This window comes from Bacillus sp. XB1, from assembly GCF_053557995.1.
The window spans coordinates 493,033-608,375 of record NZ_JBNRIL010000002.1; the positions used below are offsets into that span (position 1 = coordinate 493,033).

Annotated in this window: 120 protein-coding genes, 1 tRNA gene, 2 pseudogenes, 2 riboswitches and 2 other annotated features (2 of these 127 only partly in view); of the genes and pseudogenes, 94 read left to right on the top strand and 29 right to left on the bottom strand. The window is 35.8% G+C overall.

Annotated elements, in window-relative coordinates; genetic code table 11:
* The 7 genes from ACK1U5_RS17785 to ACK1U5_RS17815 form a co-directional block, all read left to right on the top strand.
* On the top strand, positions 1 to 903 hold the 3' portion of the coding sequence (locus tag ACK1U5_RS17785) for an ABC transporter substrate-binding protein (protein WP_000748453.1). It extends 45 nt beyond the left edge of the window; 903 of the gene's 948 nt are visible here — the last part of the coding sequence; the start codon falls outside the window, past its left edge; the stop codon is at positions 901 to 903.
* A 4-nt stretch (positions 904 to 907) separates the two neighbouring features.
* A complete protein-coding gene (locus tag ACK1U5_RS17790; RefSeq protein WP_002000971.1) occupies positions 908 to 1,936 on the top strand; it encodes a FecCD family ABC transporter permease in 1,029 nt (342 codons plus the stop codon).
* The gene (locus ACK1U5_RS17795; protein WP_000626525.1) at positions 1,923 to 2,741 is read left to right on the top strand and encodes an ABC transporter ATP-binding protein; all 819 of its coding nucleotides are present in this window, start codon (positions 1,923 to 1,925) and stop codon (positions 2,739 to 2,741) included. The genes ACK1U5_RS17790 and ACK1U5_RS17795 overlap by 14 nt, the downstream gene beginning before the upstream one ends.
* Positions 2,708 to 3,103: an ankyrin repeat domain-containing protein gene (locus tag ACK1U5_RS17800; RefSeq protein WP_001192763.1), complete on the top strand. Its 396-nt coding sequence runs from the start codon at positions 2,708 to 2,710 to the stop codon at positions 3,101 to 3,103. The genes ACK1U5_RS17795 and ACK1U5_RS17800 overlap by 34 nt, the downstream gene beginning before the upstream one ends.
* 235 nt (positions 3,104 to 3,338) lie before the next feature.
* Positions 3,339 to 3,917, top strand: a complete 579-nt coding sequence (locus tag ACK1U5_RS17805) for a GNAT family N-acetyltransferase (RefSeq protein ID WP_000258037.1) — start codon at positions 3,339 to 3,341, stop codon at positions 3,915 to 3,917.
* Positions 3,918 to 3,973: 56 nt separating this feature from the next.
* A complete protein-coding gene (locus tag ACK1U5_RS17810; RefSeq protein ID WP_000276114.1) occupies positions 3,974 to 4,432 on the top strand; it encodes a GNAT family N-acetyltransferase in 459 nt (152 codons plus the stop codon).
* 118 nt (positions 4,433 to 4,550) lie between these two features.
* Positions 4,551 to 4,928: a MaoC/PaaZ C-terminal domain-containing protein gene (locus tag ACK1U5_RS17815; protein ID WP_000025015.1), complete on the top strand. Its 378-nt coding sequence runs from the start codon at positions 4,551 to 4,553 to the stop codon at positions 4,926 to 4,928.
* Between the two features lie 36 nt (positions 4,929 to 4,964).
* Here the strand turns inward: ACK1U5_RS17815 and ACK1U5_RS17820 are convergent, their stop codons facing one another.
* Entirely contained in the window at positions 4,965 to 5,510 is a 546-nt protein-coding gene (locus tag ACK1U5_RS17820; RefSeq protein WP_001020693.1) for a helix-turn-helix domain-containing protein, read from the bottom strand.
* A gap of 156 nt (positions 5,511 to 5,666) precedes the next feature.
* On the opposite strand from ACK1U5_RS17820, the gene ACK1U5_RS17825 reads away from it, so the two are divergent.
* The gene (locus ACK1U5_RS17825) at positions 5,667 to 6,071 is read left to right on the top strand and encodes a DoxX family protein (protein ID WP_001071553.1); all 405 of its coding nucleotides are present in this window, start codon (positions 5,667 to 5,669) and stop codon (positions 6,069 to 6,071) included.
* A gap of 21 nt (positions 6,072 to 6,092) precedes the next feature.
* Positions 6,093 to 6,950, top strand: a complete 858-nt coding sequence (locus ACK1U5_RS17830; protein WP_000009844.1) for a VOC family protein — start codon at positions 6,093 to 6,095, stop codon at positions 6,948 to 6,950.
* A 15-nt stretch (positions 6,951 to 6,965) separates the two neighbouring features.
* Here ACK1U5_RS17830 and ACK1U5_RS17835 read toward each other — a convergent pair whose 3' ends face one another.
* The 3 genes from ACK1U5_RS17835 to ACK1U5_RS17845 form a co-directional block, all read right to left on the bottom strand.
* The gene (locus ACK1U5_RS17835; protein ID WP_000979538.1) at positions 6,966 to 7,280 is read right to left on the bottom strand and encodes a 4a-hydroxytetrahydrobiopterin dehydratase; all 315 of its coding nucleotides are present in this window, start codon (positions 7,278 to 7,280) and stop codon (positions 6,966 to 6,968) included.
* On the bottom strand, positions 7,261 to 9,015 hold the full coding sequence (locus tag ACK1U5_RS17840) for an aromatic amino acid hydroxylase (protein WP_044584870.1): 1,755 nt from the start codon (positions 9,013 to 9,015) through the stop codon (positions 7,261 to 7,263). Before ACK1U5_RS17840 ends, ACK1U5_RS17835 begins: the two co-directional genes overlap by 20 nt.
* Positions 9,016 to 9,178: 163 nt before the next feature.
* Positions 9,179 to 9,406: a binding site (T-box leader), on the bottom strand.
* Positions 9,407 to 9,456: 50 nt separating this feature from the next.
* Positions 9,457 to 9,685, bottom strand: a binding site (T-box leader).
* 201 nt (positions 9,686 to 9,886) lie between these two features.
* Positions 9,887 to 12,640, bottom strand: coding sequence for a S8 family peptidase (locus ACK1U5_RS17845; RefSeq protein WP_069604744.1), 2,754 nt, complete (start codon positions 12,638 to 12,640; stop codon positions 9,887 to 9,889).
* Between the two features lie 228 nt (positions 12,641 to 12,868).
* Here ACK1U5_RS17845 and ACK1U5_RS17850 point away from each other — a divergent pair, with 228 nt between their 5' ends.
* Positions 12,869 to 14,101, top strand: coding sequence for a TolB family protein (locus ACK1U5_RS17850; protein WP_113710612.1), 1,233 nt, complete (start codon positions 12,869 to 12,871; stop codon positions 14,099 to 14,101).
* Positions 14,102 to 14,146: 45 nt separating this feature from the next.
* Here the strand turns inward: ACK1U5_RS17850 and ACK1U5_RS17855 are convergent, their stop codons facing one another.
* Both ACK1U5_RS17855 and ACK1U5_RS17860 read right to left on the bottom strand, forming a co-directional pair.
* On the bottom strand, positions 14,147 to 14,269 hold the full coding sequence (locus ACK1U5_RS17855; RefSeq protein WP_000071866.1) for a DUF4023 domain-containing protein: 123 nt from the start codon (positions 14,267 to 14,269) through the stop codon (positions 14,147 to 14,149).
* 69 nt (positions 14,270 to 14,338) lie between these two features.
* Positions 14,339 to 14,677 (bottom strand): hypothetical protein, encoded by a 339-nt coding sequence (locus ACK1U5_RS17860; protein WP_000871153.1) that lies wholly within the window; start codon positions 14,675 to 14,677, stop codon positions 14,339 to 14,341.
* Positions 14,678 to 14,845: 168 nt separating this feature from the next.
* On the opposite strand from ACK1U5_RS17860, the gene ACK1U5_RS17865 reads away from it, so the two are divergent.
* The 3 genes from ACK1U5_RS17865 to ACK1U5_RS17875 all read left to right on the top strand — a co-directional run bounded on the left by ACK1U5_RS17865 (position 14,846) and on the right by ACK1U5_RS17875 (position 16,768).
* Complete coding sequence (locus ACK1U5_RS17865) at positions 14,846 to 15,448, top strand: histidine phosphatase family protein (protein ID WP_069604745.1); 603 nt, start codon at positions 14,846 to 14,848, stop codon at positions 15,446 to 15,448.
* A gap of 18 nt (positions 15,449 to 15,466) precedes the next feature.
* Complete coding sequence (locus tag ACK1U5_RS17870; protein WP_000931927.1) at positions 15,467 to 16,003, top strand: hypothetical protein; 537 nt, start codon at positions 15,467 to 15,469, stop codon at positions 16,001 to 16,003.
* A gap of 264 nt (positions 16,004 to 16,267) precedes the next feature.
* A complete protein-coding gene (locus ACK1U5_RS17875) occupies positions 16,268 to 16,768 on the top strand; it encodes a DoxX family protein (protein WP_000236592.1) in 501 nt (166 codons plus the stop codon).
* Positions 16,769 to 16,809: 41 nt separating this feature from the next.
* Here the strand turns inward: ACK1U5_RS17875 and ACK1U5_RS17880 are convergent, their stop codons facing one another.
* Both ACK1U5_RS17880 and ACK1U5_RS17885 read right to left on the bottom strand, forming a co-directional pair.
* A complete protein-coding gene (locus ACK1U5_RS17880; RefSeq protein ID WP_000819810.1) occupies positions 16,810 to 17,694 on the bottom strand; it encodes an alpha/beta fold hydrolase in 885 nt (294 codons plus the stop codon).
* A 15-nt stretch (positions 17,695 to 17,709) separates the two neighbouring features.
* The gene (locus ACK1U5_RS17885) at positions 17,710 to 18,543 is read right to left on the bottom strand and encodes a GNAT family N-acetyltransferase (protein ID WP_000706696.1); all 834 of its coding nucleotides are present in this window, start codon (positions 18,541 to 18,543) and stop codon (positions 17,710 to 17,712) included.
* A gap of 261 nt (positions 18,544 to 18,804) precedes the next feature.
* Between ACK1U5_RS17885 and ACK1U5_RS17890 the strand changes: the two genes are divergently transcribed.
* Together ACK1U5_RS17890 and ACK1U5_RS17895 are read left to right on the top strand one after the other, a co-directional pair.
* Entirely contained in the window at positions 18,805 to 20,190 is a 1,386-nt protein-coding gene (locus ACK1U5_RS17890; protein ID WP_000714912.1) for an alkaline phosphatase, read from the top strand.
* A 54-nt stretch (positions 20,191 to 20,244) separates the two neighbouring features.
* On the top strand, positions 20,245 to 20,712 hold the full coding sequence (locus tag ACK1U5_RS17895; protein WP_000717903.1) for a hypothetical protein: 468 nt from the start codon (positions 20,245 to 20,247) through the stop codon (positions 20,710 to 20,712).
* Between the two features lie 77 nt (positions 20,713 to 20,789).
* On the opposite strand, the gene ACK1U5_RS17900 is transcribed toward ACK1U5_RS17895, so the two are convergent.
* The gene (locus ACK1U5_RS17900) at positions 20,790 to 21,440 is read right to left on the bottom strand and encodes a GTP pyrophosphokinase (RefSeq protein ID WP_000456219.1); all 651 of its coding nucleotides are present in this window, start codon (positions 21,438 to 21,440) and stop codon (positions 20,790 to 20,792) included.
* Between the two features lie 349 nt (positions 21,441 to 21,789).
* On the opposite strand from ACK1U5_RS17900, the gene ACK1U5_RS17905 reads away from it, so the two are divergent.
* From ACK1U5_RS17905 to ACK1U5_RS17915, 3 genes and pseudogenes are all read left to right on the top strand, one after another.
* Entirely contained in the window at positions 21,790 to 22,416 is a 627-nt protein-coding gene (locus tag ACK1U5_RS17905; protein WP_000245976.1) for a nitroreductase family protein, read from the top strand.
* Between the two features lie 195 nt (positions 22,417 to 22,611).
* Positions 22,612 to 22,761, top strand: a complete 150-nt coding sequence (gene rpmG / locus ACK1U5_RS17910; RefSeq protein WP_001265617.1) for a 50S ribosomal protein L33 — start codon at positions 22,612 to 22,614, stop codon at positions 22,759 to 22,761.
* A 91-nt stretch (positions 22,762 to 22,852) separates the two neighbouring features.
* Positions 22,853 to 24,345 (top strand): annotated as a pseudogene (locus ACK1U5_RS17915) (YcdB/YcdC domain-containing protein).
* 44 nt (positions 24,346 to 24,389) lie between these two features.
* Here the strand turns inward: ACK1U5_RS17915 and ACK1U5_RS17920 are convergent.
* A complete protein-coding gene (locus ACK1U5_RS17920; protein ID WP_080481815.1) occupies positions 24,390 to 25,310 on the bottom strand; it encodes a hypothetical protein in 921 nt (306 codons plus the stop codon).
* 152 nt (positions 25,311 to 25,462) lie between these two features.
* Between ACK1U5_RS17920 and sigK the strand changes: the two genes are divergently transcribed.
* Positions 25,463 to 26,176 carry an RNA polymerase sporulation sigma factor SigK gene (gene sigK, locus ACK1U5_RS17925; RefSeq protein ID WP_000051382.1) on the top strand — a complete coding sequence of 238 codons (714 nt, stop codon included), beginning with the start codon at positions 25,463 to 25,465 and terminating at the stop codon, positions 26,174 to 26,176.
* Between the two features lie 289 nt (positions 26,177 to 26,465).
* Positions 26,466 to 27,254 (top strand): phosphatidylserine decarboxylase, encoded by a 789-nt coding sequence (locus ACK1U5_RS17930; protein ID WP_001255000.1) that lies wholly within the window; start codon positions 26,466 to 26,468, stop codon positions 27,252 to 27,254.
* A gap of 185 nt (positions 27,255 to 27,439) precedes the next feature.
* Here the strand turns inward: ACK1U5_RS17930 and sda are convergent, their stop codons facing one another.
* The gene (gene sda / locus ACK1U5_RS17935) at positions 27,440 to 27,595 is read right to left on the bottom strand and encodes a sporulation histidine kinase inhibitor Sda (RefSeq protein WP_000850094.1); all 156 of its coding nucleotides are present in this window, start codon (positions 27,593 to 27,595) and stop codon (positions 27,440 to 27,442) included.
* Between the two features lie 246 nt (positions 27,596 to 27,841).
* Between sda and ACK1U5_RS17940 the strand changes: the two genes are divergently transcribed.
* The 8 genes from ACK1U5_RS17940 (at position 27,842) to ACK1U5_RS17975 (ending at position 32,977) form a co-directional block, all read left to right on the top strand.
* On the top strand, positions 27,842 to 28,354 hold the full coding sequence (locus ACK1U5_RS17940) for a YqeG family HAD IIIA-type phosphatase (protein WP_000765314.1): 513 nt from the start codon (positions 27,842 to 27,844) through the stop codon (positions 28,352 to 28,354).
* 3 nt (positions 28,355 to 28,357) lie between these two features.
* Positions 28,358 to 29,464, top strand: coding sequence for a ribosome biogenesis GTPase YqeH (gene yqeH, locus ACK1U5_RS17945; RefSeq protein WP_000140799.1), 1,107 nt, complete (start codon positions 28,358 to 28,360; stop codon positions 29,462 to 29,464).
* 15 nt (positions 29,465 to 29,479) lie between these two features.
* On the top strand, positions 29,480 to 30,313 hold the full coding sequence (aroE, locus tag ACK1U5_RS17950) for a shikimate dehydrogenase (protein WP_000812076.1): 834 nt from the start codon (positions 29,480 to 29,482) through the stop codon (positions 30,311 to 30,313).
* A gap of 5 nt (positions 30,314 to 30,318) precedes the next feature.
* On the top strand, positions 30,319 to 30,612 hold the full coding sequence (gene yhbY, locus ACK1U5_RS17955; RefSeq protein ID WP_000955224.1) for a ribosome assembly RNA-binding protein YhbY: 294 nt from the start codon (positions 30,319 to 30,321) through the stop codon (positions 30,610 to 30,612).
* 137 nt (positions 30,613 to 30,749) lie between these two features.
* Complete coding sequence (gene nadD, locus ACK1U5_RS17960) at positions 30,750 to 31,319, top strand: nicotinate-nucleotide adenylyltransferase (protein ID WP_001226048.1); 570 nt, start codon at positions 30,750 to 30,752, stop codon at positions 31,317 to 31,319.
* Positions 31,309 to 31,878: a bis(5'-nucleosyl)-tetraphosphatase (symmetrical) YqeK gene (yqeK, locus tag ACK1U5_RS17965; RefSeq protein WP_001078475.1), complete on the top strand. Its 570-nt coding sequence runs from the start codon at positions 31,309 to 31,311 to the stop codon at positions 31,876 to 31,878. The genes nadD and yqeK overlap by 11 nt, the downstream gene beginning before the upstream one ends.
* Positions 31,875 to 32,231: a ribosome silencing factor gene (rsfS, locus tag ACK1U5_RS17970; protein ID WP_000998173.1), complete on the top strand. Its 357-nt coding sequence runs from the start codon at positions 31,875 to 31,877 to the stop codon at positions 32,229 to 32,231. The genes yqeK and rsfS overlap by 4 nt, the downstream gene beginning before the upstream one ends.
* Complete coding sequence (locus tag ACK1U5_RS17975; RefSeq protein ID WP_000873069.1) at positions 32,228 to 32,977, top strand: class I SAM-dependent methyltransferase; 750 nt, start codon at positions 32,228 to 32,230, stop codon at positions 32,975 to 32,977. The genes rsfS and ACK1U5_RS17975 overlap by 4 nt, the downstream gene beginning before the upstream one ends.
* 171 nt (positions 32,978 to 33,148) lie before the next feature.
* On the opposite strand, the gene comER is transcribed toward ACK1U5_RS17975, so the two are convergent.
* Entirely contained in the window at positions 33,149 to 33,976 is an 828-nt protein-coding gene (gene comER / locus ACK1U5_RS17980; protein ID WP_001020556.1) for a late competence protein ComER, read from the bottom strand.
* Between the two features lie 77 nt (positions 33,977 to 34,053).
* Between comER and ACK1U5_RS17985 the strand changes: the two genes are divergently transcribed.
* From ACK1U5_RS17985 to ACK1U5_RS17995, 3 genes are all read left to right on the top strand, one after another.
* Positions 34,054 to 34,653, top strand: a complete 600-nt coding sequence (locus ACK1U5_RS17985) for a helix-hairpin-helix domain-containing protein (protein WP_000989932.1) — start codon at positions 34,054 to 34,056, stop codon at positions 34,651 to 34,653.
* A 63-nt stretch (positions 34,654 to 34,716) separates the two neighbouring features.
* Positions 34,717 to 35,274, top strand: coding sequence for a ComE operon protein 2 (locus tag ACK1U5_RS17990; protein WP_069604747.1), 558 nt, complete (start codon positions 34,717 to 34,719; stop codon positions 35,272 to 35,274).
* 14 nt (positions 35,275 to 35,288) lie between these two features.
* Positions 35,289 to 37,610, top strand: a complete 2,322-nt coding sequence (locus tag ACK1U5_RS17995; protein ID WP_069604748.1) for a DNA internalization-related competence protein ComEC/Rec2 — start codon at positions 35,289 to 35,291, stop codon at positions 37,608 to 37,610.
* A gap of 31 nt (positions 37,611 to 37,641) precedes the next feature.
* Here the strand turns inward: ACK1U5_RS17995 and ACK1U5_RS18000 are convergent, their stop codons facing one another.
* Complete coding sequence (locus tag ACK1U5_RS18000; protein WP_000997609.1) at positions 37,642 to 37,776, bottom strand: YqzM family protein; 135 nt, start codon at positions 37,774 to 37,776, stop codon at positions 37,642 to 37,644.
* A 346-nt stretch (positions 37,777 to 38,122) separates the two neighbouring features.
* On the opposite strand from ACK1U5_RS18000, the gene holA reads away from it, so the two are divergent.
* Positions 38,123 to 39,133 carry a DNA polymerase III subunit delta gene (gene holA / locus ACK1U5_RS18005; RefSeq protein ID WP_069604749.1) on the top strand — a complete coding sequence of 337 codons (1,011 nt, stop codon included), beginning with the start codon at positions 38,123 to 38,125 and terminating at the stop codon, positions 39,131 to 39,133.
* A gap of 83 nt (positions 39,134 to 39,216) precedes the next feature.
* Here holA and rpsT read toward each other — a convergent pair whose 3' ends face one another.
* A complete protein-coding gene (gene rpsT, locus ACK1U5_RS18010; protein WP_001274011.1) occupies positions 39,217 to 39,474 on the bottom strand; it encodes a 30S ribosomal protein S20 in 258 nt (85 codons plus the stop codon).
* Positions 39,475 to 39,654: 180 nt separating this feature from the next.
* Here rpsT and gpr point away from each other — a divergent pair, with 180 nt between their 5' ends.
* From gpr to ACK1U5_RS18165, 31 genes are all read left to right on the top strand, one after another.
* Complete coding sequence (gene gpr / locus ACK1U5_RS18015) at positions 39,655 to 40,758, top strand: GPR endopeptidase (protein ID WP_000662616.1); 1,104 nt, start codon at positions 39,655 to 39,657, stop codon at positions 40,756 to 40,758.
* Positions 40,755 to 41,120, top strand: coding sequence for a YqxA family protein (locus ACK1U5_RS18020; RefSeq protein WP_001215034.1), 366 nt, complete (start codon positions 40,755 to 40,757; stop codon positions 41,118 to 41,120). Before gpr ends, ACK1U5_RS18020 begins: the two co-directional genes overlap by 4 nt.
* A 210-nt stretch (positions 41,121 to 41,330) precedes the next feature.
* Positions 41,331 to 43,154, top strand: a complete 1,824-nt coding sequence (gene lepA, locus ACK1U5_RS18025; RefSeq protein WP_001030951.1) for an elongation factor 4 — start codon at positions 41,331 to 41,333, stop codon at positions 43,152 to 43,154.
* 130 nt (positions 43,155 to 43,284) lie between these two features.
* Positions 43,285 to 43,659, top strand: a complete 375-nt coding sequence (locus ACK1U5_RS18030) for a winged helix-turn-helix transcriptional regulator (RefSeq protein ID WP_001293539.1) — start codon at positions 43,285 to 43,287, stop codon at positions 43,657 to 43,659.
* A gap of 51 nt (positions 43,660 to 43,710) precedes the next feature.
* Positions 43,711 to 44,850, top strand: coding sequence for a radical SAM family heme chaperone HemW (hemW, locus tag ACK1U5_RS18035; protein WP_000249427.1), 1,140 nt, complete (start codon positions 43,711 to 43,713; stop codon positions 44,848 to 44,850).
* 133 nt (positions 44,851 to 44,983) lie between these two features.
* Positions 44,984 to 46,000: a heat-inducible transcriptional repressor HrcA gene (gene hrcA, locus ACK1U5_RS18040; RefSeq protein WP_000954941.1), complete on the top strand. Its 1,017-nt coding sequence runs from the start codon at positions 44,984 to 44,986 to the stop codon at positions 45,998 to 46,000.
* A 114-nt stretch (positions 46,001 to 46,114) separates the two neighbouring features.
* Positions 46,115 to 46,681: a nucleotide exchange factor GrpE gene (grpE, locus tag ACK1U5_RS18045; protein ID WP_000392711.1), complete on the top strand. Its 567-nt coding sequence runs from the start codon at positions 46,115 to 46,117 to the stop codon at positions 46,679 to 46,681.
* Between the two features lie 26 nt (positions 46,682 to 46,707).
* Positions 46,708 to 48,543, top strand: coding sequence for a chaperone protein DnaK (gene dnaK / locus ACK1U5_RS18050; RefSeq protein ID WP_000034706.1), 1,836 nt, complete (start codon positions 46,708 to 46,710; stop codon positions 48,541 to 48,543).
* A gap of 204 nt (positions 48,544 to 48,747) precedes the next feature.
* Positions 48,748 to 49,863, top strand: a complete 1,116-nt coding sequence (gene dnaJ / locus ACK1U5_RS18055) for a chaperone protein DnaJ (protein ID WP_000043947.1) — start codon at positions 48,748 to 48,750, stop codon at positions 49,861 to 49,863.
* Positions 49,864 to 49,891: 28 nt separating this feature from the next.
* Complete coding sequence (gene prmA, locus ACK1U5_RS18060) at positions 49,892 to 50,830, top strand: 50S ribosomal protein L11 methyltransferase (RefSeq protein WP_000872103.1); 939 nt, start codon at positions 49,892 to 49,894, stop codon at positions 50,828 to 50,830.
* 144 nt (positions 50,831 to 50,974) lie between these two features.
* A complete protein-coding gene (locus tag ACK1U5_RS18065; protein ID WP_069604750.1) occupies positions 50,975 to 51,724 on the top strand; it encodes a 16S rRNA (uracil(1498)-N(3))-methyltransferase in 750 nt (249 codons plus the stop codon).
* 6 nt (positions 51,725 to 51,730) lie between these two features.
* The gene (gene mtaB / locus ACK1U5_RS18070; RefSeq protein WP_000108676.1) at positions 51,731 to 53,083 is read left to right on the top strand and encodes a tRNA (N(6)-L-threonylcarbamoyladenosine(37)-C(2))-methylthiotransferase MtaB; all 1,353 of its coding nucleotides are present in this window, start codon (positions 51,731 to 51,733) and stop codon (positions 53,081 to 53,083) included.
* A 320-nt stretch (positions 53,084 to 53,403) separates the two neighbouring features.
* Entirely contained in the window at positions 53,404 to 53,577 is a 174-nt protein-coding gene (rpsU, locus tag ACK1U5_RS18075) for a 30S ribosomal protein S21 (RefSeq protein WP_000048061.1), read from the top strand.
* Between the two features lie 15 nt (positions 53,578 to 53,592).
* Positions 53,593 to 54,036, top strand: a complete 444-nt coding sequence (locus ACK1U5_RS18080) for a GatB/YqeY domain-containing protein (protein WP_000054562.1) — start codon at positions 53,593 to 53,595, stop codon at positions 54,034 to 54,036.
* Positions 54,037 to 54,954: 918 nt separating this feature from the next.
* Entirely contained in the window at positions 54,955 to 55,248 is a 294-nt protein-coding gene (gene yqfC / locus ACK1U5_RS18085; protein WP_000732269.1) for a sporulation protein YqfC, read from the top strand.
* A gap of 161 nt (positions 55,249 to 55,409) precedes the next feature.
* Positions 55,410 to 56,609 carry a sporulation protein YqfD gene (yqfD, locus tag ACK1U5_RS18090; RefSeq protein WP_000792499.1) on the top strand — a complete coding sequence of 400 codons (1,200 nt, stop codon included), beginning with the start codon at positions 55,410 to 55,412 and terminating at the stop codon, positions 56,607 to 56,609.
* Between the two features lie 3 nt (positions 56,610 to 56,612).
* On the top strand, positions 56,613 to 57,572 hold the full coding sequence (locus ACK1U5_RS18095; RefSeq protein ID WP_000840520.1) for a PhoH family protein: 960 nt from the start codon (positions 56,613 to 56,615) through the stop codon (positions 57,570 to 57,572).
* A gap of 194 nt (positions 57,573 to 57,766) precedes the next feature.
* The gene (locus ACK1U5_RS18100) at positions 57,767 to 59,911 is read left to right on the top strand and encodes an HD family phosphohydrolase (RefSeq protein WP_000091514.1); all 2,145 of its coding nucleotides are present in this window, start codon (positions 57,767 to 57,769) and stop codon (positions 59,909 to 59,911) included.
* Complete coding sequence (gene ybeY / locus ACK1U5_RS18105) at positions 59,908 to 60,378, top strand: rRNA maturation RNase YbeY (protein WP_000054679.1); 471 nt, start codon at positions 59,908 to 59,910, stop codon at positions 60,376 to 60,378. The genes ACK1U5_RS18100 and ybeY overlap by 4 nt, the downstream gene beginning before the upstream one ends.
* The gene (locus ACK1U5_RS18110; protein WP_000715469.1) at positions 60,375 to 60,728 is read left to right on the top strand and encodes a diacylglycerol kinase family protein; all 354 of its coding nucleotides are present in this window, start codon (positions 60,375 to 60,377) and stop codon (positions 60,726 to 60,728) included. The genes ybeY and ACK1U5_RS18110 overlap by 4 nt, the downstream gene beginning before the upstream one ends.
* A 99-nt stretch (positions 60,729 to 60,827) precedes the next feature.
* The gene (locus ACK1U5_RS18115) at positions 60,828 to 61,226 is read left to right on the top strand and encodes a cytidine deaminase (RefSeq protein WP_001086282.1); all 399 of its coding nucleotides are present in this window, start codon (positions 60,828 to 60,830) and stop codon (positions 61,224 to 61,226) included.
* Positions 61,219 to 62,124 (top strand): GTPase Era, encoded by a 906-nt coding sequence (gene era / locus ACK1U5_RS18120; protein WP_001080229.1) that lies wholly within the window; start codon positions 61,219 to 61,221, stop codon positions 62,122 to 62,124. Before ACK1U5_RS18115 ends, era begins: the two co-directional genes overlap by 8 nt.
* A 176-nt stretch (positions 62,125 to 62,300) precedes the next feature.
* Positions 62,301 to 62,444 carry a YqzL family protein gene (locus tag ACK1U5_RS18125; protein ID WP_000883924.1) on the top strand — a complete coding sequence of 48 codons (144 nt, stop codon included), beginning with the start codon at positions 62,301 to 62,303 and terminating at the stop codon, positions 62,442 to 62,444.
* A 33-nt stretch (positions 62,445 to 62,477) separates the two neighbouring features.
* Positions 62,478 to 63,224: a DNA repair protein RecO gene (recO, locus tag ACK1U5_RS18130; RefSeq protein WP_000487013.1), complete on the top strand. Its 747-nt coding sequence runs from the start codon at positions 62,478 to 62,480 to the stop codon at positions 63,222 to 63,224.
* Between the two features lie 107 nt (positions 63,225 to 63,331).
* Positions 63,332 to 63,964 carry a helix-turn-helix transcriptional regulator gene (locus ACK1U5_RS18135; RefSeq protein ID WP_000583756.1) on the top strand — a complete coding sequence of 211 codons (633 nt, stop codon included), beginning with the start codon at positions 63,332 to 63,334 and terminating at the stop codon, positions 63,962 to 63,964.
* 29 nt (positions 63,965 to 63,993) lie between these two features.
* Complete coding sequence (locus ACK1U5_RS18140; protein WP_000368936.1) at positions 63,994 to 64,806, top strand: pyruvate, water dikinase regulatory protein; 813 nt, start codon at positions 63,994 to 63,996, stop codon at positions 64,804 to 64,806.
* Between the two features lie 860 nt (positions 64,807 to 65,666).
* Entirely contained in the window at positions 65,667 to 67,463 is a 1,797-nt protein-coding gene (gene dnaG, locus ACK1U5_RS18145; RefSeq protein ID WP_000528224.1) for a DNA primase, read from the top strand.
* A gap of 59 nt (positions 67,464 to 67,522) precedes the next feature.
* The gene (gene rpoD, locus ACK1U5_RS18150) at positions 67,523 to 68,650 is read left to right on the top strand and encodes an RNA polymerase sigma factor RpoD (protein ID WP_000764066.1); all 1,128 of its coding nucleotides are present in this window, start codon (positions 67,523 to 67,525) and stop codon (positions 68,648 to 68,650) included.
* A gap of 386 nt (positions 68,651 to 69,036) precedes the next feature.
* Positions 69,037 to 69,393 (top strand): cytochrome c550, encoded by a 357-nt coding sequence (gene cccA, locus ACK1U5_RS18155; RefSeq protein WP_000828141.1) that lies wholly within the window; start codon positions 69,037 to 69,039, stop codon positions 69,391 to 69,393.
* A 165-nt stretch (positions 69,394 to 69,558) separates the two neighbouring features.
* Complete coding sequence (locus tag ACK1U5_RS18160; RefSeq protein ID WP_001006544.1) at positions 69,559 to 70,266, top strand: tRNA (adenine(22)-N(1))-methyltransferase; 708 nt, start codon at positions 69,559 to 69,561, stop codon at positions 70,264 to 70,266.
* Positions 70,263 to 71,384 (top strand): Nif3-like dinuclear metal center hexameric protein, encoded by a 1,122-nt coding sequence (locus tag ACK1U5_RS18165; RefSeq protein WP_113710614.1) that lies wholly within the window; start codon positions 70,263 to 70,265, stop codon positions 71,382 to 71,384. Before ACK1U5_RS18160 ends, ACK1U5_RS18165 begins: the two co-directional genes overlap by 4 nt.
* A gap of 41 nt (positions 71,385 to 71,425) precedes the next feature.
* On the opposite strand, the gene ACK1U5_RS18170 is transcribed toward ACK1U5_RS18165, so the two are convergent.
* A complete protein-coding gene (locus tag ACK1U5_RS18170) occupies positions 71,426 to 72,376 on the bottom strand; it encodes a 4-hydroxy-3-methylbut-2-enyl diphosphate reductase (RefSeq protein WP_000706660.1) in 951 nt (316 codons plus the stop codon).
* Positions 72,377 to 72,465: 89 nt separating this feature from the next.
* Complete coding sequence (locus ACK1U5_RS18175) at positions 72,466 to 73,203, bottom strand: YqfQ family protein (protein ID WP_000484162.1); 738 nt, start codon at positions 73,201 to 73,203, stop codon at positions 72,466 to 72,468.
* A 181-nt stretch (positions 73,204 to 73,384) separates the two neighbouring features.
* On the opposite strand from ACK1U5_RS18175, the gene ACK1U5_RS18180 reads away from it, so the two are divergent.
* Complete coding sequence (locus ACK1U5_RS18180; protein ID WP_000194015.1) at positions 73,385 to 74,695, top strand: DEAD/DEAH box helicase; 1,311 nt, start codon at positions 73,385 to 73,387, stop codon at positions 74,693 to 74,695.
* A gap of 232 nt (positions 74,696 to 74,927) precedes the next feature.
* The gene (locus tag ACK1U5_RS18185; RefSeq protein ID WP_000912460.1) at positions 74,928 to 75,824 is read left to right on the top strand and encodes a deoxyribonuclease IV; all 897 of its coding nucleotides are present in this window, start codon (positions 74,928 to 74,930) and stop codon (positions 75,822 to 75,824) included.
* A 19-nt stretch (positions 75,825 to 75,843) separates the two neighbouring features.
* Here the strand turns inward: ACK1U5_RS18185 and ACK1U5_RS18190 are convergent, their stop codons facing one another.
* Positions 75,844 to 76,098 (bottom strand): DUF2624 domain-containing protein, encoded by a 255-nt coding sequence (locus ACK1U5_RS18190; RefSeq protein WP_001048954.1) that lies wholly within the window; start codon positions 76,096 to 76,098, stop codon positions 75,844 to 75,846.
* A gap of 149 nt (positions 76,099 to 76,247) precedes the next feature.
* Between ACK1U5_RS18190 and ACK1U5_RS18195 the strand changes: the two genes are divergently transcribed.
* The 4 genes from ACK1U5_RS18195 (at position 76,248) to ACK1U5_RS18210 (ending at position 79,337) form a co-directional block, all read left to right on the top strand.
* Positions 76,248 to 77,126 (top strand): YitT family protein, encoded by an 879-nt coding sequence (locus ACK1U5_RS18195; RefSeq protein WP_000435963.1) that lies wholly within the window; start codon positions 76,248 to 76,250, stop codon positions 77,124 to 77,126.
* Positions 77,127 to 77,306: 180 nt separating this feature from the next.
* Complete coding sequence (locus ACK1U5_RS18200) at positions 77,307 to 78,077, top strand: metal ABC transporter ATP-binding protein (protein ID WP_001059662.1); 771 nt, start codon at positions 77,307 to 77,309, stop codon at positions 78,075 to 78,077.
* Positions 78,077 to 78,910, top strand: coding sequence for a metal ABC transporter permease (locus ACK1U5_RS18205; protein WP_000613815.1), 834 nt, complete (start codon positions 78,077 to 78,079; stop codon positions 78,908 to 78,910). Before ACK1U5_RS18200 ends, ACK1U5_RS18205 begins: the two co-directional genes overlap by 1 nt.
* A 13-nt stretch (positions 78,911 to 78,923) precedes the next feature.
* Complete coding sequence (locus ACK1U5_RS18210) at positions 78,924 to 79,337, top strand: Fur family transcriptional regulator (protein WP_001054516.1); 414 nt, start codon at positions 78,924 to 78,926, stop codon at positions 79,335 to 79,337.
* 76 nt (positions 79,338 to 79,413) lie between these two features.
* On the opposite strand, the gene ispG is transcribed toward ACK1U5_RS18210, so the two are convergent.
* The 3 genes from ispG to yqgB all read right to left on the bottom strand — a co-directional run bounded on the left by ispG (position 79,414) and on the right by yqgB (position 81,878).
* Positions 79,414 to 80,517, bottom strand: coding sequence for a flavodoxin-dependent (E)-4-hydroxy-3-methylbut-2-enyl-diphosphate synthase (gene ispG, locus ACK1U5_RS18215; protein WP_153577907.1), 1,104 nt, complete (start codon positions 80,515 to 80,517; stop codon positions 79,414 to 79,416).
* 164 nt (positions 80,518 to 80,681) lie between these two features.
* Positions 80,682 to 81,047 carry a protein YqfZ gene (gene yqfZ, locus ACK1U5_RS18220; RefSeq protein WP_000825416.1) on the bottom strand — a complete coding sequence of 122 codons (366 nt, stop codon included), beginning with the start codon at positions 81,045 to 81,047 and terminating at the stop codon, positions 80,682 to 80,684.
* Between the two features lie 72 nt (positions 81,048 to 81,119).
* Positions 81,120 to 81,878 (bottom strand): protein YqgB, encoded by a 759-nt coding sequence (yqgB, locus tag ACK1U5_RS18225; RefSeq protein WP_069604752.1) that lies wholly within the window; start codon positions 81,876 to 81,878, stop codon positions 81,120 to 81,122.
* Positions 81,879 to 82,119: 241 nt separating this feature from the next.
* Here yqgB and ACK1U5_RS18230 point away from each other — a divergent pair.
* The 14 genes from ACK1U5_RS18230 to glcK all read left to right on the top strand — a co-directional run bounded on the left by ACK1U5_RS18230 (position 82,120) and on the right by glcK (position 96,344).
* A tRNA-Ile gene (locus ACK1U5_RS18230) sits at positions 82,120 to 82,193 on the top strand.
* A 221-nt stretch (positions 82,194 to 82,414) separates the two neighbouring features.
* Positions 82,415 to 83,026, top strand: a complete 612-nt coding sequence (gene sodA / locus ACK1U5_RS18235; RefSeq protein WP_069604753.1) for a superoxide dismutase [Mn] — start codon at positions 82,415 to 82,417, stop codon at positions 83,024 to 83,026.
* Positions 83,027 to 83,142: 116 nt separating this feature from the next.
* The gene (locus ACK1U5_RS18240) at positions 83,143 to 84,420 is read left to right on the top strand and encodes an MFS transporter (RefSeq protein ID WP_000871385.1); all 1,278 of its coding nucleotides are present in this window, start codon (positions 83,143 to 83,145) and stop codon (positions 84,418 to 84,420) included.
* Positions 84,421 to 84,529: 109 nt separating this feature from the next.
* Positions 84,530 to 86,656, top strand: coding sequence for a peptidoglycan D,D-transpeptidase FtsI family protein (locus ACK1U5_RS18245; protein ID WP_061138949.1), 2,127 nt, complete (start codon positions 84,530 to 84,532; stop codon positions 86,654 to 86,656).
* 331 nt (positions 86,657 to 86,987) lie between these two features.
* Entirely contained in the window at positions 86,988 to 87,905 is a 918-nt protein-coding gene (locus ACK1U5_RS18250; RefSeq protein WP_061138950.1) for a PstS family phosphate ABC transporter substrate-binding protein, read from the top strand.
* 27 nt (positions 87,906 to 87,932) lie between these two features.
* On the top strand, positions 87,933 to 88,883 hold the full coding sequence (gene pstC, locus ACK1U5_RS18255) for a phosphate ABC transporter permease subunit PstC (RefSeq protein WP_000940912.1): 951 nt from the start codon (positions 87,933 to 87,935) through the stop codon (positions 88,881 to 88,883).
* Between the two features lies 1 nt (position 88,884).
* Positions 88,885 to 89,751, top strand: coding sequence for a phosphate ABC transporter permease PstA (gene pstA / locus ACK1U5_RS18260; protein WP_001242557.1), 867 nt, complete (start codon positions 88,885 to 88,887; stop codon positions 89,749 to 89,751).
* 28 nt (positions 89,752 to 89,779) lie between these two features.
* The gene (gene pstB, locus ACK1U5_RS18265) at positions 89,780 to 90,595 is read left to right on the top strand and encodes a phosphate ABC transporter ATP-binding protein (protein WP_000226681.1); all 816 of its coding nucleotides are present in this window, start codon (positions 89,780 to 89,782) and stop codon (positions 90,593 to 90,595) included.
* Between the two features lie 187 nt (positions 90,596 to 90,782).
* A complete protein-coding gene (gene phoU, locus ACK1U5_RS18270) occupies positions 90,783 to 91,439 on the top strand; it encodes a phosphate signaling complex protein PhoU (RefSeq protein ID WP_069604836.1) in 657 nt (218 codons plus the stop codon).
* A gap of 340 nt (positions 91,440 to 91,779) precedes the next feature.
* Positions 91,780 to 94,134: a sugar phosphate nucleotidyltransferase gene (locus ACK1U5_RS18275; protein ID WP_000679333.1), complete on the top strand. Its 2,355-nt coding sequence runs from the start codon at positions 91,780 to 91,782 to the stop codon at positions 94,132 to 94,134.
* A 69-nt stretch (positions 94,135 to 94,203) separates the two neighbouring features.
* A complete protein-coding gene (gene rpmG / locus ACK1U5_RS18280) occupies positions 94,204 to 94,353 on the top strand; it encodes a 50S ribosomal protein L33 (protein WP_001265616.1) in 150 nt (49 codons plus the stop codon).
* A gap of 105 nt (positions 94,354 to 94,458) precedes the next feature.
* Positions 94,459 to 95,037, top strand: coding sequence for a 5-formyltetrahydrofolate cyclo-ligase (locus tag ACK1U5_RS18285; protein WP_030028089.1), 579 nt, complete (start codon positions 94,459 to 94,461; stop codon positions 95,035 to 95,037).
* Positions 95,038 to 95,140: 103 nt separating this feature from the next.
* Positions 95,141 to 95,341 carry a YqgQ family protein gene (locus ACK1U5_RS18290; protein WP_000253699.1) on the top strand — a complete coding sequence of 67 codons (201 nt, stop codon included), beginning with the start codon at positions 95,141 to 95,143 and terminating at the stop codon, positions 95,339 to 95,341.
* A gap of 19 nt (positions 95,342 to 95,360) precedes the next feature.
* Positions 95,361 to 96,344, top strand: a complete 984-nt coding sequence (glcK, locus tag ACK1U5_RS18295; protein ID WP_000391701.1) for a glucokinase — start codon at positions 95,361 to 95,363, stop codon at positions 96,342 to 96,344.
* Between the two features lie 80 nt (positions 96,345 to 96,424).
* Here glcK and ACK1U5_RS18300 read toward each other — a convergent pair whose 3' ends face one another.
* Positions 96,425 to 96,598, bottom strand: coding sequence for a DUF2759 domain-containing protein (locus ACK1U5_RS18300; RefSeq protein WP_000524852.1), 174 nt, complete (start codon positions 96,596 to 96,598; stop codon positions 96,425 to 96,427).
* Positions 96,599 to 96,768: 170 nt separating this feature from the next.
* Between ACK1U5_RS18300 and ACK1U5_RS18305 the strand changes: the two genes are divergently transcribed.
* The gene (locus ACK1U5_RS18305) at positions 96,769 to 97,398 is read left to right on the top strand and encodes an MBL fold metallo-hydrolase (RefSeq protein WP_000871237.1); all 630 of its coding nucleotides are present in this window, start codon (positions 96,769 to 96,771) and stop codon (positions 97,396 to 97,398) included.
* Positions 97,399 to 97,407: 9 nt separating this feature from the next.
* Positions 97,408 to 98,520: a class I SAM-dependent methyltransferase gene (locus ACK1U5_RS18310; protein ID WP_069604835.1), complete on the top strand. Its 1,113-nt coding sequence runs from the start codon at positions 97,408 to 97,410 to the stop codon at positions 98,518 to 98,520.
* Positions 98,521 to 98,662: 142 nt separating this feature from the next.
* Here the strand turns inward: ACK1U5_RS18310 and ACK1U5_RS18315 are convergent, their stop codons facing one another.
* The 4 genes from ACK1U5_RS18315 to metI all read right to left on the bottom strand — a co-directional run bounded on the left by ACK1U5_RS18315 (position 98,663) and on the right by metI (position 102,340).
* Positions 98,663 to 98,953 carry an ArsR/SmtB family transcription factor gene (locus ACK1U5_RS18315; protein ID WP_000894377.1) on the bottom strand — a complete coding sequence of 97 codons (291 nt, stop codon included), beginning with the start codon at positions 98,951 to 98,953 and terminating at the stop codon, positions 98,663 to 98,665.
* Between the two features lie 433 nt (positions 98,954 to 99,386).
* Positions 99,387 to 99,899, bottom strand: coding sequence for a cysteine hydrolase family protein (locus ACK1U5_RS18320; RefSeq protein WP_000350341.1), 513 nt, complete (start codon positions 99,897 to 99,899; stop codon positions 99,387 to 99,389).
* A gap of 168 nt (positions 99,900 to 100,067) precedes the next feature.
* Positions 100,068 to 101,231, bottom strand: coding sequence for a cystathionine beta-lyase (metC, locus tag ACK1U5_RS18325; RefSeq protein ID WP_000122304.1), 1,164 nt, complete (start codon positions 101,229 to 101,231; stop codon positions 100,068 to 100,070).
* Positions 101,228 to 102,340 carry a cystathionine gamma-synthase/O-acetylhomoserine thiolyase gene (metI, locus tag ACK1U5_RS18330; RefSeq protein ID WP_030028076.1) on the bottom strand — a complete coding sequence of 371 codons (1,113 nt, stop codon included), beginning with the start codon at positions 102,338 to 102,340 and terminating at the stop codon, positions 101,228 to 101,230. The genes metC and metI overlap by 4 nt, the downstream gene beginning before the upstream one ends.
* 94 nt (positions 102,341 to 102,434) lie before the next feature.
* Positions 102,435 to 102,545: riboswitch (SAM riboswitch) on the bottom strand.
* A gap of 203 nt (positions 102,546 to 102,748) precedes the next feature.
* A riboswitch (SAM riboswitch) is annotated at positions 102,749 to 102,858 on the top strand.
* A gap of 70 nt (positions 102,859 to 102,928) precedes the next feature.
* On the opposite strand from metI, the gene ACK1U5_RS18335 reads away from it, so the two are divergent.
* The 6 genes from ACK1U5_RS18335 (at position 102,929) to ACK1U5_RS18360 (ending at position 110,729) form a co-directional block, all read left to right on the top strand.
* Positions 102,929 to 104,761 (top strand): bifunctional homocysteine S-methyltransferase/methylenetetrahydrofolate reductase, encoded by a 1,833-nt coding sequence (locus tag ACK1U5_RS18335; protein ID WP_000770360.1) that lies wholly within the window; start codon positions 102,929 to 102,931, stop codon positions 104,759 to 104,761.
* Positions 104,761 to 108,159, top strand: a complete 3,399-nt coding sequence (gene metH / locus ACK1U5_RS18340; RefSeq protein ID WP_069604921.1) for a methionine synthase — start codon at positions 104,761 to 104,763, stop codon at positions 108,157 to 108,159. The genes ACK1U5_RS18335 and metH overlap by 1 nt, the downstream gene beginning before the upstream one ends.
* An 18-nt stretch (positions 108,160 to 108,177) precedes the next feature.
* Positions 108,178 to 109,236 carry an undecaprenyldiphospho-muramoylpentapeptide beta-N-acetylglucosaminyltransferase gene (gene murG, locus ACK1U5_RS18345; protein ID WP_000724777.1) on the top strand — a complete coding sequence of 353 codons (1,059 nt, stop codon included), beginning with the start codon at positions 108,178 to 108,180 and terminating at the stop codon, positions 109,234 to 109,236.
* Between the two features lie 194 nt (positions 109,237 to 109,430).
* Entirely contained in the window at positions 109,431 to 109,691 is a 261-nt protein-coding gene (locus ACK1U5_RS18350; protein ID WP_001250699.1) for a DUF3966 domain-containing protein, read from the top strand.
* A gap of 95 nt (positions 109,692 to 109,786) precedes the next feature.
* Positions 109,787 to 110,161 carry a nucleoside 2-deoxyribosyltransferase gene (locus ACK1U5_RS18355; RefSeq protein WP_001012333.1) on the top strand — a complete coding sequence of 125 codons (375 nt, stop codon included), beginning with the start codon at positions 109,787 to 109,789 and terminating at the stop codon, positions 110,159 to 110,161.
* A 79-nt stretch (positions 110,162 to 110,240) separates the two neighbouring features.
* Complete coding sequence (locus tag ACK1U5_RS18360) at positions 110,241 to 110,729, top strand: hypothetical protein (RefSeq protein ID WP_000764266.1); 489 nt, start codon at positions 110,241 to 110,243, stop codon at positions 110,727 to 110,729.
* 34 nt (positions 110,730 to 110,763) lie between these two features.
* Here the strand turns inward: ACK1U5_RS18360 and ACK1U5_RS18365 are convergent, their stop codons facing one another.
* Positions 110,764 to 111,075: a hypothetical protein gene (locus ACK1U5_RS18365; RefSeq protein WP_001093237.1), complete on the bottom strand. Its 312-nt coding sequence runs from the start codon at positions 111,073 to 111,075 to the stop codon at positions 110,764 to 110,766.
* A 252-nt stretch (positions 111,076 to 111,327) separates the two neighbouring features.
* On the opposite strand from ACK1U5_RS18365, the gene ACK1U5_RS18370 reads away from it, so the two are divergent.
* Entirely contained in the window at positions 111,328 to 111,543 is a 216-nt protein-coding gene (locus tag ACK1U5_RS18370) for a DUF3912 family protein (RefSeq protein ID WP_001008326.1), read from the top strand.
* An 87-nt stretch (positions 111,544 to 111,630) separates the two neighbouring features.
* A pseudogene (locus tag ACK1U5_RS18375) lies at positions 111,631 to 112,024 on the top strand (hypothetical protein).
* A 79-nt stretch (positions 112,025 to 112,103) separates the two neighbouring features.
* On the opposite strand, the gene ACK1U5_RS18380 reads toward ACK1U5_RS18375, so the two are convergent.
* The 3 genes from ACK1U5_RS18380 to ACK1U5_RS18390 form a co-directional block, all read right to left on the bottom strand.
* Positions 112,104 to 113,498, bottom strand: a complete 1,395-nt coding sequence (locus ACK1U5_RS18380) for an L-cystine transporter (RefSeq protein ID WP_001094331.1) — start codon at positions 113,496 to 113,498, stop codon at positions 112,104 to 112,106.
* A gap of 106 nt (positions 113,499 to 113,604) precedes the next feature.
* Positions 113,605 to 113,847, bottom strand: coding sequence for a DUF2626 domain-containing protein (locus tag ACK1U5_RS18385; protein WP_000440721.1), 243 nt, complete (start codon positions 113,845 to 113,847; stop codon positions 113,605 to 113,607).
* Positions 113,848 to 113,972: 125 nt separating this feature from the next.
* Complete coding sequence (locus tag ACK1U5_RS18390) at positions 113,973 to 114,668, bottom strand: helix-turn-helix transcriptional regulator (protein ID WP_000434125.1); 696 nt, start codon at positions 114,666 to 114,668, stop codon at positions 113,973 to 113,975.
* A gap of 205 nt (positions 114,669 to 114,873) precedes the next feature.
* Here ACK1U5_RS18390 and comGA point away from each other — a divergent pair, with 205 nt between their 5' ends.
* On the top strand, positions 114,874 to 115,343 hold the 5' portion of the coding sequence (comGA, locus tag ACK1U5_RS18395; protein ID WP_001013180.1) for a competence type IV pilus ATPase ComGA. 574 nt of this gene lie beyond the right edge of the window; 470 of the gene's 1,044 nt are visible here — the first part of the coding sequence; the start codon lies at positions 114,874 to 114,876; the stop codon falls past the right edge of the window.

Here is a 115,343-nt window from a genome sequence, read left to right on the forward strand (position 1 = left end):
TTCTTGTTAATAGGTTGCAGTGCCAAAGGGGACGAAAAAGCGTCTGCAACCAAAACAGAAAAAGGAAAAGAGAAAATCGAAATTACCGACCTATCAGGAAGAAAGGTAACATTCGATAAAGTGCCAGAAAGTTTTGCAACATTAAGTATGGGGGATATGGATATTATTCATGCTTTAGGTGGAAAAATAGTAGGTCGCCCGGATACGAAATTAACTCTTCCAGATGAGCTAAAGAAAGCACAAGTAATTGGGAATGCACATCAACCGAATTTTGAGCAAATTGCTAGTTTAAAGCCCGATGTACTTGTTGCTAACAATGGATTCCAAAAGAATGTGCCAACGGTTGAAGGACAAGGAACGCAAGTTATCATTTCTTCTGCGAATTCTGTACAAGATATTCAAAAAAATATTGAATTATATGGAACGGTAATGAAGAAAGAAGATAAAGCAAAAGAAATTAATCAAAAAATGAATGATCAAATGAAGAAATATGAGAAAAAGAGCGATGCGAAAGCATTGCTAGTGTATGGCGCACCAGGAACTTATTTAGCGGCATTACCAACATCTTTATCAGGTGATATTTTAGAAAAAACAGGCGGAAAAAATATTGCTTCTGATTTTCCAGAAACGAAAGAATATCCGCAATATGCACAGCTAAGTGTAGAACGTATTATTGAGGCGAATCCAGATGTGATTTATTTAATTACACACGGAGATCCAAAAAGTGTGAAAAAAGCATTCGAAGGCGAAATGATGAAAAATGAAGCGTGGAAAAATTTAGAGGCAGTAAAACAAAACCGCGTAGTTATTTTGCCACCTGATTTATTTGGATCTAATCCTGGTACAAAAGTTACAGAAGCGATGGACTTTATGTATAAAAGTATACAAGATGTAAGGAAATGATACTATGGAAAGTAGTGAAGTAGTAAGAGAAAAGGAACATCCTTTTGCGAAAAAAAGATGGATAATAGCAGTTACTTTAGTTGTATTAACAATCCTAGGTCTCTTTTACGGTCTTTTCGCAGGAAGTTTATCCTTTTCTGTACGAGATATTCTAACGGGTATACAAGATGAAGGTTCGACAGTTCATCGAATTGTATGGGATCTTCGCATACCGAGAGTGCTCATTGGGTTTATAGTAGGAACATGTTTAGCTGCATCTGGTACACTGCTACAAGGAGTTATGAGAAACCCTCTTGCAGATCCTGGTATTATCGGAGTTTCATCTGGGGCAGGCCTTGTAGCAATTGTCATCATGATTTTATTCCCACAGCATCTAGCTTTTTTACCACTAGGGGCGTTTTTAGGAGCTTTCATAACAGCGATGGTTATTTATGCTTTATCATGGCAAAAAGGGGCACCACCTTCAAGAATCGTCTTAGTAGGGGTGTCGATCAATGCATTAATTGGTGCAGCAACGTCAGCATTAATGTTATTACATAGTGACAAAGTACAATCGGTGTTACCGTGGCTAGCGGGTGGTATTGGTGGTGTAAGTTGGGCACATTTAAATATGATTATTTATTATGCAATATTCGCCATTATATTAGCTTTCTTTGGTATTAAGCATATTCGAGTGTTAATGCTTGGAGATGAAATGGCAAAGTTATTAGGACATAACGTGGAAAAAAGTCGGTTTTATTTAATCGTAGTAAGTACATTATTAGCTGGAATTGCAGTAAGTGTGTCTGGTCTTATTGGATTTGTCGGTCTTGTCGTACCACATATGCTACGTTTATTAGTTGGAAATGATTATAGATATTTGCTACCTTTATCATGCCTTGGCGGCGGGGTATTACTTGTTTTTGCGGATGCAATAGCTCGAAGTTGGTTTGACCCAATCGAATTGCCTGTTGGTATTTTACTGTCCTTCTTAGGTGGTCCGTTCTTCTTATATTTAATTCATAGAGGAGGAAAACAAAGTGATTTCCGTTAACAAAGTGTTTTACGCACACTCTGAAAGATTTCAAATGCAAAATATGAATGTACATATTAAGGCTGGAGAAATCGTTAGTTTAATTGGTCCGAATGGATCGGGAAAATCTACTTTGCTTCGTTTAATAGCAAGGCTACTGAAACAAAGCGAAGGGGACATCATTTTAGATGGGAAAAATATTCATATGATGAAGAGTGCTGATGTAGCGAAGCAATTAGCAATGTTACCACAAATGCATGATCATCAATTAGATTTAACAGTGAAAGAACTAATTGAGTTCGGAAGAGGTCCACATAAATCATGGAGTAGCCACTTAAATAAAGAAGATGAAGAAATTGTTGATTGGGCATTATCTGTTACAAATCTTGAAGGGTATGAATATCGTCTTTTACATTCTTTATCAGGAGGGGAACGGCAACGTGCTTGGATTGCGATGACGCTAGCGCAACGTACAAATGTCTTATTATTGGATGAACCAACAACCTTTTTAGATATCGTTCACCAGTTGGAAGTAATGGAACTTGTGAAACGATTAAATGAGGAGTTTGGAATGACAATTATAATGGTTTTACATGACATTAACCAAGCTGCTCAATATAGCGATCGTTTACTTGTATTAAAGCGAGGAAAAATTCAGTATGATGGTATACCAGAAGAAGTACTATGCCATGAAATGTTTCAACATGTATTTGGCATAGATGTAGATATTTTTCAGGGAAGTGACAAGCCTTTTTTTACACCGAAACGAATTTCTAAAAGGGGAGAAGAGCGATGCAAACAGAAGAGCGTATTACCATTGAATTAGTAAGAGAATTTGTTATGGCAGCTCACGGGGATTTAGAGAAAGTACAAGAGCTATTGGTTGAATCACCAAGCTTACTTCACGCCTCTTATAATTGGGGTGGATCAGATTGGGAAAGTGCGTTAGGCGCATCGGCACATGTAGGTCGTAAAGATATTGCTCTTTATTTACTAGAAAAGGGTGCTCGGATGGATATTTTTGCAGCAGCTATGCTTGGTGAATTAGAAGTTGTACAAGCTATTTTAGTAGCTCAACCAGAAGCATTGCGCGCATCTGGTCCTCATGGTATTTCTCTTCTTCAACATGCACGAATGGGTGGAGAGAAATCTAAGCGTGTATATGATTATTTAGCAATACTATCTTAATGAACGAAGGAAGTTCTTATGTGCGGTAAACTTTTCACTTGAAACAATTGGAAAGTTTACCGCCCGTTAGAACGGGATAAGTATCTAGTATATTTGAAAATCCTACACCCCCCTCAATTGTAGTTTTCTTTATGCTAGTTATGATATGGATGCAGTGGACAATATTTGTCTACTGCTTTTTTTGTTTCTATAAGATTGAATATTCTGTGTTATGTGGTTGATTCATTTATAATAAATGGTAACACTTATTGTGCATACAAAATATGATTGTGAAATTAAGAAGAAATTAGTAGAAAGGAGTGAAGGAATGTTTCATACAGACCGTTTACAAATTCGTAAATATACAATGGATGATTTACAGTTCTACGCTTCACTATGGGGAAACGAAAAAGTAATGCGCTATATTGGAAATGGGAATTTAAAAACATATATGCAATGTAAAAAAAGTTTGGAAGAGTGGGTAATTCCTAGCTATAAAAACGGCCTCGGTTTATTTGTATTAATTGAAAAGGAAACGGGGATACGGATTGGTCATGCAGGATTAGTAAAGCAGCAGATAGATGGAAAAGAGGAAATTGAAATTGGTTATTGGTTATTACCTCAGTATTGGGGAAAAGGCTATGCGAGAGAAGCAGCGGCAGCATTTCGAGACTATGGCTTCCAAGCGTTACGAATGAATAAATTGATTTCTCTTATTAATCCGGACCACCCCGCCTCAATCTTTGTTGCTAGAAAAACGGGGCTTAGTTATGAGAAAACAACTTCATTTCATGGGATGGATGTTCTCGTTTATTCCATTAGGCGCGTTGGATGAAAAAAGGTTAATTGCATTTTTTGAAGAATGGTATATAAAAATAAAGGGGGGATTACATGTACATTTATCATAATGGACTTATTATTCGTGAGGGGACGAATGGTGTACCTGCATATGCAATTAAGACTTTATTCGAAGATGCCGGTTGGAGCAATGATAATATCCCTTCTTGGCAAATTGAAAAATTCACGATAGCATTTGAAAATTCAACATGGGCATTCACAATTTGGGATGAAGAAGAGATGATTGCCATGGTTAGAGTCATTTCTGATGGAATCATGGTCGCGAACATAGTAAATTTAGTTGTGAAATGTGAATATAGAGGGAAGGGATTAGGTAAGAAACTTGTCGCTCTTTGTTTGCAAAAGCTACCACATGGTGACTGGTTTGCACATACTTCTGCGAACAATTTTGATTTTTATAGAAGCTGTGGATTTGAAGTTAGAGAGCTATCGAGAAATGGAACATGTGCGTATTATGGATATCAAGTCGCGAAAAGAGATGGTCACCGATAAATGAATGAAAAGTAAAAGTTTAGCGAGGTAATTTTGAGGATTTGATAATAGAGAATGGATTGAGGCACATTTTATGATAAAATAAAAGAAAATTCTGTTTATTATTAGGGGGATAAAAATGAGTATAAAAGTTGGGGATGTATTTAAATATGAAAGAAGATTTACTGAGGAAGAGGTGTTTGAATTTGCAAATATTACCGGAGATAAAGGTAGACACCATGTGGAATATGATGAAAATGGAAGATTAATGGTCCATGGTTTATTGACTGCTAGCATTGGAACGAAAGTAGGCGAAGAATTACATTACATAGCAAGAGAATTAGTAAGTGAGTTTATTAGACCAGTTTTCACAGGAGATACAATCACTTGTGAATTAACTTTAACAAATGTTGAGCAAATGGAAGGCTATAAAAAAGTTTCAATCGAGTCAGTTTATCGCAATCAACACGAAAAGACTGTACTAGTGGGGACAAGTTATGGAATTATAAGGGGATAAAAAAGAAGCCTGTTTAGCAGGCTTCTTTTTTATTATTTAGTAAACACGTTTTCGATTTTCCGCATAACTAGAGATGAGTAGTAATGCAGTTTCTTCTCCTATATTACGAACAATATGAGGAACGCATGCATTCCATGAGAAAGAATCACCTTCTTCTACAATTGCAATATCTTCACCGTGCTGAACTTCTAGTTTTCCGCGTAATACAAGGTGACATTCTTCCCCTTCATGGGCATTTGGTGAGTTTTCTTTCGGGAATCCAGTAGGGATTTCTACTAAAGATAGGCGAAGGCCCCCTTGCTCCGCAACATGTTCAATTCTTTGCTCATCTTTGCCGTATACACTGTATTTCCGTTCTTCTTTTTTGACAATTTTTAATCGATCTTTTTGCTCTAACAATAAATAGGGAAGGGGAACGTTTAAAAAATTGGAGATCGTTTCTAAAGTTGAGATAGATGGTGATGTTTTATTATTTTCAACCTGACTCATAAATCCTTTAGAAAGACCTGTTCCCTCACAAATTTGTGCGATTGTTATGCCTCTACGTTGACGAATTTCACGTATTGCAGAACCAATATTCATAAAATCAAGCTCCTTTTTGTAAACAACTATTTGTATCATAGCAAAAAAAATATATTTTTTCCCAGTGAAAATGAATTGACGAATAAAAAAAATTAGTGTATGTTTTGTAATGTGAATAAAAGTTTTGTATAAGAAAACTATAAAGGAGAGAAAGAAATGAATCAACATATTGGTAACTTAATTATTCGTATCGTGTTAGGGGTAACATTCTTCATGCACGGTTTAACAAAATTCCAATCAGGAATTGACAATATTGCAGGGTGGTTTACAAGCATTGGTTTACCAGGAGGACTTGCATACGGTGTAGCAACATTTGAATTAGTTGGAGGCCTATTATTAATTCTAGGTTTAGGTGTAAGATATATTGGATTATTATTTGCACTTGTTATGGTTGGAGCAATCGTAAAAGTGAAATGGTCAGCTGGTTTATTGGGAGATGGAAAAAATCCTGGTTTCGAATTAGAACTTGCATTATTAGCAATGGGTGCATACTTATTTGTTGCAAAAGCTGATGGTTTTGTAGATAATTTCTTAAAAGAAAAAATGTCAAAGAAGAACTAATTTAAATGGGGGGCTAACAAGATGAGTTTTCAACTTCATCCCGATACAACACTGGATGTTGTTCATTTATACGTATCTAATGTAAAGAAATCACTAGAGTTTTATACGGAAGTACTAAGTATGAAGGTGCTAAAAGAAGAAAAAGCAGTCGTTACATTTGGGAATGAAAATGATGAACCACTTCTTATCATTGAAGAAAAGAAAGAAGCTTTTCCGAAGCAAAGAGGAAGAACAGGGTTATATCATTACGCAATTTTATTACCAAGTAGGCAGGATTTAGCGAATGTTCTTCGTCATCTTGTAGAAATGGTATATCCACTACATGGCGGGGCCGATCATTACTTTAGTGAAGCTCTTTATTTAGCTGATCCAGATGGAAACGGGATTGAAATTTATCATGACCGACAAAAAGAAGTTTGGCGTGATGAGAATGGAGAGCTCCCATTTGTTAGTAACCCGTTAGCTGGTGAAGAATTATTGCAGCAAGGAAGTACATGGAGTGGATTTCCAGCTGGTACTGTGATGGGGCATATTCATTTCCATGTAGCTGATTTAGAGGAAGCGAAACGTTTCTATGTTGATGGTCTTGGTTTTGAAGTAACAATCCCAGCTCGTAATGGAGCGTTGTTCGTATCAGCAGGTGGCTATCATCACCATATCGGTTTAAATACATGGCAAGGTGAAGGGGTACCACCGCAAATGCCAGGTTCTGTTGGTTTGAAATATTTCACAATTGTATTAGCGGATGAAAAACAAAAAGAGCAAGTATGTGAAAGCTTAAAAAATATTGGTAAGATTGCTACGTACAAAGATGGAATATTACAAGTCGAGGATCCATTTGGACATTGTATCCATTTCCAAATAAAAGGAGAAGCCTAAAAAGGCTTCTCTTTTTTATTTTCTTATAATTGCATTTTCGTTTTGTAAAAATAGTTCATCAAATTGTTTTGCAAGCTCAAAATCTAGTTTCGTTAAACCTTTTGCATTCCAAGATGACAAAGTAATAATAACTGCTTTATACTGGATAAGGATAAATGGATGGTGATTATGTTCTTCTGATAGTTTGGCGGCTTCAGAGACAAATTCGACTCCTTTTAAGTAGTCGGAAAACATATATTTTCGTTCAATCCATTTCTCATCTTTTACCATCCATTTATCTACCTTCAATAATTCCTCGTGAACTTCTTCTTCAGTTAATCTTAGCATCATTTTTCACATCCTTTATTGGAAGTAACGCAAGACCATTGTTAATAAGGCGTGTTACAGCTTCGTCAGTTGTGAAAGTAGAAAGTTGATGTAGTAATGCTGCAGATGTTTCATACCCTTTGTTATGCTCTAAAAGTAACTCTAATACTTCAAGGCGCAGCAACCATTCTTTCGCATAAAATTTATTTAATACTTCTTGGATTGCTACTAATTGATCGATATGCGCGTCGTGTAAAATCCCCTCACTTCGAATATCTCGAACTGTTTGATACATACGCTCGAGTTCATTCAGTACAAGCGGAGCAGGAATTTCTTGAACTTCTTCATCCATTGGGAAAAATGCTGCTGCATCTGCGGCACCTGGGAATACTGAAGTGATTTGTGAGCCAACAGCCATATCAAATGCGCCCCATGAAGCATCAAATAAAACGCGGGCGTTATAAGTAACTGTGCAATCGATAAAGGAAATAAGAGCAATTTTCTTATCATTTTTCACAATATCTGTTACTGTTCCTTTTACATGAATACCACTTGCAAAAGTAAACTCAGCGATAGTTCCAATTTTAATTCCTAATGATTGTAGTTGTTCGTCTGTACAATTTTCTAATGCAATATTTTCAGTAAGTAATCCAATCGGTGTTCCAAATCCGTCACTGTGTACAGAAGTAGAATGATTCGCTAACTGTTTATTATGAAGCGCTAATGCCGTTGGCGAATTTGTTCGCATGTAAATTAATTCACCTGCATCGTTTTCAATTGTCTCGCTAAATGTACCTGTAATTTGTAATCCACTATTTAGCTCAGCTGTTGCATAGTTCTCAGAGCGAATTGCTTTTTCTAAACCTTCTTTTCCACCTGTTTTAAAGGCCATTGTTTTAGAAAATGTTTCAAGCGCATCTGTTAATTCTTCAAAGGATTCACAAACAAATAGTTGTGGTTGCATTTTTGTTACGTCATAAGTTGTCCCTGTACATGCTTCGATAGAAAATGGAACCTTTTCTACAGCGTCTGTTAAGCAATGTTTGCTTTCGCCAACAGAAGAAAGGAGACCAGCACCATATATCTTTGGATCATCTATATTTCCGATCAATCCATATTCTACTGTCCACCAGAAAAGACGTGAAATTTGTTCAGCTTCCGATAAACCAGAAACTAACTTTTGTTTTTCAATTACAGCATTTTCAGCAGCCTTAACTTCATCAGGAGTAGAAGTAGGGCTTTCTTTTACTATCGTTAATGTACGAACAGCTTCAAATGCATCATGTTCTTCTTTTGTAGAGAAAGCTTTTGCACCAATTTGCCCAAAACGTTTCACATATTTTGCATATGTAGGATCAAGTAAAATCGGTGCGTGTCCTGCGGCTTCATGTACGATATCTGGAGCTGGTGTGTACTCGATATTTTCTACTTTCCGGATATCTGTTGCAATCGGTAGTAATCCGTGTCCTTGAAAATCGAAGAATGCTACGCCAGGAATAAGTCCGTCAATTGTTACAGCGCCCCAGCCGCTTGGTGCCAAACACTCATTCATTTCTTCTACTTTTGGAATTGCATCTATATTAATACCAGATGATTGTAGTCCGTTCACATAGGCTGGATGAGCAACGTCTTTTAAGAAGCTATGATTTTGTCTCATAATGTAACGCCACACAGCGTGATTCACCGGTGTGTATTGATCATAATGTTGTGTGGATACAAATGGTTTTAAATGCGATGGAATTTCTGTTTTCTTTGTCATTTAGACATCCTCCTTTTTTTCAATAAAATTGAATATCGATTTCGTATAGCTTGTATCACCCCCTTTCATTTTTTGTAAGCGCTTATAAAATTTTATCATAAGATTCGGAATTATTTAACATATGTTTCTGTGATAAATAGAAAAAGCCCCTATCGGAAAATCCGATAGGGGCGAAAGAATCGCGGTACCACCCTATTTGTAAGTGAAAATATACTTACATCTCAATTAATGATAACGGAAAAATTCCGTCTTTTCCTTCATGCATAAAAGCACTACGAAAAAGAAGCTCCAGAATTGTAATTCATACTTATATATGTGCTAATTTCCACCGACCATTAGCTCTCTGTAACAGGGATATAAGATACTACTGCGATTCTTTCAACGCGTATATATGAAATTGTGTAAGAGGATGGATGCAAAAAAGTCCCTATCGGAAAATCCGATAGGGACGATAAAAATCGCGGTACCACCCTATTTGTAAACAACTAATTGTTTACCACTCACTTTACGATAACGGAAAGATCCGTCTTTCTCTTCATGCATAAAAAGCATTACGGGAAAGAAGCTCCAGAATTGTAATTCACGCTTGTATATGTACTGATTCGCACCAACCATCAGTTCTCTGGGACAGTGATATAAGTCGCTACTAGCATTCCTTCAAAGCCGATATATAATTCGTTAAACTAAACTATGTTTTGTATTATAAAACTATATTAAAAAAATTGTCAACAAAATTTTTTTATCCCGTGTTAATGAGTAGTAAAATTCCTACCTCAAAATTCGGTGGGAGAATAACTGCCCGTAACCCCCGATTGGTGAAGGCTAATAATCAGTGGGGATGAACAAAATCTCTACTGATTAAGGCTTCACTTTATTTCACTTCTAAATTAACAGTTAAATTAGAGGTATTGCCAGCTGCATCAGTTGCTACAATGTGAATAGTATTTTTTTCTTCGTGTAATTGAGTGCGATCGAAATAAATGTCATAGCTTTTCTCCCAAGGGTTCAGGAATGCCTGTTCCCATACACCATTTCCGTTAATTTCATATTGCATTCTCACTGGAATACCGGGTGCTATCCAACCAGATTCTGACATCCAATCTAGTAGAATATCATCAACTTTTCCTCTAATTACGAGATTTTCTTGGTCAACTTCGTGTGTTAACTTAGGTGCAGTTCGATCAAGAAATACAGCAGCTGTTTGTTTTGTTTCTCCACCAGAATTAGAAGCAACTGCTTCGATTTGATATAGCCCGTCAGCTAAAGGAGTGCCATCTGCTTTTGTACCATTCCATTTGAAAGGTTTGTATCCAGGAGTTGCATTTTTAGCTTGATGGATAATCCCTTGATACGTTACACGTTCTTTCGTAACTAAATTTGCATGTAATGTTACATCATCCACAGGCGCAACTAAATAGTAGTTGATGAGATTATCATCTAGTACGTGGTCGCCATTTGGGCTAAAAGTAGAATTAATAATTTCAAGTCCATCGATACGTTTATAATCTTTAGGATCGATACTAAATGTGAATGGAATTCGAATTTCTTCTTTTGCCCCTTGTTCTTTTACATATACATTTCCAGTATACACACCTTGTGGTAGTGAGCTATCTACCGTGATAGTAAATGGTTTTTCGGTACTACTATTCGGTTGTATGCTAATCGATGAAGGGACAGAAGCTTTTACTTTTGTTTTTGTGTTGGCATCTAGTAATTCCACACGAGTTGAAAAACTTTTCTTTTTACTAGAAAGGTTTTGTAATGTAACATTTTGCGTCAGTTTTACTTTTCCGCTATTTGGCTTAATAAGACCAAAGCTGACATTGTTAGGTTTTACTAATACATTTGTTTGAGCTGCTTTCGGAATGTTAATTAAACCAGATCCTTGTGCCATAACAGGGTATGTATTTTCATTGACATCATGTAATATTTTTACATTGTTAGCAAGAGCCGCTTTCAATTGTTCTGTCGTCCAATCCGGATGCATTTGACGTAAGAGGGCAACCGCTCCAGCTACTTGCGGAGCAGCCATACTTGTTCCGTTATGCGATTCATAGCCGCCTCGCGGTACTGTACTAGTAATTTGTACTCCAGGTGCAACAACATCAGGCTTTATTAGCCAACTTCCTTGTGATGGTCCTCTTGAACTAAAGTTACCGATAAGTTCTGTTTGCTTTGGTTGTCCAATTTTTATATTTTTCTTTCGTTTTGTGATTAAAGTTTTTAATTCTTCCCCATTTGTATTTGATAATTGCATTACTGGGATAGCCAGATGTTCACGTGAAAAATATTCCGGCATCATATTAATTTCTTTTTCGTTAGAGATTAATAACACACCAAGTGCCCCAGCTTGCTTCGCTTGTTCTGCTTTTACTAATGTACTAGAAGTACCTTGTAAAATAAGTGCGAATTTCCCTTTCACATCTTGTTTTGCATAATCACTTGGATTGCCATAACCAACATATACAAGAGGGGAATCATTTCCTATTGGAAAATCGGATTTTGATAACGGTAACCCTTGATATGTTTTGCTGGAACCAGCTACTTGGAATGTTGGAAACGGGATAGAAACCGTAGATGCTCCAACAGAAATGACACTACTTGCGTTACCGGGAGCATCAACAGACCAAGGTTTTGGTCCGTCATTTCCATTTGAAACGACAGTAGTAACACCAAGTTTCGCTGCTCGTTCTAACGTTAATGTTACAGGCTGATCAGGTACATTTAAATCTTGCCCAAGGGAGAGGTTTAACACATCCGCACCATCTTGAATCGCTCGCTCAATCCCTTGGATAATATCATCTGTTGTACCAGTTCCACCGTCATTCATTACACGATAGGCTAGAATAGAAGCGTTTGGAGCAACGCCTTTAATTTTTCCATTACCCGCAATAATTCCAGCTACATGAGTACCATGTACGTTACCATCCATTGGATCGCTATCTTCATCAACCGTGTCATATCCACCGATATAATTTGCCTTTAAGTCAGGGTGTGTATAGTCTACGCCAGAGTCGATAATGGCTACTTTCATGCCTTTTCCATCAAGCGGTTTGCCAGATGGATCTTTTAAATTCCACGCTTCAGGTGCACCAATTGTCGGTCCACCGATATTTGGTGCTTCTTCGTTAGTAGTACTTTTTGATGTTTCATGCAATTTATATGTTAAGTTCGGATAGACTGCTTTTACTTCAGGTAAAGAGGCAAGAGAGGTAATTTGATCTCCAGGAACTGAAATAGAGAATCCGGAAAATAACGTATTATACACTTCTTTAATTTTTGCACCAGGTGCTTTTTCTTTTATTTTCTTAGTCGTATCTTCTTGTGCTTTTTTTAGCTCAGCATGATAAGACTGAGCATTACTATTTTGTAAATCTGGAGCATGCTGAATATTACTTTGAGCAGCGAGAGGTGCATGTTGCAATTCTACAATTACTGATATTTCTTTTGTTGTTTTCGTTTCAACATTTTGAGCAATTTTATGTTCTCCCCACTGTTCAATCGTTGTTTTTAATTGTGGACTAAATTGCTTCTCCTTTTGTAGTGATTCAGCATGAGCGCTTAAAGCTCCAAAACTAGAAAAGACAAGCGCCATGCTTAATAGTGTAGATGTAGTTTTTTTCATTGATACTCCCCCTAATAAAAAGTGCCAATATTCAGAAATTAAATCTTACATTTTAGTTATAACTTATAAATATAAATGTTGGCTAAACTATACTTTCGACATAATTCATACCAATCCTCTATGAATTGAAAATTTCTTGGGAAATTTTTTCTGATTATGTCGAATCGATATTTTTCACATATTGTAGGAAGAAAGTGAGGAATGCTATGAGGGAAATGGAGTGATGGTATGAAAAGGCTAATAGTAAGTGGTAGTGTAGTGTTGTTTATGTTTTTGTGTTCTATCACTATTACTAGCGCAGAAAATAATAGTGTGAAAGTTGCTTTTATTCGTCATCATAACCTTTGGATTAAAGTTGAGGGGAAAGAAAAACAACTTACAAAAGGAGAGAACATAACAGGGCCAAAGTGGTCACATGATGGAGAATGGCTGGCATATGTAAAAGGGAAGAAACAAAATATTCTTGAGTTATATCGGCTGAAAGATGGAAAGAAAGTTACGCCGTTTCACTCAGAAGCATCGAATTATCAATGGTCACCAACAGAAAATATAATTGCATTTATATTTACAGGTACATTAAATACATTTGATGTAGAAAAAAAGAATGCAGATTTTGAAAATGTATCGGCTGGTGTAGGGGATTATGCATGGTACCCCGATGGAAAGAACTTTCTTGTAGCCTCTGAAGCGCACTTACTTCCAACAGGATGGACAGGGGCTCAGCTATATGAAGTGCAAAAAGATGCACATATGAATCCTCACAAAATGAAGCATTTGTATGCATTGCCAAATGAACATGATGATTTCCTAGCGCTAGTAGCAAGTGGCTTTAAGTGGTCACCAGATCAAAAGTGGATTTCATTTTTAGCAGTACCGACAGCTTCATGGTCAGCTGATAGTAATACGCTTTGCTTAGTTCGTGCAGATGGCAGTCGGTTTGAAAAAGTAGATCAAATGTTACTAAACGCACAATGGTTTCAATGGGCACCATCAAAAAATATATTAGCTTATATTGAAGGGAGCGGAAGAGTTGCATTAGAAAATAAGCATTTAAAAGTAAAGGAATTGCCAGCACTTCAGCAGAACATATTTACGCCGAAAGGATATGTTGATTGGGATTTTGTATGGAAGAACGATAGAGTAATTATCGTTTCACGAGCAAAGGAGGCAGGGATAGAAACTCCACCAGAAAAAAGGCCACTACCATCTTTGTATGAGGTCGATAGTACAAGTAATGCACAGCATCAAATCACAAAGAAAAAGAACAAGCAAGGGGATTACCACCCGATCTTCATGAAGAAGAGTAATCAATTAATTTGGATACGTTCAGACCGTAAGAAAGCGGATGTATGGCTTGCTCATAAAGATGGGAAACAGGAAAAGAAGTGGATTGAAAATATAGATGTACCAGCGTGGTATTATGAGAAATGGAATTGGGAAAATGTCATCTCGGTGAAATAACAATAAAAAACTGCCTAAAAGATCATTTTAGGCAGTTTTTTATTGTTATTTATGCGTTTTATTTGGCTTTTTTTTCGCTGGGTTTCCGTTCCCTTGGCGCTTTCTATTTTGTTCATCTTTTGCTTGTTTTTCATGTAGTGTATCTAAAAATTCATTCGAGTTACTCATTTTTCTATCGCTCCTTTCATTTCGTCCTAATTACTATAACCATTTAGGAGGATAATCATGAGTTAGAAGTTAGGCACTTAATTTTCTTCGATAATGTAAGTAAAATATTCCATACATAACAAATAGCATGAGTAAAACTTGTAACTCTACATTTTCCTTTAAAATAGCTGCGATAGGGTCTGGTAAGTACGGTGATTTATCGTTTGTGCTTAAACCTAACCATTTATTTAAGAGGCTAATGGTACAAAACATAAAAACACCGGACCAGCTTGCCGTAATTGCTTTTTGTTTAATTTTTGTTTCACGTTCATCATCTGTAATCCAGGGATTAGCAGTTTGATCACTACTAAAGAAGCCGTTTATATATCCCCATACAATCATTCCAATAAAGACAATTATCCATTTCATATATGTAATTCTCCTTTCGGTGTAAAAAGTATTTTACATGTAATATTGTAATATTTTACAAATATTAGTGTCAAATGTTTTTTACATATCGGTTTTTATACAGCAGGAATAAAGAATGCAATAGGGAAGAAATATGTGTGAGGATTTTATAGTAAGAGGAGGCTGAATATGAAAATCGTTTTTGTTCGGCATGGTGAAGGTGAACATACAACGGATTTACCAGAAAGTTTACAAGTGTTTGACCCACCATTGACGAGAGTAGGAAAGGCTCAAGCTAAATTACTTCAACGTGATATATCATTACAAGAAGCGGATATATTAATTGTTAGTCCTACACTTAGAACTTTGCAAACGGCGACAATATGGAGTGCGAAAGTTGCTTGTCAAAAACTAGTCCATCCATATGTATCCCCACGTATTTTTCCTTATCGAGAAGGAGCGAAAACATTACCGTGCGATTATATAGTAGATCAGGGAATGATAACAAAGTTATTTCTGCATTTTTCGATAGAGAAAAGCTCAAATAATCAGTTATGGAAGGAAGGTATAAACACTATTTCAGAGAATAGTTTTCAGCAAATAGTAGATGAATTTCTTCTTTGGTGTTATGAACTGGGTGCTGAAAGAATTTGCATTGTATCTCACGATGGAACAATTACAGCATATAGGCAATATTTACAGAAAGTCGTTTTAACTAGATCAGATTTTTTGAAAGAAACGGGCATATATGAAATGGATTTATCCCATAAAATTCTGATTGATAAGGGCTGATTATAGGATGGGGGTTGTATGTTGAATATTGCATTAGTAGTTGGTTTTAATTCGGATTTAGAAGCGCAATCAATTCGAGCATCTCTTGAATATTTTGGTGCAAGGGTTGTGACATATTGGATTGGTAGACCGAAAGATTTTGTGGAAGTTCTTTCTGGAAAGAACTTATTTAACAATATTAATTATATTATTTTTTGCTTTCATGGTGAAGAAGGGAAGTTTGTCATAGAAGAGTTAGGCGAAGAAGTATATGAACAAGATGAACCGAGAGGGTATTTTGGTACAGAAGAAATTTATAAATATGCAAAATTGCATAATACACATATTGTAAATAGCGGGTGTACGTTAGGGGAGCAAAATCTAGCAAAATCTTTTTTACATAGTGGTGCGAAATCATATATTGGATCGATTGATTATGTAGATGGAAATGCAGCACTTATGTTTACTATACGCTTATTTTATGGGGTTATTAACCATGGGAAAACGTTAGAAGAAGCGTTTCAAGAAGCGAGTTTAATTGATGAGGAGACACATACATTTCGATTCTATAATTAGTGTGAAACACGTTTATTCTATATTCGAATAAACGTGTTTCACATTTAACTCACATTTTTTTTACATTTTTTTCAATGAAAATGGTTATCACTTGTGGTATGATATGTTCAAGTTTTTACAGGTAATAAAAGTTACTATATAAACGTTAGTTTTTAATGTTTCATACGCATGTCACAGATTATTCATAATTAACGTTTGAAAAATAAGTAACTAATGTTATTATATTATCTGTAACTAACTTAATTACAACTTTAGGAGGAAGATATGGTTATTCAATTTTTAAGAGAAAACAAAGCAGTTTCTTTTGCATTAGCAGTAATTCGAGTATATCTTGGTTACACATGGTTAATGGCTGGAATCGGTAAACTACAAGGAAAAGGATTCGATGCAACAGGTTATTTGCAAGGGGCAATTGAAAAATCTAAAGGTGCACAACCGGCTGTTCAATCTTGGTGGGCATCATTCTTACAAGAATTTGCAATTCCAAATGTAGATTTGTTTAATACACTTGTAACATGGGGAGAAATTTTAGTCGGAATTGGTTTAATTGTAGGCTGTTTAACAAAAACAGCGGTCTTTTTTGGTCTTGTAATGAACTTTTCCTATATGTTTAGTGGGTCAATTGGTGTGAACCCTGAGATGGTTATCTTATCTATGTTTGTTCTTGTTTCCGGTATGAACGCTGGGAAATTTGGAATGGATGGCTTCGTTATCCCGAAAGTATTAGGATCAAAAACTCCAAAACGCCAAAAGCAAGCTGCTTAATATATGAAAACGGGTATCTCATTTTGAGATACCCGTTTATGTTATTTTTCAACTTTAATCGGATTGTTCTTAAAGAAATCTTTTACATACCCGACAAATTCTTGTGGTTCTTGGCGAAATGGTGCATGATAACCTTTTTCAATAATATGTAAAGTGCTATTTTTTAAGAATTGATGATACGTTTCTCCTTCTTTCCAGGAAACGCTACTATCATTTCTGCCCCATATAATTAAAGTTGGCTGTTTTATTTCATTTGCATTAATTTTAAGACGTCTAGGCCATAATTTCATTTTATTATAATGCTCTTCATCATTACGTTTGAATTTCACTTTGCTTTCATCATAATCTGTAATAGAAGAAACGGCATTTAAATCAGTCGACAATTGTGGTTTTGGTGAGCCTTGTTTATTAACGAATGTATGAGGGCCACCTGTAGCATCAGTTAAAATAAGGTGAGTAACTGCTTCAGGATATAAATATGTTAAATTTAGAGAAATTTCTCCCCCCATGGAATGCCCCAGTATTGCGAATGAATCATACCCTAGTTTTTTCATTAATTTATAATACAAATTTGCATGAGTTGGAAAAGAATAATAAAAATCCATTGGCTTAGATGAGCGCCCGAATCCTAAAGCATCTACAGAAATAATTGTATGATCTTTTGCTAAATCGGAGTAAATCTTTTGAAAACCATCTGATGACCCTCCAAAGCCATGAATCATAAGTAAAGGTGGTTTTTCATTACCAATCTTTTTAAAGTAAATGGTTTGACCATCTATTTCTACCATTTTTTCCTCGGTAGCTAGTTTCGCTGTAATTGTATTTTTAACTTGTTTTACTTGTTCTACTGGCTTTTCTGCTGCACTACATCCTACTAATAGTGTAAGAGTAAGACAACCTACCATAAAATAGCTAAATCGCTTCAATTAGGTGTCTCCTTTCTAACATAACGCTGTATCTATCATAGCAAATAGCATATTACGATTTCCAGGAAGTTGGCTACCATTTTTTATCATAAGAGGTGAAAGGAGCGTTTCTTGGAAATTTTCTGTTTGAAGAAATTGACGAAATGTAAATTGTGAGTGTGGAACATCAATTCGTACTATACCATTCCAACATTCACATATCTTTTTTAATAATTGGATAGCATCTTCTTCTTGCTTGGCGATAAGTGGATTGATACATAATATATTGCCCTTTTGTATGCATAATGAAAAAGCTTCTATACAGTTATTTCTTTCAATTTTAAAAGAGTGTACGGCCCTTGGTAATAGCAAAGAGTAAAGTAGAGAACGATTCATACCAGTTGCAATTTGATCCAGAGAAGTAACAGATATAAGGTCTTCTTCTTGTACTTGTTGTAAGTGAGAAGGGTACGTCTTAATAGTTTGCTTTTCAAAACGATGAATCGTTGTTGCTGTTTGAAATCCGCATGATGTGTATAGAGGTTCGCCAGCTTTTGTCGCAATAAGTGCAATGGGTTGTTTTGGATGAATTTGTTCCAAGCAATGATTTAGCAACATGCGCCCTATTCCGCGTCCTTGAAAATTAGGGTGAACGATTAACATACCAATGGAAGCGAAGTTACTTGTAAAGGGAAATACTCCTCCAGTCGCAATGAGTTTGTTTTCATGAATGTAACCTACAAGTGTGCCGATAGAAAGATACATTTCGAATTGTTTTTTCATAAAAATTTCATCGTGTAACCATCCAACAGATTTGCAAAGATTAAGTAATTCAAAAATAAAAGATTCATTTAGCTTTACTATTTTCATAAAGGCTCACCGCATTTCTATTTATTTTCATAAACATAGAGTCAAAATGTAAAAAAAGAGATTTACGTTAAATGAAATCCAACTTGTTTATATTTAAATTGTAAAGGGCGGAATGATTGATACAAAAAGACAAACTTATACAAATTATAACTGATATTTACATAAGTTAACAAAAAATTTACATACAGCTAATTTTCTCTTAATAGTCTTCCATTAAATTTGATAGTGGGAAATGAATAACCTAATTAGGGGGATAAGACAGTGAAAAAGTTTGTGAAAAAAGCATGGCCATTTGCAGTTGTGGCATCATTAGCAGTTACTTCGGTAGCAACATGGAATTTTACTCGTTCTAGTGAGGTTAATGCAGATGAGAACGGAAGCAATGCAAAGATTAAAAATGTTATCGTATTAATTGGGGATGGTATGGGTCCTTCATATATGACGGCTCACCGTTATATGAAAGATAATCCAAAAACCTTTGAAATGGAATCTACAGAATTTGATAAGCATCTTGTAGGAACACAAAAAACATACCCAGAAGATGAACATGAAAATATTACAGACTCTGCATCGGCAGCAACAGCTATGTCAGCAGGAATTAAAACATATAATGCTGCAATTGCAGTTGATAATGATAAAGCGGAAGTGAAAACAGTTCTTGAGCAAGCGAAAGAAAAAGGGAAATCAACGGGACTCGTTGCAACTTCTGAAATTACACATGCAACACCAGCTGCTTTCGGTGCGCATGACATTAGCCGTAAAAATATGGATGCAATTGCAAATGATTATTTTGATGAGAAAATTAAAGGGAAGCATAAGGTAGATGTTATGCTTGGCGGCGGCGTAAAGAACTTTGTTAGAAAAGATCGTAATCTTACAGAAGAGTTTAAGAAATCTGGTTATAGCTATGTAACGGATCGAGATCAATTGTTAAATGATAAAAATGATCAAATTCTTGGTTTATTTGCACCAGGTGGATTAGATAAAATGATTGACCGCAATGAGAAAACACCTTCATTAGAAGAAATGACTAATGCAGCAATTGAGCGTTTGAACAAAAATAAAAATGGTTTCTTCTTAATGGTGGAAGGAAGTCAAATCGACTGGGCTGGACATGATAATGATATTGTTGGTGCAATGAGTGAAATGGAAGACTTCGAAAAAGCTTTCAAAGCAGCGATTGAGTTTGCGAAAAAAGATAAAAATACGTTAGTTGTTGCAACGGCAGATCACGCTACTGGTGGCTTATCTTTAGGTGCCAATGGCGAGTATAACTTTAAAGTAGATCCAATTAAAGCTGCAAAACGCACACCAGACTTTATGGCAAATGAGATTGCAAAAGGTGCAAATGTAGAAGAAACATTGAAAAAGTATATTGATTTACAATTAACTCCAGAAGAAATTCAAGCTGTAAATGATATAGCTCCGTCAAAAGATGTAACAAAGATTGATAATGCAATTGAAGATATTTTCAATAAGCGCTCGGTTACAGGCTGGACAACAGGTGGACATACAGGGGAAGATGTGAACGTGTATGCATTTGGTCCAGGTAAATACTTGTTCTCTGGCGTTCAAGAGAATACAAATATAGCGAAACGTGTCTTTGATATTGTTGGCGGTGGTGATCCGAATAAAGGAAGACGCTAATTAAGAGCGAAAGTGAGGCGAACTGCCTCGCTTTTCTTTTTAGGAGTTGGAAATATGAAAAAAATATTTGCGAAATTAAGATTCCTTCTAGCATTTGTAGTATTACTAGTTGGATGTCAACAAGAAGAGAATAATGTAGCACAAAAATCTACTACTAAAAAAACTGAGGAAAAGGTACAAATAACAAAAGAAGAAGAGAAATCTATTCAAGATATTATTCATACATTTGTGCGAACGACCAATGAAAAAAATCTTGCAGAACATATGGAGTTATTTTCAAAGAAGATGCCTAGTGCTGAAGACTTAAAAACACAAAAAGAAGCCGCATTTCAAAAGGGAAATAAGAAAATTGAATTGGAACATATAGATATGAATGTTAGTAAAGTAGGGTATGTTATTGTTGAAACGAAAGAAAAGGAAGTAGACGACAGTATTACTCTTCAAAAGAAAGTACAGTATGCCCTTGGAAAAGAAGAGGGTAAATGGAAGATTGAAGAGGTTCGAACAATAGAGAAAAAATAACGTGAAACTTTAATAAGTGTGGAGTCGTACTTCCAAAAAATGATATAAAAAAGGTTCTCATTGGCGAGAACCTTTTTTTATAGTGGTAGCATAATTTGATTTGAACATGCCTCAATATCATCAATATCTTGACGAATTGTGGCCATTTTATTATCCAGATCTTCAGCTTTCATTGCTGCATCATGTAGTTCATCTTTTAAATACTCCGGTATTTTTCCTTCATATTTATAATAAAGTTTGTGTTCTAAACTTGCCCAAAAGTCCATTGCCAGTGTACGTAACTGAATTTCTGCAAATACATCTTTTGTACCAGAATTTAGTGACAAAGGGTATTTAATGATCATGTGTAAACTTTTATATCCGTTTCGTTTTGGGTTAGCGATATAATCTTTTACTTCTATGACTTCCATATCTTCGCGTTTTTGAATGACTTCTTTCAAATGATAGATATCTTCTACGAAGCAACATGTAATACGAATACCAATAATATCTTGTAAATGTGTTTGAGCATTTTCAACTGTTGGTAATAAGTTTTTGCGCTCTAGTTTTTTAATAATACTTTCAGGTTGTTTTAGTCTTGTTTTTATATGTTCAAACGGGTTGTAATCCTCTAGAAATTGAGCTTCCCGGTTCATAATTTCAAATTTAGTTTTTAACTCTTCTAAAGCAAATGTATATGGTAATACAAAAGCTTTCCAGTAGTTAACTGTTGATTGATTATATTCCATTTATATACACACCTTTTCCTATTTGCAAGTGAGGTCGTTATTATACTAAATACCAAATCATATAAGCGCAAGCAGCAAATGATGAGATCATAAAGCGATATTTAGTTTTCATACTTTCAACTCCTTTCGAGTAAGATTTTATATAAATAAACGTGATTGTTAATAAGTTCACTATGTACAGTTTCTATAGTAATAGATTCGTGTGAATTTCGTATGAACTAATTGTTTCAGCTTTTTGTCTTTTTTGCTGTTAATCATAATTATTATTCGGATTTAAAGTGTTTTTATTTGATTTATCTATTTGTATAAATTAATGTATATTTAAATTTACAGTTATCGAGGAGGATATATGGTGAACTTTGAAGAATTAGCAATTGCTAGACGTTCTGCAATGAAATTTATACAAGGTATAGAAATCCCTGATGAGGATTTTAAAAAAATATTTGAGTTAACTAAGCTTTCTCCATCTTGCTATAATTTGCAGCACACACATTATGTTGTAATTCGTGATCAAGAGCGAAAAGAAAGATTAAAAGAATTAGCTTTTGGTCAATATAAAATATCGAGTGCATCAGCGGTAGTGCTCGTTTGTGGTGATAAAAAAGCATACCAAAATGTTGAAAATATTTACTTCGGTATGAAAGTTTTAAAAATGATTGATGAATGTGAATATGAAGATACAATTAGGCAAACGAAAGGTTTATATGAAGGAAAAGGAGAGCGTTTCATGGAGGATGAAGCGATTAGAAATGCTTCGTTAAGCGCGATGACTTTTATGTACGCAGCTAAATATTATGGCTATGATACATGTCCAATGATTGGTTTCGATGAAAAAGCAGTACAAAGTGAATTGAATATGCCGGAGCATATAGTACCTGTTTTAATGATTACGATAGGAAAAAGTGATACGACTAAAACTCGCCCACGAGGATATCGAAAGCCGATTAGTGAGTTTGTTACATACGAATCGTTTTAATAAAGTGAAGCTTTTAATCAGTGGGGGTCTTACTGCCCGTTAATGCGGGAGAAAATTTATTTAACTATAAAAACAAGGGGATTCTAAATGGAATCTTCTTGTTTTTGCAATTGACAAATAGAATGAAGTTTTATAATATATAAATCGTAATAATTACGTTTTAGTTGCGATTTTTGAAAAAAAGGAGAATTAAATATGCGTGTAAATATTACATTAGCTTGTACGGAGTGCGGTGATCGTAATTACATTTCTAAAAAAAATAAACGAAACAATCCAGAACGCATCGAATTAAAAAAATATTGTCCACGGTTAAAGCGAGTAACGTTACATCGTGAAACGAAGTAGAAGACTAGAGATATCTCTAGTCTTTTTTGTTAATAAATTTTAGTTTTCTTTGTTATAATTACCTTAAATTGTAAGATTGAGGAGGGGAATAATGAATCAAAAAGATAAAGAGAGAAAAGAGCGAGTGGCTCATATTATTGATATTCCAGGTGATTATAGGCTTGTTGTAGATGATCAAGAAGGGGTTGATGACCCGTATCATTTATTGTGGTGGGCACATAAAGATGATGAGGAGAAACAGATACAAATTACATTAAATAGACATACTGGTAATTTAATTGAATTTAGGATAGATGATGAAAATTCTTTTTCAAGTGGCAAGGAAGCGATAGAGGAGAAGAAGGCAAGAGAGATTGCAAATGCGTTCTTGAAAAAATATACAAAAGAAGGATATGAATTCTATACATATGTAACGGTTAAGGACGACAGGCGCGGTTGGAAAGAAGTAAATTATATGCAAGAAGTGAATAGCTATCCATTGCCGAATACAGGGTGCGTTGTGCGAGTGCACCCTTCAGGTAATGTTGTGCATTTTCATTACAATGGACAAAAAGCTATAGAGAAAAAAACGTTATGGCCAAGTGAAATTGTTGAGGAGAATATCGTTTTAGAAAATTTGAAAGCTAGACAAGATATGAGACTTGTATTTGTAGATTTAACATACTCTTCATGTGAGTATAAAAGCGGGGAAGAAGTAAAAGGGTACCAGCTTGTATATGAACCAGAGCCTAGTCATGCGTTTATTGATGCAAGTACAGGTAAAGATTTATTTGGACTAGATCATTATAAATTACCTTCGGCTGTAGCTGTTGAAAAATCGAAAAAAGGTAACGAACGAGGTGACGTATTCGAATTATTTGACTGGAATAAAGAAGGTTTTACAAAAGTAGATGAGACAGAAAATGATGATGAAATAAGGATGAAATTTGTTCCGAAAGAGGAATTACAAAAACAGAAAGAAGAAAAGGATCCATATTTAATGAATGAATTCTTTAAAAAGCATTTACCGATGTTGAAATATAATAATTTAGTTAGCGTTAAAATTGATAAATTAACCAATGAATTAACTGGTTTTATAAAACTGACAGATGATAAAGAAGTAAAGCAAATACTGTCTAGAGAGGAATGTTTACAAAAAGCACTTCAATTTTTAGAACGAGTTATTCCAGATATCACACAATATCTGCGTCTTGGGAGGAACGTGAAGAAGCAGAAGATGGGATTGAAAGATTTATCTTTTCTGTATATATAAATGATATTCCGGCAGAGTATAACCAATTTATGATTAACATCAATGCAGAAAATGGTGCTGTTATGCACTACTCGGGGGAGTCTAGCAACTTTATAAAAGAATTGCTCACATATGAAATAACACCAAAAGTAACTAAAGAAAAAGCGTTAGAAATATACAGAGAGGCTATCCGAGTTAAATTAGAATGGTTTTTAGATCATGATGCAGAGGAAACGAAATACAAACTACTTTACAAACAAACGACAGATGAAAAACATAAAGAACCTTTTAATTGTAGGCGGGAAATTCGTTATATTGATGCCCAAGCGGGGAGAAAGATTTGGAGTAAGTAAAATAAAAAGAGTTATTTTTCAAAGAAAATAACTCTTTTTTATTTTTATACTTTGCCTGTTCGTTTTTCAAAAGTAAATGTGATAGGAAGATTGGAATGAGAACTATCACTTTTAAATATTACTTTCCATTCTTTAGTATGGGCTTTAATTTCAAAATTAAGAAGATTCATCGCTCTACGTTTATCTATTTCTAAAAACATATTATGAATTTCTGGTTCTTGCTGTAAATTAAGAGCCTTTAGTGTGACTGTAAATGTGAAAAAATTCTGCCCTTCATATACTATTTTTGATATTTTTGTTTTTTGTTTATTTAACAGCACATAAAAACGGTCTGATGGAGTTAATTGTACAGAGTCATCAGTAATTTCATTTTCGCTATTATGAAGTTCAACTAAGTAAGATGTACTATGGGAAGAATCTTTTTTGCTTGTAATCTGTAATTCAGTAGGAATCATCGGTATTTTATAAAAATCATTTCTTATTATGTTGTTGTAATCCTCTGAAAATTTACGAACTTCTTTTGGAAAAGAGTCTTCTTGTGTACTTAAAAAAGTTTTGTTTTGCTTTGGAATTTTTTTACTAAAATTTAATGTTTCTTTAAAGTAATAATTGGATCCAGTTAAAAATAAACAACTACAGATTAATAAAAAAATTCGATACGGATTTTGAAAGTGAAAGAATAATAGTATACATGTAATAATTCCAATTACATAGAAAATAAAGATAAGTAGTTCTAGTTTTGAGTGAAAGGAGAAACCATAGTTATGAAAAAATTTTATTCCAGTTATAATTTGAGCTCCAAAAAATAAAGAAATTCCAAATTGAAAAAATAATAAATCAGGCCCTCTTTTAATAACAAAAGTAATGAACGAAATGAAAAGTAAAAATACCCCTAAATAAATTGTTACATTTAATAATCGTTCTAATGTAATCATGAATAGTGTCCCCTTTAATAGCATATTCATATATAAATAACAATTTTATTTAATTATAATATAACGATAAAATATTTTAAATGTTAGAAGTGTTGAGTTTTATAAATAAACTGTACAGACACAAACAACCTCACGCCCACATACACATAATAAAGACCACTATTTTGGCGGAGGTGAAAGGTTTGAGTCTATTCGCCGCAATTGGATATATGGTTCGAGAAGTGTTTGTCTTTGTTTCTTATGTGAAGAACAATGCGTTCCCGCAGCCGTTATCATCAGATGATGAGAGAAAGTACTTAGAGTTAATGGAGCAAGGTGATGCTCAAGCGAGAAATCTTTTAATTGAACATAATTTACGGCTTGTAGCTCATATCGTTAAAAAATTTGAGAACACAGGAGAAGATGCAGAAGATTTAATTTCAATTGGTACGATCGGGCTCATTAAAGCGATCGAGAGCTATTCTGCAGGAAAGGGAACGAAGCTTGCGACGTATGCAGCACGCTGTATTGAAAATGAAATTTTGATGCATTTACGTGTACTAAAGAAAACGAAAAAAGATGTTTCACTTCATGATCCGATCGGGCAAGATAAAGAGGGCAATGAAATATCGCTTATTGATATATTAAAATCAGAGTCTGAAGATGTAATTGATATGATTCAACTTAGTATGGAGTTAGAAAAAATTAAAGAGTATATCGATATTTTAGACGAAAGAGAAAAAGAAGTGATTGTGAAACGTTTTGGACTTGGGCTAGATAAGGAGAAAACACAGCGGGAAATCGCTAAGGCGCTTGGTATTTCTAGAAGCTACGTATCACGGATTGAAAAGCGTGCTTTAATGAAAATGTTCCACGAGTTTGTAAGGGCAGAGAAAGAGAAAAAAGCGAAAGAGTAAAGTGTATTAGAAGCAGCCATATTTAAAATGGGCTGCTTTTCTTATTGTAAATAAGAAAAGAAAACGCGTTATGCTAAGAAGAAATACATGTTCACTGTTGAAAATGACGGATTCTATCTGTAATATTAGAAGGTGCTAAATAATTTAAGAATAATACCATACTTAGTTTTCTGTATATATAATAAGGCTGCTTTATATGATATGTGGGAATAAGAACCAATTTTACATATGATATAGAAAGAAAAGAAGGGAAAACTAAAGTTATAGACTGATTAGGGGGTTTCGCAATTTGCGACGTACATTATATCGACTTATGATAGAACTTACAAATGGTCGCTTTACTTCTTATATATTACGTAAATTTGCACAATCTCGTTTGAGCTCTATCATTATTCCATCGTACGCGAAAGTTTTTCAAATTAATCAAGATGAGATGGAAAAGGGTTTGAAGGAATATAGAACATTGCATGAATTATTTACGCGTAAGCTAAAAGAAGGAAAGCGTAGTATTGATACAGATGCATCGAGTATCGTTAGTCCTGTTGATGGTGTTTTTGCAGATCATGGTCCTATTGAGGATACAAAAACATTTGATATTAAAGGAAAGCGCTATTCAATCGTGGATATGCTAGGTAATGAAGAACGTGCAACGCGATATGCAGGCGGTACATATATGGTAATTTATTTGAGTCCAAGTCATTATCATCGCATTCATAGTCCGCTTTCTGGTTCTGTGACTGAAAGATTTGTACTCGGTAGAAAATCATATCCGGTAAATGCAGCTGGTATGGAATACGGGAAAGAACCACTGTCAAAAAATTATCGTTCTGTTACAGAAGTAAGCAGTGATGGCGAGCATATGGCTCTTGTAAAAGTAGGTGCTATGTTTGTTAATAGTATTGAGCTTTTGCATGAGAGAGACACTGTTCAAAAAGGTGAAGAAATGGCATACTTTACATTTGGTTCAACAGTTGTGTTATTGTTTGAAAAAGATATGATAGAAGTAGTGCAGGAATTAAAGAGTGGACAAGAGCTTCGTCTTGGTGAAAAAATAGCTACTCGCTTAGCTCATAAATAAAGAAAAGCTTTTATAACCGTAAGTAAGAGTTATGGGCAAAGATACTTAATGATGAAATCCCCTAGATGGGAGTACTTGTTTATTCGAGAGCCATCGTAGGATGGCTCTTTTTACAGGGCATCTAATAATTTATCCTTTAACTGTTTGATTGGTAAGGGCTGATTAAACTTTCACTTTATATGTAATCAAGATGATTTGACAAGCTTGTCCTCTAATGAGCGTCTAATGATTTCTTGTTTTATAAGTAAAATGAAGTCGGGATTTAATTTTAGTTCTTTTGCTTTATAATAAGACTCAGTGAGTAACTCAGTGGATAACTGTTCCATATGTTTTGTTTTCAAGGTGAGTCACCTCCTAATAATATAAGGATTGATTCGTTGATGCATTTAATGTACCAAAAAAATATGACAGTCACAAACGAGTGGTTATCCACATACCTAGGTGGATAAAGTGTGTATAGTTTGTTAGTAAATTCCAAATTAACTGAAAAATTAATGTGGAAAATGTGTACAATTTTATCCACAGGTTATATATCGAAAAATGTTGTCGAAAAATTTTATGAAAAATCCTCAAAGAGGTGAAAGAAATTGAAACTATTTTTACCAAATGAATATGTGAAAAATGTATATCATGTTCAACCAGAAGATTTAAAAAAACGTGGGATTAAAGGCGTTATTACTGACTTAGATAACACTTTAATTGAATGGGATCGTCCCAATGCAACGCCGCAACTTGAAAAATGGTTCTTGGAAATGAAAGAGCAAGGCATTCAAGTAACGGTCGTTTCAAATAATAATGAGCAACGTGTGAAAGATTTTGCTGATCCATTAGGTATTCCATTTATTCATAGTGCACGTAAACCATTTGTTCGCGCATTTAAGCGTGCGATACAAGAGATGCGTTTGCAGCCAGATGAAGTTGTAGTAATTGGAGATCAGTTACTGACTGACGTGCTTGGTGGAAACCGAGTAGGCCTTCATACAATTTTAGTTGTACCGGTAGCACAAACGGACGGATTAGTAACGCGCTTTAATCGAAAAATTGAACGAAGAATTATGAAAAATATGAAGAAAAAAGGTTTAATTAACTGGGAGGAATAAAGTTTGACTGAAACAATTAAATGTATTGGTTGCGGTGTAGAAATTCAAACAGAAAATAAAAACGAAGTGGGGTATGCTCCTGCCTCATCTTTAGAGAAAGAACAAGTCATTTGTCAACGTTGTTTTCGCTTGAAGCATTACAATGAAATTCAAGATGTATCGTTAACAGATGATGACTTCCTACGCATTTTAAATGGAATTGGAAAATCAGATGCATTAGTAGTCAAAATTGTAGATATTTTTGATTTTAATGGTAGCTGGTTACCTGGCTTACATCGTTTCGTAGGGAATAATAAAGTATTACTTGTTGGAAATAAAGCTGATTTAATTCCAAAGTCAGTAAAACATGATAAAGTAAAACATTGGATGCGCTATAGTGCAAAGCAGCTAGGATTAAAACCAGAAGATGTCTTTTTAATTAGTGCAGCGAAGGGACAAGGAATTGCTGAACTAGCAGATGCTATTGAGTATTATCGCGGCGGCAAAGATGTTTATGTTGTTGGATGTACGAATGTAGGGAAATCGACATTTATTAATCGTATGATTAAAGAATTTAGTGATGAGACTGAAAATGTAATTACAACATCTCATTTCCCAGGAACAACACTGGATTTAATTGATATTCCATTGGACGAAGAGTCTTCTTTATATGATACGCCAGGTATTATTAACCACCACCAAATGGCTCATTATGTTGGAAAGCAAAGCTTAAAGCTTATTACACCAACAAAAGAAATTAAGCCGATGGTATTCCAATTAAATGAAGAACAAACGTTATTCTTTAGTGGATTGGCACGTTTTGATTATGTAAGTGGTGGTCGTCGTGCATTTACTTGTCACTTCTCGAATCGCTTAACAATCCATCGTACAAAGCTTGAGAAAGCAGATGAATTATATAAAAATCATGCTGGGGATTTACTAAGCCCACCAACGCCAGAAGAATTAGCAAATATGCCTGAGCTAGTGAAATACGAATTTAATATTCGTGAACCTAAAACAGATGTTGTATTCTCTGGATTAGGATGGGTTACTGTGAACGAACCAGGAGCAAAAATTGTTGCACACGTACCAAAAGGAGTAAGTGTTTCACTACGTAAATCTTTAATTTAATATGGAGAGGGATTTATGAAACAATTATATGGTGTAATCGGAAATCCAATTGGACATTCATTATCACCCGTTATGCATAACGATGCATTTGAACACTTGAATATGGATGCCCATTATCATGCGTTCCTTGTTGAAGAGGAATTGCTAGGGGAAGCAGTAAGAGGTTTAAAAGCATTAGGTATTTCAGGATTTAATGTAACAACTCCGCACAAGGTTGCTATTATGGAGTATTTGGATGAGATTGACCCATTGGCAAGGAAAATCGGTGCAGTAAATACAGTGGTTCATAAGGATGGAAGATTAATTGGCTATAACACAGACGGGATTGGTTTTGTTCGAGCGCTGCAGTCAATTAGTAATGAACCACTTCAAGGGAAACGTATTTTGTTACTTGGTTCAGGTGGTGCTAGCCGAGCTATTTATTTTTCTCTTGCTGATGTAGGTGTAAAAGAGATTGATGTAGCCAATCGTACAGTAGATAAGGCAAAGGAACTTATTGCTGCACGTACGGCCGATGTTAATTCTGTTGCTTTGTCATTAGAAAAAGCGACAGAAGAACAAGGAAATTATGATATTATCATTCAGACGACAACGATAGGTATGCATCCACACGTAGAACATACGCCATTACAAATTTGTTCGTTAAAAAAAGGAACGATTGTATCAGATATAATTTATAATCCATTTGAAACGAAAATTTTATGTGAGGCAAAAGAGCAAGGTGCAATCATTCAAAATGGTATTGATATGTTTGTTTATCAAGGAGCACTTGCATTTGAAATGTGGACAGGACGCACGCCAAATATCGAGAGAATGAAACAATTAGTTATAGAAAAGCTTGGAGGCTAACATATATGTTAACAGGAAAACAAAAAAGATTTTTACGTGCACAAGCACATCATTTAACACCAATTTTTCAAGTAGGAAAAGGCGGAGTAAATGAAAATATGATTAAACAAATCGCAGATACTTTAGAAGCTCGTGAGTTATTTAAAGTAAGTGTATTACAAAACTGTGAATTTGATCGCCGTGAGGTTGCGGAAGAACTTGCAAAAGGTGCACGTGCTGAAATCGTTCAAGTAATTGGAAGCACAATCGTTTTATACAAAGAATCAAGAGAAAATAAACAAATTAAGCTTCCTCGATAAAAAGACTAGCATGCGCTATTTTTATCGTTTATGCGTAATGATGTAGAGAGCGAAACCAATTGAACTTTTATTAATAGCAACTCTCTTCATTCCTAACCGAGGAGAGTTGCTGTATGTAAAAGGAAGGGGCGTTTCTTTTGAGAAAAATTGGCATCATTGGCGGTACATTTGATCCGCCTCACTATGGACATTTGCTAATTGCAAATGAAGTATATCACGCTTTGAACTTGGAAGAAGTATGGTTCTTGCCAAACCAGATTCCGCCACATAAACAAGGGCGGAATATTACAAGTGTAGAAAGTCGTTTACATATGTTAGAGCTCGCGACTGAGGCAGAAGAGCACTTTTCTATTTGTTTAGAAGAGCTAAGTAGGAAGGGCCCATCTTATACGTATGACACTATGTTACAATTGACGAAGAAGTATCCGGATGTGCAGTTTCACTTTATTATTGGTGGGGATATGGTTGAGTATTTACCGAAGTGGTATAACATTGAAGCTTTACTTAATCTTGTAACGTTTGTTGGAGTTGCAAGACCTGGGTATACATTGCATACACCATATAAGATTACTACAGTGGAAATTCCGGAATTTGCAGTTTCTTCATCCTTATTACGTGAGAGATATAAGGAGAAGAAAACGTGTAAATATTTACTTCCCGAAAAAGTACAGGTATATATCGAGAGGAATGGGTTGTATGAATCGTGAGAATGCACTGCATATTGTCAAACAACAAATGCATGAAAAACGTTATATACACACAATTGGTGTAATGGAGACAGCGATTGAGCTTGCTAAGTTATACGGTGTGGACGAAAAAAAAGCAGAGATGGCAGCTATATTCCATGATTATGCGAAATGTAGAGCAATTTCAGAGATGGAAGAGATTATTAAACGTGAAGATTTGCCGAAAGATTTACTTTGCTATAACAAAGAGTTATGGCATGCACCTGTTGGGGCATACTTAGTAGAAAAAGAAGTAGGCATTACGGATTCTGAAATTTTGCAAGCTATTACATATCATACAAGTGGTCATGAGAATATGACGATGTTAGATAAAGTGATTTATGTAGCTGATTACATTGAACCTGGGCGAAAGTTTCCAGGAGTGGAAGAGGCTCGTAAACTCGCATATGCGGATATAAATCAAGCTTTATTATTTGCGTTAAAGAGAACAATTCAATTTTTAATGGAAAAAGATCAGACGATTTATCCATTAACATTCCAAACATACAATGCAGTTATCAAGGAGGAAATGAGTAAATGAACGATAAAGATTTATTAGTATTAGCGGCAAAAGCAGCTGATGATAAGAGAGCAGAAGATATGGTTGTCCTAAATATGCAAGGTATTTCACCAATTGCAGATTATTTCATTATTTGTCACGGGAATTCAGACAAACAAGTGCAAGCAATTGCACGTGAAATTAAATCAAAAGCACATGAGTTCCAAATCGACGTACAACGTATGGAAGGGTTTGACGAAGCACGTTGGGTATTAGTTGATCTTGGAGATGTAGTTGCTCATGTATTCCATAAAGATGAGCGTAATCACTATAATTTAGAGCGTCTATGGGGCGATGTGCCACGTGAAGATATTACAGAAGAGTTAGGCCAATGAAATACGAACAATTTGCATTGTTGTACGACGAACTAATGAATGATGTCCCTTATGATAAATGGGTGGAATTTACAGAGGAAAGTTTACAGCAGGCAGATATGAAAGAGGCAAAAATTCTTGATGTAGCATGCGGTACAGGTAATGTAACCCTGCCGCTTGTGCAAAAGGGTTACGATTTAATAGGTGTCGATCTTTCAGAAGAAATGTTAACAGTCGCTCAGCAAAAACTAGGAGGAGAGGGATACTTTATTCCTTTTTATCAACAAGACATGCGAGAGCTTGATGTTCCAGGTGAGTTTGATTGTGTAACCATCTTTTGTGATTCATTAAATTATGTATTGCAAGAAGATGGAGTACAAGAAACATTTAGAAGAGTATTTCATCATTTACGTCAAGATGGTTTGTTTTTATTTGATGTACATTCTTTATATAAAATACATCATGTATTTCAAAATGAAACGTATACAGTGAATGGAGAAGAAATATCTCTTATTTGGAATTGCTTCCCTGGTGAAGAATCAAATAGTGTAGAGCATGATTTAACATTCTTTGTTCAAGATCCGGAAGAAGATGTGTACCATCGGTTTGACGAATGTCACGTGCAACGTGCATATCAAGTGGAAGAGTTAACGAAATGGCTTGAAGAAGCAGGTTTTACAGTGCTTCGTGTAACAGGTGATTTTGAGCGACTTGAAGTTACAGAACAAACAGAGCGTATTTTCTTCATGGCGAAGAAAAACGGATAAAACAAAAGCAACCGAGAAGGTTGCTTTTGTTTTATAAAGAAAATGTATTTTTAGTTCTAGCATAATCTGAAGATTGTATGCGTAAAGTGTGGGAATAGTAGTTGAAGTGAAAATGTATTGTAAAAAAGTAAGTATTTATAAAAAGGGTTTGGAATGAAAATGACGTATTTATTATGTGTGTTTATTGAATTGCTGATCAACGCATTCTAAATCTTCATCAAATTTTTCATGTGTTCGCTCGATTAACTTATGGAACATATCTCCAACGTGCTCTTCTAAAACCCGAATGCCTTCCCCAGTAACGCCGCCTTTCACGCAAACCTTTTCTTGTAAGGTAGGTAATGTGAAGATTTCTTTTTCAAGTAATTTCCCCATCCCCACGACCATTTCACTTACTAAAGTAGTAGCCTCTTCGTGTGTAATATTTGTTTTATCTACAGCAGCGTTAATGAAGCGTTGTAGTAAATAACTAAAGAAAGCAGGACCGCAACTTGCTATATCAGATGAAACGCGCGTTATATCTTCTTTTATTACAAGAGGTGTAGAAATGTTTTTGAATAGACGAAGTAGTTTTTGTTGCCATTCTTCAGAGCAATTATCTCCAAATGTAAATAGTGAGGCGCCAGAGAGAGCGCGATTTGTGATACTTGGAATGATACGCGCGACGTGGCAAGGTACGAGAGTCTCTAATTGTGATGGAGATATTGGACTTGTAATAGAAACTAAGCACGTTTCATCAGAAAAATGTTCAGCGTATTTTTTTAGGATAGGGTATATATCTATCGGCTTGACACAAATAAAAATAAGTTGTGATTGTTCGATTACTTCCGGGATTGTTTTTGCTATATGAACAGAAGGGTATTTTTCTTTTATATGATATGCTTTTGCAGGCGTCCGATTAATGATTGTAAGGCACGAAGGTTTGACAGCACGGGTTTCTAAAAATGCATCGATTAGTATATTCCCCATGTTTCCTGTCCCTATAATTCCTATGTTCAAAGTTTCATCCCTCCTTCGTAACAGCTTTCTCCTAAACAATATGAATGATGTTATAAATTTATGATTAGAGGTGTAAAATGATGTGGGATTTTCCGAAAAAGTGGTTAGGTTTAGTAGCTATTATTGGAACTTTACTTTTTCTTGTTTTTTGGAAAACGAATCAGAGTGTAGAACGAATGCCTATTACAATGAATGTACAAGAGAAGGAGATAGAAAAAAAGGGTAAACCGAAAATATCGGATACAAAGGAACAGAAAAGAACAATTATAATTGATGTGAAAGGAGCGGTCAGTAAAGAAGGGGTATATGAAATGAAGGAAGGAGATCGCGTAAAGGATGCGGTTCAAAAGGCTGGTGGTTTTTTATCAGAAGTAGATATGAAAAAAGTGAATTTAGCACAAATTGTACAAGATCAAATGCTTCTTTATATACCGAGTAAAAATGAGTCAGAACAAGGGGTGCTTACTTCTTCTAAGGAAGATGGTAAGATTCGAATAAATACAGCGGCGAAAGAACAACTAGAAAAAATTACAGGGATTGGCTCTCGAAAGGCAGAAAGTATTTTGAAATATCGAGAAGAACATGGTCCGTTTCAGAAAATAGAAGATTTATTAGAGATTGATGGGATTGGTGCGAAGTCTCTTGAAAAGATAAAAGATCAAATTATTATTCCGTAAAAGATTGACGAAGTTTTTCTTCTTTCGCTACACTACAAGTAGACAAAAAAGTAGGTGAAAAATATGGAACGAATTTCATGGGATCAATATTTTATGACGCAAAGCCATCTACTATCTTTGCGTAGTACATGTACAAGGCTTGCGGTAGGAGCGACGATCGTTCGCGATAAACGAATTATTGCTGGTGGGTATAATGGTTCAATTAAAGGTGGCGTACATTGTATAGATGATGGTTGTTACGTAATCGATAATCATTGTGTTCGGACAATTCATGCCGAAATGAATGCTTTATTACAATGTGCCAAGTTTGGTGCGAAAACAGAGGAAGCAGAAATTTACGTTACGCATTTCCCTTGTTTACAATGTTGTAAGGCAATTATTCAAAGTGGTATTACAGCGGTTTATTATGCGCAGGATTATAAAAATCATCCATACGCCATAGAGTTATTTGAACAAGCGAACGTAACAGTGAAGCACGTTCCGCTAGAATATGATATTGCTGCATTAGAGGAGCAAAAACGTTATATAGAGTTGAAAGAATTATTTGCGTCTTTAGAAAAAGATAATTTATCAATGGAAGAATTACAGCATGTATTCACGAAAGCAAAAATGATGCTATAAGGAGTGAGTATAAGTTGCAGGAACAATGGGGGTATGTTGCAATCTCATTTATAATAGGGGTTGCAATTGCCTTTTCCTCGTCACTTTTATTGATAGTTTTTTGCCTCTTTTTAAATGTTTTCTTCTGTTTATATCGCACTTCGCGTAAAACCTTCATTTTTTGTATTGTAGCGTGCTTTAGTAGCGCCATATACACTTCCTATGTTCAAACGTGGAATAAGCCTCTAGGGGAGTCCTATGGAGTTACAAGAGGGGTTATACAAAATGCACCGCTTGTTAATGGGGATCGCCTATCTTTTCAATTTGAAGATCAGAATAAAAATATAGTGCAGTTAAGTTATAGAATCAAATCAGTCTTGGAAAAGAAAAAAATGCAACAATTATACGCAGGGATATCATGTGTATTCGAGGGTGAGAGGAAAGAACCGGAAACAGCTCGGAATTTTCATGGTTTTAATTACCGTGATTATTTATACAAACAACATATTCATTTCACATTTGAGGCTACATATATTGCTGAATGCTATAAAACATCACTGTCGCTCACGCAATGGATTCTTCTTTTGAGGCAACAAGCAATCTCGAAAGTTACAGAAATGTTTCCAGAGCAATCAGGTGCTTTTATGAATGCATTACTATTTGGTGATAGACAACAAATGACGTTTGAAGTGGAAGAGCAATATCAACAATTTGGTCTTGTACATTTGTTAGCAATTTCAGGTTCGCACATTGTAATGTTAATGGTGATAGTATATTTTATTTTGCTAAGAAGCGGTGTGACAAGGGAGGTAGCAACAATTTGCCTTATCGTTTGTATTCCTTTGTATATGGTTTTAGCAGGGGCGTCACCCTCTGTTATAAGAGCTTCTATAACAGGAGTTTTGATGTTGATTGCTTTTATGTGCTCGATTCGTTTATCTAGTTTAGATGCTTTAAGTGTAACAGCTATATGCATGCTTATATATGACCCTTATCTTGTTTTTAATATTGGATTTCAGTTTTCTTTTGTAGGTAGCTTCGCTTTACTTTTGTCTGCTCCGTTATTGTTAGAGAGTAGCAACGGAATAATCCGAAATTCTATTTATATTTCTATCATTTCACAGCTCGTTAGTACTCCGATTTTGTTATATCACTTTGGTTATTTTTCTCCATATAGCATTCTCCTCAATCTCTTATACGTTCCGTTTTTATCTATCATTGTATTACCATGTAGCATTATTATTTTACTGTGTATGCCAATTGTCCCGTTTCTCGCAAAAGGATTTGCCGATGTATTATCAATAGGCTTGAGTATGTCTAATGATTTTCTAAGTTATTGTGAAAGTTTACCATTTACCCAGCTTATCTTCGGGGAAACGCCCTTCAATCTTGTAGCTGTATATTGCGCCAGTATTGTCAGTATATTGATGGTTTGGGAACGGAGAGCGCCGAAAAAAATAGTTTGTATAGTTGCGAGTGTATTTCTTTTTATTAGCACATGTCATTATATATATCCATATTTTAGAGGCAGCGGAAGTGTAACATTTATTGATGTTGGACAAGGTGATGCAATATTAATTCGCCTTCCGTATGATAAAGGGATTTATCTTATTGATACAGGTGGAACGCTTCGTGTAAATAAGGAAGAATGGCAACAAAAAAAGCATGAATTTTCTGTTGGAAATGATGTTTTAATACCCTTTTTACAAAAAGAAGGTATTAAAACAATTGATAAATTAATCGTAACGCATGGAGATGCAGATCATATAGGTGCTGCGCAAGAATTATTATCATATATACCTGTAAAAGAAGTGGTATTTGGCCGAAAGGGAAAAGATGCAGTATTAGAAAAAGTAGTCAAGAAACGGGCATTAGAAAAGGAAATGAAAATAACTGAAGTGGGGGAAGGGGAGAGTTGGAGTGTAAATGAAGCGGAATTTTTCGTTTTAGCTCCAAAAGGAAAAGAAAAAAGCGAAAATAACGCTTCAATTGTAATATGGGCAAAATTTGGAGGGTTGAAGTGGCTATTTACAGGCGATTTGGAAGAAGAAGGGGAAAAGATTTTAGTAGAGGCATATCCAGATTTACAAGTGGATGTTTTAAAAGTTGCTCATCATGGGAGTAATACGTCATCTATAGAGCCTTTTTTGAACGTCATACAGCCTCGTGTAGCGATTATATCTGTTGGTAAGCAGAATAGGTATGGACACCCGCATAAAGAAGTGATAGAGCGTTTTGAGAAGATGGGGAGTGCGATATGGCGCACGGACAAGCAAGGTGCTATTTCCTATGTTTTTAAAGGGGAAAATGGAACCTTTAAAAGTAAAATCACATATGATAAAACACATAATAGATGAAAAAGAGAAGACTGCCATGAAGTGGCAGTCTTTAAGAACCGATAAATTTAATAACAGTTGCAATGATGAAAAGTGTTGCGAAAAAACCAAATGAGACGATAAATCCTACCCCTGAATCAATAGCGTCATTGCGTTTACTTTGAACGTTTTGTTCAAAATCATTCATTTAGAATCCCTCCCCAACATTCCACTTTAGTATAAAATATTGTCAGAAAAAAATCTACAATTTCCATATGAAGAGAAAACGAGCTTTTTTGTTACTTGTAAATCATGAAGTAATGTGAGTTTTTCGTTTCCAAGCATGTTAACAGTTGGCACTTATACTCAAATTTTTATTGCGAATAATAAAGGGAAGGTGATTACCGCACACCAATAAGAAACCCGGGGCTTATTGCGTGGCGTTTAATATAAATAAAGGGACGGGTTATAAAGCCTGTTCCTTTGTACTTGTAAAACAAAAGCTAGGGCATTAGTATAAATATATATTGCCAAGTTAGGGAGTAGGAAAAAGTATGAGTGATATACATAAAAAAATTAAAAAGAAACAGTTTGCTCCGTTATATTTAATATATGGAACGGAAGCTTTTTTTATAAATGAAACGATAAAGCTTATTACGACAGAAGCACTTGAAGAAGAAGATCGAGAGTTTAATGTTGTGACATACGATTTAGAAGAAGCGTATTTAGAAGATGTGGTTGAGGATGCGCGTACGCTTCCTTTCTTCGGAGAACGAAAAGTACTGTTAATAAAATCACCGCTATTTTTGACTTCGCAAAAAGAAAAGTTAGAGCAAAATATAAAAATTTTAGAAGAATACATTGGTGAACCTTCTCCATTTTCTATTCTTGTTTTTGTTGCGCCTTACGAAAAACTTGATGAGCGAAAAAAAATTACAAAACTATTAAAGAAAACAGCAGATGTAGTAGAAGCGAATGCGATGCAAGTACAGGATGTTCAGAAGTGGATTGTTGCTCGTGCAGATGAAGTGCATGTGCATATTGATAACGCGGCTGTTAGTTTGTTGCTAGAGCTTGTGGGAAGTAATGTAACGATGTTGGCGAAGGAAATGGACAAGTTAACGTTATACGTTGGTATGGGCGGAGAGATTACGACGAAACTTGTTGCAGAGCTTGTGCCAAAATCAGTTGAGCAAAATGTATTTGCTTTGACAGAAAAAGTGGTGAAAAAAGATATTGCAGGTGCAATGCAAATTTTGGATGGATTATTTACGCAGCAGGAAGAGCCGATTAAATTGCTTGCGTTATTAGTGAGTCAATTCCGCTTGTTGTATCAAGTGAAAGAGCTACAGCAACGTGGTTATGGACAAAATCAAATGGCGTCTCATATTGGTGTACATCCGTATCGTGTAAAGTTAGCAATGAATCAAACGAAGTTTTTTTCTTTTGAAGAGTTAAAAAAAGTGATTATAGAATTAGCGGAAGCTGATTATAGTATGAAGACGGGAAAGATGGATAAGAAGCTTGTGCTCGAATTTTTCTTAATGCGATTAAATCATATGTGATGACACAAAAAAGTTCATGCACTTAGTGCATGAACTTTTTTGTATATAAAAAAACGATCCAAATGGATCGTTTTTTAAACGCCTTACGCGTTTACTTGTTTCGCTAAGCGAGATTTTTGACGAGCTGCAGCGTTTTGGTGGATAAGACCTTTACGAGCTGCTTTGTCAAGTTTTTTAGAAGCAGTTTTGAAAGCTTCTTTAGCATTTTCAAGATCGTTATTAGTAACTAAAGCTTCTACAGTTTTAACAGCAGAACGCATGTCAGACTTGATAGAAGCGTTATGTGCACGACGCTCTTCGCTAAGTTTAGCGCGTTTGATAGCAGATTTGATGTTTGCCATACTTTTCACCTCCCTGGTGCAATCGAATGACTCGATTCTTACATAGAACAAGTGATATTCTATCAAACGGTGAAGAGAATTGCAATAGTATATCCATGAAATTTCACGTAAAGGAAAGAATGACCTTATATAACTTTGGGAAATCTAACGATATTTACTATGAATTACGGAGGAGATACGATGAAAGAACCATTAGATTTAAGTAAATATAGCATTAGAACTGACCTTGCTGTAGAAGCTCATCAAATGTTGCAAGAAAGCCAAGAAGAACAAAAAGGGATACAGGGAGTTATTGTAAAAGAGAGAGAAGAAGAAGGTACTATAATTACAAAAGTAACGATTGATGAAGCTGCCTCTGAAGCGATGGGGAAAAAACCTGGAAATTATTTAACACTTGAAGTACAAGGGATACGTCAGCAAGATACAGAACTTCAACAAAAAGTGGAGCGTATTTTTGCAAAAGAATTTTCTTGTTTCTTAGAAGAGGTTGGAGTTACAAAAGAAGCAAGCTGTTTAATTGTAGGTCTTGGGAATTGGAATGTAACACCAGATGCTCTTGGACCGATAGTTGTAGAAAATGTATTAGTAACGAGACATTTGTTTCAATTGCAGCCTGAAAGTGTAGAAGAAGGATTTAGGCCTGTTAGTGCAATTCGGCCGGGGGTAATGGGGATTACAGGAATCGAAACGAGCGATGTTATTTATGGAATTATTGAGAAGACGAACCCGGACTTTGTAATTGCAATTGATGCATTAGCTGCTCGTTCTATTGAACGAGTAAATAGCACGATACAAATTTCTGATACTGGAATCCATCCTGGATCAGGGGTTGGGAATAAACGTAAAGAACTAAGTAAAGACACATTAGGTATCCCTGTTATCGCAATTGGTGTTCCGACTGTGGTCGATGCTGTTTCGATTACAAGTGATACGATTGATTTTATTTTGAAACATTTTGGTCGAGAGATGAAAGAAGGAAATAAACCTTCACGATCTTTGTTACCAGCGGGATTTTCATTTGGAGAAAAGAAAAAATTAACAGAAGAAGATATGCCGGATGAAAAGAGCAGAAATATGTTTTTAGGTGCTGTTGGTACGTTGGAAGAAGAAGAAAAAAGAAGGCTGATTTATGAAGTGCTATCTCCTCTTGGTCATAATTTAATGGTAACCCCAAAAGAAGTAGATACTTTTATTGAGGATATGGCGAATGTAATAGCGAGTGGTTTAAATGCAGCGCTACATCATCAAATTGATCAAGATAATACGGGAGCATATACACATTGAGGGGAACAGATGATTATGGTTTGAGTCGCTTTGCGCTTTTGTGTATATGTAGTGTAGCTTTATGTTTACTTATGATGATAGCAGGAGTGGCACTTGCTAATCATGGTTTGAAAAGTATGAAAGGCTATCAGCAATTGTCATATGAACAAATAGCTCATATGACAGGGACAGAAAGTACAGGTGCTGAATCAGAAATTTTGGGTAGCTCGTTTTCGGCCTCAGAAAAACAACAGCAATTAGAACGTTTAAGAAGTTTTAATGTTGTAGAAGGAATTGGGATGGCGGTAGCAAGTGTAGCTTATGAAATGACGAAGTTCGGGACGGATATAGTTGTTGGGAAAATAAAAGGAATTTTTAGCTAAGAGTAACATGGGAGGCGGTTGTTTTACTGATTTGTAGGACAGCCGTTTTAAAATTTGAAAAGGGTTTGTCTCTTATGGTTTATTCGCATAAGATATAGATAGAATGATTTGTATCGTAAGCAGCACGAGTTTTCATTGAATCTTTGTTGCTCTATTGATATAATCAGTGCTAGTGTATATTGGCGAGACTATTAGGAGTTGAGAACATAGATGAATAAAGAAGAAAGAGCAAAAAGACAGTCCAAAATTCGTAATTTCTCTATTATTGCTCATATTGACCACGGAAAATCAACGTTAGCAGACCGTATTTTAGAGAAAACAAACGCGTTAACACAACGCGAAATGAAAGCTCAGTTGCTTGACTCTATGGATTTAGAGCGCGAGCGTGGTATTACAATCAAATTAAACGCAGTACAATTAAACTATAAAGCAAAAGATGGTGAAGAGTATATTCTTCATTTAATTGATACACCAGGACATGTCGACTTTACGTACGAAGTATCTCGTAGTTTAGCGGCTTGTGAAGGCGCGATTCTTGTAGTAGATGCAGCGCAAGGTATTGAAGCGCAAACGTTAGCAAACGTATACTTAGCGCTTGATAACAATTTGGAAATTTTACCAGTTATTAATAAAATCGACTTACCAAGTGCGGATCCAGAACGTGTACGTCAAGAGGTAGAAGATGTAATTGGTTTAGATGCATCAGAAGCGGTACTTGCTTCTGCGAAAGCTGGAATTGGTATTGAAGAAATTTTAGAACAAATTGTTGAAAAAGTACCAGCTCCGTCGGGTGATTCAGAAGAGCCATTACAATGTATGATTTTCGACTCTTTATATGATCCGTACCGCGGTGTAATTGCTTATATCCGTGTTGTAAATGGAACAGTAAAAGTTGGCGATAAAGTACGTATGATGGCAACGGGTAAAGAATTTGAAGTAACAGAAGTAGGTGTATTTACACCGAAAACTACGCAACGTGACGAGTTAACAGTAGGTGATGTAGGTTTCTTAGCAGCATCGATTAAAAATGTTGGTGACACACGTGTTGGTGATACGATTACACATGCGAAACGTCCAGCTGCAGAGCCGTTAGCAGGTTACCGTAAGTTAAACCCGATGGTATTCTGTGGTCTGTATCCAATTGACTCTGCTCGTTATAACGATTTACGTGATGCATTAGAAAAATTAGAGTTAAACGATTCTGCTCTTGAGTTTGAACCAGAAACATCTCAAGCGCTAGGATTTGGTTTCCGTTGTGGTTTCTTAGGGCTTCTTCACATGGAAATCATTCAAGAACGTATTGAACGTGAATTTAAGATTGACTTAATTACAACAGCGCCAAGCGTTATTTATAAAGTTTATTTAACTAACGGTGAAGATGTTATTGTTGATAACCCATCTAATATGCCAGATCCACAGTCTATCGATCGTGTAGAAGAGCCGTTTGTGAAGGCTTCAATTATGGTTCCGAATGACTATGTTGGAGCTGTAATGGAGATTTGCCAAGGTAAACGTGGAACGTTTATTGATATGCAATATTTAGATGAAACGCGTGTTACATTAACATATGAAATCCCGTTATCAGAAATCGTATATGACTTCTTCGATCAATTGAAATCAAATACGAAAGGGTATGCATCGTTTGACTACGAGTTAATTGGCTATAAACCATCTAAACTTGTGAAAATGGATATTCTTTTAAATAATGAACAAGTGGATGCTTTATCATTTATCGTACACCGTGATTCAGCGTATGACCGTGGTAAAGTAATCGTAGAGAAATTAAAAGAATTAATTCCGAGACAACAATTTGAAGTGCCAATTCAGGCGACTATCGGAAATAAAGTTGTAGCACGTTCTACAATTAAAGCGATGCGTAAAAACGTACTTGCAAAATGTTACGGCGGTGACATTTCTCGTAAGCGTAAACTTCTTGATAAGCAAAAAGAAGGTAAAAAACGTATGAAGTCTGTTGGTTCTGTAGAAGTACCGCAAGAGGCATTTATGGCTGTACTGAAAATGGATGACAACTAATATTTGAAATAAAAAAGAAGTCGTTTGTGCGGCTTCTTTTTTCTGTATAATTACTTTTTAGACATCTGAGCAGCTCTCATTTACAATAATGAGAGAGCTTTTTAGTTCATATAGAGTTAGGAGATTGTTAATGTCCGAAAATATTCGAAAAGATATTCAAGATAAAATACAAAATGGTAATTTTAATTGTGAAAAGGAATTGACGCTTTCTATTATTAGTGGAAAGTGGAAAGTTGTGATACTGTGGCACCTTGGTGTGGAAGGACCACATCGTTTCAGTGAATTACAACGGTTATTCCCAAGCATTTCTCATAAAGTTTTGTCGAACCAATTAAAAGAGTTAATGGAAGATGGAATTGTTGATCGGACAGTATATCCCGAAATTCCTCCTCGCGTTGAGTATTATATGACGGAACTAGGCATGTCGCTTTTACCGATCGTTGAAATGATGTATGATTGGGGAAAAATGCGAATGGAACAAATTCGTAATACGTTAGAGAAGTAGAGAACCCTCCGGAGTGCGGAGGTTTTCTTTTTAGAAAGGTAGGAGTTATATTTGGTACAAGCTGCATATATTCATATTCCGTTTTGTCAGCACATTTGTCACTATTGTGATTTTAATAAAGTGTTTATTGAACGCCAACCGGTTGATCAATATTTAGATTATTTAGAGAAGGAAATAATAAATACGGTTCAAAAAGTTCCGTTTGATAGTATAAAAACGATTTTTGTGGGCGGGGGAACTCCGACAGCGTTAAATATGGAACAGACAAAAAAATTACTCGAGATTATTAATCGTCATTTGCGTCCGTTCGCCCCAAATTGTGAATTAACATTTGAAGCGAATCCAGGAGATCTGCCGAAAGAGAAGTTGAATGTACTGCTAGAAGGTGGAGTGAATCGAATTAGTTTTGGTGTGCAAACGTTCCGTGATGAACTGCTTGAGAAAATCGGGCGCAAGCATACGAGGGAAGATGCATTCCTCGCGATTCGAGAAGCACAGGAAGTAGGATTTAAAAATATTAATGTAGATATTATTTATGCTTTGCCAGGACAGACGATAGAAGATGTAAAAGAAACATTAGATATTGCTTTTACGCTTGGTGTACAACATTTCTCTGCATACTCATTAATTGTGGAACCTAAAACAGTGTTTTATAACTTAATGAACAAAGGGAAATTGCGTCTTCCGGGTGAAGACCATGAAGCGAAAATGTATGAAATAGTAATGGATGAAATGGAGAAACACGGTTATAACCAGTATGAAATTAGTAATTTCTCAAAAGGTGACAATAAAAGTAGACATAATCTCACATACTGGAATAATGAAGAGTATTATGGATTTGGAGCTGGAGCTCATAGTTATGTGAACGGGGAACGTATTCAAAATGTAGGTCCGCTGAAGCAATATTTTAATAAAATTGATGAAACAGGATTTCCGTATTTAGATGTTCACAAAGTGACGGAGAAAGAAAGAATGGAAGAAGAGCTGTTCTTAGGGCTTCGAAAAACAAAAGGTGTTTCTAAAACGGCGTTCCGCAATAAATTTAATGTAGAGATGGATCAAGTTTTCGCGAAGCAGTTACAAAGCAACCAAGAGCAGGGATTGCTTGAAGAGGAAGATGGACATGTGCGTTTAACGCGAAAAGGAAAATTATTAGGGAATGAAGTATTCCAATCATTTTTGATTGACTAATTAAATGTTCCATAGGCGTGAAAAAGTTTCATTATTTCGTGACGTTTCCGTTGACAATTGAATGTCAATTTTGGTAAGTTATTAATAGATTTAGCACTCAAAGACAAAGAGTGCTAACAGAGGTGATGATGAGATGCTTACGGAACGTCAGCTCTTAATTTTACAAACAATTATTGATGACTTTATTGGATCAGCGCAGCCCGTTGGGTCTAGAACGTTGGCTAAAAAAGATGAAATTACATTTAGTTCAGCTACTATTCGAAATGAAATGGCGGACTTAGAAGAATTAGGTTTTATTGAAAAAACGCACAGTTCTTCTGGACGTGTTCCTTCTGAGAAAGGCTACCGATTTTATGTAGACCATCTTTTAGCGCCGCAAAACTTACCGAACGCTGAAATTGTACAAATTAAAGATTTATTTGCTGAAAGAATTTTTGAAGCGGAAAAAATTGCACAACAATCTGCTCAAATTTTATCAGAACTTACGAATTATACGGCCATTGTTCTTGGACCGAAGTTAAGTACAAATAAACTTAAAAATGTACAAATTGTGCCGCTTGATCGTCAAACTGCTGTCGCTATTATTGTAACCGATACAGGGCATGTACAAAGTAAAACGATTACCGTTCCGGAATCTGTTGATTTATCAGATTTAGAAAAAATGGTTAATATTTTAAATGAAAAGCTATCTGGCGTACCGATGGAAGAACTTCATAATAAAATCTTTAAGGAGATTGTTACAGTTTTACGTGGGTATGTTCATAATTACGATAGTGCAATAAAAATGTTGGATGGTACATTTCAAGTTCCGTTATCGGAAAAGATATACTTTGGAGGAAAAGCAAATATGCTTTCGCAGCCAGAGTTCCATGACATTCAAAAGGTTAGATCTTTACTTACCATGATTGATAATGAAGCCGAATTTTATGACATTTTGCGTCATAAACAAGTCGGGATTCAAGTGAAAATTGGTAGGGAAAACTCTTCGACGGCTATGGAGGATTGTAGTTTAATTTCTGCAACATATTCGATCGGCGAAGAGCAACTTGGAACAATTGCTATTTTAGGTCCTACGAGAATGCAATATTCTCGTGTAATTAGTTTGTTACAGTTATTTACGAGACAATTTACTGATGGACTTAAAAAGTAAATGAGAGTAATACATTCGCTCAAGTGATGAAATTTTCATTGCTGTGTGTAATATATAATGCTTAGGTAATCATGCTATGCATGATACCTAATACCTTTTAAGGAGGTGAATATTGTGGAAGAGCGTAACGAACAAGTGGTAGAAGAAGTAAAAGAAGCGCAAGTTGAAGAAGCTGTCACGCCAGAAAACAGTGAAGAAACTGTAGAAGAAAAAAGTGAGGCTGCTCTTTTACAAGAAAAAGTAGATGAGCTACAAGCGAAACTAACGGAAACGGAAGGTCGCACATTACGTCTACAAGCTGATTTTGAAAATTATAAGCGCCGTGTCCAAATGGATAAACAGGCTGCTGAAAAATATAGAGCACAAAGTCTAGTTTCAGACATCTTGCCAGCTCTTGATAATTTTGAAAGAGCAATGCAAGTGGAAGCGACTGATGAGCAAACGAAATCCTTGTTACAAGGTATGGAAATGGTGCATCGTCAATTGTTAGAAGCGCTGACTAAAGAAGGTGTGGAAGTGATTGAAGCTGTTGGTAAACAGTTTGATCCTAATGAACACCAAGCTATTATGCAAGTGGAAGATAGTGAATTTGAATCAAACGCGGTTGTGGAAGAATTCCAAAAAGGTTATAAACTAAAAGACCGTGTGATTCGCCCATCAATGGTAAAAGTAAATCAATAATTTACATAAAACTAGGAGGATTCGCCATGAGTAAAATTATCGGTATTGACTTAGGTACAACAAACTCTTGTGTAGCTGTTATGGAAGGTGGAGAACCAAAGGTTATCCCAAATCCAGAAGGAAACCGTACAACACCTTCTGTTGTAGCTTTCAAAAATGAAGAACGTCAAGTTGGGGAAGTTGCAAAGCGCCAAGCAATTACAAACCCAAATACAATCATGTCTGTTAAACGTCATATGGGTACAGACTACAAAGTAGAAGTTGAAGGTAAAGAGTATACACCTCAAGAAATTTCTGCAATCATTTTACAAAACTTAAAAGCTTCTGCTGAAGCATACTTAGGTGAAACAGTAACGAAAGCTGTTATTACAGTACCTGCATACTTCAACGATGCAGAGCGTCAAGCAACGAAAGATGCTGGTCGTATCGCTGGTTTAGAAGTTGAGCGTATCATTAACGAGCCAACAGCAGCAGCACTTGCTTACGGTTTAGAAAAACAAGACGAAGAACAAAAAATCTTAGTATATGACTTAGGTGGCGGTACATTTGACGTATCTATCCTTGAGTTAGCAGACGGTACATTCGAAGTTATTTCAACTGCTGGTGACAACCGTCTTGGTGGCGATGACTTTGACCAAGTTATCATCGATCACTTAGTAGCTGAGTTCAAAAAAGAAAATAACATTGATTTAAGCCAAGATAAAATGGCGCTTCAACGCTTGAAAGATGCAGCTGAAAAAGCGAAAAAAGATCTTTCTGGTGTAACACAAACTCAAATTTCATTACCATTCATTAGTGCTGGAGCTGCTGGTCCATTACACTTAGAATTAACGTTAACAAGAGCGAAATTCGAAGAGCTTTCAGCAGGTCTTGTTGAAAGAACATTAGAGCCAACTCGTCGTGCATTAAAAGACGCTGGTTTTGCTCCAAGCGAATTAGATAAAGTTATTCTTGTTGGTGGATCTACTCGTATCCCAGCTGTACAAGAAGCTATTAAACGTGAAACTGGTAAAGAGCCATATAAAGGTGTAAACCCTGATGAAGTTGTAGCATTAGGTGCTGCAGTTCAAGGTGGCGTACTTACTGGTGATGTAGAAGGCGTTCTATTATTAGACGTAACTCCACTTTCTTTAGGTATTGAAACTATGGGTGGCGTGTTCACGAAATTAATCGAGCGTAACACTACAATTCCAACAAGTAAGTCACAAGTATTCTCGACAGCTGCTGATAATCAACCAGCAGTAGACATTCACGTATTACAAGGTGAGCGTCCAATGTCGGCTGACAACAAAACGTTAGGTCGTTTCCAATTAACTGACCTTCCACCAGCACCACGTGGTATTCCACAAATCGAAGTAACATTCGATATTGATGCGAACGGTATCGTTAACGTACGTGCGAAAGACTTAGGAACAAGCAAAGAGCAAGCTATTACAATCCAATCTTCTTCAGGTCTTTCTGATGAAGAAGTAGAACGTATGGTACAAGAAGCGGAAGCAAATGCTGACGCTGACCAAAAACGTAAGGAAGAAGTTGAACTTCGTAACGAAGCTGACCAACTTGTATTCCAAACAGACAAAGTTGTAAAAGATTTAGAAGGTAAAGTAGATGCAGCTGAAGTTGCAAAAGCAACAGAAGCGAAAGAAGCATTACAAGCTGCAATTGAGAAAAACGAGCTTGAAGAAATTCGTGCGAAAAAAGATGCCTTACAAGAAATCGTACAACAATTAACTGTTAAATTATACGAGCAGGCTCAAGCAGCTGCTGGTCAAGCAGAAGGTGCGCAAGGTGCACAAGATGCTGGCGCAAAGAAAGACAATGTAGTTGACGCTGAGTTTGAAGAAGTAAAAGAAGACAAGTAATTCAACTGTAAACATAATAAGTAAGATGACAAAAAGTCAAAGTCAAGCGTGCCTTGACTTTGGCTTTTTTCACGAATGAGAAGCGATGTGTGAGGATCTTAAGTTTTTCGCTTTGCATACTGTAAGTGAGGAAACTTTGTTGCAAAGCACTTTCTTTCGGTGTTAAAATTACGTTTATGTGAAAGATTCGGGGGTTGTAAATTTATGAGTAAACGAGACTATTATGAGGTCCTTGGACTTAGCAAGGGCGCTTCAACAGATGAAATTAAAAAAGCGTATCGTCGTTTGGCTAAAAAATACCATCCAGACGTAAGCAAAGAAGAAAATGCGATTGAAAAGTTTAAAGAAGTACAAGAAGCATACGAAGTGTTAAGTGATGATCAAAAGCGTGCACAGTACGATCAATTTGGTCATGCTGGTGCAAATCAAGGATTCGGTGGATTTGGCGGCGGAGGAGACTTCGGCGGTGGCTTCGGTTTTGAAGATATATTTAGTTCTTTCTTTGGCGGTGGCGGCGGCAGACGTCGTGATCCAAATGCTCCGCGCCAAGGTGCTGACTTACAATATCAAGTCACTTTAGATTTTGAAGAAGCTATTTTTGGTAAGGAATTAAATGTGGAAATTCCAGTAGAAGATCCATGTGATACTTGTAAAGGTAGTGGAGCAAAACCAGGAACTTCAAAAGAAACATGTAAACATTGTTCAGGCTCTGGTCAAGTGAGTGTAGAACAAAACACACCGTTTGGTCGTATCGTAAATCGTCAAGCTTGTGGTCATTGTTCAGGAACTGGACAAATTATTAAAGAAAAATGTACGACATGTCACGGTTCAGGTAAAGTTCGTAAACGTAAAAAAATCAATGTTAAAATTCCAGCGGGTATCGATAATGGTCAACAAATTCGTGTGTCTGGAAAAGGTGAAGCCGGCGTAAATGGCGGACCAGCAGGAGACTTATATGTTGTCGTTCATGTAAGAAATCATGAATTCTTCGAGCGTGAAGGAGATCACATTATTTGCGAAATGCCATTAACATTTGCGCAAATGGCGCTTGGTGATGAAGTGGAAGTTCCTACTGTTCATGGTAAAGTGAAGCTGAAAATTCCAGCAGGAACACAAACTGGAACAGAATTCCGCTTAAAAGGAAAAGGTGCTCCGAACGTACGTGGATACGGCCAAGGAGATCAATATGTAGTCGTTCGTGTTGTTGTACCGACGAAATTGACTTCGCAGCAAAAAGATTTATTACGTGAATTTGCAGGACAAGAAGAGCAGGATGATAGTTTATTCGGAAAGCTTAAACGTGCTTTCAAAGGGGAATAATGGAAATAAAAAATGGAGTTGGTAAATTGTGAAATGGTCAGAAATTAGTATTCATACAACAGAAGAAGCAGTAGAAGCTGTCTCTCATATTTTACATGAAGCTGGTGCTAGTGGAGTTGCGATTGAGGATCCAGCGGAGTTAACGAAAGAGCGCGAGCAACAATATGGTGAAATTTATGCATTGAACCCAGATGAATATCCGGCGGAAGGTGTATTAATAAAAGCGTATTTCCCGCAAACGGATTCTTTACATGAAACGATTGCAGGTGTAAAATCATCTATTGATGTGCTTCCATCTTACGACATCGAAATTGGTACTGGAAATATTACCGTTAACGAAGTCAATGAAGAAGATTGGGCTACTGCTTGGAAAAAATATTACCATCCAGTACAAATTTCTGATACATTCACAATCGTACCGACTTGGGAAGAATATACACCATCTTCTCCTGATGAAAAAATCATTGAATTAGACCCGGGTATGGCGTTTGGTACAGGAACTCATCCAACAACAACGATGTGTATCCGTGCTTTAGAAAAAACAGTACAGCCAGGTGACACTATTATTGATGTAGGAACAGGTTCTGGTGTACTTAGTATTGCGGCTGCAAAATTAGGTGCGTCTTCTGTTCAAGCATATGATTTAGATCCGGTTGCGGTTGAAAGTGCAGAAATGAATGTACGTTTAAATAAAACAGATGATATCGTGTCTGTTGGACAAAATAGTCTTTTAGAAGGCATTGAAGGTCCTGTTGATTTAATCGTAGCTAACTTATTAGCAGAAATTATTCTATTATTCCCTGAAGATGCAGCAAGAGTTGTGAAGTCAGGTGGATTATTTATTACATCGGGCATTATTGCTGCGAAGGAAAAAGTAATTTCTGAGGCGTTAGAACAAGCTGGATTTACAATTGAAGAAGTGTTACGAATGGAAGATTGGGTAGCAATTATTGCACGAAATGCGTAATATAGATTTTAGTCTATAATGAAAAGGGGAGTCTCTCACTATAAGGTGAGAGACTTGCCGTTTGTTATATGAAAAATGATAACGTTTCGTTCTTTTCGTAAGTGTTGACTTACGAAAGGAACGAAACTCTACTAAGGTGATTATATGCAACGTTATTTTGTAGAAGAGAAATATGTAAATGAGACAAGTATTCGCATTGTAGGTGATGACGTACATCATATCGCAAGAGTGATGCGTATGTCAGCTGGTGATTATATTTATTGCTGTGTAAACGGAAAAACAGCAGTATGTTCAATTGATGAAATTACCAGTGAATTTATTAATACGGCTATTGTAGAATGGGTAGAGGCGTCAAGTGAACTTCCTGTTTTCGTGACGATTGCAAGTGGACTGCCAAAAGGAGACAAGCTAGAGTTAATTTTTCAAAAAGGAACTGAGCTTGGGGCAGCTGCATTCTTACCATTTCAAGCATCTCGCTCTATCGTAAAATGGGATGCGAAAAAAGCTGATAAAAAAGTTGAGCGTTTAAGAAAAATTGTGAAAGAAGCTGCGGAACAATCACATAGAAGTGAAATTCCAGAAGTACATGCTCCGGCATCATTTAAGCAATTGCTTTCAATGAGTGGTGAGTATGATGTTTGTCTTGTTGCTTACGAAGAGGAAGCAAAACAAGGGGAGAAATCTAATTTTGCGAAAGCTTTAACGACAATGAAACCAGGTCAAAAGCTATTGATTGTATTTGGCCCAGAAGGCGGTTTAGCTGAGGAAGAGATTACAGCGCTTCGTGAACATAAATTTGTACCATGTAGTTTAGGACCAAGAATTTTAAGAACAGAAACGGCGCCGTTATACGCGTTAAGTGCTGCTTCGTATCATTTTGAATTGATGGGGTGATGATCAATGTCAACTGTTGCGTTCCATACGTTAGGTTGTAAAGTAAACCACTATGAAACAGAAGCCATTTGGCAATTGTTTAAACAAGGTGGTTATGAAAGAACAGAATATGAAAAGAAAGCTGATGTATATGTTATTAACACATGTACAGTAACGAATACTGGGGACAAAAAAAGCCGTCAAGTAATCAGACGTGCTGTGCGTCAAAATCCAGATGCAGTTATTTGCGTAACGGGATGTTATGCACAAACATCTCCAGCTGAAATTATGGCGATTCCGGGTGTAGATATTGTAGTTGGTACACAGGATCGTGAAAAGATGTTAGGTTACATCGAAGAATTCCGTAAAGAGCGTCAACCAATTAATGCTGTCCGTAATATTATGAAAACACGTGTGTACGAAGAACTTGATGTACCTTATTTCACGGATCGTACACGTGCGTCTTTAAAAATACAAGAGGGTTGCAATAACTTCTGTACATTCTGTATCATTCCTTGGGCGCGTGGTTTAATGCGTTCTCGTGATGGAAAAGAAGTTATTAAACAAGCACAACAATTAGTGGATGCAGGCTATAAAGAAATCGTATTAACGGGTATTCATACAGGTGGATACGGCGAAGACATAAAAGATTATAACTTAGCTGGATTACTTCGTGATATGGAAGCGGAAGTAGACGGATTAAAACGTCTTCGTATTTCTTCTATTGAAGCGAGTCAAATTTCAGATGAAGTAATTGAAGTGTTAGATAAATCTGAAGTAGTTGTACGCCACTTGCATATTCCGTTGCAATCTGGTTCTAATACTGTATTAAAACGTATGCGTCGTAAATATACGATGGAGTTCTTCCAAGAGCGTTTAGATCGTTTGAAAGAAGCGTTACCAGGCCTTGCGATTACATCTGACGTAATCGTTGGTTTCCCAGGTGAAACAGAAGAAGAATTCATGGAAACATACAATTTCATTAAAGAGAACCGCTTCTCTGAGTTACATGTGTTCCCTTACTCAAAACGTACAGGAACACCTGCAGCACGCATGGAAGATCAAGTTCCTGAAGATGTGAAGAACGATCGTGTTCATCGTTTAATTGAGCTATCTAATCAATTAGCGAAAGAGTACGCATCAGCGTTTGAAGGTGAAGTGCTTGAAATCATTCCGGAAGAGCAATTTAAAGAGGGCGACCGTGAAGGCTTATATGTAGGTTATACAGATAACTACTTGAAAATTGTATTTGAAGGATCAGAAGAATTAATTGGTAAGCTAGTGAAAGTGAAAATTACGAAAGCTGGTTATCCATATAACGAAGCGCAATTTGTTCGTGTTCTTGAAGATGATGTAAAAAAAGAATCAGCTAGCGCATAAAAAGAGCGTGCAACCGGAAACGGTTTGCATGCTTTCTTTGTTTGAAGCGGTTAAGTACTATAAGGTGGGGAGGCGTTTCATGCATCCCTGTATGAAAAAAGATGAAATGATAAAAATATAGTTGTCTTCATCAGTAAAGGATACTAGCTATTTGCATAACTTTTGAAAAGGAAATGCTTCTATTCTTCTTTTATTCTGCCAAATAGTTGACCTGAAGTGATAAAATGTATTATAATCGTAAAAGACATGCTGAAGAAGTGTTTCTTTTTGCATGCTGAAGTTAGTATGTAAGTGTGATGTTTCGGAGGGAGGGAAAGAGAATGTCAAAAACAGTCGTTCGTAAAAACGAGTCTTTGGAGGATGCACTTCGCCGTTTTAAAAGATCGGTTTCTAAAACTGGTACACTTGCTGAAGCAAGAAAGCGCGAGTTTTATGAAAAACCAAGTGTAAAACGTAAGAAGAAATCTGAAGCGGCAAGAAAGCGTAAATTCTAAGAGAGGGTGTAAGTTATGAGTCTTCTCGGTCGTTTAAACGATGATATGAAACAAGCGATGAAGAATAAACAAAAAGAAAAATTAACCGTTATTCGTATGGTTAAGGCTGCTTTACAAAATGAAGGTATTAAACTGCAACATACTCTTACTGAAGAAGAGGAAATAACAGTTTTAGCTCGTGAAGTAAAACAGTATAAGGACTCCCTCCTTGAATTTAAAAAAGCTGGTCGTGAAGACCTTGTTAATAAACTGCAAAGTGAAATTCAGATTTTAAGCGCATATTTGCCAGAGCAATTAACTGAAGAAGAACTAGTTGATGTAATCAAGCAAGTTATTTCTGAAGTTGGTGCGACTTCTAAAGCAGATATGGGTAAGGTGATGACTGCTGTTATGCCGAAAGTAAAAGGTAAAACAGACGGATCACTTGTGAATAAGCTGGTTATCCAGCTATTAGCGTAAAAAAACGTCTCATTTCGTATGAGACGTTTTTTTATTGTTCTTATTAAGGAGAAACGCTATATTGTTTAAAAAGGGTTTCTATAAGTGATAGAAACCCCTCTAGTTAAAGTTTCAATTTATTATTTCCTTGTATAATTCCGATTCTACACCTATTCTTACTTCCTTGACTAAAACTTCTTTCGCAAATAAAAGCTAAGTACCGAACCTTCTGAAAATCAGATTGAAGTTTTATAGCTTGCTCTTCAGCATAATCCTCAAAGGTAACGAAAGAGATTCTAACTATTTTAGATTTTGCATCAGTTGCATAAAATGGCCGGATATTACTGTCGATAATTTGTTTTATAACATTCGAAATTTCTTGACTAAAGCCAATTTACTTTCGTATTTCCTCGTTTATTAATTCATTTTTTAATGAACCCTAATATTTTTTGAAATTCATATAACAACCATCTATAAAATATTCTTACTTACAACGTAACATTCAGAGTGGAGAAATTTTCTTTTTTTTGATTTTATCCCTCATTAACGGGCAGCCCGATTGGTGAGGGGGGATTAAAGTTTCACTTTATCTCATTTGCCCAATAAATGACAACTACTTATTCTATGGTCAGTATGTCACATCCAGAACGAATTGTAACAGTTTTTTTCAAGTTTCTAACTTCTCGCTAGGCTCAATTTCTTAATGTAACTTGTACTGATATCCTGTAGGGGCGCATATTCTTGTATTAATACTTCTATTATTAAAGGTAACATCCTTTGATCCATCATTGTCCTGACAAATATGATTTCATATAGCGACTGTTTTAATTAACATGATATGAACTCTTACAGAATATAGTTATGTTAGTGAAGTCGTTATAACACGATAGGCACTTGTGAAGAAATACATATATATGGGATGAGAGGGGGTCTTTCGAGATGAAGAAATTAGAACAAATGAAAAATTGGTTGACAAAACAAGTAGACCTACCAGTGGATGTATTAATGGATCTACCTCGGATTACTCTTGTTGGGCAAATACATATTTATATAGAAAATCATCGGGGGTTATTAGTGTTTTCAGATAAAGAAGTACGATTGCTTTTAAAACACGGTCAATTATTAATTAAAGGACAATCCTTTGTTATTAAAACGATTCTTCCAGAAGAGCTTTTGCTCGAAGGGATAATTGAGCAAGTAACATTTTTAGAAAATGAAAAAAAAGGTGATTGAAGTGAAACTTCCATTTGTGAAGTTTTTCTTCTTTATCCTGTAAAAGTTCCGTTGATAGAGACTGATTACAGTTTTACTCGGTTTCATTTTAGTACGAGCTATTTTAATGTTTCAAATAAAAAGTAGTATATCTACTTTTAGAAAGGTAGTGAAGGTGGTAAATGAAAAATAAATGGTTTATAAAGTGGCTTGGATATGTAAAAGTGCGAATTGAAGGTAGAGGAGCGGAACGGTTTGTTAATGAATGTGTACGGAGGAATTTATTAGTTTGGGATGTTAAAAAGATAGCTGATGAAACGTTAGTTTTTTGTATGTTGTTACGCGATGTGAAAAAAATAAAACCAATTTATAGAAAAAATGAATGTAAATTATATTTTATTGGACGTTATGGTTTTCCTTTTTGGAATAAGCGTTTAATTAAAAATAGTGGATTTTTAATTGGTTTTTTAATTTTCTTTTTTGGTGTGATTGCAATGTCAAATATGGTTTGGAAAATTGAAATTACAGGAGCAAAACCTGAAACGGAATATATATTGATGAAAGAATTGGATAAAATGGGTATTAAAAAAGGGAAACTACAATTTCAAATGCCGAATGTAGAAGATGTACAACGCCATTTGACAGATAATATTAATGCCATTACTTGGGCGGGACTAGAAGTAAGAGGAACGACGTATCATTTTAAAATTGTTGAAAAAAACGAACCGAAGAAAGAAAAGGAACAAAGGCCGCAAAATTTAGTAGCAAAAAAAGAAGCGATTATTACAAAGACGTTCGTAGAAGTTGGAAAGCCGGTTGTACTGAAAAATGATCATGTAGAAAAAGGGCAGATTCTCGTATCAGGAATATATGGTAATGAGGAAAGTCCGACGATTGTTTCAGCGAAAGGTATTGTGTATGGAGAAACGTGGTATACATCTAAGGTGGATGTCCCGTTAAAGACGCAATTCCAAGTGTATACTGGTAATGTATACAATGAACATTTTCTTAAATTTGGGGATACGAAAATAAAAATATGGGGATTTCAGCATGATAAGTATAAACGCTCTCGTACTGAAAGTGTAAAGCATGATGTGAAATTATTTGGTTTTACACTGCCGATTGCATATGAAAAAGATGTTGTGAGAGAAGAGGAAGAAGCGAATCGAGAATATACAGAAAAGCAAGCGCTGAAAGTAGCGAAAGAGATGGCCGAAAAAGAACTAAAGAAAAAATTGGATGAACATGCTATGATTGTAAGTGATAAGATTTTGAGTAAAGAGGTTGAGGCGGGTCAACTAAAGGTCACATTGCATTATACTGTGGTTGAAAATATTGCAGAGCCACAACCAATATCCGAATCCGATATTCAAGGAGACTGAGTAATGGCAGAACAATTAGTAGAAATGAACCAACAATTGGAAAATACTAACGAAGCAATCGCTCTTTTTGGAGTCAATGATGCACATTTAAAAGTAATTGAACGAGAACTGAATGTATCGATCGTAACTAGAGGAGAAACTGTTCATGTATCTGGGGCAGTTGAAACGGTGACACTCGTAGAAAAAATCTTACAGCAATTACTTGTTGTAATTCGTAAAAGTATATCAATTTCAGAGAGAGATGTTGCGTATGCAATTCAGCTTGCACAACAAGGGAAAATTGCTCAATTTGAAGAGTTATATGAAGAAGAAATTTTCAAGACTGCAAAAGGTAAATCCATTCGTGTAAAAACAATGGGGCAAAGACGATATATTCATGCGATGAAGAAGAATGATATTGTCTTTGGGATAGGGCCTGCAGGAACTGGAAAAACATACTTAGCTGTAGTAATGGCTGTGAGGGCTTTAAAACAAGGGTATGTAAAGAAAATTATTTTAACAAGACCTGCGGTAGAAGCTGGAGAAAATTTAGGTTTTTTACCAGGGGATTTGAAAGAGAAGGTAGATCCATACTTACGCCCATTATATGATGCCTTACATGATATTCTTGGACAAGAATATACGCAGCGTATGATGGAGCGAGGAGTAATTGAAATCGCGCCGCTTGCTTATATGAGGGGGCGTACGCTTGATGATTCATTTGTTATTTTAGATGAGGCTCAAAATACAACGGGTGCTCAAATAAAAATGTTTTTAACAAGATTAGGTTTTAGTTCTAAAATGGTTATTACAGGGGACCCTTCACAAGTAGACTTGCCAAAAGGGGTAAAATCAGGGCTATCTATAGCTGCTAATATTTTATCTGGTGTATCAGGTCTGTCATTTATTACATTAGAACAAACGGACGTTGTGAGACATCCATTGGTGCAACGTATTATTGAGGCATATGATAAAATGGAATGATCCTATTTGTCAGGATCATTTCTTTTTGTATGATAAGGTTGGCGAACGTCATATTTTTTACTATCATGAAAGATAAGGAAAATAAACTATAGGTACTAGTGTATAAAATGTTGCCTCAAAGTATCGTTTGGTAGAAGAAATGAAAGCTATAAATAGTTTCACTTTATTTCTGGAGAGGAGAAGGTATTGAAATCATGTCAAGATCTCAAGAAATTTCTAAGTGGTTTCGTAATTTACAACATTCGAAAAAACTAAGTTGGATTTCTTACGTTGTATTAGGAGCAGTGCTGTTTTTTGCGCTTATGAATAATGTAAAACCAGAGCAATTAGATGTTAATATGTATTCTATTGCGAAAAAGACAATCCATTCTCCTATAAAAATTGAAGATAAAGTTACAACGGATAAAAAGAAAAAAGAAGCCGCTACAAAAGTTGAAGATCAATATACATATAAAAGTGAGTATAAACAAAACAAAGTTGATATTGTGAATGACGTCTTTGCTAAAGTGGATGAAGTGGTGCAAGAGATTAAAGCTGTTGGACCGGATGATCAAAAAAAGATGACTGATGCTGAGAAAGTGGAGAAGTTAAAAAAGAAACTACCCGCTGACTTAACGAAAGAATTATCTGATTCAAACTTACTAAGTTTGATTAATGCAGATTCGAGCCAATTAGTATTAGCGAAAGATGCTGCGGTCACAGCGATTAATAGTATCATGACTGAGCATATTAAAATGGACGAATTGAAAGATGCGAAAGAACGATATGTAAGTGAGATGAATAGTGTTAATGTTGATAATGGTTTAAAAGAGTCAATTAAGGCGCTAGGAAGATATGCAATTTCAGCAAACTATTTTTATGACCCGATCTTAACGAAAGAGAAGAGAAAAGCAGAGGAAGATTTAGTTCCACCTGTTTATATTCTTCAAGGACAAGTTCTTGTTAGAGAAGGTGAAACAATTTCAAGTGATGTGTATAATCAGTTGAAATTAGTTGGTTTGTTAGAAAAAGGGAACGGCTTTCAACCTTATGTTGGATTAGCGGTACTCATTGGTGTGTTACTATACTTTATGCATAAACAATTTGAATTATTTTTAAAGAGAAAAAGAGAAGATAGACCGTATGTTTTAGCGTATATTACAATTTTGTCTATCACAATCGTCTTAATGAAAATCATTAGTTTGTTTCAAAAACTTGAATACGCGGGGATTGCATATGTTGTCCCAGTTGCGATGGGAACAATACTTGTAAAACTAATGATTGGTGATCGATTTGTCTTTTTAACGAGTATGATTTTTTCTGTATGCGGAAGTATTATGTTTAATGAAGGAGTAACGAGTACATTAAATTATAGTGTAGGGATTTACGTATTGTTAAGTTCATTATCGGTTAGTATTTTCTTGCGAGAAAAAAATCGTCGTACAATGATTTTACAAGCTGGTATACTCGTTTCTGTATTAAATGTAGTCGTATTGGCGGCGCTCTTATTATTACGTAATGGGAATTTTTCGCCTCTTGAAATTGGTACGCAATTATTAATGGCTTCACTTTCAGGGATTATATCATCCGTTTTGGCTATGGGGATTTTACCATATTTAGAAAGTGGACTTGGAATCGTATCAAGCATGAAGCTTATGGAACTATCAAGTCCAAATCATCCGCTTTTACGCAGAATTTTGTTAGAAGCGCCAGGGACATATCATCATAGTGTAATGGTAGCGAATCTTTCTGAGGCTGCTTGTGAAGCAGTCGGGGCAAATGGTGTATTAGCGCGTGTAGGGGCATATTATCATGATGTAGGAAAAACAGTACAACCGCAATTTTTTATTGAAAACCAAATGGGAATTGAAAACCCGCATGATAAATTAGATCCTGTAACGAGTAAAGATATTATAATTGCTCACGTAACGGATGGAGTAAGAATGCTCGAAGAATATCATATTCCACAAGAAATTATTGATATCGCTGGGCAACATCACGGTACAACGTTACTGAAATATTTTTATTATAAAGCTATTAAAGAAGATAAAGAAAAATATACAGAAGAGATGTTCCGTTATCCAGGTTCAAAAGCAACTTCGAAAGAATCGGCAATTGTTGGTATTGCTGATAGTGTAGAAGCTGCGGTACGTTCTATGAATCACCCAACGCCAGAACAAATTAATAATTTGGTGCAAAGTATTATTAAAGATCGACTACAAGACGGTCAATTTAGTGAATGTGATTTGACGTTTAAGGAACTACAAATCGTTGGAAAAACGTTGTGTGAAACGTTAAATGGTATTTTCCATTCGCGTATTACATATCCGGAACTTCCGGAAGAAAAGGAGAAAGAATGAGTTTGTTAATTGATTTTATTGATGAAACAGAAGAAGTAAAAGAAGCGTATATGAGTTTAATTCGTGAAGTGTTAGAAAAAGCAGCTCAAATGGAAAATATCGAGGATGGTGCGGAGGTATCGGTGACATTTGTAGATAATGAGCGCATTAGAGAAATTAATCGTGATTACCGAGATAAAGATCAACCTACAGATGTAATATCCTTTGCGATGGAAGAAATGGGAGAAGGAGAAATGGAGATTGTTGGTGCAGAGATGCCACGCATGTTAGGTGATCTTATTATCTCTATTCCAAGGGCGAAAGAGCAAGCTGAAGAGTACGGACATTCTTTCGATCGTGAACTTGGATTTTTGGCATTACATGGCTTTTTACATTTACTTGGTTATGATCACATGACAGAAGAAGATGAAAAAGAAATGTTCGGAAGACAAAAAGAAATTTTAGAAGCTTTTGGATTAGGACGATGAAAAAAGGAAAACTTATAGATAGTTTTGGATATGCTATAGCTGGTATATTCTTTTGTTTTCGTCATGAGCGAAATATGAAAATCCATTATTTAGCCGCAGTCATTGTTATATGCTGCGGCTTTTATTTCCATATTACGAGAACAGAGTGGATGATATTACTTATTGTAATAGGGAGTGTAATGAGTTTAGAAATGGTAAATACGGCTGTGGAAAAAACAGTAGATTTAGCGACTGCAGATATTCATCCATTTGCAAAAATTGCAAAGGATGTTGCGGCAGGAGCGGTTTTATTGTTTGCAATTATAGCTGTTATAATTGGTGCTATTATCTTTTTACCGTATATGGTATAGTTGCATTCCGAAGCTTTTATTAAGCTTTGGAAGTGCCGTAAGGGGCTTTAATGAGAGAGTGTACCTCTTCATAGCTGTGAACAGGAAGGATGCGGGAATATGAATAGTAAACAATTAATTCTAGAAGCAATCGAAGCGCGTAAACAAGCGTACGTACCATATTCTAAATTTCAAGTAGGTGCAGCACTATTAACGCGCGATGGAAAAGTATATCGTGGATGTAATGTTGAGAATGCATCATATGGCTTATGTAATTGTGCTGAAAGAACAGCTTTATTTAAGGCGGTTTCTGAAGGAGATAAAGAATTTGTAGCCATTGCGGTTGTAGCAGATACAAAGCGCCCAGTACCTCCTTGTGGAGCATGTCGACAAGTTATGGTAGAATTATGTAAACAGGATACGAAAGTATACTTAACAAATTTACATGGTGACGTTCAAGAGACGACAGTCGGAGAATTGTTACCAGGAGCATTTTTAGCGGAGGATTTACATGAATAGAAAAGGTTATAAATCAGGTTTTGTCTCTATTATTGGCAGACCGAATGTTGGGAAATCTACATTTTTAAATCGTATTATCGGCCAGAAAATTGCTATTATGAGTGATAAGCCACAAACGACTCGTAATAAAATTCAAGGTGTATATACAGAAAATGATGCACAAGTTATTTTCATTGATACACCAGGAATACATAAACCTAAACATAAACTAGGCGACTTCATGGTGAAGATGGCGCAAACGACATTAAAAGAAGTTGATATCGTTCTGTTTATGGTTAATGCTGTCGAAGGCTTTGGTCGTGGTGAAGAATTCATCATCGAGAAGTTAAAAGAAACGAAACAACCAGTATTTTTAGTAATTAATAAAATTGACCAACTTCATCCAGAGCAATTACTAGAGTTAATTGATCAATATCGTAAACTACATGAGTTTGCAGAAATTGTACCAATTTCTGCGTTAGACGGTAATAATGTGGACGCTTTAATTGGAACAATTAAAAAGTATTTACCAGAAGGACCACAATACTATCCAGATAATCAAGTAACGGATCATCCGGAGAGATTTATTATTGCAGAGCTTATTCGTGAGAAAGTACTACATTTAACACGTGAAGAAGTGCCGCATTCTGTGGCTGTTGTTATCGATGCGATTCAAAAGCGTGAGGGCGGGGCAGTTTATATAAATGCAACGATTGTTGTTGAACGTGCATCACAAAAAGGAATCATCATCGGAAAACAAGGGAAAATGTTAAAAGAAGTTGGTAAGCGAGCTCGTTTTGATATTGAAGCGCTACTTGGTTCTAAAGTATTTTTAGAAGTATGGGTAAAAGTGCAAAAAGATTGGCGTAATAAAATGTCTCAGCTTCGTGACCTAGGTTTCCGCGAGGATGAGTACTAAAATAGAGTCAAGCTGTAATCAGTGGATGGTTGGTTCATCCACTGATTATTGGTTTTTATGAACTTTGATAAATTAGGAAAAATTTTTCTCACATGAAAATGGACAAAATGGGTCAATTTAATAACAACAAAGGAAATTGGTTTATAGGCTACGCTTATTGAGAAAGGTGGATTCTTATGCTAGATTTTACCTGGAAGTTTTTCTCCAAAACAGGAAGCATTGAAACGTACTTGCTTTTGAAAGAAATGGAAAAAGACGTAAACGATGAGATGGATCAACATGAAGAGGAGCTAGCGCATCTAGACTCTCCAATTTCTTGACCCGTTTTGTTCAAACCTTGGATGGTGACGAACATGTTTCAAAAAGTTGAGGGCATCGTTATCCGTACGACAGATTACGGAGAAACGAACAAGATTGTTACAATATTCTCAAGAGAACTTGGTAAGGTAAGTGCAATGGCAAGAGGGGCAAAAAAACCGAAAAGCCGATTAGCATCTGTGTCGCAATTAATGACACATGGCCAGTTTCTTATTCAAATGGGATCTGGGCTTGGAACATTGCAACAAGGCGAGATTATTTCAACTATGAAAGAAATTCGCGAGGACATATTTTTAACTGCTTATGCATCATTTATTGTTGAATTAACTGATAAAGCAACAGAAGATAAAAAACATAATCCGTATTTATTTGAAATGTTATATCAAACGTTGCATTATATGTGTGAGGGTGTTGATCCAGAAGTATTATCATTAATTTATCAAACGAAAATGCTTCCGGTATTAGGGATGCGCCCGTACTTTGATACATGTGCGATTTGTCATCAAGAAACAGACTTTGTCGCCTTCTCCGTTAGGGAAGGCGGTTTTCTGTGCTCACGTCATGCAGAGCAAGACCCGTATCGTATACCGGTAGGAGAAGCTGTTCATAAATTATTACGTCTTTTCTTCCATTTCGATTTACATAGGCTCGGAAATGTATCGGTAAAGGATAGCACAAAAAAACAAATGCGTTTAGTATTGAATACATATTATGATGAATATTGCGGAATTTATTTGAAATCAAGACGTTTTTTAGAACAACTTGATAAGTTTCAAATATAATTTTGGGCCGTATACGGTCCTTTTTACATACTTTCTTTTTCGAATAGCATATTTAGTATATAATATTTAAGAGATAGTATAACTTTTTTCGTTGTGCATTAAAGGTGGTGATTATCATAGAGCTGAATAAACGGCAAGAACATATCATTCAGATTGTAAAAGATCACGGTCCTATTACAGGGGAATCAATTGCAGCGCAATTGGGTCTAACACGTGCGACGCTAAGACCAGACTTAGCAATTTTAACGATGGCTGGTTATTTAGAAGCACGTCCACGCGTAGGTTATTTTTATACGGGTAAAACTGGGGGGCAGTTATTATCTGAAGCTGTTAAGAAAATTAAAGTACAAGATTATCAATCTAGACCGGTTGTAATTGATAAAAATGTTTCCGTATACGATGCAATTTGTACGATGTTTTTAGAGGACGTTGGTACATTGTTCGTTGTAGATCAGATGACTCTATTAGTTGGTGTTGTGTCTCGTAAAGATTTATTAAGAGCGAGCTTAGGAAAGCAGGATTTAACCTCTCTTCCGGTTAATATTATCATGACAAGGATGCCAAACATTGCGATGTGTCGTAGAGAGGATTCTTTATATGATATTGCGATGGAATTAATAGAAAGACAGATTGATGCAATGCCAGTTGTAAAAGATACGAAACAAGGTTTAGAAGTGATTGGGCGAATTACAAAAACAAATATTACACGTGCGTTTGTAAATTTAGTAAATAACGAATAAGTGTAATTTGTTTAAAGTGAGGTAATGTAATGGATAATAAAATCGTATATGTCGTATCTGACTCTGTAGGGGAAACGGCTGATTTGGTTGTTCGAGCAGCAATGGGGCAATTCCCGTTTGCTCCTGATATTAGACGTGTACCGTATGTAGAAGATACAGGGACATTAAAAGAAGTGATTTCGATTGCTAAGAGTAATCAAGCACTTATATGTTTTACGTTAGTTAAGCCTGATATGCGCAAATATTTAGTAACAGAGGCTGCAAAAGAAGGGGTAGAGGCATACGATATTATCGGCCCTCTTATTGATCAAATTGAAGAAATTACGGGGCAAGTGCCGAGATATGAGCCAGGCGTTGTCCGTAGGTTAGATGAAGAATACTTTAAAAAGATTGAAGCGATTGAGTTTGCTGTGAAGTATGATGACGGCAGAGATGCACGAGGTATTTTAAAAGCGGATATCGTGTTGATTGGTGTTTCGCGTACATCAAAAACACCACTTTCTCAATATTTAGCTCATAATAAACGCTTGAAAGTTGCGAATGTACCACTCGTGCCAGAAGTTGACCCACCTGAAGAACTATATCAAGTGGCAAAAGAAAAATGTTTCGGTTTGAAAATTACGCCAGATAAGTTAAATCATATTCGAAAAGAACGATTAAAATCACTTGGATTAAGTGATGGAGCAACATATGCAAATATTAATCGTATTCAAGAAGAAATTGATCACTTTGAGGAAGTAATTAGTAAAATAAATTGTCAAGTAATCGATGTATCGAATAAAGCAATTGAAGAAACAGCAAATATTATTGTGAATGCAGTGCAAAACCAAAAAATGTTTTAGCACATTTACCAAAGGTGAATGTGCTTTTTTCGCTCGTGTGAAATATGGTACCTATGGATTTTGTAATAGATTGTAGTGTAATGGTTATACTTATACTCCTTTATCTTTTAGTATATTCAAGGTGTGAGTTTGTCATCCTGAAATGTAAGATGAAAAAATAAAGGGATATGTAGCGTAGTTGAAGAAAATATATTATAATAAAAAATTGTGATAAAAACCTATATTTTACGTTTAGACTTTAATTTTTCAGAATAAACTAGGGATAGGATTTACGAAAAAGACATGTAATTACGTTAAATCGACAAAATCTATACAAGAAAACGCACATTATGGAAGGATTCACAGAAGGGATGTAGAATACAGAAATATGCAAAGCATTGACAACATATTAGTTGGTGTGGATGTATATCCCGTGAAGGCTGAAATTGTGCAAGTTGGAGCGGAATTTCATGTCGGAATTTTGTTTGTCGCATCATATGCTCATCCTTTAAGGAAATAGCAAGGCCATTGGATCTTTGTAGATACTGAACAAAATGGAGTTGATCGTTATATGGATCAACATGAAAAAGTTACAAATCTCAAGATCAAACAGTATATGTGGCTTGCTACTCTTCTTATAAAAAGGTGTATATGTATTGTTTCTAAGAGATACATTTGTAACAGATGAGCAAATGTATACAATTTTATATAGCAAGTATGTATATGCGATTTATGCAGATAAAGGACCTATAGGAAAGGTTTAAAATCGTTTATACAATGTAATCGGCAACACTTTCTAACAAGTTTAGAAAAATATTGTCGAATTATAAAGGAATTTTTTAATTTATATCGAATACAAAATACGACACGGAGATGGAGTTATGGGGAACAGAATTCCCGAAGAAGTTGTTGAACAGATTCGGACATCATCCGATATTGTAGAAGTCATTGGTGAATACGTTCAACTTAGAAAACAGGGGCGTAACTATTTCGGCCTTTGTCCATTTCATGGTGAGAATTCTCCTTCATTCTCTGTTTCATCTGATAAGCAAATTTTTCATTGCTTCGGATGTGGAGAAGGTGGAAATGTATTTTCCTTTCTAATGAAAATGGAAGGACTGGCTTTTACCGAGGCTGTTCAAAAGCTAGGCGAAAGAAATGGAATTGCGGTTGCAGAGTATACATCAGGGCAAGGACAACAAGAAGACATATCTGATGACACTGTCATCATGCAACAAGCTCATGAATTATTGAAAAAGTATTATCATCATTTATTAGTAAATACGGAAGAGGGAAATGAAGCACTTTCATATTTATTAAACCGTGGTATTACGAAAGAGATGATTGAGAAGTTTGAAATTGGTTATGCATCACCTACTTGGGATGCAGCGACGAAAATTTTACAAAAAAGAGGTTTATCGCTGTCTAGTATGGAACAAGCTGGCCTTCTAATAAGAAGTGAGAAGGATGGTAGTCATTATGATCGCTTCCGTGGAAGAGTTATGTTCCCGATCTATACGTTACAAGGTAAGGTGATAGCGTTTAGTGGAAGGGCGTTAGGAGATGACACTCCGAAATATTTAAATAGCCCTGAAACACCGATTTTTCACAAAAGTAAATTGTTGTATAACTTCCACCAAGCAAGACCGTTTATTAGAAAGCGTGGGCAAGTGGTTCTTTTTGAAGGATATGCCGATGTACTAGCTGCGGTAAAAAGTGGTGTGGAAGAAGCTGTTGCGACAATGGGAACAGCTTTAACTGAAGAACAAGCAAAACTTCTGCGACGTAACGTTGAAACTGTTGTTCTTTGCTATGATGGTGATAAAGCAGGGCGAGAAGCGACGATGAAAGCAGGGCAATTATTGCTAAAAGTTGGTTGCCAAGTGAAAGTCACATCCTTGCCAGATAAGCTTGATCCTGATGAATATGTGCAACAATATGGGACTACTGCTTTTGAAAATCTTGTGAAATCAAGTGTGAGTTTTGTTGGTTTTAAAATAAATTATTTGCGTTTAGGGAAAAATTTGCAAGATGAGTCTGGCAAAGAAGAATATGTGAAGAGTGTTTTAAAAGAGTTATCGTTGTTACAAGATGCGATGCAGGCAGAGTCATATTTGAAGTCATTATCGCAAGAATTTTCGTATTCAATGGAAACACTTTTGAACCAATTGCACCAATATCGCAAAGAACAAAAGGTACAGCAAAAACAAATAAAGCAGGTTGCTAAACCGTCTCAAGTCGTTCAAACAAAACCGAAGTTAACAGGTTTTGAAAGAGCGGAAAGAGAAATTATTTACCATATGTTGCAAAGTGCAGAAGTAGCTGTTCGTATGGAATCCCATATAGAAGATTTTCATACAGAAGAACATAAAGGGATTTTATATGAACTATACGCATATTATGAAAAGGGAAATGAACCTTCAGTCGGAACATTTTTAAGTTGGCTCTCTGATGAAAAGTTGAAAAATATTATCACTGATATTTCGACGGATGAATTTATTAATCCAGAATACACAGAAGAAGTGTTGCAAGGCCATTTGGAGACGCTTAGACGGCATCAGGAAAAACTTGAAAAGATGGAGATCATCTTTAAAGTGAAACAAATGGAAAAAACAGATCCTGTAGAGGCTGCTAAATATTATGTAGCATATTTACAAAATCAAAAAGCGAGAAAATAGCTTTTTTGATAAAGTTTTAGTATAATGAATGTTTGTATCTCGCGTAAGGAGGGGAACAGATGGCTGACAAACCAGCTCGTTCTAAACAAATTGAAACTGAAATGACCCTTGAGCAAGTGAAAGAACAACTCACTGAGCTCGGAAAAAAACGTGGCGTTCTTACATATGAAGAGATTGCAGAACGCATGAATGGATTTGAAATTGAATCCGATCAAATGGATGAATACTATGAATATTTAGGTGAACAAGGCATTGATTTAGTTGGTGATAATGACAACGAAGAAGGCCCTAATAATCGCCAAATTACAAAAACAGAAGAAGAGTTTGACCTCAATGATTTAAGTGTACCACCTGGGGTTAAAATCAACGATCCTGTTCGTATGTATTTAAAAGAAATTGGTCGTGTAGACTTACTATCTGCAGAAGAAGAAATTCGACTTGCAACGCGTATTGAAGAAGGCGATGAAGAAGCGAAACGTCGTCTTGCAGAAGCAAACTTACGTCTTGTAGTAAGTATTGCAAAGCGCTATGTAGGCCGTGGTATGCTTTTCTTAGACTTAATTCAAGAAGGTAATATGGGTCTAATTAAAGCTGTTGAAAAGTTCGATTATCGTAAAGGTTTCAAATTTAGTACGTATGCAACTTGGTGGATTCGCCAAGCTATTACACGTGCCATTGCAGACCAAGCACGAACAATTCGTATTCCAGTTCATATGGTTGAAACGATTAATAAGTTAATTCGTGTACAACGTCAATTATTACAAGATTTAGGTCGTGAACCGTCTCCTGAAGAGATTGGTGAAGAAATGGATCTTGCTCCAGAAAAAGTACGTGAAATCTTAAAAATTGCACAGGAGCCAGTTTCTCTTGAAACACCAATTGGTGAAGAAGATGACTCCCATTTAGGTGACTTTATTGAAGACCAAGAAGCAACATCGCCTGCGGACCATGCGGCCTATGAATTGCTAAAAGAACAATTAGAAGATGTGTTAGATACGCTAACAGATCGTGAAGAAAATGTTCTACGTCTTCGTTTCGGTTTAGATGATGGACGAACTCGTACGCTTGAAGAAGTTGGGAAAGTATTCGGCGTAACGAGAGAGCGTATTCGTCAAATTGAAGCAAAAGCACTTCGCAAATTAAGACATCCAAGCCGTAGTAAGCGTCTTAAGGATTTCTTAGAATAGGTTATTTTTTAAGTTTACTTCACCTTTGTGAAGTAAACTTTTTTATTTTGTTAATTTTTGTTAAAATTTAGCTATCGGCAACGATTACAATTTCTTGTAATTTATTTTACAGAATTGTCTTTTGATTTGCAAATGCTCATTTTTCGATTTTTCGATTAATTTTGTTTATTATATACAAAAATATATGTAGAAAAGCGAAAAATATGATGAGAAACGTTAATAATTATCGAAATAATAAGCGATATGACAATAAAAAACAATAAACTGAATTTATGGAATATTTTTAACGAGTGGTAGTTTACTCTTTTCTGATAGAGTGTTTTCAAGTACAATGGAAATGACTGAATCATCTAACTATTTAGGGGTATAGAGGGGGGAGAAGAGATATGAAACGTAATCCGCTGATTCCGTTCGCTCTTATTGCAGCATTGGGTATTATCGTTATGTTTGTATTTTCATTTCAGGGGCTAAATAAATCTAAAGAGTTAGCTGATGCAAAAAATGGCGGGAAGCCAGCACAAACAGCATCAAAGCCAGAGGATATTGTGAAGCAAAGCTGTACGAGCTGCCATGGTGATCAGTTACAAGGGGCAGTTGGACCTAACTTACAAAAAATTGGTGGGAAACTTTCAAAGGATGAAATTAAAGAAATTCTTTCGAAAGGAAAAGGCAATATGCCTGCCAATATAGTTCCAGCTGATCAAGCCGCTAAAGTAGCTGATTGGTTATCGAAGAAAAAATAAAGTTCCGTATGACAAGCCTTTTGCTTATGCAAAGGGCTTGTTTTTCTATATTTTCTAAAATACGATGAATGATAGAGCGGTGAATTGTTGTTATGGGCTTGCAACAACTACTATAAATTCATTATCATGGAGACAGACTGACAAGAGAAGGAGTAATGGAAATACATGAATGAAGTAAAGCTTTCAAAACGATTAGAAGAAGTTGTACGTGAAATACCAGTAGGATCTACAGTTGCTGATATTGGATCGGATCATGCGTATTTACCGTGTTATACAATTATAAATAATATTGCTACAAAAGCAGTTGCAGGAGAGGTTGTAGATGGACCATTTCGCTCTGCGCAAGCAACTGTAGCTGAAAGTGGTTTACAAGATAAAGTAGATGTGCGTAAAGGGAATGGATTAGCTGTTATAGCGCCAGGAGAAGTAGATGTAATTACGGTTGCTGGAATGGGCGGAGCGTTAATTCGTGACATTTTAGAAAGTGGTAAAGAAAAATTAGAAGGTGTAACACGTTTAATTTTACAGCCGAATATTGCAGCGCATCATATTCGTGAATGGTTTATTGAGAATGGTTGGGAGCTTATCCATGAAAAAATCGTAAAAGAAGATGGGAAAATTTACGAAATTTTAGTAGGGGAGCGAGGAAATGTTGTAGCGCCTTACTCTGAAAATAAACAAGCTGAATTGTTTATGGGACCATTTTTAATAAAAGAAAAAAGTGAGGCTTTCGTTGAAAAATGGGAAGGAGAATTAAAAAACTTCCAAAATATTTTAAAACAGTTGGAACGTGCGGCTGATTCTGAAGAAACAAAAGCGAAGCGTGGGGAAGTAGAAGCGAAAATGAAAATGATAGGGGAGGTTTTATCATGAGTAAAATTCCAAACGGCCATGAAATTATTTCTTTATTTGAAAGTATGTATCCGAAGCATTTGGCGATGGAAGGAGATAAGATTGGCCTGCAGATTGGAGCGCTTAATAAACCCGTGCAGCACGTATTGATTGCGTTAGATGTAACGGAAGAAGTTGTGGATGAAGCAATTCAATTAGGGGCAAATGTCATTATTGCTCATCATCCTTTAATTTTTAACCCGTTAAAAGCAATTCATACAGATAAGGCGTATGGGAAAATTATTGAAAAGTGTATTAAAAATGATATTGCAATCTATGCAGCGCATACAAATGTGGATGTTGCTAAGGGCGGGGTAAATGATTTACTTGCTGAGGCGTTAGGATTGCAAAATACAGAAGTTCTAGCACCGACATATGCAGAAGAAATGAAAAAAGTTGTTGTGTTTGTGCCAGTCACTCATGCAGAAGAAGTAAGGAAAGCATTAGGAGACGCAGGTGCTGGTCATATCGGCAATTATAGCCACTGTACGTTTAGTAGCGAGGGTACAGGCACATTTGTACCTCAAGAGGGGACAAACCCTTATATCGGGGAAACTGGACAGTTAGAACGTGTAGAAGAAGTACGAATCGAAACGATTATTCCAGTTTCATTACAGCGGAAAGTGATTAAAGCAATGGTAATGGCACATCCATATGAAGAAGTAGCATACGATGTGTACCCGCTTGATAATAAAGGTGAAACGTTAGGCCTGGGGAAAATAGGATACTTACAAGAAGAAATGACGCTTGGTCAATTTGCAGAACATGTGAAACAATCATTAGACGTGAATGGGGCAAGAGTTGTCGGTAAGTTAGATGATAAAGTGCGTAAAGTAGCTGTACTTGGTGGAGATGGTAATAAATATATAAACCAAGCGAAATTTAAAGGAGCAGATGTATATGTAACTGGTGACATGTACTATCATGTTGCTCATGATGCGATGATGCTCGGTTTAAATATAGTTGACCCAGGACATAATGTTGAAAAAGTAATGAAACAAGGTGTACAAAAGCAACTGCAAGAAAAAGTAGATGCAAAGAAATTAAATGTTCAAATTCATGCTTCGCAGTTACATACAGATCCATTCACATTTGTATAAGAAAAATAAAAACCGTTGCTCCATTAGGGCAACGGTTTTTATTATTGTTCTTTCTTCACCTTTACGCGAGGTAATATCTTTTGAAGTGGTACTTTTCTAACTCTCTCCCACGTTGTTGGATTCATTGGGTCATATTGCTCTAAGAACGCGATAACTTCTTTTGTAATCGGCGTTGGAGTAGAAGCACCTGCTGTAACAGCTACGTTTTCTACACCTTGTAGCCACTCTAATTGAATTTCGCTTACATCAGCAACTCGATATGCTTTTGTACCCGCGATTTCTTGTGATACTTGTGCTAAGCGATTTGAATTGTTACTTTTCGGATCACCAACAACAATTGTTAAGTCTGCAACATCAGCTTGTTTAGCGACAGCTTCTTGGCGAACTTGAGTAGCTAAACAAATTTCTTTATGGAATTCTGCTGTTGGGAATTTTTTTTGAATGTCCTCCATTAAATGTTGAACATCCCATTGACTCATCGTTGTTTGATTCGTTACTAAAATTTTATCTGTTGGAATTTCTAATGTTTTTAAATCATCGGCTCTTTCGATAAGGTGAACGATGTCAGGTGCAATACCAACTGCGCCTTCTGGCTCTGGATGATTTTTTTTACCGATATAAATGACATGATACCCTTCCGCTTTCTTAGCTTCGATAAGGTCATGCGTCTTGGTAACATCTGGGCAAGTGGCATCGATTGTTGTTAAACCTTTTTCTTTTGCGCGTTGTTTAACTTCTGGAGAAACACCGTGTGCTGTGAAAATAACAGTACCAGAATCAATTTTATCTAAAATTTCTAAGCGACTTGGACCGTCTAATGTGATGATTCCATCTTCTTCAAAAGCGTCTGTAACATGTTTATTGTGAACAATCATACCTAAAATATAAATGGGTCTCGGCAATGATTTATCTAATGCAGCGTTACGTGCAATTACCATTGCATCGACAACACCGTAGCAATAACCACGAGGGGAAATTTTAACAATTTTCATATGAGTAATCCTCTCCTTCTAAACAAGGGATACTTTTGTGCATAGTCTTTTACATTATAAAGGAGGAGTGGATAGAAAACAAAGGATTGTTACACATATAGTTTTGGTTTTGTTGCTGTTTGTTGAACTGGTTCTTTCGGTAACTCTTTTTCTATTACAGGTTCAATCACTATTTTCTTTCGTTTTCGTTTCTTTTTTTGAGGTGCAGGAGGCGGACTTTCTACCTCAACTGGCTCTGTTACATTTTCCGTTTGATTTTCTTCCGTACTTTTTCCAGAGGTGAGGATTTTAACAATGCTTGGTAGACTACGCATAATAGGACCATACTGTTCGACGACAGGACCTACAGATTGAACGACTTGGGATACTTTTTCGATGTTGTTTATCATATTAGTAGGATTCGAAATTAAGTTCGAAAAGAAACTGCCGATGCCACTGCTTGCTGTTGCGGCAGCTGTAGTTGCGCCGCCGCGCGTTTCATTTGATTCATACATTTGAGGCGGTATCATTTGCTCAGGATGTTGCTGCATGTATGGTTGATATTGTGGATGTTGCTGCTGATATTGTTGCTGGTATTGCTGCTGATATTGCTGTTGATATTGTGGCGGCGGTGGTGGTTGCTGATGCATCATCAGTTGCCCTTCCATTTGTCGGTAAGGTGGAACCATTTGCATAAAAGGCTCGGTTGGATCGTGTTTTTTAAAAAGCTTAGCAAGAAAACCTTTCTTTTTTTGTGCCATTGGTGGTAGTTGTGGAATTGGATATGGTGTATAAGGTTGCTGCCCTGGATTCGGATACATTTGCCTTGTAGGGGATTTCGGAAACATGTGAGAAATCCTCCTTTCTTCAGTTAGGTATATACACATACAATATGCAATAAAAGGGAAGAAGGTTAGTTTTTGAAGTGAAAACCTAAACTAAAGATGGATTTTACTTGTAGATTTCGATATAATGTAGACTTGACTGATTTGTGCGCGCAGTAGAAATTTTAGAAAGAAGGTGTAACTTATGACACAACAAACTTTTACACAGTATGATTTTAAACCATTTTTAATAGATGCAGTTCGTGAACTACGCTTTACAGAGCCGACAGGAATTCAGCAGAAAATTTTCCCGGTCGTGAAAAAAGGTGTAAGTGTAATTGGACAATCCCAAACAGGTTCTGGGAAAACACATGCATACTTACTTCCTACATTAAACAGAATTAATGCAAGTCGTGAAGAAGTACAACTTGTTATTACAGCGCCTACTCGTGAGTTAGCACAACAAATTTACGAAGAAATCGTGAAGTTAACAAAGTTTTGTGCGGAAGACCAAATGATTACAGCACGTTGTTTAATTGGTGGAACTGATAAACAACGCTCAATTGAAAAGTTGAAAAAACAACCTCATATCGTAGTTGGAACACCAGGACGTATTAAAGATTTAGTAGAAGAGCAAGCATTATTTGTTCATAAAGCAAATACGATTATTGTCGATGAAGCAGACTTAATGCTTGATATGGGATTCATTCATGATGTAGATAAAATTGCAGCACGCATGCCTAAAAACTTGCAAATGTTAGTTTTCTCTGCAACAATTCCTCAAAAACTAAAACCGTTTCTGAAGAAGTATATGGAGAATCCAGAGCATATTCATATCAATCCAAAACAAGTTGCAGCTGGAAACATTGAACACTATTTAGTGCCTTCTAAACATCGTAATAAAATTGATTTAGTGCATAAAATGCTACTTCAATTTAAACCGTATTTAGCAGTTGTTTTCACGAATACGAAAAAGATGGCAGACCAAGTTGCTGATGGATTAATGGAACGTGGCTTAAAAGTTGGACGAATTCACGGGGATTTATCACCACGTGATCGTAAAAAAATGATGAAACAAATTCGTGACCTTGAATTCCAATATATTGTTGCGACTGATTTAGCAGCACGTGGTATTGATATTGAAGGGATTAGCCATGTTATTAACTATGAGCTACCATCAGATTTAGATTTCTTCGTTCACCGCGTTGGAAGAACAGCACGTGCGGGGCATTCTGGTATTGCAGTGACGATATATGATCCAGCAAACGAAGAAGCGTTAGATAGTTTAGAAAAACAACGTCATATTGAGTTCAAGCATGTAGATTTACGCGGAGATGAGTGGGCCGATTTAGGTGAGCGTCGTCGTCGTAAGAGCCGTAAAAAACCAAATGACGAACTTGATGTTATGGCAACGAAAGTTATTAAAAAACCCAAAAAAGTAAAACCAAACTATAAACGTAAACTTGCAACAGAACGTGACAAAGTGAAGAAAAAATATGGCAATAAAAAAAGATAAGGGGTTTCCCTTATCTTTTTTTTATCCCGCTATTTGTGGGAGGTGTAATCAATATGGATAGAAAAGTATTGATTAAAGTTTCACTTAATCCAGCTAATTTAAATGAAAAGTATAGTCTGTATAAATAGTCATATAAATTTGTGTAGTGCATCTTTTGTGAACAAACAATTCACTACATATTTCTACAAATTATGCTATCATTATATCTATTGTATATTGAAGAGGTGATTGTATGTTAAAGATTGGATCTCATGTTTCCATGAGTGGTAAGAAAATGTTATTAGCAGCAAGTGAAGAGGCTGTTTCATACGGTGCAACAACGTTTATGATTTATACAGGTGCACCACAAAATACACGAAGAAAACCAATTGAAGAATTGAACATAGAAGCAGGAAGAAAACATATGGAGCTGAACGGAATTGAGGAAATTATCGTCCATGCCCCTTATATTATTAATGTTGGGAATACGACGAAGCCAGAAACATTCCAATTAGGAGTAGACTTTCTTCGCATGGAAATTGAAAGAACATCGGCATTAGGTGTAGCGAAACAAATTGTTCTTCACCCAGGAGCGCACGTTGGTGCTGGAGCAGATGCTGGTATTCAACAAATTATTAAAGGGCTTAATGAAGTATTAACGCCAGAACAGACGGTTAACATTGCGTTAGAGACGATGGCAGGAAAAGGAACAGAATGCGGTCGTAGCTTTGAAGAAATTGCAAAAATTATTGATGGTGTAAAATATAATGAAAAGCTATCTGTATGCTTTGATACATGTCATACGCATGATGCAGGATATGATATTGTAAATGACTTTGACGGCGTATTAAACGAATTTGATAAGATCGTTGGTATAGATCGTTTACAAGTACTTCATATTAATGATAGTAAAAATGTACGCGGAGCAGGAAAAGACCGTCATGAAAACATTGGATTTGGTCACATTGGGTATAAAGCATTGCATCACATTGTACATCATCCACAGTTAATGCATGTACCAAAAATTCTTGAAACACCGTATGTAGGGGAAGATAAAAAAGATAAGAAGCCACCATACAAATTGGAAATCGAAATGCTGAAAAACGGCACTTTTGATGAAGGGCTTCTTGAAAAAATTAAAGCGCAATAAGGAGGGGGAAATCCCCTCCTTATTTTAGTAGTTGCTGAAATAATGTATTTACTTGTTGGGCAGTGGCAGGGGAAGTTACTTTTGCGATTTGTTTTAAGAGCTCTAGTCGCTCGTTGTTATCGTAGATATTAATATTTTTACCCTTCATAAGTAAAACGATTTGATCAGCTTGTGCGGCTGTAATGGGAACTTCATATTCTTTGCTATATTTTAATAACTCTTTTGTAGAAATATGATTTAATTTTTTATTAACAATTTGTTTAATGAGGTTCATCTTATTATCCTCCTTCACGCGTTCTTCTATCGAAATATATGAGCATATAGCTTGTACATATTCGTATGGAGTTTCTTTTTTCATGAGGAAAAGAAGCGTATGTTATAATATAAGGACAAAACTACAGAAAAAGAGTAAAGGGAGGACTTATGGAGCAAAAGCAACATCGAAAAGAAAGTGTTATTCATCTCATTTATCGTTTAGTTATGATTATTTTTGGAGCAGCATGCGCGGCGGTAGCAATTGAACTATTTTTAATGCCAAATAAAATTATTGATGGTGGAATTATTGGTATTTCTCTTATATTAGATTATCTTACTCCTAACATTTGGTGGTTAAGTTTTTCTACTTTAGTCGTTGTTCTCAATATCCCATTTATGTATTCCGGTTATAAGCAAATTGGAAAAACATTTATGTTATCTTCGACATTTGGTATTGTAGCGTTAGCTTTCATTGAGTCAACGTTACATGCGGTACCACCATTTACAACAGAACCTATTTTAGCGACAGTGTTTGGTGGTCTTATTTTAGGTCTTGGTGTAGGACTTGTAATTCGTCATGGTGGATCGCTAGATGGAACTGAAATTATGGGGATTTTATTAACGAAGAAATTACCGTTCTCTGTTGGTGAATTCGTAATGTTTGTGAACTTATTTATTTTTGCATGGGCAGCATTTGTGTTTGGTGTGGAACAAGCGATGTATTCTGTTATGACGTACTATATCGCATTTAAAACGATCGATACAGTAATTCAAGGGCTAGATGAAACGAAGGCGGTTTTAATTGTATCTGATCAATATGAGGAAGTATCAAACGCGATTTTGCATCGTCTTGGCCGTGGAACTACAAAGCTTGTAGCGAAAGGTGGTTACACGGATAAAGAAAAAGAAGTTATTTATGCAGTTGTAACGCGTCTAGAAGTGACGAAGTTAAAATCAATTGTGCATGAAATTGATGAAAATGCGTTTGTTACGATTATGAGCACGCAAGAGACAAATGGTGGTAAGTTTAAATCGGCTATTCACTAAAAAGTTTATAGGAATATTTTTCGAAAGCAGAGAATTTTTCTCTGCTTTTTGTTATAATAGTAAGGTTTCTTGAAAAAATAGATATATTTTAGGCAGATTGGTTTACAACTATAATAAGCTGTACTATAATTCAAATAGATATAAATCGGAATCATTCTGAATTAAAATAGGTGAGATGCTATGAATAATATATTAGAAATTGAAGGTTTAACATTCCGATACGAAGATCGGAATGTGTTAGAAAATATTAATTTGCAAGTTCCGAAGGGAGCTTTTTTAGGTTTAGTGGGACCGAATGGTTCAGGTAAATCAACTCTACTTAAGTGTTTATTAGGTGTTTTAAAGCCAAAAGAAGGAAGCATTCGCGTGTTTGGCGTTGATAGTAAGAAGTTTAAGGAATGGAACAAAGTTGGTTATGTATCCCAAAAGGCAAATAGTTTCAATTCTGGTTTTCCAGCAACTGTTTCTGAAGTTGTGTCAATGGGACTTGTTTCGAAAAAAGGGCTTTTTCGCTTTTTCACAAAAGAGGATAAGAAAAAGGTAGAAAAAGCAATTGCTGATGTAGGAATGAGTGAGTTTCAAGGTCGTAACATTGGAGAGCTTTCTGGTGGACAGCAACAGCGTGTATTTATTGCTCGTGCGCTCGTTAGTGATCCTGAATTGCTTATTTTGGACGAGCCTACTGTTGGAATCGATGTAAAAAATGTGGAAAGTTTTTACGAAATATTAGAGGATTTAAACAAAAGGCTCGGGATCACATTAATTCTTGTTACTCATGATATGGGAGCTGTTACTGAAAAAGTAACACATGTTGCATGCCTAAACCAACATCTACATTTCCATGGAAATGTAGAGAAGTTCCGAGAGTTAGAAGATGCAGAAATGTCCGTCTTATATGGACATCATGTTCATCGTTTAGAACACGAACATGAGCATCACGGGAGGATATAATGATACAAGATTTTTTACAATATGACTTTTTACGTAATTCTTTATACGCAGGTATTTTAATTGGACTTGTTGCACCGCTAATTGGTGTGTTTGTTGTTATTCGTCGTTTATCTCTTATTGCGGATGCATTAAGTCACGTGACGTTATCGGGTATTGCAGCAAGTTTATTACTTGAAAAAACCATTTTTACAGGTGGGTTTTTAAACCCCTTATATATGGGGATGATTTTCTCGATTGGTGGAGCGCTACTAATCGAAAAGTTACGAACTGTATATAAGCACTATCAAGAATTAGCAATTCCAATTATCCTTTCGGCAGGGATGGGGGTTGGAGTTATTTTCATTTCACTTGCAAATGGATTTAACACAGACTTATTTAGTTATTTATTTGGTAGTGTCAGTGCTGTAACAAGTACAGATTTAATTATTATTGGTATTGTAGCAATTGTTGTTGTTGCGACAATTATTTTATTATATAAAGAGCTGTTTCTATTATCATTTGATGAGGAATACGCAGTATCAACTGGTTTAAGAGCGAAATGGATTCACTTTATTTTCATTATATTAGTTGCTCTTGTCATTGCAGTATCAATGCGTGTAGTGGGGGTTCTTCTTGTATCATCATTAATGACGTTACCAGTTGCAGCAAGTATTCGTATTGCTAAAGGATTTAAACAAACAATTTTCTTTTCCATTTTATTCGGTGAAATTGCAGTAATTGGTGGAATGTTTGCTTCGTATCAACTTGATCTAGCGCCAGGTGGTACAATTGTTATGATAGCAGTTCTTATTTTAATCGGTGCGATTTTATGGAAGAAGAAAAAAACTGCATAAAGTAGGGATAGGTATGAATCTAACAGAAGCTTTACGCCTAATGAAAGAAAAAGGATACAAACATACTGGAAAAAGAGAAGAGATGCTCAGATTATTTGCAGCACATAATCGTTATTTAACTGCGAAAGACGTTTTAGAGCATATGAAGGACGATTATCCAGGGCTTAGTTTTGATACGATTTATCGTAACTTAACAGTTTTTGCTGAGATTGGTGTTTTAGAACAAACGGAATTAAATGGTGAAAAACATTTTCGTTTTACTTGTTCTATTATGGAACATCATCATCATTTTATTTGTTTGGATTGTGGGGGAACGAAAGAGATTACTTCCTGCCCAATGGATTTTATGAATAAAGATTTTACCGGTTATGAAGTAACGGGTCATAAGTTTGAAATATATGGTCGTTGTCCAAAATGTGCAAAGTAAAAGCTCGTCGGTTAAACTGACGAGCTTTTTTACGTAGAAAAGAAGGTTGCTCACAAATATTGTGGCAACCTTCTTTTTATTGTTCTTGTGTCTCTTTTTCTTTTTCTCGCTCAGCAGCCATTTCAGCAGCAATTACGTCGATCTCTTTTTTCAGTTCTTCTACCATTGTTTCTTCTGGTACTTTACGAACGACTTGCCCTTTACGGAATAATAATCCCTCTCCACGTGCACCGGCAATACCGATATCAGCTTCACGAGCTTCACCAGGACCATTTACAGCGCAACCAAGTACTGCAACTTTAATTGGTACTTGAAGTGTAGAGATGTATTCTTCCACTTCGTTAGCGATGCTAATTAAATCAATTTCAATACGACCACAAGTTGGACAAGAGATAAGTGTTGCTGCGTTAGACGCAAGACCGAATGATTTTAATAGTTCACGAGCAACTTTTACTTCTTCAACTGGATCAGCACTTAATGAAATACGTAGTGTATTTCCGATGCCTTTATTTAAGATTGCTCCAAGACCAGCAGCACTTTTTACAGTTCCGGCAAACAATGTTCCGGACTCTGTAATACCTAAATGTAATGGATAATCAAAAGCACGAGCAGCTTTCTCGTATGCTTCAATTGCTAAGTTAACATCAGAGGCTTTCATAGATACGATAATATCGTGGAAATCTAAGTCCTCTAAAATTTTAATATGATGTAGCGCACTCTCAACCATACCATCTGCAGTTGGGTACCCGTACTTTTCTAAAATGTGACGCTCTAATGAACCAGCGTTTACACCAATACGGATTGGAATACCGCGCTCTTTTGCTGCATTTACAACAGCTTCTACTTTATGGCGACGACCAATGTTACCTGGATTGATACGTACTTTATCAATGCCACCTTCAATTGCTTTTAAAGCAAGGCGATAATCAAAATGAATATCAGCAACAAGTGGAATGTTGATTTGTTTTTTTATATCAGCAATAGCATCTGCTGCGCGTTCATCTGGAACGGCAACGCGGACGACTTGACAGCCGGCTTCTTCTAAACGCTTAATTTCAGCAACTGTTGCTTCAACATCATGTGTTTTTGTTGTTGTCATACTTTGTATAATTAATTCATTATTACCGCCGATTGTTAAATTACCGACTTTAACTGGACGTGTTTTTGTACGATGAGTCATTTCATTCACGAATAGATCGCTCTCCTTATAAAAGAAGTTTCTTATTTAGTCCCTCATATCAATGATAGTATACGTGATATAGGGCTATAGAAACCGAAGTACTCGGTTTCACTTTTACTATTGTATCAGCGCCTTTATGTAATTGACAAGGATTAAGTGATAGCTTATTGATATAAGGGGAATTTATAAGACTTTCCAATTTGTATTTTTGTAGCAGATGTACTTTTATTTAATTGTTTAAAGTCGTCAATGACTTTTTCTATGGAAGGAATTTTTTTCTTGTTAATTTGTTCTGTAATAGAAAGAACTGTCTCACCAGTTTTTACTTCAATTGTTTTATAAGATACATCTGTTTCTTTTTCTGTTTTGTTCTCTTTATTTTGTTGACTGTCTGTGTTTTCTTTTTTAATCGTTTGAGCAGCAGTTGTTTTTTTATATGAACTTAACATCGGTAAAGTACCGATTTTTATATCGTAATAAAATATATAACCGAGAACAAGCACGAATAGGAATATACCTAATCTTTTCATATTCTTCACTCCTTTGCTAGGAATATATGCTTGTCCAAAAAAAAAATGCCTATTTAGGCATTTTTTTCGTTCTTATTTTTCTTTCGGTTTTGGAACTTCTTTAATCGTTAAGTACAGAACAATTAAAACAACTGCGATATAGATGAATGTTGATCCAGGTACGACAATTTTACATGCGTCCATAATCATAAAGAAGATTGTTGGAATTGTGTAGCTGTATGCAGTTAGTGTCCAAACTTGTTTATAGGATAGTTTACGTTGACCGCTCATAGCAGAACCGATGAACGCAAGTAAAGTCACGCCTACAAAAGTAATGAATAATTGGAATAGGTACACTAAGAATCCAATAACAAATAATAAAATCGGATAAATATTATCGAATAAAGAAATAAATTCTTGTAGATCTTTTTTCTCAAGAGATGCACCTAACAAATCGTTATAGGAATACGTTTGTATTTGACCATTTCCCATAGAGACTACTTTATCTTTTAAAACAAATAAACCTGTTTTATTTTGATATTTTTCTAGGTCTGTTGAATTTGGATCAAATATGAAAAGTGCATTTCCTTCTTCTTTTTCAATAGGTTGATCAATATCGGCTTTTAGTTCGCCATTTTCAATTTTAAAATCAGGTAAATCTTTATCGATGACTTGATTTACCATGCTTACACCATCTTGGATAAAACTACCGTACAAAAAAGTTCTTGGAATAGTAGTAATTAAGCAAAGTAGCATAATATACAAAATGGTTTTACCGATTTTTTGAAAACGGAATAGCGCCATATCTTTAGGCGAGTATATGCTTTTTACGAATTGGGTAAATATGGACATAGATTCACTTCCTTTATGTATGTATAAAATCATTGTAACGTAGTAATCTAGAGAATCTCAAGATATATTATATTTACATATAGTGGAGATAACTAAATTTCTTTTATTAACTTTCTTCTTTTAAATAAGAAAAATACAATTGACACTTTTCTTTTCTATATGGTAAATTTATCTTACATTTCTTAAAGAGCATATCCGATAGGAATTCCTTTATTTGATATGTTGTTACATACATAATTGTGGACCCTTAGCTCAGCTGGTTAGAGCAGACGGCTCATAACCGTCCGGTCGTAGGTTCGAGTCCTACAGGGTCCATATCCATTTCACATGTTTATTATGTTAGCAGGAAGCTTCCTTGTAGAAGGAAGCTTTTTTTACGGAATATATGAGCATTTTAATTGAAAAGAAGTGGGAATTTTGCTACTTTAATGATAGCAAGACAATGTGATTTATTTGTTTGCACCCTATGGCAATTAGGGTAGAATGAAGTTGTATGTCACTTAAGTGGCAATACATAAACTGGGAGGAATATAACAATGGCAAAACACGAATTACCAAATTTACCTTATGCGTATGATGCTTTAGAGCCTCACTTTGACAAAGAAACAATGAACATCCATCATACAAAACATCACAACACGTACATTACAAACTTAAACGCTGCTTTAGAAGGTCATGCAGAATTAGCTGACAAAAGCGTAGAAGAATTAGTTGCAAACTTAAACGAAGTACCAGAAGCAATCCGTACAGCAGTACGTAACAATGGTGGCGGACATGCTAACCATACATTCTTCTGGACAATCCTATCTCCAAACGGCGGAGGACAACCTGTAGGTGATCTTGCAACTGCAATTGAAGCAAAATTCGGTAGCTTCGATGCATTCAAAGAAGAATTCGCAAAAGCTGGCGCAACTCGCTTCGGTTCTGGTTGGGCTTGGTTAGTAGTAAACAATGGTGAGTTAGAAGTAACAAGCACTCCAAACCAAGATTCTCCTTTAACTGAAGGTAAAACGCCAGTTATCGGTTTAGATGTTTGGGAGCATGCTTACTACTTAAACTACCAAAACCGTCGTCCAGACTACATCGGTGCATTCTGGAACGTTGTAGATTGGAACGCTGCTGAAAAACGTTACCAAGAAGCAAAATAATTGTAACAAATATAGAAAAAGCTAGGGGAGAGCCCCTAGCTTTTTTCTATGCTTTCCTTTTACATAATTGGGCTTGTCTTTGGAAGACTAGAACATGAAGTAAAGGAGAGTTGTGTATGAAATGGAAACATATAATTGGTGACGTTGAAGTGAATCGGGATTTAGTGTTATTGCTCCTTATAGGAGGTTTATACACGCTCGCAATTTCTTTATCGAATACGTTTGTAAATATTTATTTATGGAAACAAACACAAAATTATGTGAATCTTGGCTTGTATAATTTAGCCAGCGTGGTATTACAGCCTCTCACATTTCTTGTAGGGGGGAAATTAGCGAAACGTATCGATCGCTCGATTTTATTACGAATAGGGGTAGGAACGCTCGCAATTTTTTTTATCGTTGTCTTAGTAGCAGGGAAAAGTGCTTCTCAGTATATTCTATTAATGGGGGCTCTTTTAGGAGTAGGATACGGTTTTTACTGGTTGGCTTTTAACTTATTGACATTTGAAATTACAGAACCAGAAACAAGAGATTTCTTTAATGGGTTTCTTGGACTTCTTACATCCTTCTCTGGGATGATTGGACCAATAGCAGCAGGATACACAATTTCACGTATGGAGAAATGGAGTGGCTATACTGTTATATTCTTTCTTTCATTAGTTCTATTTGCAATTGCTGTCGTCTTAAGCTTCTTTTTATCTAAAAGAGAATGTGAAGGGCGTTATGAAATCGTGCAAGTATTGAAAGAACGACGGATTGATAAAAATTGGGGAAAGATTACACGAGCTCATTTTTTCCAAGGATTGAGAGAAGGGACGTTTATTTTTGTCATTTCAGTATATGTTTATTTAGCAACTAATAGTGAGTTCGCATTAGGGAAATACAGTTTAGTGAACTCTGCTGTATCCTTTGTATGTTATTACTTAGTTGCTCGTATGTTAAAGAAGGAGTGGCGAAAAAAAGCAATTTTACTTGGGGGCATTATTTTATATGCTGTCGTCTTTTTAGTTATTTTCAATGTTACATACACGAAATTACTTATTTATGCGGCATGTATTGCGATTGCATATCCTATTTTACTTGTTCCGTACGGATCAATGACATATGACGTAATTGGTAGAGCGAAAAATGCGAGAGAATGGCGTGTGGAATATGTCGTTGTTCGGGAGTTATGGTTAAACGCCGGAAGAATCTGTTCCATTTTAAGTTTTTTATGTGCTGTACTATTCTTTCCACCTGAAAAAAGTTTACCTTACTTATTATGTATTTTAGGTGCTGGACATTTTCTTATTTATTTTGCAGTTAAAAATGTCAAATATGATGAGGGAAATGCGAGTAAAACAAGTGTTGTAACGCAAGAGAACGCGCAAAACCAAACTGAACCAGAAGGTTAACTTCTCGTTTGTTTTATGCTAGAATAGAAAAAGATGTAAGACAGCAGTGAGGACACCTGTATGAGGGTGTCCCTTTCACATTACATAGCTGTTGGTAGAGGGGGTTTGTATGAGCAAGAAGCAGAAGCAAAATAAGAAAAAGACCCACGTTCCTTTTCGATTAAACGTGTTGTTTTTCTGCGTGTTTTTAATGTTCTCCGCGGTTATTGTAAGGCTCGGATATGTACAAATTGTTCGCGGTGAAGAATATAAGAATGAAGTGGAGAAGAAAGAAAACTCAACGATAAGTAATCCTGTACCGCGTGGGAAAATATTTGACCGTTATGGGCGACCTGTAGTAGATAATGCAGCCATTCGTACTATTACATTTACAAAAATGAAGGGATCAACTGCAGAGGATCGCTTAGAAACAGCGAAAAAGCTAGCAGATTTGATTGAAGTACCGACAGATAAATTAACAGATCGCGATAAAAAAGATTATTGGCTTGCTATGCATAAAGAGGAAGCTAAAGAAAAAATTACGAATAAAGATCGTCAAGAGTTTAAAGATAAAAAAATTGATGATAAAGAATTAGACGAGCGTCAGCGAAGTCGTGTAACAGAAGAAGAGATTAATCAATTATCCGCAAAAGATCTAGAAATACTAGCGATTAAGAGTAAGATGGACGGCGGATATGCAATGACACCTCAAGTTATTAAAAAGGATGCTACAGAAAAGGAATATTCGATTATTAGTGAAAACCTAGCAGCATTACCAGGTGTAGATACGAATGTTGATTGGGAGCGAAAATATACGTACGATGATTTATTCCGAAGTGTACTTGGTGGGGTGTCGACATCTGATGAAGGCTTACCGAGAGAAAGACTAGATTACTATCTTGTTCGTGATTACAATCGAAATGACCGAGTAGGAAAAAGTTATCTTGAACAACAGTATGAAGATAGTCTGCACGGTACGAAAGCAGAAGTTAGAAATGTTACAGATAAAAACGGTAATATTTTAGAAACGATTAATGTATCAAAAGGACAAAGTGGTAATGACCTGAACTTAACAATTGATATGGAATTACAAAAGCGCGTGGAAGATATTCTTGCGAAGAATTTAATGAGGTTTAAAGGAAGCGAACCTCTTTTAGATCGCGCATTTGTTGTAATGATGAACCCAAAAAATGGTGAAGTTTTATCTATGGCGGGGAAACAATTAGTTAACGAAGATGGCCAAACGAAAGTAAATGACTTTGCATTAGGTACCATGACAAGTTCTTATCCGATGGGATCAACTGTAAAAGGTGCAACAGTACTTACTGGATATCAAACTGGTGCGATTCAACCAGGGGCAGTACAATTGGATGAACCAATTAAATTAAAAGGTACACCTACGAAGTCGTCTTGGAAAACGATGGGATATATTAATGACCTTACAGCTTTAAAAATGTCTTCTAACGTTTATATGTTTAAAACAGCGATGAATATCGCCGGTGTTCAGTATGTGAGAGGTGGTACGTTAGATATACCTCAAAAAGCATTTGATACGATGCGTTATTATTTCGGACAGTTTGGACTTGGTGTAAAAACAGGAATTGATTTACCGAATGAATCTGCTGGTCAGATGGGTAGAAGTAGTCAACCAGGTTTCTTACTAGATTTATCAATTGGACAGTATGATACGTATACACCGCTTCAATTAGCGCAATATATTTCGACGATTGCCAATGGCGGATATCGTATGCAACCACAAGTTGTAAAAGAAATTCGTCAACCGGCAGTGAAACCAGATGAAGTTGGGAAAGTTGTTCAATCTATGGAACCGAAAGTATTAAATCGTATTGATATGCCGGAATCGCAAATTAAACGCGTTCAAGAAGGATTTAGACAAGTGTATAATGATTCAGGTGGTACAGCTACAAAGTACTTTACAGGTGCAAAATATAAAGCTGCTGGGAAAACTGGTACAGCTCAAACTGTGTATGGTGGAGATAAAGAGATTGGTAGAAATGCAAAAGGTGAACGTGTGGAAACATATAACTTAACATTAGTAGGTTATGCGCCACTTGAAGATCCAGAAGTAGCATTCTCTGTTGTCGTTCCATGGGTACATGATGATAAGACTGGTATTAATGGATATATTGGTCGTGAAATTATGGACGCTTACTTTGATTTGAAAAACAAAGAAGTAAATGGTGAAGCTCCAAAAGATGATAAAGACAATAAAAACAAAGATCAAGATGATGAATAAAAAAGTTGTAAAAAAGCACACTATATGAAAAGATAGTGTGCTTTTTTTTATGGTTTATGCATATCGTGTAATAAATGTGGACAAGTATACAACATTGAAAAAACGCGGCCCTATAAATGATACTTGTATATGGTGGGATAGGGGATAAATATTTTATAGGGAAATCATCAGAGGAAATGAATAGCTACTACTGAATTAAAATTGTATCGTATGTTGATTTTTGTGGAACTTTACAAAACTTTTACAAACAATTAAAACCGAATTAATAGTTTAGCAGTATTCTTATATCTGTAATCCTGTTATTTCCGGTTACTTCTAGGAGGAAGAACACGTGAAATGGATGCGTACACCGATTAAGATTTTCGTATTATCAATATGGTTCCTCTGTTTTGAAATGTCTACTGCATTTGCTTTAAATGATACGGGAGAAGTGAGAGTTGATGGATCCTCAACGGTTTTTCCTATTATAGAAGCAGTAGCGGAGGAATATACAAAGGTGCATCCAGACGTGAAAATTTCCATCAGTATTTCTGGAACTGGGGGAGGATTTAATCGTTTCAGTAAAGGAGAAGTAGATATAAATAATGCTTCGAGAGTAATGAAACAAGTCGAGAAAAATGAAATGAAGAAAAACTCTATTCAGTTCACACCTTTTGAGGTTGCTAACGACGGTCTTACGATTGTTGTGAATCGCCATAATACATGGGTAGACGATATGTCAGTAGACGAGTTACGACTACTTTGGAGTGAAGATGGAAGAGAGAAGCGATGGTCACAAATTCATTCAACATGGCCACGTGAACAAGTGAAGTTTTATGCACCAGGCGTAGACTCTGGTACGTATGATTATTTTCAAAATGTCATCTTACAAAATCATCGCATTATAAAAAAAGTCTCTTTGTCTGAAGATGATCAAGTTATTATGCAAGGGGTAATGAATGATAAACATGCCATTGCTTTTGTAGGATATGCTTATTATATGGCTAATCGAGATAAGGTGAAAGCAATAAAAGTAAATGGTGTATTTCCGACGAAAGAGACCATTCAATCAGGTAAGTATAAGCCGTTATCTAGGCCGCTACTTGCTTATGTGAATAATGCATCTATCCGAAATAAAATGAATGTAGCAAACTATGTTGAGTTTATGATTCAGCATGTCGGTAACCTCGCTGAAGAGGTCGGGTATGTAAAATTACGAAAAGAAAAATACAATGAACAGCTGCGTATGTTAACAGAAATAAAAAGGTAATGTCAGGGTGGAAAGGGGTTTTCATCTTTGGCTCATAATGACAAAAGTCAAATTACATTTTCTGTACAACATTTGATTGAAAGAAATACAAAACAAAGAAAAAAAACGCAGCGAATCAATCGAATAGTGCCTTTATTACTAAAAATAATTGCTAGCGTTTCTATTGTGACGACACTTGGAATTGTTTTTACGCTCTCTAATGAAACAATCATGTTTTTTCAAAAAATATCATTATACTCCTTTTTGACGGAGAAAGAATGGTTACCATTTTTTGAAGACCCTAAATTCGGTATATTACCACTCATATGTGGAACGTTCCTTATAACTGCAATTGCTATGTTTGTAGCAATTCCTATCGGTTTAGCGTGTGCCGTATTTTTAAGCGAATATGCTTCAAATAGTGCACGGAAAATATTAAAGCCGATGTTAGAGCTATTAGCAGGTATCCCGACAATTGTATATGGTTTTTTTGCATTAACAATTGTTACGCCGCTTTTACAAAGGCTTATACCAGATTTACAGTTTTTTAATGCGATTAGTCCAGGAATCGTTATCGGATTTATGATGATGCCTACCGTTGCATCTCTATCTGAAGACGCGATGAGAGCTGTGGCGAAAGGGACGAAAGAAGCTTCATTAGCACTCGGAGCGACGCGGTTTGAAATGGTAAAACAAGTGGTGTTTCCGTCCGCTTTTACAGGGATTATGGCAGCAATTATATTAGCGGCTTCTCGTGCAATTGGTGAAACGATGATTGTTGTAATTGCAGCAGGATCCACACCAAATGTATCGCTTGATCCGACACATTCAATTCAAACGTTAACAGCCTATATTGTGCAAGTAAGTTTAGGTGATGCTCCGCATGGAACGATTACGTATTACAGCATGTATGCTGTAGGTGCAACGTTATTTTTGTTTACCTTTATTATGAACATCATTTCGCAGTCTATTATGCGCCGTTTTAGGAGGATGACATAATATGCGAATGTTGAATCATAAAAAAATACAAAAAAACATGGCATCACGCTTTTTAAAAGATCGAATTTACAAATTGTTATTTTATATAGCAATTTTATTTTCAATCGTAATTTTGTTTTTGTTACTGTTTCAAATTGTTGAAAAAGGTATAAGTTATCTTTCAATAGATTTCTTTACAAATTTCGCTTCACGTAATCCGAAAGAAGCTGGTATTGCTGCAGCTTTGTCAGGGACAATATTATTTATGAGTATTGTTATACCTGTTTCTTTTATATTTGGAGTTGGAACAGCACTTTATTTAGAGCAATATGCGAAGGAATCTCTATTTAAAAAAATAATAGAGATTAATAATCAAACGTTAGCAGGAGTACCATCCGTTGTATTTGGATTGCTTGGTTTAACTATTTTTGTATATGCTCTTCATTTAGGAGAGAGTATAGTTGCAGCAGCGCTGACGATGAGTTTACTCGTTTTACCAACAGTTGTTGTGGCGAGTCAAGAAGCAATTCGATCAGTACCAAGTGTATTATTAGAGGGTTCTTACGGATTAGGTGCTACGAAGTGGCAAACGATGTATCAAATTGTATTGCCATATGCTTTCCCAGGGATTATAACGGGCTGTACGTTAGCGATATCAAGAGCAATTGGAGAAGCTGCACCACTATTAGTTATTGGGGCACTTGCGTTTGCAAATTATGTTCCATTTAGTATGTTTGATAGATTTACAGTTCTACCAATTCAAATTTTTAATTGGATGAGTAGGCCACAAGAAGAATTTCAGTATGTAGCAGCAGCTGGGATGATTGTTTTGTTAGGTTTGTTGCTATTTATCAATATATTTGTTTTATGGTTACGAAATCGAAAATAAGTTGGAAATGGATGGAAGGGGAATTCAAATGGTAGCAACAGTAGTAAATGTACAGGTGAAAAATGAAGAGAAAATCGAGACTGCGCCAAAGAAGGTAGTATTTGATACGAAAAACTTAAATTTATGGTACGGGGAAGACCATGCTTTAAAAGATATTAATTTAAGTATTCATGAGAATGAAGTTACAGCCATTATCGGTCCAAGTGGCTGTGGTAAATCAACTTACTTAAAAACATTAAATCGCATGGTAGAATTAGTACCGATCGTTCGAACTACAGGTGTAATTGAGTATAGAGAACGCAATATATTTGATAAATCATATCCAGTTGAAGAATTAAGAACGCATGTAGGAATGGTGTTCCAAAAGCCAAATCCATTTCCAAAATCTATTTATGAGAATGTAGCATACGGTCCAAAAATCCATGGTATTCGTGACAAAAAGACATTAGATGAAATTGTTGAAAAAAGTTTACGTGGAGCAGCGATTTGGGATGAGTTAAAAGATCGTTTGCACGATAATGCATACGGTTTATCTGGTGGACAGCAACAGCGTCTATGCATCGCACGCTGCTTAGCTATTGAGCCAGACGTTATTTTAATGGATGAGCCAACATCGGCATTAGACCCAATTTCAACATTAAAAGTAGAAGAATTAATTCAAGAGCTAAAGAAAGATTTTAGTATTGTTATCGTAACGCATAATATGCAACAAGCAGCGCGTATTTCAGACAAAACAGCTTTCTTCTTAAGCGGGGAAGTTGTGGAGTATACAGATACAAACAAATTATTTACGACTCCTTCAGATAAGCGTACAGAAGATTATATTACAGGTCGCTTTGGTTGATATCGTTTCAAAGCTAAGAGCAAATGCCCTCTTAACAGAGGGCATTTCTTATTTTATCTTACTGTTAATAGAGAAGTAATACTTCTCCTTATCTTAAGGTTTATTACAAGCATAAAAGCCCGATTGATGAGGGGGGATTAAAGTTTCACTTTTATATAATGGCACATAATATTGAGGGGGAAGAAAAATGGTAAGAGAACAGTTTCAAGGTGATTTAAAAGCGTTACAGCAAAAGGTGATCGAGCTTGGAGAATTAGCAAATGCGGCTTTATTGATTGCTATGGAAGGTCTGCATACAAGGGATGTAGAGAAAGCGTTAGAGGTCATTGATGGTGATTACCGCATGGATAATTTAGAAGAGGAAATAAACGATCTTGCGCTTATGCTCATTACGAAGCAGCAACCTGTAGCAAGTGACTTAAGAAGGATTTTTATTTCAATTAAAACAGCGACAGATTTAGAGCGTATTGCAGATCATGCTGTTAATATTGCAAAGGCTACAATTCGTCTTGGGGAAAAAGAAGTGGCTGTTAGTTTGCACAACCTGGATAAAATGTTTGCGGTTGCAAATGAGATGTTGCATTTAGCGTTAGAAGCATATGAACAAGAAAATTTAACTTTTGCGAAACAAATTGCTGAAATGGATGATTCCGTTGATGAAATATATGGAAAAGCAATTCGTGAGTTTATATCTTCGGTTCCGGAACAACCAGAAGCAATTACGCAAATTACACAATTATCATTTGTCGCGAGATATATTGAGCGTGTAGCAGATCATATTACAAATATTGCTGAAAATGTCTTTTATTTAGTAAAAGGAAAGCATTATTTATTGAATGAGTAGGAATTAAAGTAGGTGATGGGAAATCACCTGCTTTTTTTAGTCAAAACATGACAAAAAAAGCTCGTTGTTTCCTTTAGTTTATGATGATAAGATGTATCATAATGTAATGGGAAAATTAGTATATATGTTGGTCGTTAATAAGTATTATTTAATAATTAATAGTAAGCGCTTTCTTGTTGTTTGAAATGTACGTTTTTATAGGTGAGAAATTTAATTATATGGTCTTCTAAATGAGGATTTGTTTAACTAATCAAGTTTATGCTGCTAGTTCATGTGGGATAGGGAATATACATATGGTATATGAAGTTACTGAACATTATATAAGTGGAGGCTGAAGTATATGAAGGGGGTTATTTTAGCTGGAGGAAAAGGAAGACGCCTTAGACCATTAACATGTAATACTCCAAAGCCGATGTTACCATTATTAGAAAAACCAGTTTTAGAATATAATATTGAGTTATTACGCCAGCATGGTATTCGTGAAATTGCAATTACTGTTCAATATATGAGTACGACCATTAAGCAATATTTTGGTGACGGTAGTAAATGGGGAGTTAACTTGTATTATTTTGAAGACTCTCCTCCGCTTGGCACAGCAGGGAGTATTAAACAAGCAGAACAATTTTTAGATGAAACATTTGTTGTGATAAGCGGGGATGCATTAACTGACTTTCAATTATCAGAAGGAATTAGGTTTCATGAACAAAAGAAAAGAATGGTAACAATGTTTGTGAAAGAAGTAGAAAATCCACTCTCATTTGGATTGGTTGTAATAAATAAAGACCAGGAGGTTACACGATATATAGAAAAGCCGGGCTGGAATGAGGTAGTATCTAATGTTGTGAATACAGGCATATATATTATGGAGCCAGAAATCTTTTCTTACATACCGCCTAGACAATTTTGTGATTTCAGTCATGATGTGTTTCCGTTATTGGCAAACAAAAATGTATTATTCGCATATTTGTCAGAAGGTTATTGGTTAGATATCGGCACATTTAATCAATATCGACAAGCACAATTTGATTTGTTAACGAAAAAGTTACAAGTACCTATTCCTTATACGGAAGTATTACCGATGGTATGGATGGGAGAAGGGGTGACGATTGGTAAAGGGACGAAAATTCATGGCCCCTCTTTTATTGGAGAAGGAGTAAAGATTGGTACAGGAGCTGTAATTGAGCCATATTCTATTATTGGGAAAAATAGTATCGTTTCAAGTTATTCTCATCTTCAAAAAAGTATTGTTTTTGCGAATGCCCACATTGGGAAGTATTGTGAACTATTAGAAACGACAATAGGAGAGCGTACAATAGTTGAAGATGATGTTACACTGTTTCAAAAAAGCGTTGTAGCGGATCACTGTCATATCGGGAGAAGTACGGTAATTAAGCAAAAAGGAAAAGTATGGCCTTATAAGGCGATTGATAGTCATTCGATAGTAGGAGCGGCTGGTATTCAAGAGAGTGAAATGAGTGCAGGGTGGTTACAAAAAAGCCGCATTGTAGGAAGAGGGAATGTTGAAATTACTCCCCAGTTTATCGTGAAGATTGCGATGGCGTATGGTTCTCTTTTTAAAAAAGGAGAAAGTATATTAATTGGAAGTCAAGAAAATATAGAAACAACCTCTTATAAAAATTTATTTTTACATGCTATTCATGGTATAGGGATTCATACGATGGAATGTAAAGAAATGAACGAGTCACTTTTTCAATATAGTGTTCATCATTTGCAATGTGCAGGTGGTGTTTTCATTCAAGTAGAGAATGAGAATGAGATTGTTATAAAGTTATACGGTCAAGCTGGCATGCCGTTAACGTATAAGCAGCAAAAAGAGATAGAACAAGTATATATGTCCGAATTGTTTTATTACGTGATGGAGAAAGAAATGGGGCGTAATAAGCTGGTTCATGTTTCTATGAATGAGTATATAGAAGTTATATTGGAGCATATTGATATCGAGAAAATACAGATGCAGAAGTTTCATCTTCTTATTAATAAGAGAAATGATACGTTGCAACATTTACTTATGCTCTTTCTGCAAAGACTTGGTTGTACAGTTACATGGATTTATGCAAGCGAACAAAAAGATCATGTGAAAGCTTTGATGAAATCAAGTAAAGCGAATATGGCTCTTATATTTTCTGAGCAAGGAAATCATTTCGAGTTATACGATAAACATAGTAATATTTACCAAGGTACAGATTTGGAAGAGGTAGATATTCCAGATTTCTTACTCGAATCGACAGGAAATATTTACCCAATGTCTTTGAAGTTAGGGGAATGTTATCTTCTATTTTATACGCAGGATGAAAGAAAGGCGTTTCAAGTAAGGTGGAAGCGAGATATTTTATATCGGATTGGAAAATTATTTGAGCTAATAGCATTGCAAGGAAAAACGTTTCTCAGCATAGTGGAGCAATCACCTCCGCTCTATTTACTTTATGATGAAGTGGTATGTTCATGGAATGAAAAAGGGGAAATTATGAGGAAATTATTGGATGATATAGAAAGGAAGGGAGAAGGTATATTTGAAGGAGTACAGTTCAAATATACTGAAAAAGAGTGGTCTTATATCGTTTCTGACACAAAACAACCAAAATTTTTAGTGTATTCACATGCTAGAAACCCAGTAATAGCAAGGGAAAACATGAAAAATCTTATAGAAAAAATTAGACAATATCAAAAGGTGTAGAATTTTTATTTTAAAAGTGGTATTATAGTATAGTCTGATTTAAGTTATTAGTACTGGAGGGAAATAAGAATGCGTGTGAATATTACTCTAGCATGTACAGAATGCGGAGATCGTAACTATATCTCAAAGAAAAATAAACGTAACAACGCTGAGCGTATCGAGCTTAAAAAGTATTGCAAGCGTGACAAGAAGTCTACGTTACACCGTGAAACAAAGTAAGCAGTAGGAATATTTTCCTACTGTTTCTTTTTTTTATTCGATTCCTATGTTAAAAGTGATACACTATCAGCATAGAGTAAAGTGTCACTGTAAGGGGGAGAGTGTGTGAAAGCAGAGAAAGTACGTTTGCGTAAACAAATAATAGAACACATGAATTCTTTATCAGAAGAACAGTATACAACTTTATCAGAACAGATTGCATTTTCGTTGTATGCGCAAAAAGAGTGGATTGAAGCTAAAACAATTGGAATTACTCTTTCAATGGAAAATGAAGTGAATACATATCCTATTATCGAAAAAGCTTGGGAAGAAGGAAAGAAAGTTGTAGTTCCTAAGTGTAATAAAGGAACAAGAACGATGTCCTTCCGGCAAATTAATAATTTTGATCAATTAGAAACGGTGTATATGAATTTACGTGAACCGATTCCCGGGCTTACGGAAGAAGTGAATATGGATGAAATTGATCTTCAAATTGTCCCAGGCGTAGCTTATACAGAACGAGGAGAGCGAATTGGGTACGGCGGTGGCTATTATGATCGTTATCTCGTGCATTATAAAGGGAAAACGCTGTCATTAGCGTATGATTTTCAAATGGTAAAACACATTCCGGTAGAGCCATTTGATAAAAACATAGAAAAAATTATTACAGAAAAAGGAACACTGCTTACAAATAAGCTTGTATAGACAAATAAAAATTGACGAGACTTTTTCTTCTTGATTATAATAAAATATGTGAACGTTTTCTTATTATAATTTTTTATAGTAAGTGAGCATAGAGGGTGATGAAATGGTATCTATTTATGATATTCAGCAATTGCTAAAGAAATTTGGTACGATTATTTATACGGGAGATCGAATTGCAGATTTACAATTAATGCAAGATGAATTGCGTGAATTAAATCAATCACAGCTAATCGATCCACAAGACTATCAAACAGCTTTATTTTTATTGAAGCAAGAAATTCAAAAAGAGCTAAATAAGAATTAGATAAAGGTAGGTAAGTAACATGGAAGAGAAATGGTTAGTTGGTGTTGACCTTGGTGGTACAACGATTAAATTAGCATTTATTAATGTGTACGGTGAAATTTTACATAAGTGGGAAATTCCTACGAATACAGGTGAGCAAGGAAAACATATTACACTTGATGTTGCGAAAGCAATTGATAAAAAGCTAGAAGAATTAGGCGAATTGAAGAGCAAGTTAATTGGTATTGGTATGGGAGCTCCTGGTCCTGTACATGTGGCGTCTGGAATGATTTATGAAGCGGTTAATTTAGGATGGAAAAACTATCCGCTAAAAGATTTATTAGAAGTAGAAACAGGATTACCTGTTGTTATTGATAATGATGCAAACTTAGCAGCGCTTGGTGAAATGTGGAAAGGTGCTGGTGAAGGTGCAAAAGATTTAATCTGTATGACACTTGGTACGGGCGTTGGTGGTGGTGTAATCGCCAATGGTGAGATTGTACACGGCGTGAGTGGTGCTGCTGGTGAGATTGGACATATTACAGTCGTTACAGAAAATGCTTTCCCATGTAATTGCGGAAAGTCTGGTTGCTTAGAAACAGTAGCATCTGCGACAGGTATTGTACGTGTTGCTATGCAAAAAATACAAGAGACTAATAAAGAGAGCATGTTGCGTTCTATGTTAGCTGAAGAAGGACGTATTACATCAAAAGATGTCTTTGAAGCACTTGGACAAGGTGATGAATTAGCAGGTGAAGTAGTAGAAAAAGTAGCCTCTTATTTAGGATTAGCTGTAGCGAACCTTTCTAGTACATTGAACCCAGAGAAAATTGTTATTGGTGGAGGCGTGTCTAAAGCTGGAGATGCGCTATTAGAACCAATTCAACGCTATTTCGAGCAATATGCTTTCTCACGTGCTGTAAAGAGCACGAAGTTAGCTATTGCAACACTTGGTAATGATGCAGGTGTTATCGGAGGAGCTTGGCTTGTAAAAAAGCACAAATACGAAGCGAAGATGATATAAGTTGTGAAATATGAAAAGAGGAAGGGGGAGCCCTTCCTCTTTTTGTGTGAAATCTCGATGAAGAATAAAGTGTAAACGAATTAAGCTGCTGGTGGATACCCGTTATATAGAACAGTCATGATTGTAAACCATCCGAAAACGAGTACAGTTGCAATTGCAAAGCCGCTCGCGAAAAAGTTTTTTTCACGAAGTGTTCTAAGCGTAGCAAATACAGCTAACAGAGTGACAAGTGTAAAAATAATAACAAGGCCCATACAATATCCTCCTCTGTCTACCCATTTCTTATTATGAGTTTTTGGAATATTTACTCTTTTATATTGTACATGTTTTAAAAATGATTGTCGAGATAGCATCCTTTCTTTTCCTCAGAGAAAGAAATGTTGTATCATTAAAAGTAAGTTTAATAACTGGAGGAGATTTTCATATGAAATGGATACAAATGCCGTTAGGCCCATTACAAACAAATGCTTATATTTTAATGAACGATCAAAAAGAGTGCATTATCTTTGACCCTGGTCATGAAGGTGAAAAGCTCGTTACATATGTACAAGAAGAACAATTAAAACCATTGGCTGTTTTATTAACACATGCTCACTTTGATCATATCGGTGCTGTTGATGCGGTAAGAGACGCTTTTCATATTCCTGTGTACGTACATAAAGAAGAAGCAGATTGGTTAGGAGATGCAACTGTAAACGGCTCTCAAATTTTTATGATGAACCGCAGTATTACAGCAAAACCAGCGGATCATATTATTGATGCAGAAGGTACATTAACAATTGGATCATTTAATTTTGAAATTTTTGAGACACCAGGACATTCTCCAGGAAGTATTTCTTATTATAGTAAAGAGGCGAATGCTGTATTCTCAGGAGATGTATTGTTCCAAATGAGCATTGGAAGAACAGATTTACCTGGTGGAAGTTTCGCTGAATTAATTGGAAGTATTGAAGAGAAATTATTTGTATTACCAGATGAAACAGCGGTTTTATGTGGACATGGTCCAGAAACAAGCATTGGCTTTGAAAAAGAAAATAATCCGTTTTTACAATAAGGAGTCATTATGGGAATGGAGCTCATTTTAAGAGAATGGATGGGGAAAGAAAAGGATTATTCAATTTCATATAGTACGTATATGAACCTTGTATTGTATACAGAAGGTCATGGATATTATATGAAAGAACGTGAAAAGATTGGAAGACAAGGGGATTTTTTTACAAGTAGCAACGTATCCTCTGTGTTTGCAAAAACTTTTGCTAAACTTTTTATTCGTCTTGTTGAAAATGGTGAAGTTGCTCCGAATATTTGTGAAATTGGCGGAGGAACAGGGAAGTTTGCCTATGATGTTTTACAAGAATGGAAGCAAGTATCTCCAAAAACCTTTATTGATTTAAACTATTCAATGATTGAAGTGAGCCCCTTTCATAGAAAATTACAGCAGGAGCACCTTGGCTCATTTTCTAATGTATCGTACTATACCTCCTATAGTGAAATGGGAGATTCTTTCGAGGGAATTCTTTTTTCGAATGAGTTGTTTGATGCATTTCCTGTTGAAATAATTGAGAAAAGAAATGGTATGTTGTATGAAGTACGTATTACATATACAGAGGAAGGAAACCTTTCAGAAGTATGTAGGCCGTTAGATAAAAGAATTGGTCGCTATTTATTAAAATATAATATTCATATTGCTGAAGGGCAACGTTTTGAAGTACCAATTGTGATGGAGGAGTATATAAAAGAAATTGCGAAATGGTTTCAAAAAGGTATATGTATTACAGTTGATTACGGATACACAAAAAAAGAATGGATGCATCCAGCACACCGTGAAGGAAGTTTGCGAGGGTATTATCAGCATAAGCTAATACGTAACCCACTAGCGCATCCAGGTGAAATGGATCTTACTACTCATATTCATTGGGACGAGCTAAAGGAGATGTTTAGTATGCAAGGAATGAGTGCAGTATGGCATAAGAAACAATCTGAGTTCTTGTTAGCTGCAGGGATATTAGAACAGCTTACGAGCCATCAAGATATGAATCCTTTTTCTGAAACGCAAAAACAAAATCGAGCCGTTCGTTCTATGATTTTGAATGGAGGAGTAGGGAGTGCATTTGATGTTGTTATACATACAAAAGATATGCAACATTTACATTTGGATCGGTATGTAACAATATAAAAAACAAGACACAGTATATACTGTGTCTTGTTTTTTAATACGACTTATGTAGTATTATATATTTCCTCTCATGATATATATTTATATTAAAGATATGAGATGAAAAATATAGAATACGTTCTTTTTCTTCGATTATTAGTCCCTAACCTAATAATACGCGAACGAGTTGAATGATTGTTTCATTCTCTACTTTGTAATAAATTTCCAATCCTTTTCTTTCACTAGAAACGATTTTAGCGCTTTTTAATTTTGCTAAATGCTGTGAAATTGTAGATTGTGGCATGTTTAAGCCAGTATACATTGTAGAAACGTTGCTTGGACCGCGCTCGATTAATCCTTTTACGATACATAAACGAACAGGATGAGCTAGCACTTTTAATAATTCTGCATTACTTTCATATAGTTCTAATTCTTTTTGAAAGGTTTCTAACATGTTCTTTTCCACCTCCGTGTGAGCTATTATACCATACTATACATACCAAAAATTTAAAGAAAAGAAAATAGTTGTTGCAGAAAAAAAGTCCTAAAGTAAAGAAATTGTAAGAAAAGAGACCCTGATGTAAATAAAATAGGTAAATTAGCATGTTTTTGTAAAATGACATTTTTGGGTGAAAATTTCGATGCGTTTTAAAAATTGAAAGATATAGATATATTTGTAACACAATTTTATCATGATTTTCTTATTCTTTCAAATGAATATACGAAATTTTTAAAATAATATGACAAAGGAATTATAATGATATATATAGAATATAAAACAGGTTAAAAGAAAAGAAGCTGAATGTAATTCGCTTCTTTATGGTGATAATGAAATATTTGCTTACAGCTGATAAATCTTAGGATGATCAAGTCATTAGTCATTTATTCTAAAATTCATCTTTTAGCAACGTTAAAAACCTGTGATTCCATATGTTCTCATAAAAATCAATTGTCTCTTTTGCGGACATAAAAGGATTATTCAACGTAGAGGTTGTTTTCTGTACCATAAAGTTTTCGTATCCTAGTCCGTGGGCAAACTTAATCGTAGCATCCATACAGTACTCTGTTTGGGCGCCACAAAATTCAATGCAATTTACAGATAATTGATCTAAAATTTCTTTTAAGTTTGTTTTATAAAATGAATTTGCATGTGTTTTTCTTACAAAAAAATCTTGTTCTTGAACATCTAAATCGGTATGAATAGCCCAAAGTTCTTTCTCGGGTACTAAATCATCATCACAATGTTGAACAAAAAGGATTGGTTTATTTAATTTTCTGTATGAATAAATTCTTTTATTTACTTTTGTTAGTAAGTTCTGTAAATCAAATAAATGCTCCTCGCTATAACATACGCCATTTTGTAAATCGATAACGATTAAAATATCTGAACAAATATCCATTATTTTCACCCCTTTTTATTTCTTAATATATCAATTAATCCATTATTTAGAAATAGATGATATACTTTTATTTTTTTATGGACTATAAGAAAAGAAGAAATTCAAATGAATATAACTAAAACGCAGAAAAAGAAGATATGAAAACCTAATCTCATATCTTCTTTTTCTCTATGCATTTACAGGTTCTTCTACATAAGAAAGGGCATTTTCAAAATCGGATATTAAATCGTTAACATTTTCAAGACCGACTGATAACCGAAGTAATGAATTAGAGATTCCTCTTTCATCACGAGCTTCTTGCGACAGTGCTGCATGTGACATTTTTGCTGGATAAGAAAGAATTGACTCTACAGCTCCTAAACTAACTGCAAAAACAGGTAATTTTACTTTTGATAAAAATTGGCGGAGTGCATCTTCTGACTGCAAAGTAAACGATAAGACCGCTCCAGCTGATGTTGCTTGAGATTGTTGAATATCAAATCCGAGATGTGTTTGTAATCCCGGATAATAGACATTTTGTACTTTAGCGTGCTCTTGTAAATAATGTGCGATTTTATTGGCATTTTTAGCTGAATGCTCGAGGCGTACGTGCAATGTTTTTAGACCGCGAAGTACGAGAGAACAATCTTGAGGTCCTAAAATAGCACCGAATGCATTTTGTAAAAATCCAAGCTTTTGAGCGAGTTCTGCATCTTTTACTACTGCTAATCCGGCAGTAACATCACTATGACCAGCAATAAATTTTGTAGCACTATGAAGAACGACATCAGCTCCAAGTTCAAGTGGTTTTTGGAATAGTGGTGTCAAAAATGTATTATCAACAAAAGTAAGAGCGCCAATAGATTTTGCGAGTTTAGAAACCTCGCGAATATCTGTCACTTTTAAAAGTGGGTTAGAAGGTGTTTCTACATAAAAGAGCCTTGTATTTGGTTTCATGTTTTGTTTTATTTCTTCTAAATTGGTCATATCAACAAATGTATGTGAAACACCGTAACGGGAGAGTACCTCAGTTATCACTCGGTAAGTGCCTCCGTACACATCTTCTGAAATGAGTACGTGATCACCTTGTGAAAGAAGGAGGAATGCAGTGGAAATCGCTGCAATGCCTGATGCAAAGGCGAATCCTTTTGTTCCGCCTTCTAATAAAGCAATGATATCTTCAAGAGCTTCACGAGTTGGATTTCCTGACCTGCTATAGTCATATTTTCCGAACGTATCTACATCAAACTGGTGAAAAGTTGATGTGTTATAAATAGGAACGTTCACAGCGCCTGTTTGCGAGTCATGTTTATATTGGTTGTGTAGTAAGAGTGTATCTATAGAATAGCTCATATTCTTACACCTTCTTTTACGAGTTTAATGGCTTGCTTTAAGTCTTGAATTAAATCGTTACTATTTTCAATGCCAACTGAGAATCGAAGAAGACGATTGCATACGCCGTTTGCTGTTCTAATTTCTTCAGGAATATCAGCATGTGTTTGCGTTGCTGGATAAGTCATTAAACTTTCTACACCACCAAGACTTTCGGCAAATGTAATTAAGGATAAAGATTGTAAGAATGGATTAATCCAAGCTTCATCTTTAAGGCGGAATGAAATCATGCCGCCTCTTCCTGGATAAAATACATCTGTCACCCCGTCTTCATCATTTAAATACGCAACAACTGCTTTCGCATTTTCTTCATGTTGTCTCATGCGAAGCGCTAACGTTTTCATACCGCGAATTAATAACCATGAGTCAAATGGGCTTAAAACTGCACCTGATGCATTATGATAATGAGCGATTTCCTCGCAAAGTTCCTTTCCTTTTGCAACGACAAGCCCGCTTAGTACATCGTTATGTCCCCCTAAATATTTCGTTGCGCTATGAAGTACAATGTCAGCACCTTCTGTTAATGGTTGCTGTATATAAGGTGTGTAGAATGTGTTGTCTACAATAAGAAGTAGTCCGTGCCTTTTCGCTACAGTTGCGACAGCAGCAATATCAGTAACTTGCATTAATGGATTAGTTGGAGTTTCTATGAAAATAGCCTTCGTTTCAGTTGTGATAGCTTGCTCAATTTGTTTAATAGACTGTGTATTTACGTATCTACATCGAACATTCCACTTTTTTTCATGCTCAGAAAATAATCGATACGTTCCCCCGTATAAATCTTCAGATACAATAAGTTCGTCTCCAGAGCGGAATAGAGAAAGGACGAGGAGAACAGCCGCCATCCCTGAACTACAGGCATAACCTTGTTCGCCATATTCTAAGTCTGCGATCGCCTGTTCTAAAAGACAGCGAGTTGGATTACCAGTTCGTGAATAGTCAAAGCCAGTAGATTTACCAATTCCTTCGTGGCGATAAGCGGTTGAGAAATAAACTGGTGGATTAACCGTTCCAGTTGTAGTTTCACTACGATTTCCGATTTGTGCTAGTTTTGTTTCGATTGTTGACATGTGAAAATTCCTCCTTTTTAAATTGAAACATTAAGTGAATATAAAATAAAAAAAGCCTTCTAAGAAGAAGGCTTTCGGTTTGAATAGAGTCTTCTTCTCATCTGTCAAATCTTTCACAATTTGCTGGAATTAGCACCTTATTAACAAAATGTTAATGGTTGCTGAGGCGTCACAGGGCCAGTCCCTCTACCTCTCTAGATAAGAATGTTCGTATGAAATTTTTATTATGTTTTTAACTTTACAATAAAAGATAATTGAATTGCAACTTTATTTTAAATAATTTTTATTTTTCCGCAAGTGTCATTGACTTTTAATTTTGTGCATGCTAAATTTATTAAAAAATTAACAAACATTGTTAAAAGGGGAACGCATTTCCTTTTAGCTACATAAATAAAATAATAAAGACAACTCTTATTGAGAGCGGTGGAGGGAAAGGCCCTGTGAAACCCGGCAACCTTCAAACGAAATGTTTGAAACGGTGCTAATACCTGCAAAACGAATGTTTTGCATAATAAGAGGAGGAACAATTATGTCCCCCTCTTCAAAGTGAAGAGGGGGTTTTTATATTGATAGAAATGAGGGAGATTCGTGAAATTACTAGATTTATTATCAAAAGGAATTGTAATAGGTGATGGTGCGGTTGGAACGTTATTGCATTCACATGGTTTGCAAAGTAGCTTTGAAGAATTGAACGTATCTGATCCAGATCTAATTATATCCATTCATAAACAATATGTAGCTGCTGGAGCAGATGTAATTCAAACGAATACGTATGGAGCAAATGAGGCGAAATTACGTATGTATGGTTTAGAAAATCAAGTTACAAAAATTAATAGAGCGGCAGTGAAATTGGCGAAAGCATCTGTGACAGATAAAAATGCAATTTTAGGAACAATTGGTGGTATGAAACATATCGGAGCTGTTACAACGACTGATATGGAAAGGGAGTTTATGTTACTTGAACAGGCGGGGGCTTTACTAGAAGAACAGGTTGATGGATTACTATTAGAAACTTTTTATGATGAATTTGAATTACTTCATGCTGTTAAAGTGTTGCGTAAGCAAACGAATATTCCGATTGTTGCGCAATTAGCGTTACATGAAGCAGGTACGACTCAAAATGGAAATGATGTCAATGAAATATTAAAGCAGTTTATAGATTACGGTGCAAATGTTGTTGGATTGAATTGTCAACTGGGGCCGCTTCATATGACGGAAGCTTTCAAAATGATATCGATTCCGCAAAATGGCTATTTATCAGCATACCCAAATGCAGGTCTCCCGAATTATGTAGAGGGACGTTACGTATATGAGGGAAGTCCAGCTTATTTTGAAGCAATGACACCGAAATTTATTGAGCAAGGTATTCGGTTATTGGGTGGCTGTTGTGGTACGACTCCAGAACATATTCAAAGTATGAAGCGCGCTGTTGCGAATATTACCCCTGTAATCGAAAAAGAAACGATTCAAAGGCCAAAAGTCGTTCATACGCATGAGAAACGTTCGAAGGCTCACGTCACTCTAGCAGAGAAAGCAAAAAAACAAACGACAGTTGTAGTGGAATTAGATCCACCGAAAACGTTAGATACACAGCGTTTTTTTGAAGGAGCAAGAGCGTTAAAAAGAGCGGGAGCAGATGCTATTACTCTAGCAGATAATTCATTAGCATCGCCTCGTGTCTCTAATATGGCGATGGGTGCGTTATTAACGAAGCATGATATCCCAGTATTGACGCATTTAACGTGTAGAGATCATAACGTCATTGGACTACAATCTCATTTGTTAGGTTTATCGGCGTTAGGGATGGAAGAAGTGTTAGCTTTAACTGGTGATCCAGCGCGCGTTGGTGATTTTCCCGGTGCCACTTCTGTATATGATTTATCCTCTATTGAGCTTATTAAAATGATTAAAGAAATGAACGATGGACGTTCAATTTTAGGGAAATCAATTGGACCGGCGACAAGGTTTTCTGTAGGCGGCGCATTTAATCCTCACGTGAGGCACTTAAAAGCAGCGGTTAAGCGAATGGAACGAAAAATAGATGCTGGAGCGGAGTATTTTTTAACTCAGCCAATTTACGATATCAAGTTAATTGAAGAAGTGTATGAAGCGACAAAGCATTTGGAACAACCTATTTTTATTGGAATTATGCCGTTAGTAAGTAAGCGGAATGCAGATTTTCTTCATTTTGAGGTGCCGGGTATTACTCTTCCTGAAGAAATAAGAGAGAGAATGGATGGACATGAAACGAAAGAGGCAGCAATTGAGGAAGGGATTCGCATTTCACAAGAATTGGTCGACGCAGCGATGAAATATTTTAATGGTATTTATCTTATTACACCATTTTTAAAGTATGAAATTACAGAACATCTTGTTAAATATGTAAGAGAAAAGCAAGAAGTGAAAGAAGGTATTAATTGATGAAGTGTATAGAAGAAAAATTAAAAAATAGCATTTTAATATTAGATGGTGCAATGGGGACAATGATTCAGCAAGAGGATTTAACTGCTGAAGATTTCGGAGGAGAAGAGTACGAGGGCTGTAATGAATATTTAGTGGAAACAAGACCAGACGTTATTTTAAAGATTCATAAAGCTTATATTGAAGCTGGAGCGGATATTATTGAAACAAATACATTTGGGGCAACGAATATTGTACTAAGTGATTATGAGCTGTCTCATTTAGATGAAGAACTAAATGAAAAGGCAGCACTTTTGGCGAAGCAAGCTGTTAAAGAAAGCGGGAATGAAGTATATGTTGCGGGAGCGATGGGACCAACAACGAAAGCAATTAGTGTTACTGGTGGTGTGACTTTTGAAGAATTGATTGAAGCTTATACAAGGCAGGCACGAGGATTATTAAAAGGAGAAGTTGATGTATTACTCGTTGAGACGAGTCAAGATATGCGTAACGTGAAAGCAGCTTATATTGGAATTCAAGCTGCTTTTGAAGAACTGAAAAAAACGGTTCCTATTATGATTTCAGGTACGATTGAGCCAATGGGAACGACTCTGGCTGGGCAAACAATTGAAGCTTTTTATTTATCAGTAGAACATATGAAACCATTATCTGTTGGGTTAAACTGTGCGACTGGTCCGGAGTTTATGAGGGACCATATTCGTTCACTATCTGATTTATCGGAGTGTTACATTTCTTGTTATCCAAATGCAGGTCTTCCTGATGAAGATGGACATTACCATGAATCTCCATCTTCTCTTGCTGAAAAGGTGAAGCGATTTGCTGAAGAAGGATGGGTTAATATTATTGGTGGTTGTTGTGGCACGACACCAGAACATATAAAAGCAATGAAATCCGCGCTAGCATCTCTTAAGCCTCGTGACCATCATGAGAGAGAAGGACATGGAATTAGTGGATTAGAAGCACTGCAATATGATGAGTCTATGAGACCGTTATTTGTAGGTGAAAGAACGAATGTTATTGGGTCACGTAAATTTAAACGATTAGTAGCAGAAGGGAAATTTGAAGAGGCTGCTGAAGTGGCAAGAGCGCAAGTGAAGAAAAATGCTCATATTATTGATATTTGTATGGCAGATCCTGATCGCGATGAAATAGAAGATATGGAAAACTTCTTAGCAGAAGTTATGAAAGTTTTAAAAGTACCGATTATGATTGATTCAACAGATGAAAATGTGATGGAGCGAGCTCTTACTTATATTCAAGGAAAAGCTGTTATTAATTCAATTAATTTAGAAGATGGAGAAGAACGATTTAAAAAAGTGACACCGCTTCTTCAGAAGTATGGTGCTGCTATAGTTGTAGGAACAATTGATGAAGACGGTATGGCGGTTAGTGCGGAGCGAAAGATAGAAATTGCGAAAAGAAGCTATGAATTACTTACAAAGAAGTATGGGATACGCCCGTCAGATATTATTTTTGATGCACTTGTGTTTCCGGTAGGGACAGGTGATGAAGAATATATTGGTTCAGCGGCAGCGACTATAGAAGGAATTCGCCTTATTAAAGAAGCGTTACCAGAGTGTTTAACGATTTTAGGGGTAAGTAACATATCATTTGGTTTACCACCGGCTGGACGTGAAGTATTAAATTCAGTCTTTTTATATCATGCTACGAAAGCAGGGTTAGATTATGCGATTGTGAATACGGAAAAATTAGAACGCTATGCGTCGATTCCAGAGGAAGAAAAACGCCTTGCAGATGCACTACTGTTTGAAACGACGAAAGAGACGTTAGAAGAATTTACAAACTTTTACCGAGTTGCTAAAAAGAAAGATATCGTTGTGCAAGAAACGTTAACGCTTGATGAAAGACTAGCAAATTATATTGTAGAAGGTACGAAACAAGGATTACACGAGGATTTAAGTCTTGCGCTTGAAGAAGGAAGAAAACCTCTTGATATTATTAACGGTCCGCTTATGACAGGGATGGATGAGGTAGGACGACTATTTAATAATAATGAACTTATTGTTGCTGAAGTATTGCAAAGTGCTGAAAGTATGAAAGCTGCTGTAAGCTATTTAGAGCCACATATGGAATCTAGTGATAGTGCGAAAAAAGGGAAAGTATTATTAGCAACTGTAAAAGGTGACGTGCATGATATTGGGAAAAATCTCGTTGAAATTATTTTAGCAAATAACGGATATGAGATTATTAATTTAGGAATTAATGTACGTTCGGATCGAATTGTTCAAGAAGTACAAGAAAAGAAGCCGGATATTATAGGCCTTTCCGGTTTATTAGTAAAATCAGCGCAACAAATGGTAACGACTGCTGAAGATTTAAAAGCAGCAAATATTGATGTTCCCATTGTTGTAGGTGGTGCAGCGTTAACGAGAAAGTTTACAGATAATCGGATTTCACCATCATATAAAGGGCTCGTTTGTTATGCGAGTGATGCGATGACGGGGCTCGATATTATTAATAAGCTTCAAAAAGAAGAAGAGCGTGAGAAGATGAAACAGGATAAAAAAGAACGTCATCTTCATATCGTAAAAAAAGAGGAGAAGAAAGTAGAAATTCCAGCAGTAATTGAGCCATTACCGAAGGCTGAAGTTATCGTGCCTGATTCAACAAAACGAATTGTATTACGCGATATTCCGGCCCTTCATCTCGCTCCATTTTTAAATAGACAAATGCTACTTGGGCATCACCTTGGATTAAAAGGAAATGTGAAGAAGCTTTTGAAAGAGGGAGATAAGAGAGCACATGAATTAAATGATTTAATAGATGAATTATTGCAGGAAGGACAATCTTGGTTAAAGCCGAAAGCAGTGTATCAATTTTTCCCAGCGCAAAGCGACGGACAAAACATTGTAATATATGATCCAGAAGATCATACGCGTGTTATAGAGCGTTTCACATTCCCTAGACAAGGAAAGGCTCCCTATCGTACTTTAGGTGATTATTTGCGCCCAATAGGAGATGAGATGGACTATGTTGCTTTCTTATCTGTTACGGTTGGGGAAGGAGTTCGGGACATTGCTGAAGAGTGGAAGGCGAAAGGTGATTACTTACGTAGTCATGCCATTCAATCGTTAGCGCTTGAATTAGCGGAAGGACTTGCTGAAAAAACACATATGCTCATTCGTGACCGCTGGGGCATTCCGGACTCACCTGAACTGACGATGGAAGAACGTTTCCGTACGAAATATAGAGGAATACGAGTGTCATTTGGTTATCCGGCGTGTCCAGAACTTGCAGATCAAGAAAAGCTATTTCGCTTAATTCATCCAGAGGAAATAGGTATTTCATTAACAGAAGGATTCATGATGGAGCCAGAAGCGTCCGTAACGGCTATGGTATTTTCTCATCCTGAGGCAAGATATTTTAGTGTATTATAGTCTAGAAGGGGGAGACGTATGAAGAAAATAGTCTTTACAGGTGGCGGTTCGGCAGGACATGTAACACCTAATTTAGCCATTATCCCATATTTACAGGAAGACAACTGGGATATCTCTTATATTGGTTCTCATCAAGGTATTGAGAAAACGATTATAGAAAAGGAAGGCATTCCCTACTATAGTATTTCGAGTGGAAAGCTACGTCGTTATTTTGATTTGAAAAATATAAAAGATCCTTTTCTTGTAATGAAGGGTGTTATGGATGCGTATGTAAGGATTCGAAAACTAAAACCAGATGTGATTTTTTCAAAAGGCGGTTTCGTATCTGTACCAGTCGTAATTGGAGGATGGCTAAATAGAGTACCAGTTTTATTACATGAATCTGATATGACACCAGGACTAGCAAATAAAATTGCGCTTCGTTTTGCTTCGAAAATATTTGTTACATTTGAAGAAGCAGCGAAACATTTACCGAAAGAAAAAGTAATATATACGGGATCTCCTGTACGTGAAGAAGTGCTGAAGGGAAATCGTGAAAAAGGTTTAGCGTTTTTAGGTTTTTCACGTAAAAAGCCAGTTATTACGATTATGGGAGGCAGCTTGGGCGCGAAAAAAATTAATGATACAGCTCGAGAAGCATTACCAGAACTTCTTAAAAAATATCAAATTGTTCACCTTTGCGGAAAAGGTAACCTTGACGAAAGTTTACAAAATAAAGAAGGATATAGACAATTTGAATATGTACATGGAGAACTGCCAGACATATTAGCGGTAACAGATTTTGTTATTTCACGCGCGGGCTCCAACGCAATTTTTGAATTTTTAACATTACAAAAGCCGATGGTTTTAATTCCATTATCGAAATTTGCAAGCCGTGGAGATCAAATATTAAATGCAGAGTCCTTTGAAAGGCAAGGGTATGCCTCCGTATTATATGAAGAAGATGTAACTGTAAAATCTCTTATAAAGTATGTCGAAGAATTGAATCAAAATAATGAGAAGTATAAAACAGCACTAAAAAAATATAATGGAAAAGAAGCAATTAAAACAATCATTCAAAATATTTCAGAGGCATGATGAAACAATCATGCCTCTTTTAGTAGGGTGAAAGATTCCAAGAATTGATATTTTTATGTTACAATAAAGTGAAACTTTAATCAGTTGGGTTCATCCCACATCTAACTTCTTTACTGTTACTGAATTTTGAGGAGGGAGTCTTACTGCCCTCAAATAGCGGGATAACAAATGGGTTAATAGGGAAATTCCAATTAATGAGGCGTGAAAATACGAATGGATTAGGAGTGACTGTGTTGGAGCTAAGTCTCTATGAAAATACTGCACTTATTATATGCTTTGTGTTGTACGTTGGTAGTGTTATTGTTTATATTTCAAGGAAATTTTCGCAAGAAAGAGAGCTTGAAAAGTCAGAGATAACAGCTGAACTAGAAATGTTAGCTGATGAAAGTTATAAAAAACAAAAAATAAAAGAAGACCATGAAGCATCCCATCATTTAAACGCAAATAAGTTTTAAAGATGGGGATTTTTTTTGAAGTTGTTCTTTATTATAGCTATAACAAATAACGCTAAAAAGGAGTTTCCCCATACATAATGAAGGAGTGTATATAAATGAATTTTTATATCGCCTCAGGTTTCCAAAATAAACATCTTGTACATTCCGTAGCAAATGAACTGAAACATGCAGGATGGCACCATACATATGATTGGACCAAAAACGAAAGAGCAGCGAATGAAGAACAATTAAGAGAAATTGGTCAGGCAGAACGAAATGCTGTAAAAGAAGCGGATGTATTTTTACTTATATTAGATGGTGGAAACGGGAGCCATACAGAGTTTGGAATGGCGATTGCACTAGAGAAAACGATATATGTATATCATGCAGGAAACCCGCTCCAAACAACGTTCTATCACTTGCCAGAAATAAATATTTTTGAAGGAGATGTAGCTGAGTTTGCATCTTTTGTTATGAATCATGTGAAATAATAGTAACTACCTAAAAGGTTATAAAAGTGATCTTTTGGGTACAGTGATGATAAGAAACGTATATAAAGGAGTACATAATATGAAATTAGAAAATGGATGGGAAACGAGCTTTTTAGAAGTCGTACAAAATAGTGAATTTAAGAAAGAGGCACTTCTTAGTCAATTGCTTTGTCAGGATAGTGAAGAAGTAGAAGAGCTTGTGGATGATTACGGCTACGAAGAACTTGTTGAACGTGAACATGATGATGAGTTAGCTGAAATCTTAGGAGAAGAACTTTTTAGTGAGATGGAACGCCAAGTATTCTTATCTTCAAATCCAGAAGAAAAACTTATTTCATTCGTCAATGGATTAGGTTTTCATGTGCTAGATTGGATCGTTCTTCTTGAAACAGAATTTGGCATTGATAGTGCAAACTTTACATCAGATGCTGTGAAGTTGTTAGAAAAGCGTTTCAGACAGTTTCCATACATAGAGGACAAGACAATTTTTGATATGACATTTGGAGAATCGATGGATGTATTAGAATCTGTTACAGGATTACAACTAAAGGAAAAGATGAACGTATAATGAAAAAAGAACGTGATTGGATCACGTTCTTTTTTTACATAATAATAATTTTATCATCTAGTTTTGTCTGCCCGGTAAGAAGTGCGTTTAAATATTCCACTTTTCTTATACAAGCTTGTATATGTCTTTCAATCTCTTGTAACTCTGCTTGGTGATGCGTTTCAATTGGATGAATTTGTACGTTGAATTTTTCAAATTGACTACTATATGTTATTTCTGCATAGCCGCTCATAATATCGGTTTCGTTATGAAATAAAAATTGCTTCGTTTTGTCACAGAATGATACATCCTGAAAGCCATATACTTTTAATGCTTCAATTACTTTTTTAATCATTTTTGTATTCATTTTTTAACCCTCTTTACGAAGTTCTACTTATATATTATAACATAAAAAATTACATAGAAAGCGCTTCCAAGTGTATTTTATTATAAACTTTACGTTTCAATCACAAAAATGAAACAAAGAAAAAATAATTGTAAAGAAGGAAGGACTCTTTTATTGTTTCGTCATATATATAGAGAAATAGTGCAATGAAAGGAAATTTTCCGAGGTGGAGATCGTATTTCCAATTTGAGCGCAGTAAAAGAGGTGAGAATTTTGAACTTTGATATTGTAGGACAAAAAGCATATATAAAAGATGGACCGCATCGGAACCGAATTGGAATTGTAAAGAAAAACGAGACAAAATTAGCATCGCAGTTTGCTATTGTAATTGGAGAACAAATCATTGATGTAGAGCTAAAGGATATCGTGTTAGTTGGAGTAGACGTAGGACAATTTCATAAATGGTGCGAACAAAATGGTTATTTGTGAAAAGGACGGGCTGTGAGATAATGAAATATATTTGAGGAAAGAGGATATGTTATCATATTCTCTTTTTCTATGTTTCAGGAGGCGAAAATGAAATATAAAGAACAGGAGTTTACGTTGGAGTTAAAAGAGAACATTCAATGTATGGAGAAGGAAATAGAGCGAATATCACTTAAACTGCATAAAGAGTATGCGCATTTATACATAGAAAAACACATGGAATTAGATATGGGATTTGCAAGAGAAAAAGAGAATCCCTTTGAGGTGGGTTATTATTCATCAGTTGCCATAGCTATATTAGATGAAGAAAAAGAGATGATTGAATTTCACTATATTCCAATTTGGAAATGCGAAAGAATCTTTTTAGGAATGTCAATTCAATCAAACATTTTTGGGAGTAAGAAAGTAGGGGGAACTTGTTGATGAATCTTGTTATGAGATTGAGGAGGAGTTAAAAGAGCAACTAGAAGAATACTTGGAGTAAGAATTCTCAAGATAAAATCTATAAAGAGGGAACGGAATAAAAAAGACGCTAACAATTGTATGTTAGCGTCTTTTTTTCATTATGAAGCAATTTCACCAGTTTTTGTATCATCTTGATTGTACGTATCTTGATCTAATTCACCAAGCCATTTACTTGAAATAAGACCTGCTGTCATAGAACCACTTACGTTAAGAGCTGTACGCCCCATATCGATTAATGGCTCAACCGAGATAACTAGAGCAACAATACCGATTGGTAAGTTCATTGTAGATAGTACGATTAAAGCTGCGAATGTTGCGCCGCCACCAACTCCGGCAACACCGAATGAGCTAATAGCAACAACAGCGATTAAAGTTAAAATAAATTGTGGTTGTAATGGATCAATTCCTACAGTTGGAGCGACCATCATTGCAAGCATTGCTGGATAAATACCTGCGCAACCGTTTTGTCCGATAGATACCCCAAATGAAGCTGCGAAGTTTGCAATTCCTTCGGAAATACCAAGCTTTTCTTTTTGAGCTTCAATATTTAATGGCATCGCACCAGCACTAGAGCGAGATGTGAATGCAAAAGTTAGTACAGGGAACACTTTTTTCAAATATTGAATTGGATTTAAACCAGACAATGCAATTAATAATAAGTGAATGATAAACATTACGATAAGTGCTACGTAAGAGGCTAACACGAAGTTACCAAGTTTTAAAATAGCATTTATATCGCTACCAGCAACTGTTTTTGCCATAAGAGCTAATACGCCGTATGGAGTAAGGCGTAAAATTAATGTTACCATACGCATTACGATTGCATATACAGCATCAAGCATTTTCTTAAATAGTTCTGCTTGTTCTGGATATTTTCGTTTTACACCTATAAAGGCAATGCCGATAAAGGCTGCAAATATTACGACAGAAATTGTTGATGTTGGACGAGCGCCTGTTAAATCAAGAAACGGATTTGTAGGCAATAGCTCTAATAATTTATCCGGAATTGTTGTCTTTTCAATAGAAGTAAATCTTTCTTCAACTAGTTTCAGACGAGCAGATTCTGCATCACCTTGTTGCAAGCCTGCTGCAGATACATCAAATCCTGCACTTGCAGCGATACCGACAGCTGCAGCGATTCCTGTAGTAAGAATTAAAATTCCGATAATAAGACCACTGATTTTACCAAGGTTTTTCGTTAACTGTAATTTTGTAAAGGCTGAAATAATAGATACTAAAATAAGTGGCATAACGATCATTTGAAGTAATTTCACATAACCGTTACCGATTAAGCCAAACCAAGTATTTGATTCAATAATTATTTTAGAAGTTGGTTCATAAATAAATTGTAATATAAGACCGAATATAATTCCGACTCCTAAAGCAGTAAATACACGTTTATTAAAAGATACATGCTTACGTTGCATATAATATAATACGCCAACTAAAATGAGCATGACTGCAACGTTAATTCCGACAAGCAGTGTATTCATGTTGATTCCCCCTAATTCCAATCTGTTATATAGAATATAAGGCAATAAAACCTATAAGTCAACTAGGAAATTCCGGAATTAAAAAAAGATGGCAAAATGCCATCTTTTAATGTCCAGCCCCAGGGACAAGTAAAAACGTCGTGTAGTATGTAAATCCTATGAAGAAAACAGTTAAATATGCCCCAAATACGTATATATACATACGCTCTGTTAATTTTAAATAGCTTAAAAGTACGAAGAAACCTGTTTGTCCTAAAAATAGTAGTGCGGTCTGTTGCATATCCCCTACGTAAAACATAACCGAGAAAATTCCAGTCCAAAAGCCGAGAACGCGAAACATGCGCTCCATGCCATCTCCCTCCTTTTCTAAAAAAAGTAAACTTCACCTCATTATAGTTTATTTTTCTTACTATTGTAAATATTCATTCATATAAAAAGAAGCCAATTATTATTGGCTTCTTTTTATATGAGAAATTAAATTGTTAGTTTATAATTACAAGATTTACATCCATCTAATAGACTATCATTTCGAGTTAATTCCATGTTAGGGAATAGGATTTCAAAAATTCCTTTCATCATATCTCCGTGCATGTTACAAATTTCAGTTGGATGATGAACAGCAACTTCTTTAAATGGACAATTGTGTACATCATAGAAAATTTTTGTTCCATCTGCACTTAATTCAAATGCAGGTGATAAGCCAGCTGTTGAGAAAGCTTCTTTTGCAATTTGAACTTTTTGTTCCACTGTTAAAGCATCTTCACTCACATTTAAACGTTGCATATGTTGTTGCATTAATTCAGCTCCGAATTGTTTTCCTGTTTCGTATAGCGCTTTCTCACCAGCAGCGCCAAGGCTAAGTAAAGAATTAAATGCGATTCTTGCTAACAATTGATAATCACGGAATGGAAATTGTAATTGGATAACATCTTCAGATAAGACATACAATCTGCTCGGTCGTCCGCCTTTTCCAGTTTTCTTCGTTTCCGATTTTAGCATATGAACATCTTCTAATTTAGATAAATGTAAACGCGCTACGTTTGGATGAATATCGAATTCATCTGCAATTTCTTGTACCGTTACGTAACTATGTTTTTGCGAAATATATTTATAAATGTAATAACGAGTTGGGTCAGATAATACACCTGTAATTTTTAAAGCTTGTTCCATGAGGATCTCCACCTTTATCACTTTATCCAAGATAATAACATTATAATACAGATAAACATGAGTATAGGTAATTTCAGACAATAATTCGGAAATTGTTCATAATTTCACAAACATATTTTTCCTTTTTCCTCTATTGAAAATACAAAAGTCCAAATTTTTATTGCGAATGTTTTCATGCTATATACATAGTGAGGAGGGAAAAGTAATGAATGGGATTGAAATTTTTGCGAATACAATTTTAAAAGAAGCGTGTAGGGTACAAGCGTCAGATTTACATATTGTGCCCCGGCAGAAGGATGTAGCAGTGCAACTACGTATAGGAAAAGATTTAATGACGAGACAGTGTATTGAAAAGGAGTTTGGAGAAAAACTTGTCTCACATTTCAAATTTTTAGCATCTATGGACATAGGAGAGAAACGGAAGCCACAGAATGGTTCGTTGTATTTGCAAATTGATGGACAAGAAGTGTATTTACGCCTTTCAACACTTCCAACAGTATATCAAGAAAGTCTCGTTATTCGCCTTCATTTACAAGCATCTGTTCAGCCCTTATCACATCTTTCGTTATTTCCAAGTACGGCAGCAAAACTACTCTCGTTTTTACGCTATTCACAGGGGCTACTCGTATTTACTGGACCGACTGGATCTGGGAAGACGACGACAATGTATGCATT

Bases quoted from the DNA above. Each gene is read 5' to 3' on its own strand.
- ACK1U5_RS17790 (WP_002000971.1), top strand. From the start codon at position 908: ATGGAAAGTAGTGAAGTAGTAAGAGAAAAGGAACATCCTTTTGCGAAA.
- ACK1U5_RS17800 (WP_001192763.1), top strand. From the start codon at position 2,708: ATGCAAACAGAAGAGCGTATTACCATTGAATTAGTAAGAGAATTTGTT.
- ACK1U5_RS17805 (WP_000258037.1), top strand. From the start codon at position 3,339: ATGGTAACACTTATTGTGCATACAAAATATGATTGTGAAATTAAGAAG.
- ACK1U5_RS17810 (WP_000276114.1), top strand. From the start codon at position 3,974: ATGTACATTTATCATAATGGACTTATTATTCGTGAGGGGACGAATGGT.
- ACK1U5_RS17815 (WP_000025015.1), top strand. From the start codon at position 4,551: ATGAGTATAAAAGTTGGGGATGTATTTAAATATGAAAGAAGATTTACT.
- ACK1U5_RS17820 (WP_001020693.1), bottom strand. From the start codon at position 5,510: ATGAATATTGGTTCTGCAATACGTGAAATTCGTCAACGTAGAGGCATA.
- ACK1U5_RS17825 (WP_001071553.1), top strand. From the start codon at position 5,667: ATGAATCAACATATTGGTAACTTAATTATTCGTATCGTGTTAGGGGTA.
- ACK1U5_RS17830 (WP_000009844.1), top strand. From the start codon at position 6,093: ATGAGTTTTCAACTTCATCCCGATACAACACTGGATGTTGTTCATTTA.
- ACK1U5_RS17835 (WP_000979538.1), bottom strand. From the start codon at position 7,280: ATGATGCTAAGATTAACTGAAGAAGAAGTTCACGAGGAATTATTGAAG.
- ACK1U5_RS17840 (WP_044584870.1), bottom strand. From the start codon at position 9,015: ATGACAAAGAAAACAGAAATTCCATCGCATTTAAAACCATTTGTATCC.
- ACK1U5_RS17845 (WP_069604744.1), bottom strand. From the start codon at position 12,640: ATGAAAAAAACTACATCTACACTATTAAGCATGGCGCTTGTCTTTTCT.
- ACK1U5_RS17850 (WP_113710612.1), top strand. From the start codon at position 12,869: ATGAAAAGGCTAATAGTAAGTGGTAGTGTAGTGTTGTTTATGTTTTTG.
- ACK1U5_RS17855 (WP_000071866.1), bottom strand. From the start codon at position 14,269: ATGAGTAACTCGAATGAATTTTTAGATACACTACATGAAAAACAAGCA.
- ACK1U5_RS17860 (WP_000871153.1), bottom strand. From the start codon at position 14,677: ATGAAATGGATAATTGTCTTTATTGGAATGATTGTATGGGGATATATA.
- ACK1U5_RS17865 (WP_069604745.1), top strand. From the start codon at position 14,846: ATGAAAATCGTTTTTGTTCGGCATGGTGAAGGTGAACATACAACGGAT.
- ACK1U5_RS17870 (WP_000931927.1), top strand. From the start codon at position 15,467: ATGTTGAATATTGCATTAGTAGTTGGTTTTAATTCGGATTTAGAAGCG.
- ACK1U5_RS17875 (WP_000236592.1), top strand. From the start codon at position 16,268: ATGGTTATTCAATTTTTAAGAGAAAACAAAGCAGTTTCTTTTGCATTA.
- ACK1U5_RS17885 (WP_000706696.1), bottom strand. From the start codon at position 18,543: ATGAAAATAGTAAAGCTAAATGAATCTTTTATTTTTGAATTACTTAAT.
- ACK1U5_RS17895 (WP_000717903.1), top strand. From the start codon at position 20,245: ATGAAAAAAATATTTGCGAAATTAAGATTCCTTCTAGCATTTGTAGTA.
- ACK1U5_RS17900 (WP_000456219.1), bottom strand. From the start codon at position 21,440: ATGGAATATAATCAATCAACAGTTAACTACTGGAAAGCTTTTGTATTA.
- ACK1U5_RS17905 (WP_000245976.1), top strand. From the start codon at position 21,790: ATGGTGAACTTTGAAGAATTAGCAATTGCTAGACGTTCTGCAATGAAA.
- rpmG (WP_001265617.1), top strand. From the start codon at position 22,612: ATGCGTGTAAATATTACATTAGCTTGTACGGAGTGCGGTGATCGTAAT.
- ACK1U5_RS17920 (WP_080481815.1), bottom strand. From the start codon at position 25,310: ATGAATATGCTATTAAAGGGGACACTATTCATGATTACATTAGAACGA.
- aroE (WP_000812076.1), top strand. From the start codon at position 29,480: ATGAAACAATTATATGGTGTAATCGGAAATCCAATTGGACATTCATTA.
- yhbY (WP_000955224.1), top strand. From the start codon at position 30,319: ATGTTAACAGGAAAACAAAAAAGATTTTTACGTGCACAAGCACATCAT.
- yqeK (WP_001078475.1), top strand. From the start codon at position 31,309: ATGAATCGTGAGAATGCACTGCATATTGTCAAACAACAAATGCATGAA.
- rsfS (WP_000998173.1), top strand. From the start codon at position 31,875: ATGAACGATAAAGATTTATTAGTATTAGCGGCAAAAGCAGCTGATGAT.
- ACK1U5_RS17975 (WP_000873069.1), top strand. From the start codon at position 32,228: ATGAAATACGAACAATTTGCATTGTTGTACGACGAACTAATGAATGAT.
- ACK1U5_RS17985 (WP_000989932.1), top strand. From the start codon at position 34,054: ATGATGTGGGATTTTCCGAAAAAGTGGTTAGGTTTAGTAGCTATTATT.
- ACK1U5_RS17990 (WP_069604747.1), top strand. From the start codon at position 34,717: ATGGAACGAATTTCATGGGATCAATATTTTATGACGCAAAGCCATCTA.
- ACK1U5_RS18000 (WP_000997609.1), bottom strand. From the start codon at position 37,776: ATGAATGATTTTGAACAAAACGTTCAAAGTAAACGCAATGACGCTATT.
- holA (WP_069604749.1), top strand. From the start codon at position 38,123: ATGAGTGATATACATAAAAAAATTAAAAAGAAACAGTTTGCTCCGTTA.
- rpsT (WP_001274011.1), bottom strand. From the start codon at position 39,474: ATGGCAAACATCAAATCTGCTATCAAACGCGCTAAACTTAGCGAAGAG.
- gpr (WP_000662616.1), top strand. From the start codon at position 39,655: ATGAAAGAACCATTAGATTTAAGTAAATATAGCATTAGAACTGACCTT.
- lepA (WP_001030951.1), top strand. From the start codon at position 41,331: ATGAATAAAGAAGAAAGAGCAAAAAGACAGTCCAAAATTCGTAATTTC.
- ACK1U5_RS18030 (WP_001293539.1), top strand. From the start codon at position 43,285: ATGTCCGAAAATATTCGAAAAGATATTCAAGATAAAATACAAAATGGT.
- hrcA (WP_000954941.1), top strand. From the start codon at position 44,984: ATGCTTACGGAACGTCAGCTCTTAATTTTACAAACAATTATTGATGAC.
- dnaK (WP_000034706.1), top strand. From the start codon at position 46,708: ATGAGTAAAATTATCGGTATTGACTTAGGTACAACAAACTCTTGTGTA.
- dnaJ (WP_000043947.1), top strand. From the start codon at position 48,748: ATGAGTAAACGAGACTATTATGAGGTCCTTGGACTTAGCAAGGGCGCT.
- ACK1U5_RS18065 (WP_069604750.1), top strand. From the start codon at position 50,975: ATGCAACGTTATTTTGTAGAAGAGAAATATGTAAATGAGACAAGTATT.
- mtaB (WP_000108676.1), top strand. From the start codon at position 51,731: ATGTCAACTGTTGCGTTCCATACGTTAGGTTGTAAAGTAAACCACTAT.
- rpsU (WP_000048061.1), top strand. From the start codon at position 53,404: ATGTCAAAAACAGTCGTTCGTAAAAACGAGTCTTTGGAGGATGCACTT.
- ACK1U5_RS18080 (WP_000054562.1), top strand. From the start codon at position 53,593: ATGAGTCTTCTCGGTCGTTTAAACGATGATATGAAACAAGCGATGAAG.
- yqfC (WP_000732269.1), top strand. From the start codon at position 54,955: ATGAAGAAATTAGAACAAATGAAAAATTGGTTGACAAAACAAGTAGAC.
- yqfD (WP_000792499.1), top strand. From the start codon at position 55,410: ATGAAAAATAAATGGTTTATAAAGTGGCTTGGATATGTAAAAGTGCGA.
- ACK1U5_RS18095 (WP_000840520.1), top strand. From the start codon at position 56,613: ATGGCAGAACAATTAGTAGAAATGAACCAACAATTGGAAAATACTAAC.
- ACK1U5_RS18100 (WP_000091514.1), top strand. From the start codon at position 57,767: ATGTCAAGATCTCAAGAAATTTCTAAGTGGTTTCGTAATTTACAACAT.
- ybeY (WP_000054679.1), top strand. From the start codon at position 59,908: ATGAGTTTGTTAATTGATTTTATTGATGAAACAGAAGAAGTAAAAGAA.
- ACK1U5_RS18110 (WP_000715469.1), top strand. From the start codon at position 60,375: ATGAAAAAAGGAAAACTTATAGATAGTTTTGGATATGCTATAGCTGGT.
- ACK1U5_RS18115 (WP_001086282.1), top strand. From the start codon at position 60,828: ATGAATAGTAAACAATTAATTCTAGAAGCAATCGAAGCGCGTAAACAA.
- era (WP_001080229.1), top strand. From the start codon at position 61,219: ATGAATAGAAAAGGTTATAAATCAGGTTTTGTCTCTATTATTGGCAGA.
- ACK1U5_RS18125 (WP_000883924.1), top strand. From the start codon at position 62,301: ATGCTAGATTTTACCTGGAAGTTTTTCTCCAAAACAGGAAGCATTGAA.
- recO (WP_000487013.1), top strand. From the start codon at position 62,478: ATGTTTCAAAAAGTTGAGGGCATCGTTATCCGTACGACAGATTACGGA.
- ACK1U5_RS18140 (WP_000368936.1), top strand. From the start codon at position 63,994: ATGGATAATAAAATCGTATATGTCGTATCTGACTCTGTAGGGGAAACG.
- dnaG (WP_000528224.1), top strand. From the start codon at position 65,667: ATGGGGAACAGAATTCCCGAAGAAGTTGTTGAACAGATTCGGACATCA.
- rpoD (WP_000764066.1), top strand. From the start codon at position 67,523: ATGGCTGACAAACCAGCTCGTTCTAAACAAATTGAAACTGAAATGACC.
- cccA (WP_000828141.1), top strand. From the start codon at position 69,037: ATGAAACGTAATCCGCTGATTCCGTTCGCTCTTATTGCAGCATTGGGT.
- ACK1U5_RS18160 (WP_001006544.1), top strand. From the start codon at position 69,559: ATGAATGAAGTAAAGCTTTCAAAACGATTAGAAGAAGTTGTACGTGAA.
- ACK1U5_RS18165 (WP_113710614.1), top strand. From the start codon at position 70,263: ATGAGTAAAATTCCAAACGGCCATGAAATTATTTCTTTATTTGAAAGT.
- ACK1U5_RS18170 (WP_000706660.1), bottom strand. From the start codon at position 72,376: ATGAAAATTGTTAAAATTTCCCCTCGTGGTTATTGCTACGGTGTTGTC.
- ACK1U5_RS18175 (WP_000484162.1), bottom strand. From the start codon at position 73,203: ATGTTTCCGAAATCCCCTACAAGGCAAATGTATCCGAATCCAGGGCAG.
- ACK1U5_RS18180 (WP_000194015.1), top strand. From the start codon at position 73,385: ATGACACAACAAACTTTTACACAGTATGATTTTAAACCATTTTTAATA.
- ACK1U5_RS18185 (WP_000912460.1), top strand. From the start codon at position 74,928: ATGTTAAAGATTGGATCTCATGTTTCCATGAGTGGTAAGAAAATGTTA.
- ACK1U5_RS18190 (WP_001048954.1), bottom strand. From the start codon at position 76,098: ATGAACCTCATTAAACAAATTGTTAATAAAAAATTAAATCATATTTCT.
- ACK1U5_RS18195 (WP_000435963.1), top strand. From the start codon at position 76,248: ATGGAGCAAAAGCAACATCGAAAAGAAAGTGTTATTCATCTCATTTAT.
- ACK1U5_RS18200 (WP_001059662.1), top strand. From the start codon at position 77,307: ATGAATAATATATTAGAAATTGAAGGTTTAACATTCCGATACGAAGAT.
- ACK1U5_RS18205 (WP_000613815.1), top strand. From the start codon at position 78,077: ATGATACAAGATTTTTTACAATATGACTTTTTACGTAATTCTTTATAC.
- ACK1U5_RS18210 (WP_001054516.1), top strand. From the start codon at position 78,924: ATGAATCTAACAGAAGCTTTACGCCTAATGAAAGAAAAAGGATACAAA.
- ispG (WP_153577907.1), bottom strand. From the start codon at position 80,517: ATGACTCATCGTACAAAAACACGTCCAGTTAAAGTCGGTAATTTAACA.
- yqfZ (WP_000825416.1), bottom strand. From the start codon at position 81,047: ATGAAAAGATTAGGTATATTCCTATTCGTGCTTGTTCTCGGTTATATA.
- yqgB (WP_069604752.1), bottom strand. From the start codon at position 81,878: ATGTCCATATTTACCCAATTCGTAAAAAGCATATACTCGCCTAAAGAT.
- sodA (WP_069604753.1), top strand. From the start codon at position 82,415: ATGGCAAAACACGAATTACCAAATTTACCTTATGCGTATGATGCTTTA.
- ACK1U5_RS18240 (WP_000871385.1), top strand. From the start codon at position 83,143: ATGAAATGGAAACATATAATTGGTGACGTTGAAGTGAATCGGGATTTA.
- ACK1U5_RS18245 (WP_061138949.1), top strand. From the start codon at position 84,530: ATGAGCAAGAAGCAGAAGCAAAATAAGAAAAAGACCCACGTTCCTTTT.
- pstA (WP_001242557.1), top strand. From the start codon at position 88,885: ATGCGAATGTTGAATCATAAAAAAATACAAAAAAACATGGCATCACGC.
- pstB (WP_000226681.1), top strand. From the start codon at position 89,780: ATGGTAGCAACAGTAGTAAATGTACAGGTGAAAAATGAAGAGAAAATC.
- phoU (WP_069604836.1), top strand. From the start codon at position 90,783: ATGGTAAGAGAACAGTTTCAAGGTGATTTAAAAGCGTTACAGCAAAAG.
- ACK1U5_RS18275 (WP_000679333.1), top strand. From the start codon at position 91,780: ATGAAGGGGGTTATTTTAGCTGGAGGAAAAGGAAGACGCCTTAGACCA.
- rpmG (WP_001265616.1), top strand. From the start codon at position 94,204: ATGCGTGTGAATATTACTCTAGCATGTACAGAATGCGGAGATCGTAAC.
- ACK1U5_RS18290 (WP_000253699.1), top strand. From the start codon at position 95,141: ATGGTATCTATTTATGATATTCAGCAATTGCTAAAGAAATTTGGTACG.
- glcK (WP_000391701.1), top strand. From the start codon at position 95,361: ATGGAAGAGAAATGGTTAGTTGGTGTTGACCTTGGTGGTACAACGATT.
- ACK1U5_RS18300 (WP_000524852.1), bottom strand. From the start codon at position 96,598: ATGGGCCTTGTTATTATTTTTACACTTGTCACTCTGTTAGCTGTATTT.
- ACK1U5_RS18305 (WP_000871237.1), top strand. From the start codon at position 96,769: ATGAAATGGATACAAATGCCGTTAGGCCCATTACAAACAAATGCTTAT.
- ACK1U5_RS18310 (WP_069604835.1), top strand. From the start codon at position 97,408: ATGGGAATGGAGCTCATTTTAAGAGAATGGATGGGGAAAGAAAAGGAT.
- ACK1U5_RS18315 (WP_000894377.1), bottom strand. From the start codon at position 98,953: ATGTTAGAAACCTTTCAAAAAGAATTAGAACTATATGAAAGTAATGCA.
- ACK1U5_RS18320 (WP_000350341.1), bottom strand. From the start codon at position 99,899: ATGGATATTTGTTCAGATATTTTAATCGTTATCGATTTACAAAATGGC.
- metC (WP_000122304.1), bottom strand. From the start codon at position 101,231: ATGAGCTATTCTATAGATACACTCTTACTACACAACCAATATAAACAT.
- metI (WP_030028076.1), bottom strand. From the start codon at position 102,340: ATGTCAACAATCGAAACAAAACTAGCACAAATCGGAAATCGTAGTGAA.
- metH (WP_069604921.1), top strand. From the start codon at position 104,761: ATGAAGTGTATAGAAGAAAAATTAAAAAATAGCATTTTAATATTAGAT.
- murG (WP_000724777.1), top strand. From the start codon at position 108,178: ATGAAGAAAATAGTCTTTACAGGTGGCGGTTCGGCAGGACATGTAACA.
- ACK1U5_RS18350 (WP_001250699.1), top strand. From the start codon at position 109,431: ATGAGGCGTGAAAATACGAATGGATTAGGAGTGACTGTGTTGGAGCTA.
- ACK1U5_RS18355 (WP_001012333.1), top strand. From the start codon at position 109,787: ATGAATTTTTATATCGCCTCAGGTTTCCAAAATAAACATCTTGTACAT.
- ACK1U5_RS18360 (WP_000764266.1), top strand. From the start codon at position 110,241: ATGAAATTAGAAAATGGATGGGAAACGAGCTTTTTAGAAGTCGTACAA.
- ACK1U5_RS18365 (WP_001093237.1), bottom strand. From the start codon at position 111,075: ATGAATACAAAAATGATTAAAAAAGTAATTGAAGCATTAAAAGTATAT.
- ACK1U5_RS18380 (WP_001094331.1), bottom strand. From the start codon at position 113,498: ATGAATACACTGCTTGTCGGAATTAACGTTGCAGTCATGCTCATTTTA.
- ACK1U5_RS18385 (WP_000440721.1), bottom strand. From the start codon at position 113,847: ATGGAGCGCATGTTTCGCGTTCTCGGCTTTTGGACTGGAATTTTCTCG.
- ACK1U5_RS18390 (WP_000434125.1), bottom strand. From the start codon at position 114,668: ATGGAACAAGCTTTAAAAATTACAGGTGTATTATCTGACCCAACTCGT.